Annotated in this window: 106 protein-coding genes and 1 pseudogene (1 of these 107 running past the window's edge); 38 read left to right on the top strand and 69 right to left on the bottom strand. The window is 39.0% G+C overall.

The genetic code is table 11. The features are described from left to right. Together XEN7305_RS25165 and XEN7305_RS25160 are read right to left on the bottom strand one after the other, a co-directional pair. On the bottom strand, window positions 1-1,512 hold the 5' portion of the coding sequence (locus XEN7305_RS25165) for an ABC transporter ATP-binding protein (RefSeq protein ID WP_006512372.1). Its footprint begins 303 nt before the window's first position; only the first 1,512 of its 1,815 coding nucleotides appear in the window; the start codon lies at window positions 1,510-1,512; its stop codon lies beyond the left edge, outside the window. Window positions 1,513-1,541: 29 nt separating this feature from the next. Beyond that, window positions 1,542-2,927 (bottom strand): hypothetical protein, encoded by a 1,386-nt coding sequence (locus XEN7305_RS25160; protein ID WP_006512371.1) that lies wholly within the window; start codon window positions 2,925-2,927, stop codon window positions 1,542-1,544. A 332-nt stretch (window positions 2,928-3,259) separates the two neighbouring features. On the opposite strand from XEN7305_RS25160, the gene XEN7305_RS25155 reads away from it, so the two are divergent. The 9 genes from XEN7305_RS25155 (at window position 3,260) to XEN7305_RS25115 (ending at window position 17,469) form a co-directional block, all read left to right on the top strand. Then, on the top strand, window positions 3,260-3,754 hold the full coding sequence (locus tag XEN7305_RS25155; RefSeq protein WP_006512370.1) for a hypothetical protein: 495 nt from the start codon (window positions 3,260-3,262) through the stop codon (window positions 3,752-3,754). A gap of 16 nt (window positions 3,755-3,770) precedes the next feature. Further along, entirely contained in the window at window positions 3,771-5,294 is a 1,524-nt protein-coding gene (locus XEN7305_RS25150; RefSeq protein ID WP_006512369.1) for a hypothetical protein, read from the top strand. 95 nt (window positions 5,295-5,389) lie between these two features. Next, complete coding sequence (locus XEN7305_RS25145) at window positions 5,390-8,701, top strand: hypothetical protein (RefSeq protein ID WP_006512368.1); 3,312 nt, start codon at window positions 5,390-5,392, stop codon at window positions 8,699-8,701. Window positions 8,702-8,813: 112 nt separating this feature from the next. Then, on the top strand, window positions 8,814-10,421 hold the full coding sequence (locus tag XEN7305_RS25140; RefSeq protein ID WP_006512367.1) for a hypothetical protein: 1,608 nt from the start codon (window positions 8,814-8,816) through the stop codon (window positions 10,419-10,421). Between the two features lie 288 nt (window positions 10,422-10,709). Next, window positions 10,710-12,338, top strand: coding sequence for a hypothetical protein (locus XEN7305_RS25135; RefSeq protein WP_006512366.1), 1,629 nt, complete (start codon window positions 10,710-10,712; stop codon window positions 12,336-12,338). A 130-nt stretch (window positions 12,339-12,468) separates the two neighbouring features. Beyond that, window positions 12,469-15,201 (top strand): CHAT domain-containing protein, encoded by a 2,733-nt coding sequence (locus tag XEN7305_RS25130; RefSeq protein ID WP_006512365.1) that lies wholly within the window; start codon window positions 12,469-12,471, stop codon window positions 15,199-15,201. Window positions 15,202-15,277: 76 nt separating this feature from the next. Beyond that, window positions 15,278-15,517: a DUF3285 domain-containing protein gene (locus XEN7305_RS25125; protein ID WP_006512364.1), complete on the top strand. Its 240-nt coding sequence runs from the start codon at window positions 15,278-15,280 to the stop codon at window positions 15,515-15,517. A 202-nt stretch (window positions 15,518-15,719) separates the two neighbouring features. Then, window positions 15,720-16,136, top strand: coding sequence for a hypothetical protein (locus XEN7305_RS25120; protein WP_006512363.1), 417 nt, complete (start codon window positions 15,720-15,722; stop codon window positions 16,134-16,136). Window positions 16,137-16,194: 58 nt separating this feature from the next. Continuing rightward, window positions 16,195-17,469, top strand: coding sequence for an ABC transporter ATP-binding protein (locus XEN7305_RS25115; protein ID WP_006512362.1), 1,275 nt, complete (start codon window positions 16,195-16,197; stop codon window positions 17,467-17,469). 50 nt (window positions 17,470-17,519) lie between these two features. On the opposite strand, the gene ruvA is transcribed toward XEN7305_RS25115, so the two are convergent. The 3 genes from ruvA to pdxA all read right to left on the bottom strand — a co-directional run bounded on the left by ruvA (window position 17,520) and on the right by pdxA (window position 21,223). After that, window positions 17,520-18,179, bottom strand: coding sequence for a Holliday junction branch migration protein RuvA (gene ruvA, locus XEN7305_RS25110; RefSeq protein WP_006512361.1), 660 nt, complete (start codon window positions 18,177-18,179; stop codon window positions 17,520-17,522). 133 nt (window positions 18,180-18,312) lie between these two features. Continuing rightward, window positions 18,313-19,746, bottom strand: coding sequence for a mechanosensitive ion channel family protein (locus tag XEN7305_RS25105; protein WP_158500457.1), 1,434 nt, complete (start codon window positions 19,744-19,746; stop codon window positions 18,313-18,315). Window positions 19,747-20,101: 355 nt separating this feature from the next. Then, window positions 20,102-21,223 (bottom strand): 4-hydroxythreonine-4-phosphate dehydrogenase PdxA, encoded by a 1,122-nt coding sequence (pdxA, locus tag XEN7305_RS25100; RefSeq protein ID WP_006512359.1) that lies wholly within the window; start codon window positions 21,221-21,223, stop codon window positions 20,102-20,104. A 91-nt stretch (window positions 21,224-21,314) separates the two neighbouring features. Between pdxA and XEN7305_RS25095 the strand changes: the two genes are divergently transcribed. From XEN7305_RS25095 to XEN7305_RS25080, 4 genes are all read left to right on the top strand, one after another. After that, window positions 21,315-21,428 carry a PetM family cytochrome b6-f complex subunit 7 gene (locus XEN7305_RS25095; protein ID WP_006512358.1) on the top strand — a complete coding sequence of 38 codons (114 nt, stop codon included), beginning with the start codon at window positions 21,315-21,317 and terminating at the stop codon, window positions 21,426-21,428. Window positions 21,429-21,540: 112 nt separating this feature from the next. Then, on the top strand, window positions 21,541-22,254 hold the full coding sequence (locus tag XEN7305_RS25090) for a nucleoside phosphorylase (protein ID WP_006512357.1): 714 nt from the start codon (window positions 21,541-21,543) through the stop codon (window positions 22,252-22,254). A gap of 309 nt (window positions 22,255-22,563) precedes the next feature. Continuing rightward, complete coding sequence (locus XEN7305_RS25085) at window positions 22,564-23,586, top strand: diguanylate cyclase (protein ID WP_040899595.1); 1,023 nt, start codon at window positions 22,564-22,566, stop codon at window positions 23,584-23,586. 108 nt (window positions 23,587-23,694) lie between these two features. Further along, entirely contained in the window at window positions 23,695-24,567 is an 873-nt protein-coding gene (locus XEN7305_RS25080; RefSeq protein ID WP_006512355.1) for an S-methyl-5'-thioadenosine phosphorylase, read from the top strand. A 143-nt stretch (window positions 24,568-24,710) separates the two neighbouring features. Here XEN7305_RS25080 and XEN7305_RS25075 read toward each other — a convergent pair whose 3' ends face one another. Further along, window positions 24,711-25,427, bottom strand: a complete 717-nt coding sequence (locus XEN7305_RS25075) for a heme oxygenase (biliverdin-producing) (RefSeq protein ID WP_006512354.1) — start codon at window positions 25,425-25,427, stop codon at window positions 24,711-24,713. Window positions 25,428-26,032: 605 nt separating this feature from the next. Between XEN7305_RS25075 and XEN7305_RS25070 the strand changes: the two genes are divergently transcribed. After that, entirely contained in the window at window positions 26,033-26,773 is a 741-nt protein-coding gene (locus XEN7305_RS25070) for a response regulator transcription factor (RefSeq protein WP_006512353.1), read from the top strand. A 103-nt stretch (window positions 26,774-26,876) separates the two neighbouring features. On the opposite strand, the gene XEN7305_RS25065 is transcribed toward XEN7305_RS25070, so the two are convergent. Together XEN7305_RS25065 and XEN7305_RS25060 are read right to left on the bottom strand one after the other, a co-directional pair. Continuing rightward, window positions 26,877-27,743 (bottom strand): hypothetical protein, encoded by an 867-nt coding sequence (locus tag XEN7305_RS25065; RefSeq protein ID WP_006512352.1) that lies wholly within the window; start codon window positions 27,741-27,743, stop codon window positions 26,877-26,879. A 17-nt stretch (window positions 27,744-27,760) separates the two neighbouring features. Then, complete coding sequence (locus XEN7305_RS25060) at window positions 27,761-28,798, bottom strand: methyl-accepting chemotaxis protein (protein ID WP_006512351.1); 1,038 nt, start codon at window positions 28,796-28,798, stop codon at window positions 27,761-27,763. A gap of 432 nt (window positions 28,799-29,230) precedes the next feature. On the opposite strand from XEN7305_RS25060, the gene XEN7305_RS25055 reads away from it, so the two are divergent. Beyond that, window positions 29,231-29,770, top strand: a complete 540-nt coding sequence (locus tag XEN7305_RS25055) for a late competence development ComFB family protein (RefSeq protein ID WP_006512350.1) — start codon at window positions 29,231-29,233, stop codon at window positions 29,768-29,770. 15 nt (window positions 29,771-29,785) lie between these two features. Here the strand turns inward: XEN7305_RS25055 and XEN7305_RS25050 are convergent, their stop codons facing one another. From XEN7305_RS25050 to bchI, 3 genes are all read right to left on the bottom strand, one after another. Continuing rightward, complete coding sequence (locus XEN7305_RS25050) at window positions 29,786-30,967, bottom strand: MlaD family protein (protein WP_006512349.1); 1,182 nt, start codon at window positions 30,965-30,967, stop codon at window positions 29,786-29,788. Between the two features lie 29 nt (window positions 30,968-30,996). Continuing rightward, a complete protein-coding gene (locus XEN7305_RS25045; protein WP_006512348.1) occupies window positions 30,997-31,797 on the bottom strand; it encodes an ABC transporter ATP-binding protein in 801 nt (266 codons plus the stop codon). A 126-nt stretch (window positions 31,798-31,923) separates the two neighbouring features. Beyond that, window positions 31,924-32,997, bottom strand: a complete 1,074-nt coding sequence (bchI, locus tag XEN7305_RS25040) for a magnesium chelatase ATPase subunit I (protein WP_006512347.1) — start codon at window positions 32,995-32,997, stop codon at window positions 31,924-31,926. A 253-nt stretch (window positions 32,998-33,250) separates the two neighbouring features. Between bchI and cimA the strand changes: the two genes are divergently transcribed. Genes cimA through XEN7305_RS25025 form a run of 3 tightly spaced genes read left to right on the top strand, consistent with a single transcriptional unit; the run spans window position 33,251 to window position 37,710 of the window. Further along, window positions 33,251-34,876: a citramalate synthase gene (gene cimA, locus XEN7305_RS25035; RefSeq protein WP_006512346.1), complete on the top strand. Its 1,626-nt coding sequence runs from the start codon at window positions 33,251-33,253 to the stop codon at window positions 34,874-34,876. A 3-nt stretch (window positions 34,877-34,879) separates the two neighbouring features. Continuing rightward, complete coding sequence (locus XEN7305_RS25030) at window positions 34,880-36,499, top strand: hypothetical protein (protein ID WP_006512345.1); 1,620 nt, start codon at window positions 34,880-34,882, stop codon at window positions 36,497-36,499. Window positions 36,500-36,558: 59 nt separating this feature from the next. Next, on the top strand, window positions 36,559-37,710 hold the full coding sequence (locus tag XEN7305_RS25025) for a sulfite exporter TauE/SafE family protein (protein WP_006512344.1): 1,152 nt from the start codon (window positions 36,559-36,561) through the stop codon (window positions 37,708-37,710). A 103-nt stretch (window positions 37,711-37,813) separates the two neighbouring features. Here XEN7305_RS25025 and psaK read toward each other — a convergent pair whose 3' ends face one another. Beyond that, window positions 37,814-38,080, bottom strand: a complete 267-nt coding sequence (psaK, locus tag XEN7305_RS25020) for a photosystem I reaction center subunit PsaK (protein ID WP_006512343.1) — start codon at window positions 38,078-38,080, stop codon at window positions 37,814-37,816. 585 nt (window positions 38,081-38,665) lie between these two features. After that, window positions 38,666-41,464, bottom strand: a complete 2,799-nt coding sequence (locus XEN7305_RS25015; RefSeq protein WP_006512342.1) for an S-layer family protein — start codon at window positions 41,462-41,464, stop codon at window positions 38,666-38,668. Between the two features lie 104 nt (window positions 41,465-41,568). Here XEN7305_RS25015 and XEN7305_RS25010 point away from each other — a divergent pair, with 104 nt between their 5' ends. Next, window positions 41,569-42,120 carry a DUF4351 domain-containing protein gene (locus XEN7305_RS25010; RefSeq protein WP_006512341.1) on the top strand — a complete coding sequence of 184 codons (552 nt, stop codon included), beginning with the start codon at window positions 41,569-41,571 and terminating at the stop codon, window positions 42,118-42,120. 10 nt (window positions 42,121-42,130) lie between these two features. Here the strand turns inward: XEN7305_RS25010 and XEN7305_RS25005 are convergent, their stop codons facing one another. Next, entirely contained in the window at window positions 42,131-43,621 is a 1,491-nt protein-coding gene (locus XEN7305_RS25005; RefSeq protein WP_006512340.1) for an NF038122 family metalloprotease, read from the bottom strand. A gap of 467 nt (window positions 43,622-44,088) precedes the next feature. Between XEN7305_RS25005 and XEN7305_RS25000 the strand changes: the two genes are divergently transcribed. Both XEN7305_RS25000 and XEN7305_RS24995 read left to right on the top strand, forming a co-directional pair. Then, the gene (locus XEN7305_RS25000) at window positions 44,089-45,120 is read left to right on the top strand and encodes a hypothetical protein (RefSeq protein WP_144053365.1); all 1,032 of its coding nucleotides are present in this window, start codon (window positions 44,089-44,091) and stop codon (window positions 45,118-45,120) included. Window positions 45,121-45,504: 384 nt separating this feature from the next. Continuing rightward, window positions 45,505-46,419: a collagen-binding domain-containing protein gene (locus XEN7305_RS24995; RefSeq protein WP_006512338.1), complete on the top strand. Its 915-nt coding sequence runs from the start codon at window positions 45,505-45,507 to the stop codon at window positions 46,417-46,419. Between the two features lie 102 nt (window positions 46,420-46,521). Here XEN7305_RS24995 and XEN7305_RS24990 read toward each other — a convergent pair whose 3' ends face one another. The 3 genes from XEN7305_RS24990 to XEN7305_RS24980 all read right to left on the bottom strand — a co-directional run bounded on the left by XEN7305_RS24990 (window position 46,522) and on the right by XEN7305_RS24980 (window position 51,841). Then, window positions 46,522-47,301 carry a DUF928 domain-containing protein gene (locus XEN7305_RS24990; RefSeq protein ID WP_006512337.1) on the bottom strand — a complete coding sequence of 260 codons (780 nt, stop codon included), beginning with the start codon at window positions 47,299-47,301 and terminating at the stop codon, window positions 46,522-46,524. Window positions 47,302-47,537: 236 nt separating this feature from the next. Further along, the gene (locus tag XEN7305_RS24985) at window positions 47,538-49,949 is read right to left on the bottom strand and encodes a CHASE2 domain-containing protein (RefSeq protein WP_006512336.1); all 2,412 of its coding nucleotides are present in this window, start codon (window positions 49,947-49,949) and stop codon (window positions 47,538-47,540) included. 20 nt (window positions 49,950-49,969) lie between these two features. After that, the gene (locus XEN7305_RS24980; RefSeq protein ID WP_006512335.1) at window positions 49,970-51,841 is read right to left on the bottom strand and encodes a DUF1822 family protein; all 1,872 of its coding nucleotides are present in this window, start codon (window positions 51,839-51,841) and stop codon (window positions 49,970-49,972) included. Window positions 51,842-52,355: 514 nt separating this feature from the next. Between XEN7305_RS24980 and XEN7305_RS24975 the strand changes: the two genes are divergently transcribed. From XEN7305_RS24975 to XEN7305_RS24955, 5 genes are all read left to right on the top strand, one after another. Next, complete coding sequence (locus XEN7305_RS24975; protein WP_006512334.1) at window positions 52,356-54,785, top strand: SdrD B-like domain-containing protein; 2,430 nt, start codon at window positions 52,356-52,358, stop codon at window positions 54,783-54,785. A gap of 38 nt (window positions 54,786-54,823) precedes the next feature. Further along, window positions 54,824-55,570: a hypothetical protein gene (locus tag XEN7305_RS24970; protein ID WP_006512333.1), complete on the top strand. Its 747-nt coding sequence runs from the start codon at window positions 54,824-54,826 to the stop codon at window positions 55,568-55,570. 94 nt (window positions 55,571-55,664) lie between these two features. Continuing rightward, the gene (locus tag XEN7305_RS27130; protein WP_006512332.1) at window positions 55,665-57,569 is read left to right on the top strand and encodes a phytanoyl-CoA dioxygenase family protein; all 1,905 of its coding nucleotides are present in this window, start codon (window positions 55,665-55,667) and stop codon (window positions 57,567-57,569) included. 202 nt (window positions 57,570-57,771) lie between these two features. Next, entirely contained in the window at window positions 57,772-60,504 is a 2,733-nt protein-coding gene (locus XEN7305_RS24960) for a CHAT domain-containing protein (RefSeq protein ID WP_006512331.1), read from the top strand. 302 nt (window positions 60,505-60,806) lie between these two features. Beyond that, the gene (locus XEN7305_RS24955) at window positions 60,807-62,069 is read left to right on the top strand and encodes a calcium-binding protein (protein WP_006512330.1); all 1,263 of its coding nucleotides are present in this window, start codon (window positions 60,807-60,809) and stop codon (window positions 62,067-62,069) included. Between the two features lie 102 nt (window positions 62,070-62,171). On the opposite strand, the gene secA is transcribed toward XEN7305_RS24955, so the two are convergent. Further along, the gene (gene secA / locus XEN7305_RS24950) at window positions 62,172-64,997 is read right to left on the bottom strand and encodes a preprotein translocase subunit SecA (protein ID WP_006512329.1); all 2,826 of its coding nucleotides are present in this window, start codon (window positions 64,995-64,997) and stop codon (window positions 62,172-62,174) included. A gap of 405 nt (window positions 64,998-65,402) precedes the next feature. Here secA and XEN7305_RS24945 point away from each other — a divergent pair, with 405 nt between their 5' ends. Then, on the top strand, window positions 65,403-65,828 hold the full coding sequence (locus XEN7305_RS24945; RefSeq protein WP_006512328.1) for a hypothetical protein: 426 nt from the start codon (window positions 65,403-65,405) through the stop codon (window positions 65,826-65,828). Between the two features lie 4 nt (window positions 65,829-65,832). Here XEN7305_RS24945 and XEN7305_RS27125 read toward each other — a convergent pair whose 3' ends face one another. The 39 genes and pseudogenes from XEN7305_RS27125 to rplC form a co-directional block, all read right to left on the bottom strand. Then, the gene (locus XEN7305_RS27125) at window positions 65,833-66,738 is read right to left on the bottom strand and encodes a calcium-binding protein (protein WP_006512327.1); all 906 of its coding nucleotides are present in this window, start codon (window positions 66,736-66,738) and stop codon (window positions 65,833-65,835) included. 644 nt (window positions 66,739-67,382) lie between these two features. Then, window positions 67,383-68,105: pseudogene (locus XEN7305_RS30450) on the bottom strand (phosphoadenylyl-sulfate reductase); the annotation flags it as partial. Window positions 68,106-68,339: 234 nt separating this feature from the next. Further along, window positions 68,340-69,917 carry a GAF domain-containing sensor histidine kinase gene (locus tag XEN7305_RS24930; RefSeq protein WP_006512325.1) on the bottom strand — a complete coding sequence of 526 codons (1,578 nt, stop codon included), beginning with the start codon at window positions 69,915-69,917 and terminating at the stop codon, window positions 68,340-68,342. Between the two features lie 322 nt (window positions 69,918-70,239). Continuing rightward, window positions 70,240-70,449: a hypothetical protein gene (locus XEN7305_RS24925; RefSeq protein ID WP_006512324.1), complete on the bottom strand. Its 210-nt coding sequence runs from the start codon at window positions 70,447-70,449 to the stop codon at window positions 70,240-70,242. 90 nt (window positions 70,450-70,539) lie between these two features. Then, on the bottom strand, window positions 70,540-71,010 hold the full coding sequence (locus tag XEN7305_RS27120) for a chemotaxis protein CheW (RefSeq protein ID WP_006512323.1): 471 nt from the start codon (window positions 71,008-71,010) through the stop codon (window positions 70,540-70,542). Window positions 71,011-71,037: 27 nt separating this feature from the next. Further along, entirely contained in the window at window positions 71,038-72,573 is a 1,536-nt protein-coding gene (locus XEN7305_RS24915) for a serine/threonine-protein kinase (protein ID WP_144053363.1), read from the bottom strand. A gap of 21 nt (window positions 72,574-72,594) precedes the next feature. After that, the gene (locus tag XEN7305_RS24910; protein WP_006512321.1) at window positions 72,595-73,032 is read right to left on the bottom strand and encodes a hypothetical protein; all 438 of its coding nucleotides are present in this window, start codon (window positions 73,030-73,032) and stop codon (window positions 72,595-72,597) included. Between the two features lie 41 nt (window positions 73,033-73,073). Further along, on the bottom strand, window positions 73,074-74,246 hold the full coding sequence (locus XEN7305_RS24905) for an anhydro-N-acetylmuramic acid kinase (protein WP_006512320.1): 1,173 nt from the start codon (window positions 74,244-74,246) through the stop codon (window positions 73,074-73,076). A gap of 40 nt (window positions 74,247-74,286) precedes the next feature. Continuing rightward, window positions 74,287-75,399 carry a peptide chain release factor 1 gene (prfA, locus tag XEN7305_RS24900; protein WP_006512319.1) on the bottom strand — a complete coding sequence of 371 codons (1,113 nt, stop codon included), beginning with the start codon at window positions 75,397-75,399 and terminating at the stop codon, window positions 74,287-74,289. Between the two features lie 78 nt (window positions 75,400-75,477). After that, window positions 75,478-75,717, bottom strand: coding sequence for a 50S ribosomal protein L31 (rpmE, locus tag XEN7305_RS24895; protein WP_006512318.1), 240 nt, complete (start codon window positions 75,715-75,717; stop codon window positions 75,478-75,480). 40 nt (window positions 75,718-75,757) lie between these two features. Beyond that, entirely contained in the window at window positions 75,758-76,171 is a 414-nt protein-coding gene (gene rpsI / locus XEN7305_RS24890) for a 30S ribosomal protein S9 (RefSeq protein ID WP_006512317.1), read from the bottom strand. Further along, on the bottom strand, window positions 76,171-76,626 hold the full coding sequence (rplM, locus tag XEN7305_RS24885; RefSeq protein ID WP_006512316.1) for a 50S ribosomal protein L13: 456 nt from the start codon (window positions 76,624-76,626) through the stop codon (window positions 76,171-76,173). The genes rpsI and rplM overlap by 1 nt, the downstream gene beginning before the upstream one ends. 42 nt (window positions 76,627-76,668) lie before the next feature. Beyond that, a complete protein-coding gene (gene truA, locus XEN7305_RS24880; RefSeq protein WP_006512315.1) occupies window positions 76,669-77,502 on the bottom strand; it encodes a tRNA pseudouridine(38-40) synthase TruA in 834 nt (277 codons plus the stop codon). A gap of 19 nt (window positions 77,503-77,521) precedes the next feature. Further along, a complete protein-coding gene (rplQ, locus tag XEN7305_RS24875) occupies window positions 77,522-77,872 on the bottom strand; it encodes a 50S ribosomal protein L17 (protein WP_006512314.1) in 351 nt (116 codons plus the stop codon). Between the two features lie 19 nt (window positions 77,873-77,891). Then, entirely contained in the window at window positions 77,892-78,881 is a 990-nt protein-coding gene (locus XEN7305_RS24870; protein WP_006512313.1) for a DNA-directed RNA polymerase subunit alpha, read from the bottom strand. Between the two features lie 107 nt (window positions 78,882-78,988). Next, window positions 78,989-79,381: a 30S ribosomal protein S11 gene (gene rpsK, locus XEN7305_RS24865; protein WP_006512312.1), complete on the bottom strand. Its 393-nt coding sequence runs from the start codon at window positions 79,379-79,381 to the stop codon at window positions 78,989-78,991. A 40-nt stretch (window positions 79,382-79,421) separates the two neighbouring features. Further along, window positions 79,422-79,805 carry a 30S ribosomal protein S13 gene (rpsM, locus tag XEN7305_RS24860; RefSeq protein WP_006512311.1) on the bottom strand — a complete coding sequence of 128 codons (384 nt, stop codon included), beginning with the start codon at window positions 79,803-79,805 and terminating at the stop codon, window positions 79,422-79,424. A 64-nt stretch (window positions 79,806-79,869) separates the two neighbouring features. Beyond that, window positions 79,870-79,983 carry a 50S ribosomal protein L36 gene (rpmJ, locus tag XEN7305_RS27965; protein ID WP_071590601.1) on the bottom strand — a complete coding sequence of 38 codons (114 nt, stop codon included), beginning with the start codon at window positions 79,981-79,983 and terminating at the stop codon, window positions 79,870-79,872. A gap of 119 nt (window positions 79,984-80,102) precedes the next feature. Beyond that, window positions 80,103-80,327 (bottom strand): translation initiation factor IF-1, encoded by a 225-nt coding sequence (infA, locus tag XEN7305_RS24855; protein ID WP_006512310.1) that lies wholly within the window; start codon window positions 80,325-80,327, stop codon window positions 80,103-80,105. Between the two features lie 31 nt (window positions 80,328-80,358). After that, window positions 80,359-80,916, bottom strand: coding sequence for an adenylate kinase (locus tag XEN7305_RS24850; protein ID WP_006512309.1), 558 nt, complete (start codon window positions 80,914-80,916; stop codon window positions 80,359-80,361). Window positions 80,917-80,981: 65 nt separating this feature from the next. After that, the gene (secY, locus tag XEN7305_RS24845) at window positions 80,982-82,304 is read right to left on the bottom strand and encodes a preprotein translocase subunit SecY (protein WP_006512308.1); all 1,323 of its coding nucleotides are present in this window, start codon (window positions 82,302-82,304) and stop codon (window positions 80,982-80,984) included. Between the two features lie 122 nt (window positions 82,305-82,426). Continuing rightward, the gene (gene rplO, locus XEN7305_RS24840) at window positions 82,427-82,876 is read right to left on the bottom strand and encodes a 50S ribosomal protein L15 (RefSeq protein ID WP_006512307.1); all 450 of its coding nucleotides are present in this window, start codon (window positions 82,874-82,876) and stop codon (window positions 82,427-82,429) included. Between the two features lie 26 nt (window positions 82,877-82,902). Next, window positions 82,903-83,430 (bottom strand): 30S ribosomal protein S5, encoded by a 528-nt coding sequence (rpsE, locus tag XEN7305_RS24835; RefSeq protein ID WP_006512306.1) that lies wholly within the window; start codon window positions 83,428-83,430, stop codon window positions 82,903-82,905. 28 nt (window positions 83,431-83,458) lie between these two features. Continuing rightward, window positions 83,459-83,821, bottom strand: coding sequence for a 50S ribosomal protein L18 (rplR, locus tag XEN7305_RS24830; protein ID WP_006512305.1), 363 nt, complete (start codon window positions 83,819-83,821; stop codon window positions 83,459-83,461). A 5-nt stretch (window positions 83,822-83,826) separates the two neighbouring features. After that, window positions 83,827-84,363 carry a 50S ribosomal protein L6 gene (gene rplF / locus XEN7305_RS24825; RefSeq protein ID WP_006512304.1) on the bottom strand — a complete coding sequence of 179 codons (537 nt, stop codon included), beginning with the start codon at window positions 84,361-84,363 and terminating at the stop codon, window positions 83,827-83,829. Window positions 84,364-84,381: 18 nt separating this feature from the next. Next, window positions 84,382-84,783 (bottom strand): 30S ribosomal protein S8, encoded by a 402-nt coding sequence (rpsH, locus tag XEN7305_RS24820; protein ID WP_006512303.1) that lies wholly within the window; start codon window positions 84,781-84,783, stop codon window positions 84,382-84,384. Between the two features lie 33 nt (window positions 84,784-84,816). Further along, the gene (rplE, locus tag XEN7305_RS24815; RefSeq protein ID WP_006512302.1) at window positions 84,817-85,362 is read right to left on the bottom strand and encodes a 50S ribosomal protein L5; all 546 of its coding nucleotides are present in this window, start codon (window positions 85,360-85,362) and stop codon (window positions 84,817-84,819) included. Window positions 85,363-85,421: 59 nt separating this feature from the next. Then, window positions 85,422-85,766, bottom strand: coding sequence for a 50S ribosomal protein L24 (gene rplX / locus XEN7305_RS24810; RefSeq protein WP_006512301.1), 345 nt, complete (start codon window positions 85,764-85,766; stop codon window positions 85,422-85,424). Then, window positions 85,766-86,134: a 50S ribosomal protein L14 gene (gene rplN / locus XEN7305_RS24805; protein ID WP_006512300.1), complete on the bottom strand. Its 369-nt coding sequence runs from the start codon at window positions 86,132-86,134 to the stop codon at window positions 85,766-85,768. Before rplN ends, rplX begins: the two co-directional genes overlap by 1 nt. A 26-nt stretch (window positions 86,135-86,160) precedes the next feature. After that, complete coding sequence (rpsQ, locus tag XEN7305_RS24800) at window positions 86,161-86,409, bottom strand: 30S ribosomal protein S17 (protein WP_006512299.1); 249 nt, start codon at window positions 86,407-86,409, stop codon at window positions 86,161-86,163. Window positions 86,410-86,424: 15 nt separating this feature from the next. Beyond that, complete coding sequence (rpmC, locus tag XEN7305_RS24795) at window positions 86,425-86,676, bottom strand: 50S ribosomal protein L29 (protein WP_006512298.1); 252 nt, start codon at window positions 86,674-86,676, stop codon at window positions 86,425-86,427. A gap of 4 nt (window positions 86,677-86,680) precedes the next feature. Next, a complete protein-coding gene (gene rplP, locus XEN7305_RS24790; protein ID WP_006512297.1) occupies window positions 86,681-87,100 on the bottom strand; it encodes a 50S ribosomal protein L16 in 420 nt (139 codons plus the stop codon). Window positions 87,101-87,127: 27 nt separating this feature from the next. After that, window positions 87,128-87,847: a 30S ribosomal protein S3 gene (rpsC, locus tag XEN7305_RS24785; RefSeq protein ID WP_006512296.1), complete on the bottom strand. Its 720-nt coding sequence runs from the start codon at window positions 87,845-87,847 to the stop codon at window positions 87,128-87,130. Between the two features lie 24 nt (window positions 87,848-87,871). Next, a complete protein-coding gene (gene rplV, locus XEN7305_RS24780; protein WP_006512295.1) occupies window positions 87,872-88,231 on the bottom strand; it encodes a 50S ribosomal protein L22 in 360 nt (119 codons plus the stop codon). A gap of 36 nt (window positions 88,232-88,267) precedes the next feature. Then, complete coding sequence (gene rpsS, locus XEN7305_RS24775; protein WP_006512294.1) at window positions 88,268-88,546, bottom strand: 30S ribosomal protein S19; 279 nt, start codon at window positions 88,544-88,546, stop codon at window positions 88,268-88,270. A gap of 72 nt (window positions 88,547-88,618) precedes the next feature. Further along, on the bottom strand, window positions 88,619-89,443 hold the full coding sequence (gene rplB, locus XEN7305_RS24770; protein WP_006512293.1) for a 50S ribosomal protein L2: 825 nt from the start codon (window positions 89,441-89,443) through the stop codon (window positions 88,619-88,621). Window positions 89,444-89,503: 60 nt separating this feature from the next. Then, entirely contained in the window at window positions 89,504-89,806 is a 303-nt protein-coding gene (locus XEN7305_RS24765; RefSeq protein ID WP_040899529.1) for a 50S ribosomal protein L23, read from the bottom strand. Beyond that, window positions 89,799-90,431: a 50S ribosomal protein L4 gene (rplD, locus tag XEN7305_RS24760; RefSeq protein ID WP_006512291.1), complete on the bottom strand. Its 633-nt coding sequence runs from the start codon at window positions 90,429-90,431 to the stop codon at window positions 89,799-89,801. Before rplD ends, XEN7305_RS24765 begins: the two co-directional genes overlap by 8 nt. 27 nt (window positions 90,432-90,458) lie before the next feature. Further along, window positions 90,459-91,103 carry a 50S ribosomal protein L3 gene (gene rplC / locus XEN7305_RS24755; RefSeq protein WP_006512290.1) on the bottom strand — a complete coding sequence of 215 codons (645 nt, stop codon included), beginning with the start codon at window positions 91,101-91,103 and terminating at the stop codon, window positions 90,459-90,461. A gap of 485 nt (window positions 91,104-91,588) precedes the next feature. Between rplC and XEN7305_RS24750 the strand changes: the two genes are divergently transcribed. Both XEN7305_RS24750 and XEN7305_RS24745 read left to right on the top strand, forming a co-directional pair. After that, the gene (locus XEN7305_RS24750; RefSeq protein ID WP_040899567.1) at window positions 91,589-92,860 is read left to right on the top strand and encodes a pentapeptide repeat-containing protein; all 1,272 of its coding nucleotides are present in this window, start codon (window positions 91,589-91,591) and stop codon (window positions 92,858-92,860) included. Between the two features lie 298 nt (window positions 92,861-93,158). Continuing rightward, a complete protein-coding gene (locus XEN7305_RS24745) occupies window positions 93,159-93,395 on the top strand; it encodes a hypothetical protein (protein ID WP_006512288.1) in 237 nt (78 codons plus the stop codon). 149 nt (window positions 93,396-93,544) lie between these two features. Here XEN7305_RS24745 and XEN7305_RS24740 read toward each other — a convergent pair whose 3' ends face one another. The 3 genes from XEN7305_RS24740 to XEN7305_RS24730 all read right to left on the bottom strand — a co-directional run bounded on the left by XEN7305_RS24740 (window position 93,545) and on the right by XEN7305_RS24730 (window position 95,775). Continuing rightward, on the bottom strand, window positions 93,545-94,927 hold the full coding sequence (locus XEN7305_RS24740) for a 1-acyl-sn-glycerol-3-phosphate acyltransferase (protein ID WP_006512287.1): 1,383 nt from the start codon (window positions 94,925-94,927) through the stop codon (window positions 93,545-93,547). A 205-nt stretch (window positions 94,928-95,132) separates the two neighbouring features. Next, window positions 95,133-95,471 (bottom strand): DUF86 domain-containing protein, encoded by a 339-nt coding sequence (locus XEN7305_RS24735; RefSeq protein WP_006512286.1) that lies wholly within the window; start codon window positions 95,469-95,471, stop codon window positions 95,133-95,135. After that, window positions 95,443-95,775 carry a nucleotidyltransferase family protein gene (locus XEN7305_RS24730; RefSeq protein ID WP_006512285.1) on the bottom strand — a complete coding sequence of 111 codons (333 nt, stop codon included), beginning with the start codon at window positions 95,773-95,775 and terminating at the stop codon, window positions 95,443-95,445. The genes XEN7305_RS24735 and XEN7305_RS24730 overlap by 29 nt, the downstream gene beginning before the upstream one ends. A gap of 176 nt (window positions 95,776-95,951) precedes the next feature. Between XEN7305_RS24730 and XEN7305_RS24725 the strand changes: the two genes are divergently transcribed. Then, window positions 95,952-96,191, top strand: coding sequence for a type II toxin-antitoxin system Phd/YefM family antitoxin (locus XEN7305_RS24725; RefSeq protein WP_006512284.1), 240 nt, complete (start codon window positions 95,952-95,954; stop codon window positions 96,189-96,191). Further along, window positions 96,184-96,609, top strand: coding sequence for a type II toxin-antitoxin system VapC family toxin (locus XEN7305_RS24720; protein WP_006512283.1), 426 nt, complete (start codon window positions 96,184-96,186; stop codon window positions 96,607-96,609). The genes XEN7305_RS24725 and XEN7305_RS24720 overlap by 8 nt, the downstream gene beginning before the upstream one ends. Before the next feature lie 94 nt (window positions 96,610-96,703). On the opposite strand, the gene XEN7305_RS24715 is transcribed toward XEN7305_RS24720, so the two are convergent. From XEN7305_RS24715 to queC, 3 genes are all read right to left on the bottom strand, one after another. Next, entirely contained in the window at window positions 96,704-97,051 is a 348-nt protein-coding gene (locus XEN7305_RS24715; protein WP_238569044.1) for a nucleotidyltransferase family protein, read from the bottom strand. 123 nt (window positions 97,052-97,174) lie between these two features. Continuing rightward, the gene (locus tag XEN7305_RS24710; protein WP_006512281.1) at window positions 97,175-97,372 is read right to left on the bottom strand and encodes a caspase family protein; all 198 of its coding nucleotides are present in this window, start codon (window positions 97,370-97,372) and stop codon (window positions 97,175-97,177) included. A 231-nt stretch (window positions 97,373-97,603) separates the two neighbouring features. Beyond that, the gene (gene queC / locus XEN7305_RS24705) at window positions 97,604-98,281 is read right to left on the bottom strand and encodes a 7-cyano-7-deazaguanine synthase QueC (RefSeq protein ID WP_006512280.1); all 678 of its coding nucleotides are present in this window, start codon (window positions 98,279-98,281) and stop codon (window positions 97,604-97,606) included. Between the two features lie 100 nt (window positions 98,282-98,381). On the opposite strand from queC, the gene XEN7305_RS24700 reads away from it, so the two are divergent. Continuing rightward, the gene (locus XEN7305_RS24700; protein ID WP_006512279.1) at window positions 98,382-99,230 is read left to right on the top strand and encodes a DUF547 domain-containing protein; all 849 of its coding nucleotides are present in this window, start codon (window positions 98,382-98,384) and stop codon (window positions 99,228-99,230) included. Between the two features lie 112 nt (window positions 99,231-99,342). Here the strand turns inward: XEN7305_RS24700 and XEN7305_RS27115 are convergent, their stop codons facing one another. Together XEN7305_RS27115 and XEN7305_RS24685 are read right to left on the bottom strand one after the other, a co-directional pair. Then, entirely contained in the window at window positions 99,343-101,418 is a 2,076-nt protein-coding gene (locus XEN7305_RS27115; RefSeq protein ID WP_006512278.1) for a SpoIIE family protein phosphatase, read from the bottom strand. 258 nt (window positions 101,419-101,676) lie between these two features. Then, the gene (locus tag XEN7305_RS24685) at window positions 101,677-102,612 is read right to left on the bottom strand and encodes a DUF1796 family putative cysteine peptidase (protein WP_006512277.1); all 936 of its coding nucleotides are present in this window, start codon (window positions 102,610-102,612) and stop codon (window positions 101,677-101,679) included. Between the two features lie 129 nt (window positions 102,613-102,741). Here XEN7305_RS24685 and XEN7305_RS24680 point away from each other — a divergent pair, with 129 nt between their 5' ends. The 4 genes from XEN7305_RS24680 (at window position 102,742) to XEN7305_RS24665 (ending at window position 108,693) form a co-directional block, all read left to right on the top strand. Next, complete coding sequence (locus tag XEN7305_RS24680) at window positions 102,742-104,901, top strand: Tex family protein (protein WP_006512276.1); 2,160 nt, start codon at window positions 102,742-102,744, stop codon at window positions 104,899-104,901. A 177-nt stretch (window positions 104,902-105,078) separates the two neighbouring features. Further along, a complete protein-coding gene (locus tag XEN7305_RS24675; RefSeq protein WP_006512275.1) occupies window positions 105,079-107,301 on the top strand; it encodes a ComEC/Rec2 family competence protein in 2,223 nt (740 codons plus the stop codon). Window positions 107,302-107,500: 199 nt separating this feature from the next. Further along, window positions 107,501-108,109: a toll/interleukin-1 receptor domain-containing protein gene (locus XEN7305_RS24670; protein WP_158500455.1), complete on the top strand. Its 609-nt coding sequence runs from the start codon at window positions 107,501-107,503 to the stop codon at window positions 108,107-108,109. Continuing rightward, window positions 108,106-108,693 (top strand): hypothetical protein, encoded by a 588-nt coding sequence (locus tag XEN7305_RS24665; protein ID WP_006512273.1) that lies wholly within the window; start codon window positions 108,106-108,108, stop codon window positions 108,691-108,693. The genes XEN7305_RS24670 and XEN7305_RS24665 overlap by 4 nt, the downstream gene beginning before the upstream one ends. Window positions 108,694-108,712: 19 nt before the next feature. Here the strand turns inward: XEN7305_RS24665 and murJ are convergent, their stop codons facing one another. Continuing rightward, entirely contained in the window at window positions 108,713-110,314 is a 1,602-nt protein-coding gene (murJ, locus tag XEN7305_RS24660) for a murein biosynthesis integral membrane protein MurJ (protein WP_006512272.1), read from the bottom strand. Window positions 110,315-110,408: 94 nt separating this feature from the next. Then, window positions 110,409-111,458, bottom strand: coding sequence for an AI-2E family transporter (locus XEN7305_RS24655; protein WP_006512271.1), 1,050 nt, complete (start codon window positions 111,456-111,458; stop codon window positions 110,409-110,411). 212 nt (window positions 111,459-111,670) lie between these two features. Between XEN7305_RS24655 and XEN7305_RS24650 the strand changes: the two genes are divergently transcribed. Beyond that, a complete protein-coding gene (locus XEN7305_RS24650) occupies window positions 111,671-112,651 on the top strand; it encodes an aldo/keto reductase (protein ID WP_006512270.1) in 981 nt (326 codons plus the stop codon). A gap of 396 nt (window positions 112,652-113,047) precedes the next feature. Here XEN7305_RS24650 and XEN7305_RS24640 read toward each other — a convergent pair whose 3' ends face one another. Continuing rightward, window positions 113,048-113,455, bottom strand: a complete 408-nt coding sequence (locus XEN7305_RS24640) for a hypothetical protein (RefSeq protein WP_238569043.1) — start codon at window positions 113,453-113,455, stop codon at window positions 113,048-113,050. A 143-nt stretch (window positions 113,456-113,598) separates the two neighbouring features. Here XEN7305_RS24640 and XEN7305_RS24635 point away from each other — a divergent pair, with 143 nt between their 5' ends. Continuing rightward, window positions 113,599-114,684, top strand: coding sequence for a peptidoglycan recognition family protein (locus XEN7305_RS24635; RefSeq protein ID WP_006512267.1), 1,086 nt, complete (start codon window positions 113,599-113,601; stop codon window positions 114,682-114,684). A gap of 171 nt (window positions 114,685-114,855) precedes the next feature. Here XEN7305_RS24635 and XEN7305_RS24630 read toward each other — a convergent pair whose 3' ends face one another. Next, window positions 114,856-115,188 (bottom strand): hypothetical protein, encoded by a 333-nt coding sequence (locus tag XEN7305_RS24630; protein ID WP_006512266.1) that lies wholly within the window; start codon window positions 115,186-115,188, stop codon window positions 114,856-114,858. Between the last annotated feature and the right edge of the window lie 155 nt (window positions 115,189-115,343).

Below are 115,343 nucleotides of genomic sequence, written 5' to 3'. Positions count from 1 at the left end.
TTGCCCCCCAGAAAGTCTGACCCCGCGCTCTCCGACAATCGTATAATAACCTTCTGGCAATTCACTAATGAATTCATCTACTTGAGCAACCTGACAAGCTTCTTGGACTTTCTGTAAACTAACTTGGCGATCGCCGTAAGTCAAATTATTGAGAACTGTACCATTGAAAATATCCACATCTTGATGCACGATCGCGAGTCTACGACGATACCGCGCAATATCCAAGCTCTTTATATCTTCTCCATCGAGAATAATTTTCCCGGCATCTGGTTCGAAATAACGAAATAATAATTTGACTAGAGTTGATTTGCCTGAACCTGAACGTCCCACTAAAGCAATAGTTTGATAAGGCTCGATCAACAAATTAATATCTTGAAGAATTGCTCGCTGAGGATCGTAACCAAAAACCAAATTCTGAATTTCTAATTTCCCAGTAAATTTATAGGGATTAGCACTAACATCTTCCTTTTCCAAACTCGCCGCATCTTGACCAAGAGGAAGCTTGATAAATTCTTGCAATTTTGCCATTGAAGGATAACGGCGGGCAAAGATTTCGATGAAATGGCCAATCGGTTCGATTTCACCGTAGGCCATACTAGAAACTGTTAAAGTAGTAATAAAATGCCCTAAAGACATATTTCCCTGAACCGTAGGGATTAGCGTGAATAACAAAATCAAAAAGACACAGGTTTGAACCATAGTACGTAACCAAGTATCTAAAATCACATAACTTCTATGGACCCGATAGGTGACAACTTTATACTCTCTGAATAACCTTTGTCTTTGTCTTTCTAACTCCTCTGCTTCTGTGGCAAAAGCCTTAACCGTTTTGATATTGGTAATAATTTCCGAAGTATGACTTTCCGTATTTTCTTGGTATTTACTAAGTTGTTCCTCCTGCTGAATAATATCTCGAACTCTTTTTAAGCTATAAATCAGGATAAAGACAAAAGAAACAAGAAATGCGATCGCGATTGGTGGTTCAATCAATAGAATAACCACAAATATCCCCAAAACTTTTGCCACTTTAGGAATCATCCGTCCTGCTATTTCAGGATATGTCCAAAGATAATTTTCGACTCCTTTGGTGATTTTGCTAGCTATTCGTCCTGGGTTATTCGTATCATAAAACCCAATAGGCAAAGTTAATATCTTACCAATTACTTGCTTCAGGCGATCGCGTCTCGCTTGTAAAGAAATATTCCAATGAAACCAAGCGCCAATCCAAGGTTGAATCGGTGCTTTAACCACACTAGTTACGACAATCAACCCCAGTAAAAATCCTAAAGATGCCCATTGGTCGTTTAAATTAGGAAAAATCACCGTAGCTTGATTGATGAATGGCTGAATAAATTTATCTACTGGTTGTCCTGATAGCACATTTAGAATTTGTCCTATGCTATAGGGAACAACCAGATCGATGATTTCAAAAACAGAAGATGCCGTAATACTCGATAATGCGATCGCTTTATAATCTTGATAGTAACTTAAGATGTCTTTGAAAGAAACCATTTGAAGTGAGGGTAAAACAGGAGAATTACTTAATTTTTTTGAATGGCATAACAAAAATAACCAATAGAAGGTTCTTCCATTAAATCTATAGTTGTTCGTTTGAGATTTTCCATGAAATTCAATAAATTATGGGTTTTCGAGCCATCTCGGTCGCTAGTTCTCGAACTAAAATCCCATTGAGACCACCATTCTTCATCTTGGAAGTTTTTAACCATAGCATTAATCTTAAAAATATAAATTCCTGGATTAGTAATTGAATCTAGGTTAATTGTACTTGTGAAGTTAAGATTATCGTCTGTAATTTTCCAATCAGTAAGGTTGATTGCTTTGTTTAGAGAGTCACTATTATTAGCAGTGAAAGATTCACTGTCAAAGTTGTAAGTAAAAACTTCTGTTTGAGTAATAATAGAATTGTTATTAATTGGAAGAGAGTACTTTAAAGGCGTAAAAGGCAAAGTATATTTAAGATTTGGCCGGGAATTATCAATTCTTTTTGGTGCTTCTATGATTTCGTAGGGCGGACTTGTGACTTCTACAGCAACTTTGCCATTTTGAAGAGACGACGGTCTGATCAAATCTGGGGGAAAAGAAGCAGAATTTTGAAGAGTGGTAATTTTGCTAACAATATGTTCAGGGTAAAAAAGACTGAATTCACTAGTATTAAATAAGTCAGGTTTCTTTTGTTGAATCTTTTCTACATAATGAACAATATCCTGATAGTGACCCAGAAAAACAACATAAAAAGGCCGATAAGATTCGAGTTCTTCCCCTTGGGTTGTATACTCAAAATCTGGAAAAAGACTTTTATTTACTGAATAAACAGTGTGATTATATTCGCTCCTAATGCCCAGAATACCTACGGCATAACCTGGCAATTGCTTATTAAAATAAGTTCGTTGAATTTTTTTATTTAGTTTATTAAGATCTGAACCTTGCTGATCTAAATCTGTTACAAGAATCAATAGTTGGTCTTCTTCTTCAGGATTTTCAATAGCCACATCTAAATGACTAGAAACTTCGGGGAATTCAGGACTTTCACCGGTATAAAATTCAGCTAGTCTAGCTTTTTGATACTGATTTTCTTTAATTAATTGAGTTGTTTTTTCGCCAATTCGATAATGCTCAATCTCAACTTGCGATCGCGAACCACTTCCCAAATTGACCACACTATCTAATAAAGTAATAGTCTGAGCATAACGACTACTAGAGTTGTTTTTTACATAGCCATACATAGAACCACTACCATCAACATTGATAGATATCTTGAGCGGTGCAGATATATCGGGAGCTTTATCTACAGAAGGCGGATCGCAAGGTAACTGATCATTTGTAAAAAGTACAGGTCTACAAGCAACTACCATAAAAAAAGTAGAACATATGGTCAGCCAAGACTTTAGTTGTACTCGAAATTTCATAACTATGTTAAAAAAATATTACTTTCAGTAATTCCTCGGAGGAGGATTGGTATGCTTATGTTGTTGCCTAACTGAATAAAGCTATTCAGAATATAGATTATATATTAGTATCGGACTGAGTGTCATTGAAAGTAAATTCTTTGACACATTGTGTATATTTGAGGTCAGAATTAACGTCAATTTAACAAACTTTGAACTTCACTCCAGTGCGTGTGGAAATTAAAAAGCTCATAGATAATAACAAAGTGGGTTTCAAAGCTGTCGAGGCATTTCTAGATCGTTTTTGCCTGATTTAATTAAAATAAAGCTATTAAAATTTTCTGAGGGGGCTTATGAAAGCAGGGGAAATTATCCGTATTATTATTTTTACTGTGCTGGGTTTGATTCTAATGTTCTGGTTACAACCTTTAATTTACACTGAAAGATATATTAGAATTAGCGACTATAGCATTAATGGTTCCCCCGTCGGGGTAGAAACTTGGGTTGCTAACAATTATATGGTTGGGGCGGGAATCGTCTTTGGATTTTCCCTATTCGCGACTTTATGTTGGTATTTTTCTACCGGTAGAGCCAAAGTCAAAGACGCTTCAGATGTAGCTCGTTGGAATATAGTCTGGTGGTTGTTAGGGCTATTGCCCATCATAGGGATTGTGATCGCATTAATATTTTTCACTAACAGTGATGACGCATTACTTTCTTTGACAGGATTATTTATTTTTAATGGTTTATTTTTGCTTTATTGGTTGCCTACAGCGACTAGTTCTCCTGGCTCTTTTAAATATACTCCCCCAGGAGCTATGTTGGTACGTCGTTTAATTGGTTCTTAAATTATTTCTTTAAATTATGGTACAAAACACACTGTATGCTATTGGCATTGGCGGTACAGGAGCTAAATGCTTAGAAGCGATCGCTCAAGCAGCTTCCGTCGGATTATTCACCGACAATGAAATTAAGTTTCTCTTTGTGGATGCCGATGAAACTAATGGCAACTTGGAACGAGCTAGAACTAGCCTAAAAGTTTATAATCGCACTCACAAATTGATTACCACCGACGGGGAAAAGGTTTCTTGGGTCAAAACCCCGATCAAATCCTATACCCCAGATGTTTGGTCACCTTTTGGCAATACTAGTACCAACAAAAATCTAGGTTCTTTCTTCCGTTACAATAACTTGCAACAAGGTGGTAAGGGTTTAGGGAATTTATTTGATGTTCTCTATACAAAGGAAGAGCGAGAAGCTAATCTTGATGTCGGCTTTCGAGGTCGTCCGGCGATCGGCTCTGCGGTGATGAGTGGTTTAGATTTGGATAATCTTGAAGAAGATCCCTGGGCAGGATTAATAAGAGACATATTGTCTGATGTGGGCAGTAGTAAGGCCCCCAGAATTTTCCTTTGCGGTTCTATTTTTGGGGGGACAGGAGCCTCTGGGTTGCCTACTCTCGGTCGTTTAATTTATAACAAGTTAAAGAGTGAGGAAATTCAAGGGGCAAAAATTGCTTGTTTATTTGTTTTACCTTATTTTCGGTTTTCCCCACCTACAGGAAAAAACACTGCGAATGGAGGAGTATACGCTAGAGCGGAACAATTTTTACTGAATACGGAAGCTGCTCTACGCTATTACAATAATCAGAACGAATATTTTGACACAGTCTATCTTCTGGGAAATCAAAATCTTTCTGAGTACAATTTCAGTATCGGCAAGAATACCCAAAGGAATGAGCCTCATTTTATTGAACTATATTCTGCCCTCGCAGCTAGACATTTCCTAATCGATACGCCTCCTGGGAAAAATACTGTAGTACTCAATAGTCGTAGTTCTACTGCCGGAATTACTTGGGATGATCTTCCTAATACCACTGAAACTAAAGCAAAATTGGTTAACACTACCCGCTTTGCCTATGCTTGGGCATCCAATATTGCTCCAGAATTAGAGGATGCAAAAAAAGAGGGAGTAGCGAGATTCTCAAAACACGCTACTTGGTTTTTAAACTTTTATCGTCCTCAACAAGGAGGATTAGGAAAGCTCTTTAACAAGAAAGGGGAAGATTATCCTGATTTTAACGATGCCACAGAACAACAAAAAATCACTGATATTACGGAATGGTGTCAAGATTACTTGCGCTGGTTATCAGATCTTCAGAAATGCGATGGTGATGAGATTCAACTCTTTCAAGATGCAGCTTTGTCTAACTTAAAAGATAAAGGAGCAAAATTAGGAGAGTTGGTAATCGGCGATAACCGTGACAGAAATACTAGACAAGAAGATACAGTACAAAGATTACATCTACAACTAGAGGAATTTGCCTCTTCTGAAAAAGGTACTGTCGGTTTGGCCAAAGCTTTATACAAGGTTTGTCATTTATTGTAAGTCAGCGAACATTTATCCTCTTTCGAGAATCCAGTAAGTTTTGATCTGCTATTTCATCCTCATCCTTCATCCCTCATCCCTCATCCTTTAATAATATGTCTGAGCCAATTTTACTATTACCTCAATTAAAGCCTGATGCCGATGTCAAATCAGGAGACCGGCCTGGAGAATGGAATGTCCAGGCGAGTAAAGCTTTTGTTAATGTTGCGACCAGTCTTAGTTATGAATCTCCAGGGGCAGTCAAAAATATTAGTTCGGTTCCCACTATGTGGGCGCGTCCTCTGACAATGGAAATGGTACTCTATGACGATCAAAACTCCCTCAGAGAGCAAATTATTCCCCAATGGCAAGGAATGCTGGCTGCGATAGCACTTGCCGAGATCCGAGGCTTTCCCATCACTGCTCAATTACTGGAGCTAGGAGAGCTGCGAGATGAAGAAAACTTTGCTAAATGTCTTCATCAACTATTACCAGACTATAAAGGAAGAAATCTTTACACTTTAGAAAATAAGCATCCTTGGGAAGATATTTATCTATTTTTGTGGGATAAACAACCTATTGGCATGACATCCCCCACTACCATTGTGGTTCCCGCAGAAAAAGGCCATTGGCAAGATTTACCTTGGTGGGACAATAATGAAAAAATATTAAAATCTCCCAAAAACTTTCTAAATGCCAAAGAACAGGCTTTGCTCTGGCGTTGGTTAGATAATCTCAACAATACGCTAACTAAATATAAGAAGGAAGCGAATAAAGAGAAAGGGGATGAAACAGCGATCGACACGATGAGGGGTTTGCTCACAGACTACCAGAGGAGTTTAACTCAAATTGAGGAGCAAAAACTCATCTTGAGTGATGATCTAGTATTCTTTGAAGTGAATATTAATCGAGGGGTATTAGAAGCCCTTAATCGTCCACTTAAAGCACCAGAAAGACCTTCTTGCGTTGAACTAGTTGCTAGTAAACCAGGAACGGATAAGCTGCCATTGCTTATTTATGATCCCGAAATGGCAAGGGTGTGGAATGAAAAACCACAAAATATTTGGATTCATGGGGGAAAAACCCTAGCATCTCTCAAACCAGAAGAATTCTCCCAACTCAAAGGGCAATGGACAAACGACGTTCAATTGGTCACCCCAGACGAGCTATTCTTCCCTGAGTTAAAATTTATTGAGCTAGAAAATGCTTTACCGGGAGCATTATCACCAGAAGTGGATCAACCTCTGGTCTTTCAGAATCAGCGTATCACACCTTTAATCCCTCTCAATCCCTTACTTCTCGACTATTTCACTCCAGAAGGCTTATTGAGCAAGATTAAATTTCAAAAACTTAAAACTGGAGTTCGTCTGATTTTAGATTTGCCTCTAAGTGGAGTAAAAGAGGATAAAAAATCGGAAAACTATCGCTTATCGAAAGATTACGATCTCAAAGTAGAAAATAGCTTAGGAGACCAGCTGCCAGTATTACAAGTCTGGCCCAATTTCCAGAAAGAGGATTGGCGAGAATATTATACCTTCTACTATGACGGTGAATTACAAGACCAGACTTTTAAGATTACCTATCCTCAAGCAAGGAAACATCATGGTTTTAAGGAAGGTTTTGGTAGTTTCTTGATGTATCGTTCAGAGAAATTCCCTGAATATCTTCCCTGTACTGATTTTGATAATAATCAAATAGGTCTAATTTTATTCCCCTCTCCTACAGAAATTAGAGACAACAAAAGTTGGCATATTGGAGTAGATTTTGGGACATCTTTTACGAATATTTATGTTAACGCCAACAGACAAGAAGTCCCACAACCTTTAAAATTGAATAACTTACAATTTCAGGTAACCAAGACATCTCTAGAAAATCGTCTCAATACTTTATTTGAATATTTTGTCCCAGAAAATTTTAGGCTCGTTACTGATAGTCAGGCTTTGCCATTATCCAGTGTGCTTACTATCAGAGGGAAAGATCCCAGTAATACTCAGCAGTTGTCACCAATCTTAGATGGGCGAATTTATGTTCCTGATAATGATAGGTTTGAACCACAACAAGACTGGATTAAAACTAATCTCAAATGGGACGAACATATCCGTCCTTATAGCGAAGTATTTCTCAAAAATTTAGCTCTTTATATTTCAGCTTTAGCAGCCCAAGCAGGGGTAACTGAAATCCAATGGTCTTTGTCCTATCCTTCAGCTTTTTCTCGGGGGGATATTCTCAATTATTCTGATGTCTGGTCCAATGTAGCTAGAGAGCTAGAAGCATCGACAGGAATTAAGCAAAATTACCCGGAAGCTGATCTAAAAACTGGCAAGGGAGATTTCCGGACAGAAAGTCTAGCTATTGCCCAATATTTTGCCGATTTTGAAGACAAAGATTTAGTTTATACAACTTGCATTGATATTGGAGGTGGTACTTCCGATATTTCTATCTGGGAAAAGAATAACTTAGTTCATCAATGTTCAGTTCAGCTGGCAGGACGAGATATTTTCTCTCAATTTATTAAACTTAATTTGAAATTTGCCGAAGAAAAATTTGGACTTGATCCTAAGGACTGGCAAGGTTTAGGTAGTGGGGCATTTAGTGCCAAACTGGATGTTTGGTTACGTTACACAAGCGAACAATGGTTGACTAAGAATAGAGCCTTGCAAAGAAGAGATCCCAATTTTCAAGGATTAACTCGTTTAATGACTATTGGCATTGCCGGATTATATTATTACGTCGGTATTTTGCTCAAAGTTCTCCATGAAGAATTAGTAGAAGATCAAGAGGGAAATATAGTTCCTGTTTATAAAGAGGGCAAAATTACTCCTGTTTATATTGGAGGAAATGCTTCGCGCTTTTTAAAATGGCTAGATGAAAGAGGAAAGTTTGATAGAAATTCCGAAATTAATGAATTGTTCAGTCGGATGTTAAGTAAAGGTTCGGCTTTTAAGGATACGGAAGAAGTAACTAACGTAAGTAAAAACCCTAAAGATGAAGCAGCTTGTGGTTTAGTTCTAAGTAGTACGAAGCTGAAAGGTTTAGGAAGAAAAGTAAAAGATCCGATAATTGCCGGAGAAAAATATCTTGTTAATGGTGAAGAATTTACAGGTAATCAAAGGTTAACTCTAGGAGATAGTGATGAGGATATCAAAGAATTTACCATTCCTGAGTTAATTGAAGTTCCCAAATTTCTCTATGAATTCCATCAAGCTCTTAGGGATCTTGAACTAGAGTCTATTACTGCTTTGCCAGGCTATAAGATGAGTCCAGAAACGGATGATAATTCCAGATTATGGCAAGAAACCCAAAGGGAGTTAAATAAAACCTTGCTTAATCTTAAAGGGGAGTCTAAAGATATTCGACCGGAAAGTACCTTTATCTTAGGGTTGAAAGCATTATTAACAATTCTTGGCAAAAAGTGGGCTGACGAATAAGTTCAATTACACTTTTGTTTGCAAATAGTGATGAGTGAGAATAAATAAAGATTTGTTCCTACTATCATTTACTCGTAATAGTATTCTGTCGATATGGTAGAGGCAAGAAAACATGACTAAGCTAAAGATTATTAAAGAAATTTTCTTGGAATTATTATTATCAATTATAGGTTTAGTATTATTTTTAAGTCATCCTGTGAAGTCTCAAGGTTTTCAAAATGTCAATGAGGATATAGATCTAAATATACAAGAATTAAATCAGTTGAGGGATAAATTTGGCGATCTTCACGGACAACTACTTTTATTTGAAAAATATAATTCTAATCCATCTATAAGTTCATACTATGGTGCTGCAGTAGAAATAATAGCAGGAAAGCCATCAAATCCTTCAAGTGGAATAATATCAGATCCTTTATTCATTAAATTAGATAATTTAAATAAAAAACTATGCCAAAATCAAGAAGATTGTAATCAGCAGCCTTTAAAGTCAGAAATTGATTCAATACTCAACCAAAAAGAAGAATTATCAGCAATACTCAAAGCGGTTCAAAAAATAGATAATTATATAGATATAACTGACCTGAAGACTTATATCACATCTGAGTTAAATTCAAACTGTCTAACGAATCAATTAACAAACAACGAACCATTAGTTCAAAAAGCACAAAGTGAAGCAGAGAAAAAAGAGGAGATAAAAAAACTACAAAAAGTTTTTTTGAAAAAATGCCTTTTAGAGAATAAAGATAGATTCAAATTAACTCAAAATTTTGACAACATAACAGCATATCTAATAAATGATGAATTACCAGCTAAGCCGGATGATAATTCTCAATTTGCTTATCTTCTCTTAACTCTATTTTCTCTTATTTTATTAGGTGGATTCTTAAATTGGCGATTTACCAAAGAATTAAAGTTAGTTAAAGAATCAGATCAAGGAACCAAAGAAGATTTTAAAAATTTACTTGCGAATCATTTACAAATAATAACCAATAATGCTTCCAGTACAAGACAACAAATAAAAGATATTAAAGATCATACACAAAATATCCCAGATATATCAAATTCTATCGCCAAAAGATTCAGTGAAACTAATAATATTTTGGAGAAAATGAACCAAAAACTCGATTCTACTGAACAGCAACAAAATCCAGCAAAAAAAATACCTAATAAAGAGGTAAAAGGTACTAAGTCCTCATTAAAAGACTCTAGAGATCACGCAGAATCACTTGAAGCAAAAGAAAGGGCTTTGTATAGTGAAACAAATGTTTCCAAAACTGATGTTTCACCAGAAGCGCATTCAAATATTACGACTCAAGCAAATAATAGAGATACAAAAGAGGAAACCCATTTAGTTACTCTTTATAATAAGAATGCAAAAGTTCACATCATAGATGTTATTAAAGTTGGTGCTACCCAAGCAAGTATTGAAGGAAAAAGATCAGGAATAGCACCTCCAATAATTTTTATCGAGCTAGAAACTGGTATTTATTGGATGGTAAAAAAACCATCATTGGATGACAATTGTTATTTTTTGGTACCCAAGGCAAACTTAATAATTAGCGAATCTCAATATCGTACAGTCAAAAGTATTTTCAAATGTGTTAACTACAAAAACAAATCTTCCAATAAATTTATACTAATAAATCCTGCGATAGTCAAAGCTATTTCTCCTAATAAATGGAAATTAATAGAAACTGGAAAATTAAAATTTGAAACATAAAATATTTTAATAAAAATGAAGATTAGCTATTGTACTATAGAGCCAAAAGAGTAGCATTTGTCGCTTAAGATACTCACTCTCTGCGCCTCTGCGGGAGATAAATTTAGGCCTGAATTCCGAAACATCTTAAACTGTAGATCAACAGAAATAAACTAATGTAAATAATAGTAAACTTATATAAAAAATAAAAATATTAAACCTGACATTTAAAAAATATGCTCATACCATGGCTTGCTTGAAGTGGGGCAAACTTTCCGGGCTTGCAAGCAAAATAATATGGTAAACATCATGAGCCACAGCAACTTAATTAGAGGGTTTCTGCTTTCTACTTTAGTTTGGACTTTACCTCTCAATTTTGAACTAGAAACATTGGCTCAAGTTGAAATTGTTCAGTCACCTGATATTACAAAACAACAAGAGAACAGACAAGATTATCAAAAAATACTACAAAAAATAGATCAACTGCAACAAGAAGCTGCAAATTTTCGTCAGGCAGTAGATCAATTTAATGTTGAACTACAAGAAAAATTTGATTCAACAGAAAAAATTGACAAGATAAATTTAAGAACTTTATTAAACGAGCAAAAGGAATTCCAAAAAATTTGGCAGGAATTAGATGAAGAATTAGCAAAAAGATCAGAATTTGTAGCTTATTCAAAAAAAAGTAAAATAGAACAAGCTATTGGTAGCTTGGAAGAACTTATATTTACTTTAGATTCTTCATTGAAGAATTTATCTAAATCCTCAAAAATTGCTAATCTTCAAGACAAACTCTTCAGCAAAGAAGAAATAAATCGTGCTTTTGGAGATAATAAAACCTTTGATGAGAAGACACTAAATAAATTTGCTTTGGTATCTACTAATAAAGTGAGAGACCTACAATTACAAGTTGCTCAAATAGAAAAACATATTTATATTCAATTACTATTTTTACAACAACAAAATATCATCCAGGACACGAATGTTGTAAACACTAATTCTGGAAGCAATAGTACTTTCAGTCCCAAGAAGCTGCTTGTCTTAACATTCTTATTTGCTTGCACACTATTAATAATTCTTAGAGTATACAATAAACATTATTCTCCGCAACGAATAAAAACCAAAATAAAAGATCATCAAAATAACAAAAAACTTTATCCAGACTCGATTAAAGAAAGTAAAAATAGTCTTCAAGACAATAACAGATTTTTTGCAGTCCAAGAATCAAGGTCTAAAAAACAACCTAATCGTCAGGTTTCCGTTCTTAACCAAGGCAATGTTGCAGACTATTCTCACTCTAACTCACAAGAAAAGTTTTCCCGCAGAGCGAATAATAGTCCGGCGTCAAAAAGTCAAACCCTCTCAAATAATCTTAGAAACAAAAATAGTAGAAGTAACTCAAGCTATGTAAACTATTCACCTCTAGAATCAACAGAAAAATATTTGGGTTCCCAAGATAATTATCCAACTAGTTCGATTTCTGAAAAAACAAATAAACAAGGTTCATCGAAATCTATATCACCAGTTACATACATTCCGGAAGCTTTAGACAAATCAAATAAATTAGATCAAAAAATAGTAGTAACTTATCATCAAAACCCTAGAGAGTTATCTAAAAAAAGTATTAAAGTTGCAGCCACCAGGGAGAGCATTGAACAAAAAAGAGCAGGAATAAAAACGCCAATATTATTTATGGAGACAAGCAATGATAGTTACTGGATTAGCCGGGAATCAACAGAAGAAAACCACTTTTTTTTAGTCCCCAAACCAAATTTGGTAATTAATTCTCCTATTTATCAAACAATAAAAGATATTTTTATTTGTCAAGGATATCAAAATAGAACTTCTAATAAGTTTAAATTAATTGCTCCTGCTGTAGTGAAAAAGCTTTCTCATGATAAATGGCAACTTATAGAGTCTGGAAAACTGGTATTCTAGTCACTGATTACCTTGTTAGCTTAAAGTGGATTGTCTAATCAGGCGACTGCTGATACTGTTTGAAATTTAATTTACAGCTAAAACTATTCGCTTTATGATTTCGATATTAATCATTATTGAATCATAATTGATGACTGATTTAAATCGTTGGATTAAATTGGCGATAATTGCTTTACTCGGCTTTAGTTTTGCCTTACTCCTCAAGATCCCAGTACAGAGCCAAACTGCGACTAATAGTTTAATCCAAGAGGCACGAACATATTATCAGGCTGGACAATTTACATCGTCCCTACAATTATTAGAACAAGTATCAGCCAAATTTGCCACTGAAGAGCAAACTCTACAACAAGCCCAATTACAATCACTCATTTCTCTGGCTCATCAACAATTAGAAAATTGGGCTGAAGCTCAAAAAGCCCTCAACAAAGGCTTGCATCTCCTAGAAACTCAGCCAAATAATGACCAAAAACAACAAGTATTAGCACAATTACACAATGCTCAAGGACATTTCTATTTCCATCGAGAGGACAATAAGTCAGCATTAGGAGCTTGGCAAAAAGCTCAAGAATTATATGCCAGCATAGGCGATCGCCTGGGAGAAAAAGCGACTCTGGTTTCAATCTCGCAGGCTCTGCTTCACCTTGGTTTTTATAAACGCTCCTGCGATACGATTCTCGATGCTTGGGGTTATCCTAGCTATTTTTGCGAAGAGTTGGATGCAGAAAACATCCCAGATTTTTTGGCGGTTTCAGAGATTGCCAATCCTCGCCTTTGGCAGATCAAGGCATTACATAGTATGGCGAACAGTTATTTGTTATCAGGCAAATTGACTCAGTCCCACGAGGTAATGGTGCAAACTCAAAAACTAAAGTCGCGCCTCAATCGCGATTTGCCTTTGCTAGAAAATCAAATGATTTTAACCTGGGGAGATCTTTACAAAGCGATCGCCCTGCAAGCGCAAGAGTTTGAGGAGGAAGCAACTTTCGCCACCGCAAGTGACAAGGCATTATCTTTCTATGACAAGATTATTGCTTTACCTAATAATCGATCGCTATCACAAATTCTGGATGCCCAACTAAGTCAATTAGACATCTTTATTTTTACTAAAAACTATGCCGCAGCTCAAACAATTATTCCTCAGATTGAGGCTAATCTGACTAAATTACCTAAGAGCAAAAACTTGGCTTATGACCAATTGACGTTGAATCGTAGTTTAACAATTCTGCTAGAGAACAACGTTCAGATACCTTATTCATGGGAAGATCTAGCCCAAAAATATTTAGGCATTGCTCAGCAAGCTCAAGATGTTTCCTCATTGCGCCTCCAGTCCCATGCCTTGGGTTATTTAGGAGAACTGGCCTATGAACAAAATTTATTACTAGAGCTTACTCCACAACAATATTTGGAACAAGCTTTACATCTAGCTCAAAGCAACGAAGCTACTGAAATTGCCTATCGTTGGCAATGGCAATTAGGCAGAATATATCGCGATCGCGGAGAGATTGACCGAGCAATTAATGCTTATAGTGCAGCTTTTCTCTCTCTACAAGATATTCGCAGTAACTTAGTCGCCCTAGAACAGGAAGTGCAATTTTCCTTCCGTGAGCAAGTAGAGCCCGTATATCGAGAATTAGTCGAATTGCTTTTAGTTGAACAGAGTCCTGAACAAATAGCTGCTCCCGAAAATCTGAGTTTCGCCAGAGATGTCATTGAAGGTCTACAACTAGCAGAACTAGATAATTTCTTCAAAGATGCTTGTCTCGTTTTTAAAAAACAGGAAATTGCTACGATAGACTCGGCTGCTGCGGTTGTTTATGTCATAGTTTTACCGGATGAGCAACAAGAACAAGATCGCCTAGAAACCATTCTAGACTTGCCTGACCAGGATTTATTGCATTACGAAACCATAGTTCCCCATCAAGTATTTGAGGACACAACTCATAAGCTGAGTCAATATTTACTAGAACCCGATCGCCTACGTGATATTCAAGAACTCTCCTCTCAGGTTAATAGCTGGCTCATCGAACCATTGCAGGAGGATCTCCCCTCTGAGGTGAAAACTCTAGTATTTGTGCTGGATGGCATTTTACGCAATATTCCCATGGCAGTTCTTTACAATGGGACGGATTACTTACTCGATCATTACGCGATCGCTATTGCTCCAGGTTTGCAACTACTTAACCCCAAACCATCCTTCACCGAACCAATTGCCTTGGTTGGAGGGGTCAGTGAAGAACTCTCTTTCGCTGAACCGACGAGTTTTGTGGCAGAAGTGAGTCAACCAGAACAATTAATCTTTTCCTCACTAAAATATGTTCCAGAAGAATTAGAAACCGTAGCCAATACTTTCATCAGTAAAAAACTGCTAAATGATTCTTTTCAGAGCGATATCCTCACTGAAGACATTGATTCTCAACCTTATTCGATAATTCATATCGCAACTCATGGTGAATTTAGTTCTAACCCTGACAAAACTTATCTCATTCTTTGGGATAAGCTTTTGGGCATCAAAAAATTCAGTTTACTAATTCAAAATAGAGAAGTGAATCAAAAAAAACTTATCGATCTCTTAGTGTTAAGTGCTTGTGAAACTTCCAGAGGAGATGATTTTGCCACTTTAGGTCTAGCTGGCATGGCAGTTAGAACAGGAGTTAGCAGTACTTTGGCTAGTTTGTGGCAAATCAGCGATCGCTCCACGCCGTTTTTGATGGAAAAATTTTATCAATATTGGCGAAATAGACCTGATACTAATAAAGCAGAAGCTCTAAGACTTGCTCAAATCGATTTACGAAGTCAAACTCAGAATGATTGGGATGTTCCCTTTTATTGGGCGGCTTATACATTAGTAGGAAAATGGAACTAGTAATTGAAAATTAAAAATTAAAAATTAAAAATTGTCCTATAAGTTAGATTAAGTAATGTAATAATTATTAAAATTTATGACTATTTCCCCAGAATCCCCTGAACAAGCAGCAACCGAAGTTGTATCTTCGGAAACTCCAGAAACTCTCGAAACGCCAGAAGCGACAGAAGCCACTCCTCCTCCCACTTACAATTACGTAAAATTAGCGATGCGTAATATGGTGAGGAAGAAAGGTCAATCGATTAAACATTTTACTCTAACCGTAATCGGTTTGTTGACAGTGTTAATTGGATTGTCTTATTTGACCAAGCCTTAATCAGTTATCAGTTATCAGTTATTCCCATTCGTCCTCGCTATGATTAATTTCTGGGCTTCTTTTTTGGAGATTTAACCCTTATGCCTTCTGCCCTCTGCCCTCTGCCTTCCCCGTCAGGGGCTCATAAATTATCAATTTTCTTAATTGTTGCCACAATACAGTCTGTAATATACTCAAATAAACCTTATTAGAGTAAATACCAATGCGTTTATTACCTGTATTCTTAGCTTCTCTTGCTTTTGGTTCTCTCGGACTAATCAATCCGAATCAGAGTTTAAGTGCTAGTCTAGTCGCTCAGTTAGGAGGGCTGGGTGGCCTGGAAAATATTGAAGATGCTACGACTGATATTCTCAAGGGTTTGGGTTATGATTGCCAAACCGCTGGAGCTGTTGGTATTGCTTGCACCAAATGTACGGACGAAGGTGCGGCAACACAAGAATGTAAAGCTTACATTTGTGATATTGCAACCCAAGAATGTCGTCAAAAAGAGGCCACCTTACCTAAGGCACCAGGTTCGGTTGACGATCTAACTGATGATGTCGAAGTCCCAGGTTCTGTTGATGACTTAAATACTGACGATATTAATATTGACACTGACGATATCAAGCTTGACTACTGATGACATTCTTAGTCTTTAACTACAATGGATCAAAACAAAATTCATTGTAGGTTTTTTAGTGGCAAAAGTTGTCTTTGAGAACGTATATAAAAGCTTTCCTCGTCGTTTGCTTGATTCTAAAGAGCAAGGGGCAAATTCTGACCAATCTAGTGAGGTTAATATTCTACGCAATATTGATCTAAAAGTTGACGATGGGGAATTTATGGTTTTGGTTGGGCCTTCGGGATGTGGAAAAAGTACCTTGCTGAGGCTTCTCGCTGGGTTGGAAAAACTCACGGCAGGGAATATTAGCATCGGCGATCGCGTAGTTAATCAGACTGTCCCAAAATCGAGAGATATCGCCATGGTATTTCAAAATTATGCTCTTTATCCTCATCTCAATGTTTATGACAATATTGCCTTTGGATTGAGAAGAAATCAGTTAACAGTTAACAGTGATCCCCATTCGAGGACAAGTCAGTTATCAGTGAAGATGCTGATGACAAATGCTTTGGCGGGCTTGACAAGAGCTTTGCCGAGAAGACTCTGTTATAAGTCGGAGAAAGAACGAGAAATTGAGAAGCAGGTGAAATCTGTGGCGGAATTATTGCAGATCGAAGCTTTGCTAGACAGACTTCCCAAAGAATTATCGGGAGGGCAAAAACAACGTGTGGCCCTGGGTAGGGCGATCGCACGGAATCCCCAGGTTTTCTTGATGGACGAGCCGTTATCGAATCTCGATGCTAAATTGCGCACTGAAACTAGAGGTCAGATTGTACAATTACAAAAACAATTGGGTGTTACTACGATTTATGTGACCCATGACCAAACCGAGGCCATGACAATGGGCGATCGCATTGCGGTAATGAACCAAGGAAAAATCCAACAAATTGCCCAACCTTTAGAAATTTATAATCAACCGGCTAATCTTTTTGTGGCTGAGTTTATTGGCTCTCCACCGATGAACTTTTTATCTGTAGATCTAGTTGCCCCCTTAACCTTAAAACATGATCAGTTCACTCTAAATTTGCCTGATACTTGGCAAGCATATTTAGCAGATTATCAGCACAAATCATTAATTCTAGGTGTCAGACCCCAATATTTTGCACTTAGTATTCCAAGTAAAGAAAATCTTGCAATTACCGTGGATTTAGTTGAGGCTTTGGGAAATGAGACCTATATTTCAGCTCATTTAACTCAGCAACCCAAAGTTAAGATTATAGCCAGTATTCCTCCAGATAAGATTATTTTCACCGGAGAAAGCCTCTTTCTGGCGATCGCGTCGGAGAAAATTCATCTTTTCGATCCAGAAACGGGGGAATCAATTGGGAAAATTAATGGGCTTCGCCCTTGAAGGAAGATGGCAGATGGCAGATGGCAGATGGTTTAATTTAACAAGGACTGCTATTCTCCGCTAAGCCAAGAAATTGCACTTCTGAGCCACTCTTCTACATTGGGATTTTTGATGAGTAAATTGTCTCGACTAATAGCTGCGATCGCTTGGGCAATTTCTTCGTTACTATAACCTAGAGCTGCCAGTGTCATTTCGATATCCTCTAAAATTTCTGGCTTGGGCATTGCTCCTGTATTAGTAGTAGCTTCGACTTCTGTGGCAACTTCAGACGAGGGAAGCTCTTTCCATTCGCTGAGCTTGCTTTTGAGTTCTAGGGCAATTCTTTCTGCGGTTTTTTTACCAACTCCGGGGGTTTTTGTTAGTACAGGAACATTACTTGTGACGATCGCGGTAACTAGTTCTGTAATGCCTAATGTATCTAATAGTGCGATCGCAAGTTGCATCCCAATCCCACTCACACTAACCAATTGACGAAATAAATCACGTTCTGTCACCGTCGCAAATCCATAAAGTATTTGACGATCTTCTTGAATCTGCAAATGGGTAAATACTTGAAAATTTTCGGGGTTTTCGCTGGATAATTGTCGGGAAAAACGCGGGGTAATTTGGACTTCGTAGCCAATATTATTGACTTCGAGGACGAGAATCATGCGATTGCTAAAGTTTTTGGCGACTTCAATGACATTTCCTTTTAAATACGCGATCGTCATAGGGGAAAGAGATTCAGAAATTGGGAAAAGGCAATCTTACCGTAGCAGGTTTTGCAAATCAAAATAATCTTAATTTATTGAAAGATCTAGAGTAAGGAAAATTAATTCTTGAGGATTGACAGAAGAATAATAATTAACTGGCAATATAGCATTGAAGATGATTCAGAATTTCGAAATAAATTTCACTATTTACTCTCATTCCTCGATTGCCACCCTCTAAACGGATATCATCAACGTAGTAGTTAAGACTAAATTTCAGAAAAATCGCACTACTACCTGCAATATTATGTTCGATGCAAACATCTGGATTATGGCATCTATTCCGTGCTTGTTTAAATCTAGTTTGCAGCCAATAAACTAATTCATTCACTTGCTTTCCCAATCTGGTTTCAATCCGTTCAGGTTTTAATACATAAACCAACAAACGTCTCAACCGTTTTTTCAATAAATCAATTTGATACTCCCATATTTTGGGTAAGAGATAGAGATCCTCATCTACTATATTGGGATCTTGTAGGCTGCGCCGATACCATTCCCGAATAAGGCTAATTAAAGAGCTGTTTGAGTTTGTTTCTTCAAGTTTAATTGATTGATAGCGTTTTCTTTGAGACAACTTCTGTTTTTGACCCAATTGCGGCATCTCACAAAATTCTAGTCCAACTAAATCAAGTATATTTTGATACTCTTTCTGGATAGTATCAATTTCATCCTGGTTTAATCCTCCTTTTTCAAGAAACTCTAAAGTAAGAACTAATGCTTCCAAATTATCTTCAACTTCTTTTAGCTTGAGGTTAACTTTTTGTTCCGCTAAGAGTCTGGCGCGTCCATTTTTCTTATCGATCTGAAAAGATGTTCCCGATTCTTCCCAATTAAAATATTTATCTATTAAGCTTAACTTGGAGTCAATATCGCCAATTGTGTCGGGATGTGCCAAGATAACTTCTTGCATTACCTGACGACAGATTTTGAGGTCGCAATTAGCTAACAATAAAATCGGTACAGTGTAATAAATGGGAGTAATTGGACGACTAAGATTAACAATTTGTTGTGCTTGCAAAAGACTGTTAGGAATGTATGCTTGCGTATGACTTTCCAATTGATAAATTTGGGTAACTCGTAATCCAATTTTTTGCACAATCCCCAAATTTCCATCCTCTAAACTCAGTACGTCACCAAACTGAAAGGGAGTATCAATTAGAAGTACAATCCCACTAAAAAAGTTGGCTAAAATATCTTTTGTTGTGAAACCAATAATAAAGCTTGCTCCACCTAAAGCGACCCAAATGCCATTCAAATTGACACCAAAAGAGAGCTGGGCAATTAAAGCCAAACTAGTGAGTATAATTAACAAAGGAGTGAGAGCTTCTATCATAGGCAGCAAAACACCATCCCACATAATTTCACTATTTTCTGCCCATTGCTTGAGATAATAGAAGACAACTTGACTACATAATCTCCACAACCAGAAACCGACGGTAACTATTACTGCGGTCGGGAAAAATGTAGTAATCCATGCTAAGTCAAAGCTAAAACTGAAATTATTGACAGCAATTTTTAAAATGCCCAAAAAAACAATAATTAATATTGGACAGGTCGATATATTGAGTGTTACTAAAGCAATATCATTGTGAAACCGTCTAAAAATTTTGCGCAATATAAACAGTAACAATCCATAGAGTAAGAATATGGCTATAGTTGTTAAAGTTAGTTTCATCAGCATACTATATGTAGCGCTCCCAAATCATCTGCAAAAAAAACGAGAGCCAAAACTGATTTAAATATGATAATCATGATTGCTCCTTCTGATAATGATCACATTTTATGGAATCATTAACGGAATTTATTCGTAGCAACCTAAGACACTAGAGCACTCAAACAAACACTAACAATGAAAATGGTCAAACAAAACTAAAATTTGACTTCTAATATACCGCTCCATTCGAAAAACTCTTACATTCTCCGATTCTACAATGAATGATCTCTACAGCTAGCGCGATCGCAGCTTGCATACTCTTCGCATCGGCAATTCCTTTTCCCGCAATATCAAAAGCTGTTCCATGATCGGGAGAAGTGCGGATAAAGGGCAATCCAATAGTTGTATTAACCGCACGATCAAAAGCCATTAACTTAACCGGAATTAAACCCTGATCATGATACAAAGCCAAATAAGCATCTGCAACCCCCGAAAAATCTAACTCTTGACTCTTGACTTCTTCATGACTTCTGTCCTCTGCCCTCTGCCCTCTGCCCTCGACACTTCCATACCAAGCCTGTCCCGGTTTCACCCACATCGTATCCGGAGGAATTAAGCCGATTAACTTTGCCTTATAATGCTCCTGTTGTTCTTTCTCTAGCCAAGCTGACATCCAATATAATTCCTCCGTTCCCAATTGCCCCGCTTCTCCGCTATGGGGATTAAGACCCGCGATCGCAATTGTCGGATTACTAATGCCAAAATCAGTTTGTAGCGATTCAACTAACAAGTCCAGTTTCAGAGACAGCAACTCAGGAGTCAAAGTCTGGGGAACTTGTGCCAGGGGAATATGAGTTGTTGCCAGAAGAGTGATTAGCTGCCAATCAGTATAGGGCGATCGCCCCGCAAATAACATACCAAATCTAGTGACCCCCGCGCCTTCGGCTAAGACTTCCGTTTGCCCAGGATAATCATGGCCAGCTTGCTGCCAAAGATTTTTGGCGATCGGGGCCGTGACAATACCTTGAAATTGACCTTCATTGGTCAGCGAGATCGCAGTTTCTAAATAATCAAAACTCGCTGCCCCAGTACTAGCATTGCCTTGTCCCCATTGGAACGACTTGTTAAAGGGGCGATCAATAATCTTTAAAGTTTGCGGATCAGCCAAATCCTCAGGGGACAAATTACCATTGCGCAATAAATGCTCATAGGTTGCTTGCAAAACTGAACGACTACCAATGACAGTTATTTCACAATCCAATGTTAAATCAGCTAAAGCTTTGAGAATTACTTCTGTGCCGATTCCCGCAGGATCGCCGATGGTCAGAGCTAGATGAGGAATTGGGGGCATTTATCACTTACAATATCTTAATGATCACTGGGATATCATTGTAATCTCAGAATACTAATAAATCTTAAATAAATTCTTGGGAGAAACCACGATGAGCGCGGAAAGTATGTTAGTTAATGGAATGTTTTTATGCATGATTTTGGTGCTAATAGGATTGGCTTGGGGTTTTATGATCCTCAAAATCCAAGGTGGAGAACCAGAATAAGATTAATCTTTTTTTAGAAAGTACCATCCATTTTTAACAAAAGGCGATCGCGTTAATCTCAAAATGCGATCGCTTATTTTATAAAGTCATTATGTAAAAACCAGGAATAATTATGAATGAAACTAAACAACCAACAATTCATCACAATATAGATACTATTTTGGTTGTTCAAGGTGCAGAATATCAAGCCGTCAAAACAGGCATTAGAAAGACTAAAGTTTCAGCTAGCTCAGGAAATCTGCCAAAGATTATCCCCATTCCCATTGGAGAAAAAGATGCCAATAAAATATGGCAAAACCCGCAATTTCTTGATAAATCAAAACCACAAAAAGTTTTAATAATGGGACTTTGCGGCAGTTTAGCCCCTGAACATTCCGTCGGCGATATTGTCTTATACAAATCTTGTATGAAGGAAGGTTTATCTCTAACAACAGATGAAAAATTAACTGCAAATCTCAAAAGCAAGTTTACCTCCAAAATCGAATCAGTCAGAGCCTTAACCAGCGATCGCGTTATTCATTTGGCTACAGAAAAAAAATCCCTCGCTCAAACCTATGGGGCTACTGTAGTTGATATGGAAGGATTTAATTATCTACAAACTCTAACATCGCAAGGCATATCAGTGGCGATACTCAGAATAGTCAGTGACGATATTCACTACGATCTTCCCGACTTAAACCAAGCAATCAATCAAGATGGTCAGTTACAGATGATTCCTATGGCGATCTCAATTCTACGACAACCCAAAGCGGCAATGAGATTAATTAGGGGAAGTCTCAAAGGTTTACAAGCATTACAACAAATCACTACAGAAATACTTGAGTAATAAAGAGAAAATACCTGTTCATATTAACCATAAACCAGAGAATAAAAAGGGTTATTTGTTATCAAAGCATGATAGGGAGCATGACAAAAAGATTACACTTTTGAGCTCTGTTACAAAAGAAATGTTCTCCAATTTTTTACGATGCTTCTGTATGTTATAAGTTTGATCCCTTACTTTTAGTGAATTAGCTAGCAATTTTTCATAGAACTATTGAACGTTAGAGCGTTAGAATTTCAATAGAGGTAAAAGTAGGACAAGCAACTACTCTGTATTCTGAGAAGTATCTACTTAAGTGATTTAATGTCTAATATGACGCGAAAGCAAATTAAAACTCTTTTAGTTGAGAATAATAAAAGGGATGCTTTTTTGCTGAGAAAAAAATTAGTTAAAACCGAGGAAGTTCAGTTTAATTTAACTCATGCAGAAAGACTAGAAACAGCAGTGAGTTTTTTACACCAGGAATCCTTTGACATTGTTTTACTAGATCTTAGTTTGCCTGACAGCAAAGGACTAGAGACTTTGCTCACCCTAGAGAAAATAGCACCTAATCTCCCAATAGTTTTATTAACTGGTTTTAAAGACGAGATAATTGCCCTAAAAGCAGTCAGACAAGGTGCACAGGATTATTTGGTCAAAGAACAAACAACCACAGACGTTTTAGTTCGTTCAATTAATTATGCTATTGAACGGATGCATTACCTCGAAAAGATATCTCAAAGTGAAGAACGTTTACAAAAAGTAAATCAGCAACTAGAAAGACAAGTCAAAAATTTTACTTTTCAATTAGAGCACCAAAACAAGGAGCTCAAAAAGCTTTTTTTGTTGGCTACTACAGATCGCGTGACAGGAATTGCTAATCGCTATCGGCTAGAAGATTTTCTGGAGCGAGAATGGGGGAATGCGATCAGAAATCAGATAGATATCTCGATAATCATGGTTGATATAGATTATTTCAAATCATATAACGATACTTACGGCCATCTAGAAGGAGATCGCTGTTTAAAAAAAGTTGCTCAAACCATTGATATGACCATTAAACGCTCCAAGGATTTAGTTGCTCGCTATGGTGGAGAAGAATTCATTGTGATCCTTCCCAATGTTGAGCTTGCTGGAGCGACCAGAGTAGCCAAAAATATTCAGGCTGAGATTAACGTCTTAAATATTCCCCATATTAATTCACTAATCAGCGATCGCTTAACTGTTAGTTTAGGTGTTGCCAGTACCATCCCAACAATCAATTCGGCAGCCTCAGCTTTAATTACAGCTGCGGATCAAGCACTCTATAGGGCGAAAAAACAAGGCCGCGATCGCATAAAAATATCTCAAAAATAGCTCAGCAACATTACATACTACAATTATTTTGGTTTTTCTTTTAATCTGCACAACACTAGCGATACTAGAATCAAAAAAGTGCAGCAATATTTGGAGCAAAACTAGTTTATGGTAGAGGCAAAAATCGGAATCATTGGCGGTAGCGGTTTATATAACATGGATGCTTTGAAGGATGTCAAGGAAGTAGAGTTAGAGACTCCTTTTGGCTCACCTTCTGATGCGTTTATCGTCGGTACCCTAGAAGGTACTACCGTCGCGTTTCTGGCCCGTCATGGAAGAAATCATCATCTACTTCCTTCCGAATTACCCTTCTGTGCCAATATTCATGGGATGAAACAGTTAGGAGTGGAATATATTATTTCAGCTTCCGCTGTCGGCTCCCTTAAAGAAGAGGTGAGACCCCTAGATATTGTAATTCCCGATCAGTTTATAGATCGCACAAAAAATCGGGCTGCTACCTTTTTCGGTGATGGCATAGTCGCCCATATTGCCTTTGGAGATCCTGTCTGTCCGAAACTAGCCGAAATTGTAGCTGATGCGATCGCCTCTTTAGAAATTCCTGATATCAAATTACATCGTGGTGGCACCTATGTTTGTATGGAAGGCCCTATCTTTTCCACTAAAGCAGAATCAAATCTCTATCGTAGTTGGGATGCCACAATTATTGGTATGACCAATTTAACCGAAGCCAAATTAGCCCGAGAAGCCGAAATTGCCTATGCGACCCTGGCGCTAGTAACAGATTATGACTGCTGGCATGAAGATCATGATAGTGTCACCGTCGAGATGATTATTGACAATTTAAAACATAATGCCATCAATGCGCAAAAAGCTATCCAGGAAACTGTTAAAAGAATCAATGCTAATCCTCCCGAATCGATAGCCCATTCTGCCTTACAGTATGCAATCTTTACACCACTAGACAAAGCCCCTGAGACAACCAAAGATAAACTGTCAGTGTTTTTAAAAAAATATCTCTAAAACAATCAACAACCCTAAAAACTAAATAACAATCTTATCCTCTCGACTGAAACCTAGTTCCTAGGGTTGTTTTAATATTTGAATTTGAAATTTGATTTAGTGTTTTAGGTAATTGTCGATTACCAATCAGCAACTACCAACTATTAAGTTGCCAATTCAGCTTCAGTACTGCCACGAGTGCGACGGCGAGTTAGGGTATTAAATAACATAGTGCCGATCGCTTTAATCAAATTACCTTCAAGTTCTTGGAACAATTTCATGTTCATGCCAAAGGCATCATTAGCTTCATCAACAATTTGCTCGGCAGTTGTCATGTCTACAGGAAGTTCATCCATAGCCTGACGATATTGATTCTTAAATTCTTTTTCATCGGGAATTTCCGGAAACTCATAAAAAGCAGTGCCTTCACCATCAGAAAGATTCATGGCTCTTTGAGAGATTTTTTTGAGAATCTGCCCACCAGAAAGATCCCCTAGATAACGCGTGTAGCTATGCGCGACCAAAAGTTCTGGCTGAGTCTTAGCAATTTCTCTAATACGTCCGACATATTCTTCGCCAGCTTTAGAAAGAACAGCTTCCTTTCTCCAATTAGCCCCAAAATAGTATTGCAAATCTTGCTCTAGGCTTTGTCGGCGATTCAACACAGGATAATAGATATGAGAAAGCACAGGATGGTCTTTAAGTTTTTCCATCTCCTCTTCCATCGCAGAGTAGACGAAATAAAGATTCGCCACTAGTTTGCGGTAGGAAGTGGGCTCTACTACACCTTTGAGAAAACATTTCACAAAACCAACATTTTCCGCCATTGTATGGGATTTTTTGGTCCCTTCACGCAACATAGTCGCTAAATTAACACTCATGCTAAACTTCCTGCTTCTAAAAATTAACTATCGATCAATCAGATTTATGAATGACTTTAGGAATAAACCCCATCAAGATTGCTTGGCTAAGATCGAAATTTAAACCTATTTGGCTAGAGTAAACTTATTCAATACAACTTTTCATTAAGAATTTTTACATGGTTCGCTGTAGATAGTAACAACTTTTTACATAAGCCTCAGCTCTTTTGTAGCTCTACAGTAACATAATGCGATTATTTTTAAGCTAATGCATAAAAAAGAGAAAGTAATTTATCGTCATCTGACTAGGAAAAAGGCGTAATCGCCCATCATAATTGCTAAATAATTAATAATGATTCTAGGAATATCTTATCTATAAAAAGAGCTTAAAAATAAGACTTCAGGGGGAGGTAAACAGCTAGAAAAATCAAATTATTTGTCTGTTCATATATAAATTTTATTAATGATATTGATTCCGAAAATGGATGAGTGACCACTAGTTTCGCCATTGACTACCACCATCATGAGCAATCATGCTTATAATCATTAACAGGATTAAGTGACATTATCTAAATTTTTTGAGCTTATCTTTTATCTAAAATCAACATAATAATAAAAATATACAGATGCCTCGAATACTCGTAATCGATGATGACCCTGCAATTTCTGAGTTGGTCTCTATAAACCTAGAGATGGCGGGTTATGATGTCAACCAAGCTGAAGATGGTATCAAAGGTCAAGCTTTAGCGGTTCAGTTACAGCCAGATCTTGTCATGTTGGACTTGATGCTTCCCAAAGTTGATGGTTTTACTGTTTGTCAAAGATTACGCCGTGATGAGCGTACCTCTGATATCCCAGTCTTAATGTTGACAGCTTTAGGTCAAACCCAAGATAAAGTAGAAGGTTTCAATGCCGGTGCAGATGACTATTTGACGAAACCTTTTGAGGTTGAGGAGATGCTCGCTAGGGTCAGGGCTTTATTGCGACGCACTGATCGCATCCCTCAAGCGGCAAAACATTCAGAAATCCTCAACTATGGCCCGTTAACTTTAATTCCTGAGCGGTTTGAAGCTATCTGGTTCCAGAAGACGGTAAAACTAACCCATTTGGAATTTGAATTACTACACTGTCTGTTACAGCGTCATGGGCAAACCGTTGCTCCTAGTGAAATTCTCAAAGAGGTATGGGGCTACGATCCAGATGATGATATCGAAACCATTCGGGTTCATATTCGCCATCTTCGTACCAAGCTAGAGCCAGACCCTCGCCACCCCCGATATATTAAAACAGTATATGGCGCGGGATATTGCCTTGAATTACCTAGTATTGAACAGTTAACTATGGATGCAACTCAAGCAACAGCATAATAATGCCCACTAAAATATAGCACCTAGATTCATCAGGATTGTTGATCGGCAAGTCACCAATCCTTCACGTTTTATTATGACTCTGCTTGGCCTTAACTCCAAACTATCTAATGGTTTCTGCTTTTCCTAAAGGAGAAAATCGAATTTCAATTCTACGCCTACTAGCATTTGGTTGACGGTTTGCTGGGGAAAATTCTCCAGAGGGAAGCTGTAATTGAGCGGCAGAATAGGCTCTAAATTTTACACCTGGCAAACGACCTTGTCTTTGGGATGCTTGGAGTTGTTTTACAACCTCTAAAGACCTCATTAAGCCCAAATCTGCATTGGAGCCTGGAGTCAAACTACCAATTGGTTTTTGGCCATTGGCAACAGCTTCTAATTGTTGATCTAGATTGCTGGCACTATTAAAATTAACCTGGCCATCGGTGTGCCCAATAATTTCTACAACATAGAGATTGTTTTCTTGACTAATCTGCTCAATAAGGTTTACTAAGTCTGTGGTGATATAACTTTGTAATTCGGAAGGAAGACTGGCACTTCCCGAGTCAAATTGGTATTCTCCCGAGTCCTGAATAACTACCACTGGAGGTGCAGATTTGAGACGTCGATTTTCAGATTCTACAATTTCTAGTCTCTCATCGCTGCTTTGTAATAAAGACTGGAGGTTAGAAGAGGTTCTGCTTAATCGATCAATAGTATTGTCTCTACTGCGTATAATATTATTCCTGTTGCCAAGCTCATTTTCTAACGCTACTACCTGACGCTTTAGTAGAGTGACTTGTTGTTGGCTGGCATCTAAATTTGTTTCAGTTTCTTCTGCAGTGTACTTAAGGAACAATGACCTAAATAAAACTAGTAATAAAAACAGGCTGATAATCATAAATGAATTAGCCATTAAGTCGGTAAAAGATGGCCAAATATTTAAAGTATCACTATCAGCTTCGGTCGCTAACAAACGTCTTTTAACCATAATTTGGGGTTGTTTGATTAATTAATTTCATTAGTGTTTTTACTTAGTTCAAGTAGATTGTCGTATTTGTGGTTAATTTTTTCAACATTATCTTCCATTTTTGATATTTTATTAATTACCTTTTGAATCCCGTCTAAACTATTTTCAAAAGATTGAGTGGAACGTTGCAAGACTAAAGATGATTGGGAAAATTGATTCTGCGCGATCGCAAGGTCTGTGGTCGCAGAAGATAATTTTTCGGGCAACCGACTCTGCTCTAAAGTATTCGCCGCAGATTGAAAAGTATCCGCAGTATCTTCTATTTTGCTAAAGGCGTTAGTAATGGAATTTTCGATAGTGCTACTCAAATTGTCCAGCATATAACTAAAGTCATTGCTAAAACGCTCTAGAGCAATGTCAATAGGAGCAGTTTGCTGTCTTTGTGGTAAATATACATTGTCTAGATAGTCTTCAATAAAACTTAGTAAGGTAGCTTTGACTAAATTGGTATTCCAAATCAAATTAATCACTGTTAGTAAAGCACTACATGCGATCGCAACCAGACTACTAACAAAAGCAACTCCCATGCCCTGTAATGGTTTATCTAGTTCTTCAACCAAGCTATTTAGATCTGTAATGTCAACTTGAGTAATGGTTTGACTTAAGGTTGCCAGATTGATTGTAATGCCCAAAAAAGTTCCTAACAAGCCAAATGACAATAGTAAATTGGGCAACAAACGGGTTAAATAATCCACTGCTTCACAACTAAAACTCATCCCTAAAATGCGACATTTTTCTTGGCTATAGCTGCCATCAATGATGGCTGTTGTATTAATTGATTCATGCTGATGCTGCGAAAGTTCTAGTCTTTTTTCTATGTGATGCAAAATATTTGGTTTTCGTTCTATTCCTGTTTCGTCCAGTAATCTTTTGAGATTCTTAACTGTATTTGACAGATTTTGATGGAGAGAGAAGCGCGATATGATAGACAATATACTGGGGATAATAACTAGGAATATTGACAAAAACACTAGATAACCAGGCAATATTCTGAGAATGTTAAATATTTGTTCCATTATCGAACCTACATTTATATGTTAAAGGGGTAATTTTCCAAAACTAATCATAAGCTATGAGAAAAAAATCAGGAAAGGCTATATCTCTTGTAAATCACATCAAAGAATATAGACAGATAATTTAAGGTTTTTACTATATTCTAAGATTTTGAGATCTCTAAGGCTCACAATGAGCCTTTACTATATTGCCTTTTCCTATTCATAGCTTGGGTTATGTCAACAGATTTTAGGGTTAGATTTTATTGCCAGGGATTTATAAGATTTCGATGAAGCAAAACCGGCTTTTAAGTGATACTCCATAAATTTTAGATAAATTATCCTGTTAGTTGCTCCATTTTTGTAGTTATTAACCGTAGTAGTATGCGATAAATAGAAAAGCAGACAAGTTAACAATTCAACTTTTTAAAACATACATCAGAGAAGGAGCAAAAAATGGTTACAGGACAAAAAGAAAACATTAAAAATCAAGCAGCAGAAGAAAAGCATATTGCCAAAAATGTAATGGAAGAGTTAGTAACAGAGGAAATTAACAAACAGTTAAAACGTTATCCAAGAAAGGTTGCTAAATTCATTAACCAAGTAGAAGTTTTTACTTATGCGCTCAATCGCTTACCTCCCCTATATGCTTCTTCTCATAAAGGTCTTAATAGACAAAAAATTAGAGGAAAAGCCGAATTACAAATCAAAATCACTAGAACAGTGAGAGAAGGAATTAAACAGGTTCAAAATGATTTGATCCGAATTTCTAACCCATTGACTACAGAGTTAAATTCCGTAGAAAGAGAATTAGCCGAAGCCCAAGAAGCATTGCAAGAACTATCAATATTTTTCCCAACTAAAAATGTTTCTTGGAAAAATATCAATAAAATAGTAAAACCTATTTTGGTTAGACTAAATGAAAAACACAAAAGATCTTTAAATTCCAGACAGGATGAACTTGCTGGGTGGGATGCTAATGTTCCCAATAGGTAGAATATCTTATTTGACTTATTTGGACTTATGCAGACTTGTTTGCATCTGTTGTTCCAATTGTTCCGTAGAGGAAAGCAAGTTACTTAGACCATCAACTAAGTTCCTAATATCGTTACGAAAATTGGGATCTCCAGTGATATCTTCTAAGTCAGCTGTTATTTTTTGGGCATTGGAAAATGTGACTCTGGCCGAATCTAAAGTTTGCTGTAAATTGACTAAAGTATTGGGGTCACCAAAAGTGTTGGAAATCTCTTTGAGATTAGCTGAAGTATCAGCCGCATTAGCAGTCAAGGTTTCTAGATTTTGGATCAATTGTTTGGTGTCTGTTTGGGCAACAGTTTGATCTAGTTGATTTACGAGACTATGTAGACTTTCACTCGTAGTACTAATATTGTTTAGCGTAGTCGCGAGTTCCGTACGGTTTTCGGTGATAAGTTCATCAGCATTACTAGCGAGTTGAGTAAGCTGCCTAGCTGTATCTTGATATTGCCGCGCTGTACTATCAATAGTTTCAGAAGTGTTTTGGGCTACCTCAGTGATTGCTTTAGCTGCATCAGAAAAAGTTCCCAATTCTTGATTGACATCTGCTACTAATGAGGAAACATCTTGAGTGAGCTCAGCGATTTCTGCGGCGGCAACAGAAGCATTTTGCGCAGCCGAACCCATATTTTCAAAAAGTTCGGGGTTTTGTGATAGGGAAAGATTTAGTTGGTACATTAAAGGCAATAGATCATCTATTGTAAGTCCGGTTTCTCCTTTCAAGCGATCGCCATCACACAAAATAAGATTCGCATCGGCACATTGTTTACTAAGAGGGCTAATCTTGCTAGATTCAGAGATTAATTGGGTGGCTGGGGGTTGAATATCAATGAAAGTTTCACCAATCAGACCGGCACTAACAGCTTGAACAGTAGAACCTTGAGGGATTAGAAGTTTAGAAGAGGAAATCTCCATAGTGACCTCGACACCATCTATTTGGGGGGCAATCTTTTTAATATTGCCTATTTTTAGACCTCGATAGCGAATTGGATCTCCTGTGGCAATACCGTTGACATCGGAAAACTGAGCGATAATTTGATATTTATTTTGCCCAAATTGAATACCTCGTAACCAAAGACTAATGCCACCAAAGATGGCTATTCCTGCAACTATTAATAACCCTAAAGAACCTTCTTTTAAAGAACGAGATCGCAACATAATTTATATAGCCTCTAAAAATAAAAATACTATTGTACCTGTTCAATCACTTGTATTGGCCCTTCTGTACTAGCACTAAAAAACTGCCTTACTAAAGGATTATTGGTATTATCAATCTCGTCAATCTTTCCTGTCCACTGAATTTTACCTCCATAGAGAAAAATCACGCGATCAGCAGTGCGTCGGATGGTGCTTTCTTGGTGAGAAACCATAATATAGGTTCCACAAGTTCCTTGTAGTTGGCGTACCAAATCCTCGATGATAGTTGAAGCGATCGGATCTAATCCGGCAGTAGGTTCATCATAGAGAATGACTTCTGGTTTGCTCTTAATATCCTTGGGATTAGAGATTACAGCGCGGGCAAAACTAACTCTTTTACGCATGCCTCCTGAAAGTTCTGCAGGATAGCGGTCTCCTGTCCCTTTTAACCCTACAACTTCCAATTTGTCTGCCACTATTTGTCTAATTTCTGCATGGGAAAGCTGAGAATTTTCGTAGAGAGAAAAGCCAACATTTTCCGCGACAGAGAGAGAATCGAACAAGGCTGCTTGCTGGAACACCATACTCATACCGATCGCATCTCCGCGATCTTCGATTAGTCCGGTGCGTTTTTCTCCTTTGATATAAATTTCTCCCTCATCCAATGGTAGTAAGCCAGCAATAAGTCTCAGGATGGTGGATTTTCCCGTCCCCGAAGGCCCAATAATAACTAAAGCTTCTCCTTGATAAATTGTGAGATCAATTTTATCTAAGATAGTATTGCTCCCAAAGGATTTGGAAACGCCCTTGAGTTCGATTAATGGTTCGTCTTGGTTACAATCAGATTGCATTTGGTAAAGGATGAGGGATTAGGGATAAAGGATGAGGAAAGTCAGATTTAAAGGATATCTTAGGTAACAAAGAGGAAAAATGTAAAACAAATTCCTCATCGTTCATCCCTCATAATTCATCGTTATTTACTCGTCTATATCAAGACCAAAAACCCGAGCTACAGATTTTTCTACTTTATAACCTGAATCAATAGATTCTAGGGGATCTTTTCTCAGACGATGACGCAACGAGAGAACGATGACGCGGCGAATATCATCTACTGTAACTTCGGTTCTTCCTTCAAAAGCTGCGATCGCTTTGGCTGCACGGTTGGTTACAATGTCACCCCGCAAGCCATCGACATCTAATTCGGAACAGATCTCGGAAATTTTTACGCGCAAATCATAATCTAGGACGACTTGGGGTAATAATTTTTGGGCTTGCACAATTTTTTGTTGAAGTTTTTCTTGCTCTTGGCGATATTGATCGTAAAATTCTGTGGGGTTGCCATCAAAAGAACCTCTTTGTTCAACGATTTGTACTCTGAGGTTGGGTTCCTTGACCGTACGAATTTCGGCATGCATGCCAAATCTGTCTAGTAACTGAGGGCGCAATTCTCCCTCCTCAGGATTACCCGAACCGACCATCACAAATTGAGCTGGATGCCGAATCGAAATGCCTTCTCTTTCTACTGTGTTCCAGCCTCCTGCTGCCGAGTCGAGGAGCACATCTACTAGATGGTCATCAAGAAGATTCACCTCATCTACATAAAGAATCCCTCGATTTGCTTTAGCGAGAAGTCCTGGTTCAAAGGCTTTGACCCCTTCAGACAGAGCTTTTTCGATATCAATAGTGCCACAAACGCGATCTTCTGTCGCCCCAAGGGGAAGATCTACCATTTCCACTTTCTTTTTGACAATATCAAGAGGGATTTGCTGTTGTAGTTTCTCTTTTACTTCCTCGCTCATGAGATCAGGATCTTGAGGATCGCTATTGAAGGGATCTCCTGCCACGACGTCAATTTCGGGTAACAAATCAGCCAAAGCCCGAATCGTTGTAGATTTTCCGGTTCCGCGATCGCCCATAATCATTACACCACCGATTTTGGGATCAATAACATTGAGAATGAGGGCGAGTTTCATCTCTTCTTGGCCGACAATTGCCGTAAAAGGAAATACTATTCGACCTGTTTTGGGTGGTGCTTGGACTGTAGCCGTCATATCAAATTTTTTTATCTAACGATACTAAGGGATAACAATAAAATATTCCGCAGCGAGTAATGCTGTTAATTATTTTTTTAGAAACGTATTTCATTGTGCCATGTTTTCGCTTTCTTCGGATGAGATAGGTCTTGATTCAAAATTAGGAATAATTTTTAAAGAGAAAACTCATATTAATTTAAGTTAATCGAGGCTGATTCTTCCAGCGATCGGATTAATAATTGATATATTGACAATTCATAATTGACACTAAATGAAAATCTGGCTCTACGACACTACCCTCAGAGATGGCGCTCAGGCAGAGGGTATCTCTTTATCTTTGGCGGATAAGCTCAAAATTGCTCGTCAATTGGATGCGATGGGTATTCCTTTTATTGAAGGAGGATGGCCAGGAGCCAATCCGAAAGATGTCCAATTTTTCTGGAGATTACAAGAAGAGCCCCTGCAACACTCAGAAGTTGTAGCTTTTTGCTCAACCCGTCGCCCCCAGATGATTGCCGCTGAAGATCCTATGTTACAGGCTATTTTATCGGCGGGAACTCGTTGGGTCACAATTTTTGGTAAATCTTGGGATTTACATGTCACAGAAAGTCTCAAAACCAGTTTAGAAGAGAATTTGGCGATGATTCAAGATTCGATCGCCTATTTAGTGTCTCAAGGCAGAAATATTATTTATGATGCCGAACATTGGTTTGATGGCTATAAAAATAACCCAGAATATGCCCTGGAAACTTTAAAAGCTGCGATCGCAGCTGGCGCATCATGGCTAGTACTCTGTGATACCAATGGGGGAACTTTACCCCATGAAATTAGTCAAATTATCCAGGATATTTACCAGGCCATTCCTGAGCTGAAGCAACCTGAGGCCCCGCAATTGGGAATTCATCCCCATAATGATGGGGGGACGGCGGTAGCCAATGCGATCGCAGCCGTACAAGCTGGCTCGACAATGGTTCAGGGAACAATTAATGGTTATGGGGAAAGATGTGGCAATGTTAATCTTTGTACCCTAATTCCCAACCTACAACTAAAACTGGGCCATGATTGTCTGGAAGATTCGCAATTAGCCCAACTAACCCAAACTAGTCGTCTGGTCAGCGAAACGGTAAATTTTACCCCAGAAGAGAGAGCTCCTTTTGTCGGACGTTCTGCTTTTGCCCATAAAGGGGGGATTCATGTTTCGGCGGTGGCCAAAAATCCTTTGACCTATGAACATATTGTTCCTGAAGCGATTGGTAATCAAAGACGCATCATGATCTCCGATCAATCAGGATTAAGTAATGTTTTATACTATGCTCAAAAATTTGGCATTGAGCTGGAAAAAAGAGATCCTCGTTGCCGCAAAATCTTGGAACGACTGAAAAACCTGGAACACCAAGGCTATCACTTTGAGGCAGCCGAAGCGAGCTTTGAATTGATGATGCGCTCTCAGTTAGAAGATTATGCACCTTTATTTCAGCTTCAGACCTGTATGATTCACTGTAATCTTTATCAAGAATCAGATAGCACTGCTAGCAACACAGTCGCTACAATCAAGGTAGCGTTGAACGGCAAGCAGTTACTAGAGGTTGCCGAAGGCAATGGCCCAGTTGCCGCCCTAGACTGTGCTTTACGTAAAGCCTTAACCGAATTCTACCCCGCGATTTCTGAGTTTCGGCTCACAGACTATAAGGTGAGAATTCTTGATGGAACTTTGGGTACAGCAGCCAGAATAAGGGTTTTAGTCTCTTCTAGTAATGGCCAGCAAACTTGGACAACCCTAGGAGTTTCTAGTAATATTATCGATGCCTCCTATCAAGCAGTAGTAGAAGGTATAGAATATGGTTTACTACTAAATTCCTTCTGTAAAATCCCAGAAACAAAAATTGAGATTGGTTAGTTTATGAATGCTCTCCCCCAAAATACCCAGCGTCGATTGCAAAAAATCCCCCAAAATTCCAGTGTCTGGGAAGGTGATCGTCGTCCGTTGGGGTCAATTTCCGAGCATTTTGAGTCGGATGCCGGGATGGATGGAGAATGTGTAATCTGGGTGGATGGGACAGAAGGTACAGTCAGAGGCATGGAAATTGTCCCGGCTCATATGGGCTTGGAAGCAGTAGTCCGAACTTTGTTACGGGCGATCGAATCGCCCCATCATCCAGCGACTCCGGTACGCCCTCAGAAAATAGTAGTCCGCGATCGCCAACTCCAATTCTTTCTCCGGGGAGCGCTACAGGGATTAGATATTAATATCGAGTATTTTGCGGAATTGCCGCTCATTGATCAATTATTTGCCAGCTTTGAAGAATTTGGCAGTAGTAAACCCCCTGCTCTCCCAGCTCCCTACGAACCAGTCCTAGAAAAAATCGCTTATCAAATTTGGGAGACCGAACCTTGGGCCTATCTCCTTGATCGAGACATTATCGCCCTTAAGATAGAAGACTGCGAAATAGAAACTATTTATGTCTGCGTTATGGGTAATCTGGGTACTGAATTTGGTGTCTTACTCTATCGTTCAGAAGAATCCCTCAAGCAATTCCGCCAGGCTGCGATCGAAGAAGAATCTCCAGAAAGCTTGGAAAAAGCATTTTTAGCGCAAAATTGTTGGTTTTTGAACTACGAAGAAGAAGACGAAGCAGAGGAGGATTGGTCATCAGAAGAATTCACCGAAGTTAAACCTTTTTTTGGTAGTCTACATCCTTTTGAAGGAATGCGAGCTTTTCTGGATGCGGAAGAGGCAGAGATAGTCTATTTAGCGTTAACCGCATTGCTAAAATTCTGCGGGGACTATAGTGACAAGCTCATGCTAGATCCGATTCCCGAGATTACTAAAACCTACCGAATTCGACCTTCACAAAAGACAAAGTCGCAAAAAGCAACTAAAGTTGAAGTCTGCTCTTTACCTGGGCTTACTGCCGAACTTTTGGGCATGGAGGACGAAGGGGCTAATTTATTACCTAATATTAAAGAGATTGAGATCCCAATCCAAGATGATTTTATTCCTGATGGCTCCTTGATCACCATGGGAAAAATTCCTTGGGATTTACTGGGATTTATTACGATACAAAAAAAGACCTACTATCAAACATTGAATCAAGACCCTATCGGAGAAGGTTTACCCTCAATTATTATTCAAACTTCTCGTCCCAAAGCCAAAAGTTTAATTGAAATCATCAAAGATGCAGGAGGACTTAAAGCAATTTGTTTTAATCCAGGGAATGATCCTTTCAGTGGCGAAATTTATGATCTAGGGATGTTACAAACCCAAAATGGCAATCTCTATATTTTCTCTGAATATTCCCGCGATTCGACCCCCCATGCCAAAGCTTTACAACGTTGGCAGCAGAGTTGTGCTGAAACCAAAGGCTATTGCAGTTTAATTATTTCTATGGGGGTTACTGGGGCTAGTCGGGGCAATCCTCAGCCCAAAGATATGCTAGCAGTCTTTGAAACTCAAGCTATTACAGGGGCGGAATTGGGCATGGGAACTTTACAATTAATGCCTCAATTTGAATTTGAGTAATTCTATGATTGGGTCTTTTCTTTAAACTGAAACTTGATAGGCTCAAGAAGGGCTAGAGCATGAATCTCGATTTTTTTCTGATTGCTAGTTTAGGCTTCGTAGGTAGCTTTGGTCATTGTGCAGGGATGTGTGGCCCATTGGCGTTATCCTTTTCCCTATCAAATACAGATTCCAAAAAATGGTTGAATAGTTTTTCGTTTCATTTCCTACTGAATCTTGGGCGAATTACTAGTTATGGCTTAGTGGGTATTGCTCTGGGCAGTTTTGGTTCCCTACTATTTACAGCCCAATTGAAGCAAATTATGGGGATTACAACGAGTTTATTGCTCATCTGGCTAGGACTAACCAGAATTAATCCGAACTTACTACCTAATGTTCCCGTAATTCATCCTTTGCAAGGAAAATTGCACCAAAATTTGGGTGCTGCCATGAGCCAAATTGCTATCGAAAGTAAATGGTGGACTCCTGCTGTTCTTGGCTTATTTTGGGGCTTAATTCCCTGCGGTTTTCTTTATGTTGCCCAAATCACCGCTGCGGAGACAGGGAATATCTGGTCTGGTGCTATGACCATGGTGGCTTTTGGCTTAGGAACTGTGCCCACAATGCTGACATTAGGGATCTCAGCATCTCGTCTTAGCATCGACAGACGCAGCCAGTTATTTGGTTTAGGGGGCTGGATTACTCTTGTTATTGGGATTTTAACTTTGTTCCGCACTGATGCAATGGTAGATTTAACGGGTCATGGAGCGTTTATTTTGCTTTCCTTGGCTTTAATCGCTCGACCGATAAGCCATTGGTGGTCAACTCCTCTCAAATATCGTCGCGGGATTGGGGTAGGTGCTTATATTCTTGCGATCGCCCATATGCTACATATGATGGATCACTCCCTAAATTGGGATTGGCGAACCCCAATGTTTATGCTTCCCCAACATCGTCTAGGGTTGATCTTGGGAATAACTGCTTTGTTAATACTAACTCCTGTTGCCTTGACCAGTACTAATCACTGGCAAAAATCCCTAGGCAAATCTTGGCGGAGCATTCATTTATTAGCAGTTCCCGCATTAGTTTTGGCGACGGTTCATGGCATCTGCATTGGCTCCCATTACCTAGGAGAATTAAATGGTAATTGGGAAAATCAAGTCAAAGCGATCGCTCTAGCCACCATTACAATCGCAGTATTGAGTTTAAGATTATTAAGACCAGTTAGATAAATAAGACTCAATTCACTTCGGCAATAAAAATGGGATAAGAAAAAATGCTTATCCCAAACAGAAGGAAAGATGTTTCGTTATATATTCAATAGATAGATATATACTAGAGCGCACCAACACTAGCTAAGCCTAAAATCATCCCGGCACCAATTAGATGACCCAAACTAGTAGTACCTAATAACGCTGGTAATCCCATACCACCAAAATATTCAGCAGAGGGTAGAGCAGGTTCAGAGCTGGGATTCTGAATGGTGTATTTGCCAATAGCGATCGCAATAATGTTGCAGATAATCATAACAATTGCAACTTTAGGACTCCATTCTACGGTAGCTGGAACCGAAGCTGCGGCAAGCAATGTAATATAAGACAAAATTAAGTTCTCCTGTTTTGCATGTTTTGCATTTTGAAACAATGATAGACTCTTTGTTGCAATAATTATTAGTTAAGTAAAGTTTTCTATACAAAAATTTTGCTAACCACCACAGAACCAATTTTAATTACTTTTATGGTTTAAAATTTGTAGAATGTTCAATTTGGGGCTGTAGCTCAGTAGGATAGAGCAAGTGCCTCCTGAAAGTGATCGGGCATGACAAAGGAAACCTTGTCAATGAATGTGGTCAAATTCAAGGAAGCCTAAGTCTAAAAATCTAGATAAGGTAATCTTGAGCCAAGCTCTATAAACTCTGGTAGAGAAGGTGCAGAGACTAGTTATGGGGAGCAACAGAGATAATTTGTTTTAAGGCAAGACCTAAATGATAGTCCCATAACATAACGGCCACCACCTAAAGGCTAATCAACCCAGCTCATGGTGAAGAGATAGTCCAGAGAGTAGGGAAACCTGCACAAATCTGAAGCACTAGGTCGCTGGTTCGATTCCAGCCAGTCCTGTTTAACGAAAAAGGCTTTTAAAAAGCTACATTGTCATTGGAAGCTTATGCTTCCAATAATTTTCTCACTAAAAGCACCAAGATTGGAGTGAATTTGACTTCTTTTGAGCTACCAACATTACGTTCCCTTGCTCATTAATGATCCAGGTTTCTGCTTCGACAATGGACTCAGTAGATTGAGCTTGGGCATTATTCCATTGCTGGGGAATTTGCACATCACCGAGAATTTCCTTACTATCTAAAATGCGATCGCCTTGGGGTCTGAGACCACCTCTGCCAATATTAACAAAACGGCTATTATTTGCTTTTCCTGGGGTACAACCTTGGGCTAATGGAGGAGAAGTAAAGTTAAAAGGTAGTTCAATAACCCCTGTTTCTGTTTGTAAGTCTTGAGTGTTGAGAGTAATATTTCCTGCCAGACCAAATTCGGAACTTGCAGTGATGTCGCTCAAAGGTGTCGGAGCAGAACGGGGTTCAATACCTAAAATATCTAAAGCGGTAATATCTACTCGACCACCATCACCAAAGATCGCATTAGCTGTAATATCGTTATTTTCAAAATCTGTCGCAACTATAAAGCCATTTCTCGCATCAATAGTAATATTGCCTCCGGTAGCTGTACCTTGAGCGTTGGTGCTAATTTGGCTCGCTTCTCTCATTGACAGTAACTTGGTTGCTAAACTGATATTCCCGCGATCGCCTGAAAAGGTATCGGCTGAAATAATAGATTGCCTGGTAAGGTTAATTTCCTCAGCTACGATATTTAAATTTCCTGCTGCTCCTGTTCCTGGTTCAAAGGTCGAGTTCTCGCTACTAGGAAAGTTACTGACACTAATAGTTGCCCCCTCTTCTAGTTGCAGTAAATTGGTGACCAAATTAATGTTGCCCCCAGAGCCATTTTCTGAGATAGCATTGGCAAATAAACCACTACTTCCATTATCAGAGCTACCGTTAATAATTACTGATTCCCTGGCATTGACGGTTAAATTGCCCCCATTTCCGCCGTCTAGGGTACTGACGGCAATTTGCGCTCCTTCCCTAACTTGTAACTGATTGGTCGTAATCTGAAGTTCTCCGCCATTGCCAATACCTCCTGGCTGAACAGTGGCAAATAGACCACTAGGGGTTCCTCCTGGGGAAGTTGCGATCGCATCAATAGTATTAGCAGTAATATTTAAACTACCGGCATCTCCTTCACTAGCAGTAAACGCAGCAATTTGTGCGCCGTCGGCGACTAATAAACTATTGGTTTCTACAATAATATTTCCGCCATTGCCGATCCCTTCTGTGCTCGCAAATAATCCACTAGAGCCAGTACCACGAGAACCAGAAAACAGTTCGATCTCTTCGGCTTTAACGGTTAAAGTTCCGCCATTTCCTGAGTAAAAACTGGTGGTCGAAACTTCTGCACCATCAGCTACGAGTAAATAATCAGTTTCTATATTGAGATTCCCGCCATTACCTGAGTCTTCAGAACTAGTAAACAAACCACTGGAAAATTCTCCTGAAGCTCCCAGTAATTCGATTTCCGTAGCTTGAATTGTTAAATTCCCCGCATTTGCTGAATTGAAAGTAGTGGTCGAAATTTGGGCCCCATCGGCAACTAATAGATAATCTGTGAAAATATTGAGTTCGCCACCATTGCCTGTTTCACCAAAATCGGCCTGAGCAAATAAACCACTCGCAAATTCACCATCGGCTGATTCGCCAATAACTTCGATCTCAACTGCATTAACGGTTAATTTTCCTGCATCGCCTAAATCGAAAGTGCCACTATTAATTTGTGCTCCATCGGCAACTAATAAATAATTACTATTAATAATTAAATCTCCGCCATCTCCTGTTGCACCCAGGTCAACATCGGTAGAAAGACGAGTCGGAAAATAATTATCTATTGCTGCTCCTGTAATTTCTAAGCTTTCGGTAGCTGTAATAAGCAATTGCTCCCCTGATACATCTCCCAAAGTATCTGCCAAAATTGCCGAACCATCAGCTATATTGATTGCTCGCCCTAAAAGCTGAACATTGCCGCCACCATTGCCACTAACTTCAATCGAAGCAGCTTCAGTAAGACTAATATCCTGAAAATTATTGACTGCCTCATAGTTGAAATTCCAACCCAAATCATCTTGATTAAGACTAACTAGACCTGCTTCAGCAACAGTTCCTAGCTCGATCCTGCCATCTGGTGCTGTTAAGTTGCCTCCGATCAAGGAAATATTCCCGCCGACCAAAGCCAATGTGTTGCCTGATGCGACTTGTAATCCTGTCGGGCGATCGCTTCGATTGACAGTAAAAGTATCAAAGTCAATGCTGAGATTATTCCCTGTACCTAAAACCGTAATATCTTGAGGGTTAGTTCCATATTGCAAACCCAGAGGAATACTAATCGTTAATAAAGGTTCAACTTCAGGGTTTACCGCACTAAATTGACTGCCATCGGCAAATTGAATACTATCGGCTGTGCTACCAATAAAGGAACCCCCAATATCTAAGGCTGCGTTTTCGCCAAAAATAATGCCATTGGGATTAATTAGAAATAAATTGGCTGTGCCGTTGGCTTTGATGAGACCTTCAATATTAGAAATAGAGCTGCCTGTAACTCGACTGAGAATATTTTCTACGGTTAATCCATTATTAAAAAATACTGTTTGATCGGCTAGTGCAGAAAATTCGCTGAAACTATGAAATAAGTTATTGCCTCTGCTAGTGCCACCTGTAATTTCTAAAACGTCGCCTTGGGGAGTAACGATGGAGTTATTGGGAAGAGTTTGATCTTCAATAACTTGAGCTGATGCGATCGCGCAGTGCCTCGCTAAGTTTATCGATATTAGTAAACAACCAGCAACCAGTGAGACATATTTCATAGAGATTGGGTAATCAAAGCTGAATTCTCCCCAATGCTAGTCTGATTCCCTATTATTGTCATGGGCGATTATCTTTAGAGGGGCGATCGCATTTTAGCTACTTTATGAATCAACTAGAATTTCCTGACATCAAAGTACTTGAATTTAACTATCGAGTCTTACAACTCAATCAACTTAATTGGCGAGATTTTCTCAACCAGCGTAATCCCGTAGCATCAGCACTTATGGCTAAGATGCAGATTGCCACAGAAGATCAACCCAAGGTTAGTCTGCGCTTACTGGTGACCTTAAAATTAGACCCAGCTAAAATGCAATTAATCTCAGGATTTATCGATACATATCTCAACTTAGATGAATCAGAAGAACAAATATTTCAAACCGAACTCAGTACAATTGAGTCAGAAGATAGGGAACAAGTTATGGAAATAGTTACCAGTTGGATGAGAACAGGAATCAAACAAGGAAGACAAGAAGGAATACAACGAGAAACTGAGCTAATTCTTCGTCTGCTCAAACGGAAAATTGGGCAATTGACCCCAGAAATAGAAGCTCAAGTCAAAGGCTTAAGGATTGAAGACCTGGAAAATTTAGGTGAAGAATTATTGGATTTTGAGCGACTAGAGGATTTGACTGCTTGGTTTGCAGAAGAGGAATAGAGAAAGCCTATCAAAGTAAAGGTTGCTCAAGATTGGGTAGTTTTAAATGAGAAGGAACAAAATCTCTTGAAGGCCATAAATCTTCCTGTTGGCGATCGCGAGTAGCCATTCTTCTACCTTTTTTAAACAAAGATCTTCTAGCTAGTTGATCAGGTTGAAAATCTAGATTCTGCAACTTATCACCCCATTCCTCGCCCCTAGCAAAACGCGATCGCGAATGCGCCAGCGAAGCTGATTGCACTTCTGGAGAACCATTATCTATTTCCGCGATCGGAATTTCACGGTTTGAGTCACCAGAACTATCAAACTCTGAATCGAATTCCGATGACTTACTCACAAAATCAACATCTGAGAGATCCAACTTTTGAAATTTGATCTTGGCCCATAAACCCACTTGCCAAGAATTACCTACGCTGCCACTACTGCGGCTTCTTCGCCCTTCATATTCTTCACTTTCTTTAAGCATTTTTTCAATATCTTTGGTATGGTCGCCTATCGCCACGGAATCTGCTTTTTCTAGTGCAGTTTGGTGTATTTCATCCCAATCTAGATTTACTTGCTCTTGAACATTCCAACCAATAACATCCATTGCTGTGACATCTAGATCAGAAATCTTATTAACTTGACCTGGCTTCAAAGCTGGATTCATAATCCCCAAGGGATTGTCTTGATGTTTCCAATGACTTGCTTGATAGCCATCTCCCCCCAAATCTATGGCTTCACCTGTGGAAAACCCTGCCAAGTTGGTCGTCCCACCATCAATAGAGAAATAAGGATTGCCTCCCACAGAAAAATCCAAACTACCAAAGCCAATTCCATCGCCAGAATAACGATATAGATCTAGAGGAGTGGCAAATTTCATCGCATCATCTTTGATCGATTTATCTTTAGTTTGCGCTTCGGTAACGACTTTAAGCCATTTGTCATTATCAACTCCACTAGCAAAACCTAAAATATGACCAATTTCATGTAAGGCAACAGAAAGAAAGTCTAATTGATCACTGGCAATATTATTACTGGTACTGTTCAAATAATCATAATTCCAACTAACAGTATCTTGACCTGTTAGATCATTCATCACAATATAGCCATCGAGTTTTTTGCTATCGTGATTTAAAACTCCCAGGGCTTTGGCATTAGCATTGGTTAACTTGAGTTTCTTGGTTTTATTTATTTCTTCTCCATCAACTAAGGCACTAAATTCTTTTTCGTCAGAGATTAAGTTTCCAAAAGCAAGTAAGTCATTGTCGGAGGAGATATCCCGAACAAACTCTTTCTTAAATTTGTCATAATCTAATTCTTTTTTCTTTCCTGGTAATGCTCCGCCAATAACATCTTCTGGTAATAAATCTGTAGTTTCTACATGAATTCTAACCGCTACATCATCTTTGAGATAGGTCGACCAGATTTCCCCTGCCATTTGAAATCCGACTATTTGTTCCCAAGATGTCCCTTCGGCAAAGCTAAAATCAAATTGAGTTCCAATATCAGTTCCGTCCATAATTTTATCGATTGATTGTAAAAAGCCTTTCTATAGCTATTTGAATAATAAAAAACATAATAAACTTAAGCTTAAAGTTATCAACCCTAAACTAATCTAGTCAATATCTCGTAGAATTCTTCTTTCTTTCTTCATCGAATTATTAAAAGTTCATCAAGTAGATAAAATTATGATAAAGAATCTTTAATTATGCTCAAGTAAATATGAAGGATAACGCACAAAAATCATATAACTATGCATATTGTTCGACTTAAAGTATTTTAGGTAAAAATACTGAAACTCTCAAACTCTTTATCAATAAGCCTTAAGGGTTTCACTTGATAATAAAATAAAAAAATCCTTGTTTATCGAGATATTTTTTCACCATAAATTCACTGACTTTAGGGCAATAACACCGATGTATTTTCTCTGAATTATTAGTTATTCTCTACATGGAACATAATTTTTTTATTACGGGAACAAACATTATGTCAGGTAAATATGCCAAATTATTCAAATTTGCAGCGACCAGCTTTTTCGCAACATTAATTGCTGGAGTTAGTACAATTCAACCTTTGATTAATCAAGATTACCAAGCACAAGCACAATCCAATACACCAAGATTGTGGGGGATTGACGAAGATGATGGACAACTATTTTCCTTTGAAGACTATCTTACTTTTACTGGATTCACAAACTATGGTGAACTCAAATGGGATAATAATGGCAGTATCGAAGCCATTGGCGAAGATATAGAAGCCATGACTCTTGATGAAGATGGCACTATGTATATGGCGCTAGATCGTATCCTAGGTGTTCCTGATAATGGTGAATATTGTGCCACTCTGATGTCATTCAAGATTCAAAATGCTTTAGAAGCTCGGACTGGAAACAATACAGTCAGCATATTGGGTGCAATTCAAATTCCTTGCGATAGCTATAAAGATAATGTGTCAGGAATATCAATAGATCCTCTGACAGGGGATTTAATAGCCTTACTCAAAGACTATAACAATGGCAATCAGTCAGTACATGACAAACTGTATCGAATTAGTAAATTTGACGGTAGTGTTGTTGACCTTGATAATAACGGAGATCCCCAAGCCATCGGCACAATTCAAGGACTAGGAGAACAGTCTCGAAGAGCAGAAGATCTTGAACATGCTCCTGATGGGAGACTTTTCGTAACAGATAATGATGATGATAAAACCTATGAAGTTGATCGCAATACAGGAGAAATTATTGCAGTCATCGATCAATCTCAAGAAGATGGTTTAGGTTTAAGTAGTGGCGATACTGTAAAGTTTGAAGCCTTAGGTTGGGATTTTGGCAATAATATTTTAGTTGGCAATGATGATGATAATGAGGTGATTGCGCAACTAACCTTACAAGATGGTCAAAATCAAAGTTATGGGGACACAGATGACATGGGTCTAACAGATGTTGAGGGTATTGACTTTGTTCCTACTCCAGATGGCGAACCTATTGACTCGACAGTAGCAACACCTTTTTCCGACTAAAATCCATCAATGCACATAAGAATAGATATGCATTAAATCTGATACTGCTAAGGTACATCTATAAATTGTTGGCGACTAATGACTGAGGAGATGGAAAGAAGAAAACAAGTATATTTTCTTATGCTTCATCCTTCACTAGAACTAATAAATGATGTACATATTTTTGTATCAACAAGGTTGTAACCTAATTTTTCCTGAATTATTAACCGTAAAACATCCGCCATAAAAAAATTATGCATGCAAAATTATATTTCATCTTTTCTTATTTTTTTTTCTAGTAAGATTTACTTTCCCTTTATTTAATTACTAATCGTATATGACATATTGTAATTAATGAAATATTTGTAGTCTATATATTATTCAATACTCACATTCAGGTTTATTATGAAACGTAATTCAATATTTCGTGTTAAAAAAAACCAAGCCAATAGTCTTAAAGATAAATCTTATGTTGTCATTTCTTTAGTTTTAGCCACTGCTATCTCCGCGCTAACTCCCAAAATAGCTTTGACGCAGACAGATTCCATTACTCTTGGGGAAGCTAGTAACTATGCCATTTTTGGCTTAAAAGACGGTACTGTAATAATTAATTCGGCAACTCAAGTTAATGGAAACATTGGATATGGTGAAAATGTTGAAAGTTTGACTAATCAGAAGATTGGAGAAAATAATGATTGGTCGGGAACTGCCTATATTCACAGTAGTAGTAATTTCAATTACACTGACAAAAATTTTATTCCCAGCAATGGAATTATTGACGATGGTTCCTTTGATAATGAGCTACAACAAGCTAATTCAGACGCTATCGCCTCCTCAGCTCAAATTGCTGGATTAGCTCCTAATCATGTTCTAGGGGCATTAGGAGATGACGATAATTTAATTTTGAATAGTAAAGGAAATTTAAATGTTATTTCTCTTACTTCTCTTTCTTACAACTATGACACGTTAGAATTAGTTGGAGATAGTGATGACTACTTTATTTTCAACATTACTGGAGATTTTGACTGTAGTGGTTGTGAGATTGAGTTAACAGGAGTTTCACCTGAGCATGTATTGTTTAACTTTCCCAACCAATCAACAATTAACATTAATAAATCAGACACAATTTTCAGAGGCACAATTTTAGCGCCATCAAGTGATGTTTTATATCATAATCCTGCCGTATTTGAAGGTGCTATTGTAGCTAAAAATATTAATGTTCATTCGGATTTTAATCTAACATATATGGGCTTTGAACCTTTAAGCTCACAAACACCACCTTCGATAAAAACATCGCCTTCGATAATTTATGCTGATTAGTATATTTCTTCACTATGAAAATACAATACTAAAGTCAAAATATTATAATTATTTTCAGGCGAAATTCTGAACATTGGCGATAACTACCAATGTTCTTTATTATTAAGACTTAGTAGTTGACTGTTCAAGTTCTAGTTTCCATAAAGGCATATTTATTAACTCCTCCCGTTGAATAACTTGTAAAAGTTTTAACCATTGTTGCTTAAGAATTTCATCTTCTGGTGTAATGAGTAATTCTCCTGCTACTTTTGCGATCGCATCATGCCAAATCCTCGGCTCACCCTGTTCAACTTGTAATTTTCTTGCGGTCGTCGCTTCAACTCTTTTGACCCAACCATTAACTTCTAGAGCAGCGGTTGTATTTGTACAATAAAGTTGAAAATACCAATGATATAGTGCCGATTCTTCTAGTAAAGGCGAGGAATCTTGCGGTAGTTCAACAATCATAATTCCTGGAGATTTCGGCAAAGTTAAACGATTTAGATAAACACGGGTTTTTTCATCGGCTGTGAGGATTGAAAGTTCAGCAAAATCAATATCGGTGGGGATATCGGGAATGTAAAATAAAAAAGTCGGATTAGAGCTAATAGTTAATACAGGACTAGCAATGGGAATTAGAGCAATTAAAGATTCTGTATCATTATTACAAGAGCGTCGAAAAGCACTTAATCCCCCACCAGGTTTGACTTTATTGGGAGGAATTCTCTCTGGTGGAGAAGGACGTGGGGGAACAGGATTTTGGTTTTGAATTGTCGAGTTTTCTGGTTTTGCAGTTTCAGATTGCGCTATCTCGAAGAGCTCCGCCTCACTACGTGCATAACCGTTATCTAAGAAGAAAATATTGATACTTAAGATAAGAAATAATAATTGCCGATAAAACATAAAATCTAGATTTTTATTGCAATGACGTGAGTTCGATAAGTACAAAATTTACTAGTTCTGAATAAGGATTTAGGGATTTGGGGATTTGGGGATTTAGGGAAAAGCCTATTACTTCATTGTTCAACTTGGAAAATTTAATCAAAAAGAAAATTCGTCGAATTCCTAGGAAACAAATTGTTTCTCTCGGACATAACGAATTCCTTTCGTTGGATGCTGACGTTGTAATGGCTAAAATATCAAGCTTTTCTCAGGAAAAATTTTACATCACGACAAATAACAATTATGCTTCCTGTCACCAGAAACGACAATAATGTCGGAACATAGGGCATCCAACCACCATTAATCAAGAGTAAGAGACAAGCTTGATGCAAAACTAAAATTATCACTCCAGTAGTTAAAATCAGATAACGAAATCTGGGACTAATAGTGGAACTAATAATAGTTATGGCGATTCCGCCAACTATAGACCAACTCCAAACCCAAAGCCAATCGCCCCATTGTATGTTGCCCCATTGCGGTAATACCCAGATTAGAGGACGTTGATCGATAACTGCACTAATCATTTGACTTGTCATATGGCCATGAATCCAAATTCCTGGCATAGTTCCATAGGGAGTTTCAAAGTAATCTTTGGCCACTGGTGCAGTATAACCGAATAAAATAATGCGATCGCGAATCAACTGGGGTTCGATTTTTCCTGATAATAATTCGGCTAAAGTAATTCTCTGTCCTGGTTGCTCAGAGCGATAGTTAATTGGTATTTGACTACTAGATCTTTCTACATTTTGATAGCCACCAAAACGAGGCGACATCTCAGCAAAAACTACATCTGCAAACTGCCATTGTTCTTGTTGATTAACTGTTAATGGTTTTATTTGTTTTGCCTGTAAATATTGAAAAGCTAATTGGAAACTAAAACTATAGGGCGTAATACAACTAGAGGGACTAGTCGCTAAACTCGGGTCATAGGAAAGCAGTTGACGGCGCACCATCAGATTTTTATGGGGTAAATTTGCTTTGATTTGCAAGTCAATGCGATCGCTCTCTCGATTGCTAGTTTTACCATCAATTAATAAATCACTAAATCCCATTTGATAAGTTAATTTCTCCTGAGAAAGTTCCTGTGGTGGTGCGTAGCTATGATCCGTTGCGCCATAGGAACAAACTAAAAAAAGATTAGGATATTGGCGAAAACGATTAATTAGCTCTTGATAGCCAGAACTTCGGGCATAGGCGCGATGTAAATCTAATCCGATCGCGGCTGGTTGATGTTCTTGTAAACGATCAATTGCTTTAACTAAGGTACTATCTTGGAGGGGATAGCGATCGCGATTGGTATCTGATTCCGTAATTTCTACCACTAAAATACGAGGATCGATATTTTCTGGGGGACGCTGTTGGATTAGAAGATCATAAGCCATAAGTTCCAGCGGTTCTAATAGGGATAGCGATCGCAATATCATCACAAAAATACTGGTAACCAAGCTGGTAAACACAACAAGCTTAACTCCCCAAACGGGAGATTTTTTTCGCACCAAAGGAGGACTCTCAGAGCGCTGAATCGGTTGTTGTTGATGTAAGTCTGACCAGCTTAGAGCCTGGGCTGTAGGATTTTTCCAGGTTAAGGGAAGCCAACTGGCGCAGGGAAAATCTGACTCCCAAGCTTGCAATCTTTGTCTAGCTTCTCGGATTGCTAATAAAAAACTGCGATCGCGACTTAAGGCTTCTAGGAAATAGCGCAAAAAAGCCTGCGCTACCAAATCAGGTATTGGTTCACGCATCACGACGGTTGCGGGAAAATTTAAATCGGCTAACTTAATGGCCAAGCCTACGCCATCACAAGAATTAAAAATGGCAATCTGCAACCCATTAGCGATCGCAGTCTCTAAGGAATTTTTTAACTGGGCAATGGTCAAACTTTGCTTGTCATTCAGATAAATGCGACCATCCTGGGACTCACTAGCACTATGTCCCGAAAAAAGGATAATATCCCATCCTGGTTTAACCCATAGTTTCTCATTGAGTTCTTTGATTGTCGGCTCTTCAAGAATTTCTAATTCCGTATTCGCCAACAATTTTAAAGCTTCGCGATCGCTGGTCACATCAATGCCCACACTATTGCCCAAAATAGCGAGGACTCTCACTTTGCCAAGATTTGGGGCCTTAACTGCTATCTGACGCCATTTCAAAGGACTTAAGGCTATTTCTGCCTGGGGATAATCAGCAAAAAAATGCCATAAATGCCAAGGCAGTTGCTGTAATTGAGAATCTTCAGTTTCGATAATTACTTCTATAACTTCATTGCGAGCTAATTCTGTCCGCAATTGGCGCTCAATTGGTCGAAAGGAGAGCGAATCTAGCCATTGATTAATTTGTCGAGGCAACTTCTGAGCTATTTCGGCAAACTCTGATTCTGAATAACGAAAACCCTCCGCAGGTAAAACACTAATACGAGTTGCCTGATTTTGATTATAAGCTTGATAACAATCGTGCCATTTTTGATAGGAAGCAGCCAACTCAGGGGCAGCAGGCAGAGAACCAATACATTGCCAAGGAACATTATTCTCTACCGTTCGGATCTGAACTGTTACTGTTTGACAGCCATCTTGTAAATTACCCTGCCCAAAATTGATAACAACCCTTTTCATTATTAACTTCTGACTTCATTTCAGATCACAAATTCTTCTATGTGACTTTGACCCTCAAGAGATAGCTCAATCTTAAAACTCTCTGTCAGCTCCCCACTAAAATAAGGCAATTGAATAAAATTGTCCTTACTCTGAGCAATTACCTCAGCCAGAGTCTCATCTTGGGTGTTTAGCAAGCTCATTTTGATCTGAGGAGGTAAAGTTTTTTGCTGTTTAATCGGCTGAGTTTGCACACAAATTTTGAAAGTTTGCTCTGTCTCTTTTTCGATCGCAACTAACAAGATTACAGTCGGGCTATCACTTTGCTCTCCCAGCCTGACTTGTTTAAATCTTTTGACTGTAGCTTCTCCTCGAAGATTGAAAGCACTTCGCAATCGCACAGAAAGTTCTGGGGAATTAATTAATAAAGCTTCTAGAGGTTGCCAAGACGTCTCAATTTGATTTTCTAACCATTGACTTAAACGAGTGGGTTTATGACCCAAAGAAAGAATACTCGTTGCTCCTTTCTTTGCCAAAAATCTCTTTTTTTGTCTAGCTTGAGCTGAAAATTCACCACTAATCTGAGCAATAAATTTATTAGTCACATATTCTTGAATGATCGGAGGCAGCAGAAACAAAGACTGCTCATTAATCGAACTTGTCTCAATTAGCGATCGCTGTTGCAAAGACTCTAAAGCTTCTATCAATTGCCCTGGATAAATAGATAAAGGAATTTCTTCCTGAATTTGCGATAAAGAAATCGCGGTACCTTCGCTAGCCAACCAATAAAGAATTTCCTGCTCCAAATCCGATAAGCGAGCAAAGGAATTAGCCAGCAATTGAGCTATCTCCCCAAAAACCAAAGACTTTTGAGCTAAAAATTCGGCAACATTGCCATTAAAGAGTTTTGCGATCGTTTTCGCCACAATTCTTAAATAAAGAGGATTACCCTGATAAAGATGAATCAAATTTTGCCATTCTGTAGTTCCCGATAAATTTTCTGAGCTCAAAATAGGACTAATATCCTCAGACGATAATCCCAATAATTGCCAAGAGCGGACTACTGAATTATGCTCTTTAACTTGTAAAATTCCTCGAGGCTTTTCTAAGCCTGTAATTAAAACTGTACTTTGATGAGAACTTTCCACCAAATATTGAAAAAGTTTTTCATAATCTTGATATCCATCACGGTATTTTCCCGCTAAATTTCCAGACTCCAGTATTGACTCCACACCATCAATAACCAACAAGAAAGAAGAGGATTTCAGCAAAGAAGTCATTGCAACTACCAAATCCTGCTCACAAGTCTTATCCGGAAATAACCGATACAGACTATCGACCAACTCCTTTAGAGAAGGGGCTTTGGCAAAAGAGCGCCAAATAACATATTCAAACTTGTCTTGAATTGATGGCAATAACTTTTGAACTAAGGTAGTTTTGCCAACCCCACTAGCACCCCATAATCCAACCAGGCGACATTTATCCTCAATAATCCAATGTTGTAGAGCTGCCAGCTCAGTGGATCGATTATAAAAAACTGAAGGCAGAGTGGGAGCTTCCCTCAAATTTTGCCTAGTATTTTGAGTTAAAGCTTGTTGTTCAGATGCCCTCACAGAATTTTGAGTAATACCTTCTAAACTTATAGTTGCTTCTTCACTTAAACTTTCTAAAGCAATTCTGATATTAGTTTTACCCACTTTTTTTCCTAAACTTTTAGAAAGTAATTTCCAAAACTTAGGCGCAATATCACGCATCAAATAATTGACGCTATACCCAGATTCCTCTGCCATTTGCTCATAAGTCAAACCTTTCCAAGTACCTTTGAGCAAAATAATTTCAGAAGAACTCAAGTTTCTATCCGCTTGCGTCTTAATTAAATTATTGATGTATTTTATAGCAGTTTCTAATTTCACTTACTTAAGATTCTGAACAATTTATAGATATATCTAAAGATACTCGTTTTCAATATTTGTTTTATTAGTTTAAACACTTACTTATTCATACCATACAAAAATCTTTTTGTTCAATTGTCTAGATATGAACTTCAAGATTTCTTCGTCTATTAAGCAATTTTCCTCATGAAAGCTTCATAGTACGACCGTGTTTTAAATTACAGCAACCACAATCATAACTTGATAATGCAAATACTTCCTGATTTCTTGACTAAAAAAGTTATGTATTTTGCCTCTTTTCTGACTACCTAAAAACTTGTTTGACTATCAGTAAATAACTCAATCTCTCAATCATTTCTATTTTGTAACAAAGCTCCGAGTTCTTTACATTAAATATATATTATTTGAAGGGTTTACTTATGCATAAAAATTATGTAGTATGTCAGCATAAGAAAAATTACGTACGAGAAATTCATCTTAGTTATTGTTGCTGAGATGAATTACAACTTAAATTATTCAACAGGAAAAGAACACTATGTCTGAAAGCTATCCTAAACCACCACAAAGAAAAGGTCGCATTGGAGATTTTGTCTGGGAAGATCTAGATCGCGACGGCATTCAAGATCCGAACGAGCCTGGAGTAAAAAACGTCGTTGTGAAATTACAAGATCGTTATGGTACTACTTTAGATAGTACGGTAACTGATTTTAATGGCGAATATTCCTTCGATAATCTCGATGCGGGCAAATATAAAATTTCCGTAGAAAAACCATTGGGTTTTGACTTTACTCAACAGTTTGCTCGTCCAGGAGGAATTCTCAATCCAGCACAATTGGACAGTAATATTAATCCCAATAATGGAATGAGCAATATCTTTTTCCTCAGGGAAGGAGAATTTAATAGAACCATTGATGCTGGTCTAATCAAAAGAAAACCACCTCAACCCAAGAAAGGAGCAATTGGAGATTTTGTCTGGGAAGATATCGATTGTGATGGCATACAAGACAAAAACGAAGGCGGTCTAGCTAACATTAAAGTTAACTTGTTAGACCTATATGGCAATGTTGTAGCAACAGATATAACTGACGCTAATGGTAAGTATTTATTCAATAATTTAGATACTGGTAAATATCGAGTTGAAGTACTCAAACCAGGCAACTTTAATTTTACTGAGCAGTTTGCCACCGTTAATGGACAAAGAGTTCCTAGGTTCGATAGCAATATTAATCCTGGTACTGGCCTTAGTAATGTGATCAGTCTTCGTCCAGGAGAAAGAAACCTAACTGTTGATGCTGGATTAAAAAGAGATAAGCCTCCTGAACCTCCGAAAAAGGGAGTAATTGGAAATTTTGTTTGGGACGATGCTGATTGCGACGGTATTCAAGACGATAATGAACAAGGTCTTGTTGGTATTAGAGTTAATCTATTGCAAAATGGCAATATCATAGCAACTGATACAACAGATGTTACCGGTCAATATTTTTTCAATAATGTAGTGTCTGGTAGTTATCAGATTGAAGTTATTAAACCTGATAACTTTACCTTTACAGAGCAGTTTGCCAGAATTAACGGTCAGAGAGTTCCTACCGTCGATAGTAATATTAATACGGCAACAGGTAGAAGTAATGTTTTTAATCTACGTCCAGGAGAGAGAAATCTTACTATTGATGCTGGGCTTAAACAAGATCAGCCTCCTGAACCTCAACTTGCTAGTCTAGGAGACTTTGTCTTTGATGACTTAGATAGAGATGGGATTCAAGATAATAATGAACCAGGGATCGCTGGAGCTACAGTTAAGCTACAAAGCCCTAATGGTACTATTTTAGAGACTACTACTACCAATAGCAATGGACTATACTCCTTTGATGATCTAACTCCTGGACAATATAAGGTGATGTTCGACATTCCTGACGGATTCGACTCGGTAAGTCCTTTCCGAGTAGGAAATAATCCGAGTATCGACTCTGATGCCAATCCCAATAATGGCTTAATGTCTGAAGTTGTCACTTTAGCTGCTGGGGAAAGAAATGACACTATTGATGCTGGTTTCTTTAGTAATCCTGCTAACCCAGGAATTGACATTGAAAAATTTGTCAGAGTAGAACTTCCAGGTTCCGGTGGAGTTTTTCCTCCTATTGGCGGCAAGGGCGGCAAGGGAGGTAAAGGCGGCAAAGGTGGCAAAGGCGGCAGTGGAGGCTTTTTCCCCAACACTCCAAGTGACCCCATCTTTTCTGATGATTTAGATGCCGATAATCCTCCAGGCCCTGATGCTAAAGTAGGGGGCGATGTTATCTTCACCTACGAAGTGAATAATACTGGCGATGTACCTTTAGCTAATGTCGAAGTAACAGATGATCGTCTTAGCAACGTTCAATTTGTTGGTGGCGATAGTAACAATAATAATTTGTTGGATCTCAATGAAACCTGGACTTATACTGCATCAGAAATTGCGGAAGAAGGTCTACAGACGAACAAAGGAACTGTTACCGCCAATCCTGTAGACAGTCCCGATGAAGTTATGGATATGGACCCCGCTAATTATACTGGAGTTACTCCACCTTCAATTCCTGGCGATGTCTGTGATGTTCTAGGTAAGCCAGTAGCTCTTGTCTTCCGTTACGATCCCAGTATTGGAGTTAACAATAATCAAAACAAAAAATTTGAGATTAGTGGAACGACAGATAATGACGATACTGCTTTTATCTCTGCTGGTGACGGCAAAGGTGGTGGTAGTCTTTTCCAAGGGACTGTGAATACTGGAGATATTATCACTTTAAGTGGTGACTTTGGCTCGAACACGAATATTTTAGTCTTTGACGATGCCAATAGTGTTGGTAGTGGGCCTTTAACAGATATCGACTATCACACTTCTTGTTCTGATGCCATTACCATCGGTGATCAAATTGGTGGTCTGGAATTAATCGGCTATGTAGGAGAAGATGGCTCAACCGGAACTATTTTCTAGTCAAAAATTAACGAGATAAGATTCCCGAAAATGAGGGTATGATCTATCCTCATTTTTCTTTCCCAGTAGAAATATTACATTTATTATTCATAATGAATTTGCAGTTACAGGAAATTAGTATTACTTTTATTGTTGAAAATTTCAATCCTAACATCTTAAATTTTGATATTTTATTTTTAACTGAAGTTATTCCCCATGATTGGCAATTAGCAACTACACCTATTCATGATGATCAAGAGATAATCATCTGCTTTGATAATCAAGTTAGTATGATAGTGCAAGAAAATCAAATCAGCCTAGCAGAATTTTTATTACCAAGCAAGTCTTGCCGGCAATTAAACTTGGGAAAAATAGCAAAAAATCTAATCACAAAATTCCCCGAAATCATGATTTCAGGAATATCGATTACCCCAAATTTTTATCATTCCACTAATCAAAATACTACATATCACAAATCATATTGGGAAAACAAATTATTCTCTCAATCTTGGCACAAATTTAATGGACATAAAATGCTGTCTGCTGGATTTAAAATAGCATATCCCTATAAAACAGGACAATTAATTTTGCAAGTAAGTCAAGGATTTATTCAAGTAGAGGAACAAATTCTGTCAGCGTTCTTTTTCACTGGTAACTTTGATTATCGAATTTTCTCCACTAATCTTGATTCTAGAGCATATCATATTCAACAAATCCTGGAAAATTTGCAGCCAGATATTGACAAATTCCAAGAATTTATTAGAAAGAAATTTTCAAAATCTCTAACAAATAATTTGGCGGCTTGATAAAACATCGGGAAATACTGACGAAGAACTTGATTCTATTCGGTTAACATTATAGCTATATAAAAAATAATTACAGTATAGGATATTTTTAGATATGTCAAAATTTGAAGTAAAAATTATTGAAAATTCTAATTCCAATCAAGTCCCCATAATCAACTTGCAACAGAATTTCCCGCAAAACGAGTTACGTAACCCTGAGCTAATAAAAATAGCGCAAAATCTTTTTCGTAAAGATGGGGTACTGCAAATAAATAATCTCTTCCCCAAAGATTTAGTTTCCCAACTCTATGCTTCTTTTCTCGAATCCTATCAAAAATATTTTGATGATGCCGAATATGCCGATTCCTTAGATGTTGGCAATAAAAGAAGAATGATTACTTTGGACATCAAATCTGCATTTAACGATCCTGCAGTTTATGGCAACCTATTATTGCTCAATATGATGCGAAGATTGCTGGATAAAAAATTCATCCTGGGTACAATGGGCGTCGTGATTTCGCTCCCTGGCTCAAAGCATCAACATGTGCATCGAGATCATACGCCTCTATTCGACCTTGAAGAACTTGACAGCAAACTTCCTAGCTATGCCATCACAGCAGTTATTCCTTTGGTTGATCTGACCGAGGATACGGGCTCGACTAGAGTGTGGAAAGGGAGTCACTTGACGCCTCGTTCTCAGGACAAAGAACGTAAATTGGAAGAATCTACAGTCCCTTTGATGAAGGCAGGTTCTTGCTATCTAATGGATTATGAACTTTTACATGGGGGAACGCCTAATGTTTCTAATATCGTGCGTCCGATTCTCTATGTAATTTATTATCGTTCTTGGTTTAGAGAATCGATTAACTTTGAGAAGCAAGAAAGACTTTTGATCTCACCATTCGAATATCAAAGAATTCCCGACCATTATAAATTTTTATTTGCTGGATTAGAAAAATTTTCCCAAAAGCAGGAAAAACTAGACTTATCTAAGGGCAAATTTGAGGAATTAGATGCTTATAATCAGGAACTAAGATTATTTAATTTAGCGAAAAAAGCTTTAGTTGCTTATGGCCTCAAGGATGCCGAGATTAAATTGATTGCCCATCGCGAATGTACAACATTTAAAATCGAGATTCCCAATGCATCTCAAAAAACAGAATCCAACAGTCCCCACCTCACCAATTGTTTTCTCTTAAGAATTTATCGAGGGAATTATCTCTCTCCTGAATCTGTAGAATCGGAGTTGCTCTGGTTGCGATCGCTGTATCAGGAAGCTAATTTAGCTGTCCCCGAAGCAGTGCCAACTCTAGATGGCAAACTCTTGAACGTAGTTGAAGCGCCAGGAGTCCCAGAACCGAGAATTTGCTCCCTAACTCGCTGGGTTTACGGCTATAAAGATAAACCGATGAATATCAAGGCAGTAGGAATTCTCATTGGCAAATTACATAATCAAGCGGCAAATTGGGCAATACCAGATAACTTTAAACGTCCATTCTGGGACTGGGATGGCTTGTTCGGCTCTGGAGCTGGTTATAGTAACGACGGACAAAAAATTTGGGAACTCACTCCAGAACCCTATCGAAGTCTTTTTGCCGAAGTCGGAGCAAAATTTAAAGAGGTCAGCGACATATTAGGTCAAGACAAAGAGCAATTCGGGATGATTCATGCAGATTTATGTCCTGGCAATCTTCTAATTTACAAGGATGAAATCCGACCGATAGACTTTGCCGACTGTGGATTTGGTTATTGGGGCTATGATATTGCGATGTTTCTCAGTTACTATTCCCAAAGTCCTGAAGTACCAACCTATTTGCAATGGCTCTTAGAGGGCTATGGCGAAGTAAGAAAATTCCCAGAAGAGCAACTACAATATATGGATATTTTTATTGCAGCCCAGCATGTAACACTGGCATTGTGGCGAGTTAATCGCGCTCAAGATCATCCATATTTTCGTTCTATATTGGACAAAGCTTTGGCCGAAGCTGGGGAACAGGCAAAGTTGCTGCTCAATCGTTGATCAATGGCTGTTGAAGAAGAGCTAAATTATTCAGATTTCCCCATGTCCCCAATTCCCTATTTCCCCAATTCCCTATTTCCCTAAGTCTCTATTCCTCATGATTTATCTATATTGAAACACCACTAAATTAAGGTTGGAGATGTTATAACCGAGGTGATTTTGCGATCTCGATTAGGCAGATTTAGATATTTATCGAATATTTATGATTAATTGCACCAATCCCTTTAGTGATCAATCACAGCGATGGCAAAAAGTTTTTTATGTTTCGATGCTCACTACTTTTGCCAGTTTAAGTTCAGGTCCAGTATTGGCTCAGGATTTTAATTCTGTGACGACTCTTAGTGGGTTATCATCTTCGCAAAAGATAGCTCTAATTAAGTCTACAACTGCACTAGAATTATTACAAACAGGAATTGAAGCTTACGAAACAAGTAATTTTGCCGCAGCAGAAAAAGCTTGGTCAGAATCTGTAACTCTCTTTACTCGACAGTCAGATATTTTGGGTCAAGCATTAGCGTTAAATAATCTTGCGTTGGTTTATCTGCAACAAGGGCGATCGCAGGAAGCTAAAGTTACGGTGGAGCAAGCTCTGGAACTGTTAGAAGATCAGACAGGCTCTCAGCAGGGCTCAGCCTATCAAGAAATTCTAGGCAAAACCCTCAATACTTTGGGCAATTGGCAATGGGGCAACGGTCAAACAGAATCAGCCTTAAGCAATTGGCAATCAGCAACAAAGCATTATGAGGAAGCCAATTATCAACCAGGAATGGTGATTTCGCAAATCAATCAAGCTAAAGCCTTACAATCTCTGGGTTTAAATATTCAAGCTGTGAAACTTTTGCAAGAAGTTGTGCAAAATTTGGCATCCCAACCCGATTCGACTCTAAAAGCTACGAGCTTAAGATATTTGGGCAATGGACTCAGGAATATTGGTCAGTTGGAGCAATCGGCACAGGTTTTGCAGCAAAGTCTGGAGAGCTCTCAATCTGGGGATTCTCGGAGTACCATTTGGTTGGAGTTGGGAAATACAGCACGAGAGCAGCGATCGCGTCTTCTGGCGATCGGCAAGCAAACCGCAGCCGAACTATATTGGCGACAAGCAAGGGAATATTATCGCAAAGCGGAGGAATTTGCTGATTCTGAGGCGCAAAAATTGTCGGCACAGTTAAATCAATTTAATTTAGCCATTGAGGTGGGGAATAATATTGAAAGCCTCAAATTACAGTCTCAACTAAATGAGCCAATAGTAAGCCTGGCGCCGAGTCGTCGCAATATCTACGCCCAAATAAATTATGCTCAAAGTCTGAGGGATTTAGAGTCCCAGGTAGATCCTGTCGCCTTGGAGTCTCTGGGGAGAAGAGAATCACCCAATGATGAGCTAACTATTGCAGATTCCCAAATTATTGGCGTTTTAAACACCGCGATCGCGAATTCTCGTCTTCTCGGAGATCAGCTTGCCGAAGCCCAAGCGGTTGGGCAATTAGCCGCCTGGCACGAATCAGCACAGCAAATGAAAACTGCGCAAAAGCTGACGCAACAAGCTTTATGGTTACTCGAAGGTAAACAAGCGACGGATATTGCCTATGGTTTGGAATGGCAACTAGGCCGCATCCTTAAGCAAAGAGGAGAGTCTCCACAAGCGATCGCCGCCTATCAAAGAGCAGTTGATGCTCTAGAAGTTGTGCGTCAAGATATTCTCTCGATTGATTCTAATGTGCAATTTGCCTTTCGCGATCGCGTTGAACCCGTTTATCGCGAATTTGCCGATTTGTTACTGCAAACAGAAGGCGAGCAACGACCAAGCCAAGTTAATCTCCACCAAGCCATTAAAGCGATCGATGCTTTACAACTGGCAGAATTAGAAAATTTTTTAGGTTGTAATTTATCGGAATTAATCGAGCTCAACCAAACCCAGATTGATCCTACCGCCGCGCGCATTTATCCGATTATTCTTCGCGATCGCTTCGTCACCATTATCGAAATCCCTGGACAAGAGCTTCAATATCGCGAAGTTGCGCTTTCCCAATCAGAGCTGGAAAATACATTACAGTCTTTAAGACATAATCTAATCTCACCAGCGAAAACCCCAGAAGTTTTGGCCGAAGCCCAAAAGGTCTATCAATGGTTAATCGCACCCTTAGAATCGCTGCTTGCTGCCAACTCTCAGCTCGAAACATTAGTGTTTGTCCCAGATCGAGAACTGAGAAATATTCCCCTAAGCATTCTTTATGATGGCGAAAAATATTTCCTAGAACAGGATTATGCGATCGCCATTGCTCCTCGACTAAAATTATTTGCCCCCAAATTCCAGACCGCGCCTTTAAAAGTTTTAACTGGGGGGGTCGATATTTCTCAACAGATAGAGGGAATTGGGTTTCCCATTATCGAACAGGTAAAACAGGAACTATCGCAAATTGCTGAAGTTGCGATCGCAAGCGAGCCCCTACTCAACGAGCAATTTACCAAAAGCAATATTGAAAAAGAATTACAAACCGGAAACTTTTCCGCTATCCATTGGAAAACCCATGGAGTTTTTAGTTCCGACCCCAAGGAAACTTTTCTCGTTGCCTACCAAGATAGTATCAAAGCAGGAGAACTACAAACCCTAGTTCAAACAGCAATTCAAAGCAGGATTGAACCCTTGGAATTATTAGTCTTAAGTGCTTGTGAAACAGCGCAAGGAGATAATCGAGCAGTATTGGGCCTAGCAGGATTGACGGTTAAAACTGGAGCCCATAGCACCTTATCAACTCTCTGGAAAGCAGATGATCGCGCCACGACTCTTCTGATGACAAAATTTTATCAACAGTTATCTTTACCAGGAAAGACTAAAGCTCAAGCATTAAGGGAAGCCCAATTATCTTTAATTAGAGAAGAAGGATATTTGGCTCCGCACTACTGGGCTACTTATCTCTTAGTTGGCAATTGGCTATGAATGCTTCTTGCTCTCTATAAACTAAGGTAAGACTACGCTTAGTATAGATTATTTAAGTTAAATTATCGTCTAGTTTTTAAACGGCGTCCATATTGAGGACTGAAGTTTTGAAATAAAGTTATAGAGGCCTCAAACACTGTTCCCCATTCCCCATTCCCTATTCCCTGTTCCCGAAACAATGACAAAGGCTACAGGTTTCAAACTAGACGTGGTTTAGCTTTAAGCTACCGAATGCATTTTTTTGGCTAATTGTTCATATACAGTAATGCACTAAATTTTACTATACGCAAAATAAATTTATTATGTATACGGCAACTGACGAAACCTTGGATCAGTCAATTTTAGGAACTGATAATGATGATACTCTGCTTGGTGGTGTAGGGAACGACACTATTGTTGGGAACCGTGGCAACGATCTAAAAATTGGTGGGGAAGGCAATGATCTTCTAATTTGGAACAATGGTGATGGCAGCGACATCATGGAAGGTGATGCTGGTTATGATACGACTCAAGTTAATGGCGCAGTAGATAATGGTGACAATTTTGAGTTAAGAGCTAATGGCGATCGCGCTGAGTTTGAACGTCTCAATTTAGGTAATTTCGTCTTAGATGTCGATAACGTTGAACAGTTTGAAATTAATGGTGGTGGTGGAGATGATACCCTGACTGTTAAGGATTTAACTGGTACTGATGTTCAAAAAGTATTTTTTAATGGTGGTGAAGGCAATGACTTTCTTGATGCTAGCCTTAGCAATGTAGAAATTATTGCTAATGGTGAAGCGGGAAATGATTTTCTCTCGGGAAGTAGTGTTCCTGCAATTATTGATAATCTTGATGGGGGAATAGGAGACGACACTATTATTGGTAATCGCGGTGACGACATCAAAATTGGTGGCGAAGGAAATGATCGTCTAATTTGGAATAATGGTGACGGTAGCGATATCATGGAAGGTGATGCTGGTTATGATGTCACTGAAGTTAATGGCGCCGTCGATAATGGTGATGATTTTGAGCTCAGAGCTAATGGCGAACGCACTGAGTTTGAACGTCTCAACTTAGGCAATTTTGTCTTAGATGTCGATAATGTTGAACGTTTTGAAATTAATGGTGGTGGTGGTGATGACACCCTTACTATTAAGGATTTGACTGGTACTGATGTTGCAGAGGTTGTATTTACTGGAGATCTTGGGAATGACATTCTTGATGCAAGCCAGACTAATGTTCAGGTGACAGCCTTGGGTGGAGATGGTAATGATAGCTTAACTGGCGGTTCTGGCAATGATTTCCTGGATGGGGGAGATGGCAATGATACTTTGATTGGTGGGACTGGCGCTGATACCTTTGTTGTTGGGGCTAATGGGATCAACACTATTGCTGATTTTAATTTCTCTGAAGGGGACAAAATCCAAATCTCAACTTTTGAATTGGGGATTTCCTCTTTTTCCCTTGAGCAAATTAGTTATGACCTCAATGATCAGACTTTATATTATGGTGACACTGGATTGGCCACTTTTTCTAACTCATTAGAAGGATATAATGCTGCCGATTATATAGAACTAGTTTAATATCTAGTAAGCCTGAAGACTAGTTGTAAGTTCTACAGACTAGCCTTCGGGAATATATTATATTGCTGAAATGCTCCCTCTACCTTCAGTTAGCAAAGCTCATCACACGGCTTGAGGTTGAGGCTGAGGCTTAAATTGGAAGAGAGAATAAACGACATTACGACGGATATCAATCATCATTTCCAAAAACATTTCATAGCCTTCTTGTTTATATTCAATTAGAGGGTCTTTCTGACCATAACCACGCAAACCAATGGATTCTTTTAAAGCATCCATGGCCTGCAAATGCTCTCGCCAGAGAGTGTCAATTTGTTGCAAGATGAAGAACCGTTCTGCTTGGCGCATCAAACCAGGCTGATTACTGTCAACTTGATTTTCTTTGATGTCATAGGCTTTGCGAACTTCTTCTTTGAGGAAAGTTTTCATTTCATTAACCGTCATATCCTCAAGATGCTCCGGTTTAACATCTGCTAGAAGATAGATAAACTCCTGGGATTTCGCGACCATTTTGTCCAACTGCCACTCTTCAGGGGGCAGTTCAGGATTGACATAAGCATCAACGATTTCTTCCATCGTTTTTTCTGCATATTCAATCACCTGTTCCTTGAGATCCAATCCTTCAAGTACGCGACGACGTTCGGCATAAATAGCACGACGTTGATTGTTCATCACCTCGTCATATTCAAATACCTGTTTGCGGCTGTCATAATAAAAAGTTTCTACTTTTTTCTGAGCGCCTTCTAGAGAGTTAGTAAGCATTTTCGATTCGATAGGCATATCGTCTTCGACACGCATCATTTCCATCAACTTGCCAACGCGATCGCCCCCAAAAATCCGCAGCAGATTATCATCTAAACTGAGGAAAAATCTGGTGGAACCAGGGTCACCCTGTCTGCCAGCTCGACCACGCAATTGATTATCCACACGGCGCGATTCATGACGTTCTGTCCCAATCACATGGAGACCGCCCTTCGCGATTACTTCCTCATGTTCTCGGTCAGTAAACTCATCATATTCAGCGCGAATTACCTTATAAACTTCCCGCAATTGTTCAATTACCGGATCTTCAGCGGGAGAATTCTCTGCTGCGATCGCAATTTTTTCTTCCGCATCCAATTCGCTCAAACTTTGCTCACCATATTCTTTGACAGCAAACTTAACCGCGTCGGTTAGCATTTTGATAGTTTTGTCCGAAAGTTCAGTCGGAAAAATATCAGCAGAAGCGCGCCAGGTTTTCTTCTTCGGTGCTCCCTCACCAAAACCCTGAGGTGCTTTTTTCTTTTTAGTCAGTTGGGGAACATTGGCCATGAGCTCATCATCTTCAGGAATGACAATTTTGGGCATAAGATATTCGCGTATTTTTAAGCGCGCCATGTAATCAGAGTTGCCACCCAAGATAATATCGGTTCCACGACCTGCCATATTTGTCGCAATAGTGACCGAGCCTTGGCGTCCAGCTTGCGCTACGATTTCCGATTCTCTTTCCACATTTTCTGGACGAGCATTGAGCAGATTATGGGGAATTTTTTTCTTAGCCAACAAAGAAGCGAGCAATTCAGACTTCTCGACGCTAGTTGTTCCCACCAACACAGGACGACCCATTTCATGATTTTGGGAACAATCGTCAGCCACAGCTTGCCATTTGCCAATTTCTTTCTTGTAGACTACATCAGCCAAATCATCTCTTCTTGAGGGTAGATTAGTGGGGATGATCGTTACTTGCAGATTATATACTTTCTCAAATTCAGTTTCTTCAGTTTTCGCAGTACCAGTCATTCCTGCCAGTTTGGGATACAAGAGGAAGAAGTTTTGGTAAGTGATGCTAGCTAAAGTTTGAGTTTCTTTTTGGATTTGAACGCCTTCTTTGGCTTCGATCGCCTGATGCAGACCATCACTCCAGCGCCGACCAACCATCACCCGTCCGGTAAACTCATCAACAATGACAATTTCACCGTTACGAACTAGGTAATTAACGTCCTTAGTAAAGAGCTCCTTCGCTTTAAGAGCATTAGAAATATAATGGGCCCAAGGATCTTCTGGGTCATAGAGATCTTTAACTTTTAGCAATTGTTCCGCTCTAGCAAAACCTTGGTCAGTCATGAGAACATTGCGAGCTTTCTCATCTACTTCATAATCCCCATCTCCTTCCTCTTCTTCTGTGCCTTCATTTTCCTGCTTCTCTAGCATCGCGGCAATTTCTGCGGCGCGAACATATTTTTCCGAAGGACGCTCTACTTGTCCTGAAATAATTAACGGGGTGCGAGCTTCATCGACCAAAACTGAGTCAACTTCGTCAATCACACAATAGCTGAAGGGCCTTTGTACAACCTCTTCGATCGAAGTCGCCATGTTATCCCTTAGATAATCAAAACCTAATTCACTGTTAGTGGTATAGGTAATATCGCAATCATAATTTTTTCTTCTTTCAACAGGATTCATCCCTGCTTGAATTAGTCCTACCGTCAAACCGAGAAAACGGTGAATTTGCCCCATCCATTCCGCGTCTCTACGGGCCAGATAATCGTTGACTGTTACGACATGAACCCCCTTGCCTGTGAGGCCATTAAGATATGCGGGTAAAGTACAAACCAGGGTTTTACCTTCTCCTGTTTTCATCTCCGCTATTTGCCCTTTGTGGAGTACGATACCCCCAAGAATCTGGACATCATAATGACGCATTCCCAAAACCCTAATCCCAGCTTCTCTCACTACAGCAAAAGCTTCAGGAAGAATGTCTTCTAATATATCGTCCAATTCTTCTTCATTTTTAGCTTTTTTTAGTAGCTCCCTAAACTCAGTAGTTTTTGCCCTAAGCTCATCATCTGATAATTTTTGAATATCTTCCTCTAGAAGATTAACTTCTGTGACTAGAGGTTGAAATTTTTTGAGTTTTCTGGCGTTGGGATCACCCAGCAGTTTTTTAAACATAGTAACTGTATTTGATAGTTGGGGTTTACTTTTTAGTATTTAGGGTTGGGGATTGAGGGTTGAGGCAAATCTTTTGATTTTGAGCCTAACCTCTTGCGACTACATTAAAACTGTCATTAAAATAGACAATTTTTTTTAACTTATTGTTGATTGTTGATCTATAAGAACTGATTTTTTATCGGAGTTGTGCCCAATCTTAGCGCGCCTCGGCAATTTGCTTAAACACACAAGCACACGCACAAAACCAGGAGCTGATTAATAATACTCAACAATTGTTAATAATTTTACCATTTTGCCTATCAAGAAGAAGCCAACTAGGAAGTAGGAAGTCGAAAAACCCAAATTTTCAATTAGGATAGTGAGGCAATTAGACTGGAATTATTCAAGCTCAAAGAAATATCACTGATGGCATTAGCGATTCCATATCCTATAGATTCCTGGTTGACAGAACATATCTCTATCTTATTGCTATTACAACATCCGTTGATTAGTGTCGTAGGATTTGTAATTACTTTAGTTTTGTTTGCCAGGTTATTAGTTGCGATCGCAACTTTGATAGATCGCCTATGGTTATGGATTTTGAGGTTGCCAATCAACTTATTCCAATCTATTTTTGCCCCTAGGGAAAAGACCAAAGAAACTATTGCACCAACCATTAATTATGAGCTATCAACCAATCTTGAAACATCGGAGCAAATCTTACAAAAATTAAACGCGATTGAGCAGCAACAAAAAAGAATTCTACAAGATCTCGCTACTCTCAAAAAGAATTCTCAATCTAGTCAAGCTAAAAAAACCAAGTTAATAAAACAAATTAAAGGTCAAACTTAACAAGCTATTCCTTAAAGTCAAAATAAGCCTCATTCAAATCTAAATTAGTATTATTTTCCACTTTAGCAATCAATTCCAATTTCTCAGTAGAACCGGAATAAATTTCTGAATCGCTGCCATTAATAGCAATTAGATAATCACTTGGGCTGCCATGTAAAATTATTTTATCTTCACTGGTAAAATCCTTGATAATTGCCAAATCCGATTCAGCATTTTGCTGATAAAATACCGTATCCTCGTTGCCCAATTGGAAAGAATCTTTCCCTGCTCCACCAGTCCAGACATCCTGATTATTTGAACTCGGCTCAATAAGATCGTTGTTTCCTACCAAGACATCATCATTGCCTTCTCCATCGAGAGTATCATTGCCATTACCACCCAATAGAGTATCATTTTGTCTGCCTCCGCGGATCGTATCATCATCATGACCGCCAGCCATAATGTCTTTGCCATTGCCACCGACTAAAGAGTCATTCCCCTCCCCGCCAAAAATACGATTACGACCATTAATTCCGGAAATAGTGTCATCTCCCAATCCCCCATAGAGAGAGTCATCTCCCGCCATCCCTACGATCACATCTTGGCCTTGATTGCCATAGATTGTATCGTTGCCTTCAGACCCAAAAATGCGATCGTCCCCTTGATTGCCATAGGCAAGATTAGATTCAGAAGTTGCAGTGGCAAATAACTTTACTTCTGTAGTTTTGACATATATTGTGTCATTACCATTTCCCCCTTGGATAACATCAAATCCTGACTCTCCGACAAGAAGATCATCCCCCTTTTGTCCCAAAATGGTATCATTTCCCGATCCGCCAAAGATGGTGTCATTCCCTTGCAAGCCTTCTAGAAGATTGTCTTCGCTATTCCCCTGCAACAGATCTGCGTTCAATGTGCCGACTATTTTCATAAAGATTAAAAAAATCGATAAACCGACTTGTCATGCCAGACAAACAAGCCATAAAACTTTATTTTTTATTTTCAATTATCTCAAACAAAAATAATTATGCTGATGAAGATTAGAATAAATTTTTATGTCAAAAGAATATACAGATATCGCATTACAATTTAGCTAAGTATTTATGAGCTATCAAATTATAATTCCTTAATAGAATTTAAACTATGTACTACTTGCTCATAGATCGCTTCTAATGGCATGGGCGATGACTCAACTAGAATATCTTGATTTTCAGTTGGTGCTAGATTGAGAATATCATCTACTAGAGAGATGAGATTTTTTGTGCTGTCATTAATAATATCAAAATATTTTTTCTCTTCTTCATTCGCAATATCTGCAACCTCTTCTTTTGGCAATTCCTCAGTACTATTGACAGATTTTATCGAAACTTTTAGTTCCTCGGTAATTTGAGTCAATAACTCAATTTTTATTAGACTATCGGCATCAGTACTAATAGATTCCAATTTTTTCAAACACCATTGAGCTGTCAAAGCAAGAAAATCCAAGTCTTGAGAATAAAACTTTTGAGATTCCCTATTCTCAGCTTTTTCCTCATAAATTCCAGTTGTTTTAGCTATTGGGTTCGACTCTGCCGAAGAATTTTGAGCTAAATGAAGACCACATTCCTGCTTTCTCCCATTAAAACGAGTATCCCTCTCATGATTATCATCGGCAGTTAGAGGACGACTAGAATGCCAATCACCGACTGTAACATAACCAAGATCAAAATAGGGATGATAAGGCAAATTATGAGTTGTTAGATATTGATATATATCCTTTGAATGCCAATTTAAAATAGGATGAATCTTATAGATATCTCCATGCTTCGCAAATTTGCCCAATGTTTGGCGATGTTGTGTTTGATTACTACGTAAACCTGCCAACCAACCCTTAACATCGAGCTCTTTTAGCGCGCGTTGCATTGGTTCAACTTTGCGAATATAGTCATAACGATTGAGAGCTTCTACATCGTCCCGTTCCCAAAGCTTTCCATATAAAGCCTCCATTCGGGACTGAGACATATGTGACTGATAGACCTTGAGGTTTAAATTTAATCTTTGAGTTAATTCCTCGGCAAATTGATAGGTTGCTTTGGGGAAATAACCTGTATCAATCCAGACAACAGGAATATTTGGTATTAATCTGGTCACCAAATGTAACATAACGGCAGATTGAATCCCAAAACTGGTAGTCATAATCAGATGACCACGAAAAACGCTATCGCTCCATTTAACTAACTTTATAGCTTCAGAATCATCTAATTTTTGATTAATTAAGCTTGAATTAAGTTTTGAGTTTTCTCTGGAGGCACTAATCATATTGTTTCAATAAAATCGGATTATGAGTATAGAAACTTTTAATTAATACCGAACTTATCTAAAATCCATTCTATAGTTACAGAATACTAATGGCCTGATTCTAACCAAGGTTTCGGATAGTGTCGATAGCATCAAAATAATAGCTTTAAAATCTATTCAACATCTATTGTGCATTTTAGATTCCATGGAACATAATCTTCGAAAAACCCTGTTTAACGAGCAAGAACGCGGGCTTTAATCATTGTGACCTTCTGAATCAATTTTCGGTAATTGTAAAATATAGCGATAGCCCGATTCAGATGCTCCTTGAACAATTACTTTGCCCTGATGAAGTTCCGTTAGGTGACAGCAAAATAGCAACCCTAGAACGTCGCGGGAAATCTTATCCTGGTTGGTGTGCTGTTTCTTTTCACTATTAATGACTTCCATGAGAGCTGATGCGGTTAAAACCCGATTTCCCAATAAAACATCACTCATCCCAGAACTAAGACTATCTTCCCCTTGAACATCTGCCATTGCTAAGGCTTTAGTAACCGATTGAGAATAAAATTCTACCTGTGGCAATCCATCTCCCAACCAAGGGTGAGAAAGCCAAACAGCAATATTCAGAGCTCGATTGCGTCGAGAAACATGAATTCTGACTTCCCCACCAGATTCCGACATTTCTAAAACACTTATTATCAGATAATATAGAGCTTGTTTGACTTTATCCTTATCTAAAGACCAAATACGGTTTCCTGGTTCTACGGACAAGCGAATATTCTGTTGATGTTGTTTTGCGGTATCCCCCAAGCCATTAATGACTTGCTGACAAAGCATTTCTAGATCAACGGAGGATGCAACTATTTTAGCTTCTTGATTGCCCAAAACTCCTAAATTAACAATCTCATCTACCAGTGAGATCAAATTTTGACCACTATTATGAATAATTTCAAGGTATTCTCTTTGCTTAGTTGTTAAAGGACCATACACTTCCCTTCTTAATACACTAGCCATACCGATCACAGAAGTTAGTGGAGTTCTCAACTCCTGGGTAAGTTGAGCCAGCAATTTAACCTTTATTAGATTAGTAGAATCAACATTATTAGATGAACCATCAGAAAGATTAGAGCCCCCCCCATTGATCTCCACACCAGTTTCCCACTCTGGCTGCTGAATAACATTTAAAGCTACTTTATTCTGGTTTTCTGGATGATTTTGCTTTTGTTGAGATTTAAGAGCATAATCCCGTTCAAATTCTCTTAAGCACCACCGAGCGGTTAAAGCCAAGAAGTCTATATCTTTCGAGCTAAACTGCCGCGATTCTACATCCATGACTTCTAATGTTCCGATACATAGACCTTCAGAACTAATCAAAGGAACTCCAAGATAGGCTCTTACTCCATAATGTTGCGTTAGATTGCTTCTGGCAAAAACTCCATTACTAATAGTGTTTTCAATCACTAAGGGTTGCTCACTATCAATAACATAGGTACTAAAAGACTCTTCCAAGCTAATTTTTCGATAGGAAGCTAATTGATTCATCAAACCAATTGTCGATAAACCAAATGCGGACTTGAACCACAGCTCTTGTTCTACGGCTAACCCAAGAATGCAGATGGGAGCTTCCGTAAAATTCGAAGCTGTTTGCGTTGCTTCCTCAAAAACAGGCACAGCCTCCGATTTTAATAAACCCAAACGGTTCAACGCCATACACCTTCTTTGGGCTCTAGCGGTCGGAGTAATACCATCTAAACGACAAAAGAGTCGGTTTCCTGGTTTGTTCATTTTGGGGACTTTGATCCCTAAATCTACTGCTTGCACTTGTATCACTGATTCATCATCGGGGTTAGGGGATTCTGCTTTGGGAGCGTAGGTTGACGAATGATTCTCTTCTAAGTAGATTAAATTAAAATGTACATTAAAATTAAATTCGTTTATGTAAATTTAAAGAGAACTATAATTAAAGTCTCCCTTAGCTTGTTATAACTAAAGTTCCCGAAAAAACCTTCAAACGAACATTCCCAGTATAGATTACCCAAAATGATATTCGATAAAAGTCTCAGACTATCTTTATATGTAATGATTTTTAATTTTTTATTTAGGTTAGAATCAAAAAATAATATGTAATTCAAAAGCATATTGACTTTGTCTGTTAAAAGCTAAGTTTTAAGGCATTTACCGGAACCTCATCCCAGGATTTGACAGTACGCAGTTTAGCAGTCCAGCCTTCTTTGTTTTGCTCTGATGTCAGGTTGTTTTGCCAGTGGAGATGACATTCTCGTGCTACCTCTTCGTTACAGCAAGCAATACAAGAATAAACAATTCCACAAGAGTCGATTTGTTCATTTACCCAAATAGTCATTTTCAAGGATTCCTTTTGATATTTAATTAACTTACCTTGAGATAATTTTATCTGCAATGGAATCGAGGAAACTATTAACTAATTTTTCTTCTAGATTTGGGTCAGTAATTGAACAATTTGGTCTCCATCCAAAGCCAGAATGGTGTTCCCTTGAGGATTACTTTTTTCCCCCATTAAACATAAAGATAGTTTTGAGGTCGTTTCCTTGATGGCGCTATGATGAATTTGCCCTTTTTTACATAGAACTAACTGTCCAACCTGACGAACTGCTAATCCCAAAATTTTATTTTGTTTTTTAATTAGAAGTACATTGTGGGAATTATAGTAATTCTGTTTATACAATGGTTCTAATTCCAGTAACAAAGCTAAATCGACAACCCAAAGTACATCTCCTCGATGGTTATAAACTCCCATTATAGAGGGTAAAAGATCAAATATAGGGACTATTTGGCTAGGATCGATTTTGATGATTTCTCCCAAATCCTCTGTCGGCAGCATGGCCTGCAACTGAGCAGTCAGAGAAAAACTAAGAAATTGAGATATAGTGGGTTTTGCCTGCATGGGAAATACGGATTAAACTTTTAAAAGCTACCCAGAAAAATCTCCTGAGAAGTTGGTTTCAACAGCTTCGAGTTTTAATAAAATCTTTGGCTTCAGTTGTTCTAATTCTCCTTTAAGGATTTCTTTCGAAGCTTGAGGATATCCTGATGTCTTGCTTGATTTACCGATACCTGCCCATTTTTCAAGCATATTAGCATTTTGAGGATCAATATTCGATGTGCTGACATGTTGACACCGCTCGGGGTGATCAAGAGCGAAAAAAAGAATGCGATAAGAACCCAGGCTAGCTAGAGCACGACTTAACTGTTGGCCCTTATGGGATTTGAGGTCTAGATAGCACGGGAGCCAACGCGGACCATGTTTTTTAGTATAGAGCAGTGTGATCCATAACAACATGGGATGGGGATAATTTAAAAACAGGAATTGATTATAGCGAATGCTAGACATTCGATTAACGATATCTGTTTTATCAAGCATGACCGAGAGTACAGGAATTTCTCCTAAAGGAGACTGCAGTACCTGGGCAAAAACTATCTTCTTAACTGGTTTGTCTTTTGGCCAAGCATGTTGTAGACAAATTTCAGTCAGAGAAGGTGTCCCTTTAACAGTTTGCTCTTGACCTGAGTTTACTTTTTGAGTTGATGGTGGATTTTCAACCTGGGAAGATTGTGTTGTGGCAGGAACCTTAGGTGTTTGGTTTAATTCTTCTAACTCTTGTAAAATGTTTCTAATGCTTTGGGGTCTATCTTCCTTTGCTTTTGCCAGGCAAGCCATCACTAAGTTTTGCAGAGCGTTGGGAAGACCTAAATGAGATTTAAAGGGTTCTGGTTGAAATTCATTGTGAGCTTGATACCAACCACCAAAAGAAGAGTTTTGGGGCATTACTGGCATATCTGTAGTCAGCATTTCATACATCATAATCCCTAAACTATAGATATCAGAACGATTATCTAATTGTTGGCCTTTCATTTGCTCAGGAGAACAATAGGCTAGGGTTCCCATAAAAGATTGAGTTTGAGAGGCATTAGCTAAAATTAACTTGGCAATGCCAAAATCAAGAATCTTAGCTAATTCTCCTACCGTAGGATCTTGAATTACAATAATATTACTTGGTTTAATATCTCGATGGATGATCCGACAAAGTTCACCACTAAAGGGAATTCCTTGATGCGCTGATTCTAGGCCCAAACATATGTGACGAGTTAAGATTAAAAATCTGGATAAAGAAAGAGGCTGATAACGAATAATATCACTGAGACTTTCCCCAGAAAGATATTCCATAACGTAGAAAGGAATATTGTTCTCATCTACTCCATAATCTTTCACCCTGACAACATGATTGCTTTTTTCTCCTAGTAATGCGGAAATTGTGGCTTCTTTTTCAAAGCGATCTCGCATATTTTGGTTAAGTAGAGCCTGGGATAAAAACTTAATTGCGACGACTACACCTCCCAGTACAGTGTCCTTGGCACGATAAACACGCCCCATTGCGCCTTCACCGACTAATTCGGCAAGCTGATAGCGATTGGCGAGTAAACGACCATAACTAGGATCTCTATTCATACTCATATCTGGGACGTTAAATTAGATGCTTAAAGTAGCTTCCATAATACTATTGAGGTTGTGACGGTCCAAAACCACGCTAGTCAGAGCATAAGTATTATCACTAATACGAGAGAAAGTGTCAAAACCAGTGTGATGCTGATTTTCAGCAACAATCCAGTAATATTGAACGATAGATTGGGAACCAATCCAACCTTCCCCTTCTATATTGCCCAAAAGACTATGTTGTAGAACATAAGTATAAGATTTTCTCTCCATATCCAAATGACCTCTAGATTTGAATATTATTTTAGGTTTACCTTGGTCCTCAAATGATAGTTCGCTCACAATTTTGAACCAGTTGTCTTCTTTCCAAGTAATATTCATAAAGCCTTGAACGGCTAAAGGCAACTGGTTTTGTGCGGAGAAATTACCCTGAAAATTCCAGGTTCCGGGTCTTAGTAAAAAGCTATGAGTCACAAAATTAGTGCCGCTGCGCGGAGGTAATTAGTAATAGTCAATTAAAGGGGCAGGTGAATTTCTCCCAATAACATTGGCTTTTTAGCTCCTGTAACTTGGGTTAAATTTCCCGGGATTGAACAATGAAAACGCCAATAAGCTAGAATCGCAAAGGCGATCGCTTCTTTGTAATCTCCATCAAGTCCCACCTCATCTGTTGTGAATATCCTTGTCGATGTTAACTCAGCTTGTAAGCGTTGTCTCAGATACAAATTCCTGCTGCCCCCACCACAAAGTAAAATTTCTTCGGGCATTTGTGGACAAAAGTTTTGATAACTATGAATAATTGAGGCCACTGTCAGTTCACTTAAAGTAGCTAACCAGTCGGCCTGACTAAGTTCTTCTTGTTGGGCATCCTGCCAACATTCTGCTAGATATGCTGGTCCAAACAATTCTCGGCCAGTGGATTTGGGAGGAGCTTGTTGAAAAAAATTATTTTCTAGCCACTGATCAACTAATTTAAAATTAGGAGTACCTTGGGCTGCCCATTGACCATTATGATCATAGGCTTTACTACCATTAGTCAGCTGTTGAACTGCTAAATCTAACAATACATTACCCGGCCCGGTGTCCCAACCCGAAACTTCTTGCTCCCATTCTAACTTGTTATTTGGTGGTATTAAGGTGACGTTGCCAATCCCTCCCAGATTTTGGACTGCTCTATACTTATGGGGATGGGAAAGTAAATAGGCATCTACTTTGGGGACTAAGGGTGCACCTTGTCCTCCTGCGGCAATATCAGCTGCGCGAAAATTGCTTACAGTGGGGAGCCCGGTCGCATTGGCAATCACGGCCCCTCTTCCTAGTTGCACACTGTAGCCTATATGTATCTTATGCTGATTTTCCTGCTTCGCTATCGCACTAATTGGTGGTTGATGATAAACCGTCTGACCGTGAGAACCAATCAATTCAGCTTTGCTTGAGTTGTTTTGAATATCTTGGGCTGCTAAAGCAAACTGATTTGCGATCGCATCATCTAATTGAGTTAGTTTCTCAACAGATAAAGCTTTTCCGCCACAAACTTCCAGTATTTCGGTTCTTAAACCTAAAGGGTAGTCAATAGTTGTTCCTGCCAGCAAATTTACTTGTAGATCGAGTTTTGTTCCAGTGATTTCGACTAAGGCTACATCTATCCCGTCTACAGAAGTACCACTCATTAAGCCAATGACTTTCATATCTACTTAGTTTGTCAATAAATCCATCTTTGACCAAATACTAGTTCAGAATATCGGCAGTGTCAGGTGAATTTGCCAGTTCGGCCAATCTTTCTTGTTGATCTTGAGAGATACAAGACTCAATAATATTGTCAATATCCCCTTCTAAAGAATTTGCAAGAGCAAAATTTTTCCCCAATCGATGATCAGTAATGCGATTATCCTTATAGTTGTAGGTTCGGATTTTTTCGGAGCGTGCTCCCGTTCCCACTTGAGATCTTCTCATCGAAGTTACTGCTTCTTGTTGCTCTGCTAGCTTAATTTCATATAATTTAGCCCGTAAAATCTGCATTGCTCGTTCGCGGTTTTGCAATTGCGATCTCTCTTCGGTACAAAAAATACGAATTCCCGTTGGTTTATGGATCAAATCGACAGCGGTTTCTACCTTATTGACATTTTGTCCTCCCGCACCGCCAGAACGAGCAGTTTTCATTTCAATATCTTTAGGATCTATTTTAACTGCTACATCATCAACTTCTGGCATAATTGCCACGGTGGCCGTCGAAGTGTGAACTCTTCCCCCTGCCTCAGTTAAAGGAACCCTTTGTACCCGATGTACCCCCGCCTCAAATTTTAATTTGCTGTAAACAGATTGCCCCTGAATTTCTAAGATCGCTTCTTTGAATCCTCCCATATCCGCCAGAGATTCACTTAGGAGTTTAACTGTCCAGTTTTGTGTTTCAGCATATCTTGAGTACATTCGCACTAGGTCACCCGCCCAAATACTAGCCTCATCTCCCCCAGTTCCAGCTCTAATTTCTAACATAATATTTTTGTCATCATTAGGATCTTTCGGCAACAGTAAAACCTTGAGCTGTGTTTCTAATTGGGGTATTTTTTCCTCCAGTTCAGCAATCTCCAGAGCTGCCATTTCCTTCATTTCAGGATCGCTGGCAGCTTCTTTAAAAATCTCTTTAACTTCTGCCAACTCTTCTGTAGATTGCTTCCATTGCTCATAGGTATTAACAGTTTCTTCTAGGGAAGAACGAGCTTTAGCAACTTTTTGCAATTCTTCGGGATTGGTCGCAATATCAGGATCTCCTAGGCGACGAGTTAATTCCTCAAAAGTTTGCTCGACAGATTTAAGTTTTTCTAATAAATAAGTTTCAGCCATTGTTCGATTACCCGTAAATATACAAAGAACCCAGCAACCATAAAACTGGCTACTGGGTCGATAAATTTAATTAAAAAGCTATTTTTCTTTATTGGAATCTTCGTCACTGGTCTCAAGCATGCCATATTTCCGCAAGAAACGATCAACTCGCCCTTCGGTATCGACAATTTTTTGAGTGCCAGTATAAAAAGGGTGGTTTCCCGACCAAACATCAACGTTAATTTCAGGTTGAGTAGAACCAACAGTCATTACAACCTGACCATTACAGATGACCTTAGCTTCAGGATACCAAGTAGGATGGATATCTGGTTTGGGCATGATTTTTCCTTGATCGCCTAATATATATTGTATAAAAAAATTAACGTTTTGAGAATTGAGGTGCTTTCCGCGCTTTGTGTAAACCGTATTTTTTCCGTTCCTTACAACGAGGGTCCCGAGTCAAATAACCTTCGGTTTTTAATGGTTGGCGATTACCGGGGTCCTGCTGACATAAAGCTCTAGCAACTCCCAATTTAACCGCGTCCGCTTGACCATTTAGTCCTCCACCATGGGCATTGACTAAAATGTCATATTCACTCTCAAAACCTAAAGTTTCTAGAGGGGCCTTGAGTCTTTGAATATACCCAGGAATACGATTAAAATAATCTTCACCAGGCTTTTTATTCACTATCACTTTGCCTTCTCCAGGGACTAGTCGCACTCTAGCGATCGCAGATTTGCGACGGCCTGTTCCCCAATACATAACGCGGTCTTGATTTTCAGTTCCTTGCATTAGTTAGCTCCTTTGGGAATAGTATTAATAGTTAGCGTTTCGGGATGTTGTGCTCCGTGGGGATGCTCAGCACCAGCATAAACTTTTAGTTTAGTGAAAAGCTTTCGTCCCAAAGCATTTTTCGGGAGCATTCCTTTCACTGCTTTCTCGATGATTCTTTCTGGGATGCGCTTTTGCAGTTGCTCAAAAGTCTCCTGTTTCATGCCACCCGGTCTTCCAGAATGACGGCGATAAAGTTTTTGTTGCGGTTTTCTACCAGTAACTATTATTTTTTCGGCATTAACGACAACAACAAAATCTCCGGTGTCCATATTAGGAGTAAAACTCGGTTTCTTTTTACCTCGTAAAATCATGGCAATTTCTGTTGCCAAACGACCTAAACGTTGGTCCGCAGCATCGACTACATACCATTTTTGATCTAAGGTTTCGGGGGTTGGTAAAGCGGTTTTAGTCATTTTCTTAGGAATTGGTAAATTTAGATTTTCTGCTATAACAATTTATTGAGCTAGGACATACTTTGGTTGGGTGTCAAACCATAAATTCTCGGTAAAGGGAAATTTTGGATAACCAACCCTTAACAGACAGAGTCCTTTGGCTGGGGCCGAATATTTAACTTCTTCCCGCTGTTGATTTTTCCAGATTTGAATGAAGTTACTTAAAGAAAGCTTGCGCGCTCCCACTTCAACCAACATACCCACTAAAAGTCGCACCATGCCATACAAAAAACCATCGGCCTGGATTTCCAACTGCAGTAGGGCATCTTGGCGATGACATTTGACATCTTGAACATGAACCCAAGAATGCTTCCTTCCAGAACCTGTCCGCCTAAAAGCTGCTAGATTATTTTTACCTAATAGAGTTTCTAGGGCTTGCTGAATCAATAATTCATCTAAAGGGGCATGGTAATAATGCCAGCTCACTTGATTGAGAAACAGATTCGCTACTTTATCTGTATAAATGGTATAACGATAACGTCGCCATAGGGCAGAAAAGCAGGCATGCCAATCACTTGACACCGCCGCGGAAGAGCGAATCAGAATATCATCTGGCAGTTTGGCATTGACAATCTTGGCCCATTTGGAGGCAGGAATCGGACCTGAGTATTCAAAGTGAGCTACTTGTGCCGCGGCATGAACTCCAGCATCAGTTCTCCCGGCACCATAAATAGTGACTTTACTCCCTACCTCAGATGCGATCACATCTTCGATAGTTGCTTGTATGGTCTTGACTTGAGGTTGTCTTTGCCAGCCATGATAATTAGTCCCTAGATATTGAATTACTAGAGCAACTCTTGGTGATGAGAGATTTTCCTGTGTTTTAGACCCTGCCATCATCCATTCATCATCTAGCTTAAACTAGCTCGATAATTGCCATTTCCGCGTTATCTCCACGACGACGCTTGGTTCTGACAATCCGAGTGTAACCGCCTTCGCGATCACTATAGCGCTCCTTAACTTCATTAAAAAGATCGCTGACTAATTTTTTGTCATAAAGATAAGCCAATGCTCTTCTTCTAGCAGCTAAAGAACCGTCTTTAGCTAAAGTTATCATTCTTTCCACCTCTTTTCTCACTGCTTTTGCACGAGTTTTTGTCGTGGTAATTTGACCATGACGAATAATTTGGGTGGCCAAAGAGCGCAGCAAAGCTTTTCTTTGATCCGCTGGGAGTCCTAATTGTGGTACTTTACATCTATGACGCATGATTCTTGATTTGTTTGCCTTAGCTTTTACCTGATTTTTCCTGGGATAAAGTTATACCCAGACGTTGTTGCAAAGCGTCAATCACTTCATAAGCTGATTTTTGACCGAAATTTTTGATTTCCAAGAGATCCTCTTGGGTATAGTCTAATAAATCAGCAACTGAGTTGATTTGTGCTCGTTTTAAACAATTGTATGCCCGCACTGAAAGCTGTAGTTCCTCGATGGGAATTTGGCTAGTGGGATCTTCATCTTCTTGATAATCCTCTTGAATTTCTTCTAGAGTGAGATCCTTGAGGGGGTTAAATAATTCTACTACCGTAGATGCTGCTTGAGATAGGGCCTCTTCAGGCTTAATGCTGCCGTTGGTCCAAATCTCCAAGACTAGCCGTTCTTTAATTGTTGAACCATCTATTCTGGCATCTTCAACGCTGTAGTTAACCTTGGTAACCGGCATGAAGACAGCATCTACCTGTAAAAAATCCAGTGAGCTACCTTCTTCTTTACCTCTCTCAACTGCTCGGTACCCTTTGCCTTTTTCGATCCGAAACTCCATTTCCAAAGAAGCCCCATCTGCTAAGGTGGCAACATATTGATTGGGATCAATAGATTCTACTTCTGAAGGCAAAGAAAAATGATGAGCCGTTACTGTCCCAGGCCCCGTAGCCGTCAGCCGACCGATTTGAGGTTGAGCAGCATAACTTTTGAGGACAATCTCCTTCATATTGAGAATTATCTCTAAAACATCTTCCCTAACCCCCTCAATCGTGGCAAATTCATGAGTAGCAAAACCAAATTTATGTTCTTGCTTGTTACCATCCTTTGCCATGCCGCCACCAATACGAATCGCAGTCACGGCAGTGCCTTCGAGATTAGATAACAGAACTCTCCGTAGAGCATTCCCCAAAGTAGTACCCTGACCTCTATCTAGAGGTTCAAGAACAAATTTGCTATACTGATGCTGATTCTTTTGTGTTTTCGAATCTACACACTCAATTTGAAATTGCGCCACAGACTAACCTCCGTTCTTTAAAAAAGCAATTTTCCAGTAACCTTCAGAGCAAGCGAAAACCACTTTTTTTTGCTTAATCCTAACTATTGCCATTAAAGTTATACCCTTTATACCCTACGTCTCTTGGGTGGACGGCATCCATTGTGGGGAATTGGGGTTACATCGCGGATCAAGGTAATTTCCAATCCCGCTGCTTGTAAAGCTCTAATGGCTGTCTCCCGACCTGCACCAGGGCCGCTCACCATAACTTCTAGCTGACGCATTCCTTGGTCCATAGCTTTTCTCGCCGCACTATCCGCCGCTGTTTGAGCGGCAAAAGGAGTACCTTTTTTGGCGCCCTTAAAGCCGCTTGCCCCTGCAGAAGACCAGGAAACGACATCTCCCCGACTATCGGAAATAGTCACAATTGTGTTATTGAAGGTAGATTGGATATGAGCTACACCGTTAGGAATGTTCTTTTTTTGTTTTCTTGGCCCGGTTCTTCTCTTTGGTTGCGCCATGTTAATTTACTAATATCAATTGAACTAAGTAATTTAAAGTCTATTTTTTACCTGGAGGTTTTTTCTTGCCAGCAACAGTAAGCTTTCTACCGCGACGGGTTCGACTATTAGTGCGAGTTCTTTGCCCTCTTACTGGTAGCCCCATCCGATGACGACGACCACGATAAGTACCAATGTCGGCTAACCTTTTGATGTTCATTGCTTCCCATCTTCTCAAGTCACCTTCAACTTGATAGTTATCTTCGACATAGGCCCTTAATTTGGCAACATCTTCGTCAGAAAGCTCTCTAACCCGAGTGTCCGGATTGACTCCTGTTGCTTTTAAGATATTCTGAGCGCGAGACAGACCAATCCCGAAGACATAAGTAAGCCCGATTTCTACGCGCTTGTCACGGGGAAGGTCGACGCCGGAAATCCGTGCCACGTTTTGACTCTCCTGTTTTTCTTTGGTTTACAAAATACTGAGCAATATTACGGTAATTACTGGGTTAACCCTGACGCTGTTTATGTTTGGGGTTGGTACAAATTACCATAACGCGACCGCGTCTACGGATGACACGGCATTTTTCGCACATTTTTTTTACTGATGGTCTAACTTTCATCCCTTTTTGGGCAACACTGCAAGCTTATGATTATAATGGTTTTCGGATATCATGTCAAAAATAGTCAAAATTATACTTCGATATATCTGACTAATATCTAATGAACTTTTGTTTTTGGTTTATCGATTTTTAAGGCGATAAGTGATTCTACCTTTGCTTAGGTCGTAGGGGGTTAATTCCACCTTAACGCGATCGCCTGGTAGAATTTTGATATAGTTTCGACGTATTTTGCCGGAAATATGGGCTAAAACGTTAAAACCATTCTCCAAATCCACCCGGAACATGGCATTAGGTAGCGATTCTGTCACCGTCCCTTCCATTTCTATGAGATCTTGTTTTGCCAATTGAAATATCCTCCGAGGTTACTTACAAACTTTAGGCTTGATCGATAATAGCTTTTAAAGCAGTAGTAACACCTTCTAGAGAATCATTACCATTGACTGCTTTTAAGATGCCGCAATCGCTATAAAAACTAATCACCGGCACAGTATCTTGATGGTAAACTTCTAGACGGCGACGGATTGTAGTTTCGTTATCATCCTTCCGTTTACGGGATAATAGTCTTTCGACTAATACCTCATCAGGGACTTCTAGATTGAGGACACAATCAGCAGCTAGGTGCAATTCTTGCAATAATTCTGCCAAGAAAGCCGCTTGGCTGACATTACGGGGAAACCCATCAAGAATCCAGCCTCCCCTGGTATCTGATTGACGTAAACGCTCTTTGATCAAATCCAGAATCAAATCATCAGGAACTAATTCCCCTTGATCCATATAACTACGAGCTTTAATGCCCAAGGGAGTCTCCGCCTTAACAGCAGCCCGGAGAATATCCCCAGTAGAAATATGAGGTATTTGATAAAGATCTGACAAAATCAGAGCCTGCGTTCCCTTACCTGCCCCAGGAGGACCCAAAAAAATTAATCTTTTCACTGTTTTATTGTGGTTGTAACCATAGCTTTAGGAAAAAATTGCATTCCGCTAAATTTCGCATTTTGTTATTTTTTCACCATCCCCTCATATCTCTGAGAGATGACATAAGTTTGAATCTGCTTCGCCGTATCAATCGCCACACCGACCAGTATTAGCAATGAGGTTGCGCCGAAACCGTTAAAAGTTTGGACTCTAGTTGCAGCTTCAATCAAACTAGGAATTGCCACCACAACGGCCAAGAAAATCGCGCCCAACAAAGTCAAGCGATTCATGACCTGTTCTAGATAATTACTCGTGGCCTTACCTGGTCTAATACCTGGAATAGATGTTCCCATCTTTTTCAAGTTTTGCGACATGTCTACAGGATTCATGATCAAAGAGGCGTAGAAATAACTGAAAAATAGAATCAACAATGACTGAAATGCGATAGCTATCCAGTTGATTTCACCTCGCAGAGGAGTCACCGCATTGGCAAATTGGACTAAAATCTGGCCAAAACCACTATCCCCTCCAGCAAACTGAGCCAAAGAAGTAGGCAAACTAATCACAGCTGTCGCAAAAATAATCGGCATAACTCCACCTTGATTCAACCTCAAAGGCAAATAGCTGGTTCTTTCGCGATAAAGTCTTTTTCCAACCTGACGACGAGCCGAGATAATAGGTATTCTTCTAGTTCCCTCCTGGACAAAAACAATACCTACAATGGTCACCAGGAAAACTAATAACAAAATTACAACCTGAGCAACAGCCTCTCTGCCACCCTGTTGGGCAAATTCGATAGTATTCCCCAAATTCTTTGGCAAGGTAGCCACAATGTTGATAAAAATCAACAAAGACGCCCCATTGCCAATACCTCGTTCTGTGATCAACTCGGAAACCCACATGACGAACATCGAGCCCGCAGTCAAAGCCAGAACTGTTTCTGGAATAAACCAGAACCCAGGATTCAGTGCATAAGGACGTAACAGCCCGATTGTCAGCCCTAGACTTTGTAAAATTGCCCAAGCCAGAGCCACATAACGGGTATACTGGGATATCTTGCGACGCCCAGCCTCTCCCTCATTTTTTTGCAGATCTTCTAAAGCTGGAATAGCAGCCGTCAGAAGCTGCATGATAATAGAAGCATTTATAAAAGGTAAAATACCTAAGGCAAAAATCCCGAGAGCAGACAGTCCACCGCCAGTAAAAATATCTAAAAAACCTAGAACCGGAAGATTTTGAACTGCTTCAGCGAAGCTTGCCCGATCAATACCTGGCACAGGGATGAATATACCTAAACGAACCAAGATCAAAAGACCAATGGTTATTAGCAACCGACCTCTCAGTCCAGCTGCTTGAGCCATTTGTAAAAAAGTTTCCTGTGCTGTTGGTGTCTTATCTCTAACCATAAAAGACTACCTGTGATTTCTTATACATTTCAATTAATTTATAAGCTGTTTAATAAGTTAGGCAATGGGGATTTATCTTGTCTTACCATGTAACTTATGATAAACCAACCGTGGCGTTTTGCTTATTTGCCAATCACCTCACAATTCCCACCAGCAGCCTCAATTTTTGAGCGGGCAGTTTTAGTAAAGGCCGCAGCTTTAACATTAAGAGCTACATTTAGTTCTCCATCCCCTAATATTTTTAAGGGACCATCTTTGGTTGTGGTGATGCCCTGAGCCAACAAATACTCTAAAGTCACTTCTGTATTAGCTGCTAAAGAACCTAAAGCGCTAACATTAACGATTGTATAAGTTTTTTGATTAACTAGGGGGAAATGTTTTAGTTTGGGAACGCGACGGTATAAGGGCATTTGACCACCTTCAAAACCAGGTTTAGTGCCAGTCCCAGAACGAGATTTTTGCCCCCGCATCCCAAAACCACAGCTAGCACCTTGTCCGGCAGCAATCCCCCGACCAACACGCCTTCTGCGTCTTTTAGAGCCCTCTTGAGGGGCAATATCATGTAATTTCATTCGTATGTTCCTCTCTATATAGCGAATTAAGCGTATAGGCGCTCGATATCAACCCCTCTTTCTTTAGCCACTTGGGACAGAGTTCGTAAACTGCCTAAGGCGTTGACTGCCGCTCGAGCGTTGTTCAAGGGATTATTCGAACCCAACTGTTTTGCCAGAATATTTTTCACCCCAGCCAGTTCAAGGACCGTGCGTACAGCCCCCCCAGCAATTACCCCTGTACCAGGAGCAGCAGGGCGCATGAATACTTTGGCTCCCCCAGCAATACCGTTAGTAACATGGTTGATAGAGTTAGACTTAGTCAAGGAAACCTCTACTAATTGTTTTTTGGCGTCCGCAACACCTTTACGAACAGCGCCAATAACATCAGCAGCCTTGCCGACTCCTACTCCCACTTGTCCTTTCTCATTACCAACGACGACAATAGCACGAAAGCTGAGCTTTTTTCCGCCTTTAACCACTTTACTTACTCGACGGATCTGGACTACCCTTTCCTGCCAGTTGGATTCTTTTTCCTTACTGCGATTCTTTTTGCGCGATTTTGATTTTGCCATAATGTTACGTACTTGAGTCAGGGATTAATTAAAAGTCTAAACCAGCTTCGCGAGCAGCTTCAGCTAGGGATTGAATCCTACCATGATAAAGATTACCACCGCGGTCAAAAACAACTTTAGTGACTCCTTTCTCTAAAGCTCTTTGGGCGACTAGCTTGCCGACAGCGGAGGAAGCTTCGCAGGTGCTAGTAGATTTGAGATCTGACTTGACCTCGGAATCTAATGTCGATGCGGCAGCTACTGTATTTTGAGCTACATCATCAATAACTTGAGCATAAATATGCTTATGGGAACGAAAAACGCACAAACGAGGGCGATCGGGGGTTCCACTGACCTTCTTGCGGACTCGCCGATGACGACGGATCACTGATTGTTTGCGAGATAACTTCATAGTTATTATTTACCTGTTTTACCTGCTTTACGTCTGACTGCTTCATTAAGGTAGCGGATTCCTTTACCTTTATAGGGTTCAGGAGGTCTGACGGCTCTGATCTTGGCAGAGACATTACCTACTACCTCTTTATCGATGCCCGTTACTATGACATCAGTATTCTTTTCTACAGCAACTTGAATTCCTGCAGGCATTTCCATTTCCACAGGCTTACTGTAGCCGACATTAAGGGTCAACTTACTTCCCTGGGCTTGAGCTCGATAACCAACTCCAATAATCTGCAAGCGCTTTTCAAAACCCTTAAAAACACCTTCAATCATATTAGCGACCAAAGTGCGGGACAAGCCATGTAACTGACGAGCAGTACGGGAGTTATTTTTAGGTGATACTGTTAGTTGATCATCTACCCGCTCTATCGAAATTAAATCGGCTAAGTCTCTTTCTAAGCTTCCTTTCGGTCCTTTTACGGAGACATGAGAACCTTCGATGTTTACGGTTATACCAGAAGGGATTGGTATCGGACGCTTACCAATGCGTGACATGAATATTTACTCCTTAAATTACCAGACATAACAAAGAATTTCTCCGCCAACTCCTTGACGACGAGCTTCTCGATCTGTCATTACTCCATGAGAGGTCGAAACAATCGCAATCCCAATACCCCCTAAGACCCGGGGAATATCTTTGCGCTTGGAATAGACGCGCAGTCCCGGTCTACTAACTCGTTTGAGAGTTCCAATTACCGGCTGACGTCCTTTTCCTTGATATTTGAGGGCTATACTGAGGTACTTGTGAACACCTTCTCCTGTTTCCTCGTAATTACCAATAAAACCTTCTTCTTGAAGCACTTTAGCAATGCTTCGGGTCATTTTCGTCGAAGGTACTTGAGTTTGTTGATGCTTGACCATACAGGCATTACGAATGCGGGTCAGCATATCTGAGATAGTATCGTTTGCTGCCATTATTACCTTTTGTTATCTCCCGATCCTATAGTTTTAGTTTGTACGGAAGGGCATTCCCATTTCCTTGAGTAAGGCTCGTCCCTCCTCATCGGTATTGGCGGTGGTGACGATGGAAATATCGAAACCCCGAATTTGATCGATGGTATCGTAATCAATTTCAGGAAAGATGAGCTGTTCTTTGACCCCTAGGCTATAATTGCCCCGTCCGTCAAAGCTTTTGGCACTAATTCCGCGAAAATCACGAATCCTTGGTAGAGCTAGGTTAATCAAACGCTCCAAGAAGGCGTACATCCGATCTCCTCGCAATGTAACCATCACGCCAACTGGCATTCCTTTACGGAGCTTGAAAGCTGCGATCGCCTTTTTCGCTCTAGTAACCACGGGTTTTTGACCTGTGATAGTTGAGATTTCGCGAATCGATGATTCCAATGCCTTAGCATTTTGAGAAGCTTCTCCTAAACCACGATTAACAATTACCTTAACGACTTTTGGTACTTGATGAATATTGCTATAACCAAACTCTTCTTTGAGCTTGCCAGCAATTTCTGTTGTATAAGTTTCCTTGAGGTTTTTTGCCATGAGCTTTTTCTTATATTTCCTGGGCTTGGTCAGGAAATCACTAAATTTATTTTTGGTAATTAATCAATAATCTCTCCAGTTTTTTTGAGCATGCGTACTTTTTTGCCATCATCCGTAAAGGTATAGCAGACGCGGCTCGCAACTTTCTCCTTTTCGGAGTAGAGCATTACATTAGAACTATGGACAGGAGCTTCGAAGGTACTTATCTGACCTGACTCCCCCTCTTGCTGAGGCTTCACATGCTTAGTGCGGATGTTAACCCCTTTAACGACTACTTTGCTGGATTTAGGCAAAACCTGGAGAATCTCTCCCACTTTGCCTTTATCTCGGCCAGAAATAACCTGTACGTTATCTCCTTTCTTGACATGCATGTTATGTCGTTTGCTAGTAGTTTTCTGAGCCATTAGATTACCTCCGGAGCTAGAGAAACAATTTTAGTAAAGTTTTTATCTCGTAACTCTCGTGCCACCGGGCCAAAAACCCTAGTACCCCGAGGATTGTTGTCAGGATTTATAATCACAGCTGCATTATCGTCAAAACGAATGCTCATGCCACTTTCGCGGTTCACTGCTTGTTTCGTCCGAACAATCACAGCTCTAACAACGTCAGATTTTTTAACTGCCATGTTAGGGAGGGCATCTTTGACTACAGCGACAATTACATCACCAATGTGACCATAGGGACAGTTACCTTTACCCAGCACTCGTAAGCACATTAGTTTACGAGCTCCGCTATTATCGGCAACATTAAGATAAGTCTGTTGTTGTATCACGGTGGTTAGATTGATCTAAATAAAAGTTAAGAATTTTTCTTGTCAATGATTTGGGCCACAGTCCAACATTTAGTCCGACTGAGAGGTCTGGTTTCGCGAATTTTTACGCGATCGCCAATATGGCACTGATTTTCCTCATCATGGACTTTATACTTTTTGGTGCGGACAACGGTTTTCTTGTATTTAGGATGGCGAGTCCGATTTTCTACAGCGACCACAACGGTTTTATTCATTTTGTCACTGACGACTTCGCCAACAATTTCTTTAACTGCCATATGTTGAATTAATCTTTACGCTTCTGCTGGAGATGGAGTTTCTGAGCTAACAGTTGTTGTCTCAGTACTAAGCAACTGACGTTCCCTTTCTACAGTTAACAGTTGAGAGAGACGATGTTTAGTATGCTTAAACATATGAGGTTTTTCTAAGCGACGAGTAGCTTCTTCTAGTCTTAGTTGAAATAGTTCCCGCTTAACTGCCAGCACTTCTGCTGCTAATTCTTCATCGCTAAGATTTCTTACCTCATCAATTTTAGGTAAAGCCATAATCTTACGTATACTCCTCATCACGAGTAATAAATTTAGTTTTTATAGGCAGCTTTTGAGCAGCTAAGCGCATGGCTTCTCTTGCTATGGTTTCTGAGACCCCTGCCATTTCAAACATAATTCTTCCAGGCTTAACTACAGCCACCCAATATTCAGGAGAACCTTTACCAGAACCCATGCGAGTTTCGGCTGCTCTCATGGTCACCGGCTTGTCTGGGAAGACCCGAATCCAGATTTTCCCACCCCGTTTAACGTAGCGAGTCATAGCTCGTCTAGCTGCTTCAATCTGACGGGAGGTAATCCAAGAAGGTTCAGTTGCTTGAAGAGCATAGTCACCAAAGTTAAGAGTGCTACCTCTATGGGCTAACCCTCTCATTCGTCCCCGTTGTTGTTTGCGAAATTTTGTTCTTCTAGGACTTAGCATAGTTACTCCTTTGCTAACTACTGGTTATCATTCCGAACGGTCATCAAATTTCTGACGACGACGATTACGGCGGGGTGTTTTCGCAGGAGTTGCAACAGCGGTTTCTTCTTGTCCAGGAATAACTTCTCCTTTAAAGATCCAAACCTTGACGCCCAAAATTCCGTAAATGGTCAGCGCCGTCCGATAAGAGTAATCGATGTTTGCTCTTAAAGTATGTAATGGCACCCTACCTTCACGAACCCATTCCGTGCGGGCAATCTCCGCTCCATTAAGTCGACCGCTTACCTGAATTTTAATGCCTTGAACCTCGGCTCTTTGAGCTCTTTGGATTGCTTGGCGGACTACTCTACGGAAAGAAACACGACGTTCTAGCTGTTGAGTGATATATTCAGCAATCAAAGTAGCATCGGCATCAACTCGAGCAACCTCAATGACATTAATCCTTATTTGGCGATTATTGCCCACTGTGTCTTGCAACTCAGTACGCAGCTTTTCGATCCCCGCACCACCACGCCCGACAACGACCCCAGGACGAGCGGTATGGATTGCCAAGTCAATTTGATCAGCTTTACGCTCAATCTTAACTTGGGAGATTCCTGCGTTACTTAAACCCTTGGCTACATAGTCTCTTATTAATCGATCCTCTTGTAGCAGTTGGGGGTAATTTTTGGTATCGGCGTACCAACAAGACTGGTGTTCTTGAGTGATACCTAAACGAAAACCAGTTGGATGTATTTTTTGACCCACTATATTTCCTCTGAATACAACAGCTTATTCGGTCACTTCCGGAGCAACCGCGACAGTAATATGACAGGTCGGCTTACGAATTTGATAAGCTCGACCCTGCGCTCTGGGGCGATAACGTTTTAAAACAGGACCTCCATCAGCAAAAGCTTGACTAATAACCAAGCTCGCAGGGTCCAATCCCGCATTATGTTCTGCGTTAGCCACAGCAGAGCGCAATACTTTCAGTACTGGTTCACAGGCTTTGTAAGGCATAAATTCGAGAATAATTAGAGCTTCTCGATATTGACGACCTCGAATTTGATCCAACACTCTTCTCACTTTAAAAGGAGACATGCGGATATATTTTGAGATCGCTTTTGTTTCATTGGTCTTATCTACTGTCATGATGCTTTTTGGGATCTTGGGATCTTTAAAATATTGCTATCGCCGAGCTTTTTTATCACTTTTGGAATGACTCCTAAAGGTTCTAGTCGGGGCAAACTCCCCTAACTTATGACCAACCATTTGATCGGAAATAAACACGGGAATATGTTGACGGCCATTATGAACAGCTACTGTATGGCCAACCATTTGAGGCAGAATAGTAGAAGCACGGGACCAGGTTTTTATGACTTCCTTTTTGTTTTCTGAATTCAACTTCTCAATTTTTTTGAGCAGTTTATCAGCAACAAAAGGACCTTTTTTTAAGGAACGGCTCATAATCAGTTATCAGTTATCAGTTATCAGTTAAGGCGCAACAAAATTTACGCTAAAAAAAGCTTTAAGTATAAATTAACGACGACGAACAATAAGTTTATCGCTAGCTTTCTTCTTCTTACGGGTTTTTAGACCCAAAGCCGGCTTACCCCAAGGAGTAACAGGGCCACTTCTGCCAATGGGAGCCCTTCCTTCGCCACCACCGTGGGGGTGATCACAAGGGTTCATGGCACTCCCTCTAACTTGAGGTCTTCTCCCCAAATGACGACTTTTCCCTGCTTTGCCGAGCTTCAAGTTTCTCACTTCGGCGTTGCCTACTTGCCCAATAGTGGCGTAGCATTCTTTCCGAACCATGCGGACTTCTTTTGACGGCAAACCAATAGTCACATAGTTGCCCTCTTTTGCCATAAGCTTGGCGGCAGTTCCTGCAGCTCTTACTATCTGACCACCTCTACCAACTCTAAGCTCTATATTATGAATCGTTTCCCCTAACGGAATATTGCTCAAAGGTAAAGCATTACCGATCTCAATAGGAGACTCTGGCCCAGAAATAATTTCTGTGCCGACGGTTAATCCAGCAGCAGCTAGGATATAACGTTTTTCTCCGTCTTGATATTCCACCAGGGCAATTCTGGCATTGCGGTTGGGATCATATTCGATCGCGATTACAGTGGCGGGAATATTGAGCTTATCTCTTCTAAAATCAATAGTCCGATAGCGACGCTTATGACCACCACCACGACGGCGGCTAGTAATAACCCCTCTATTATTCCGTCCCTTCGCTCGATGCTTGAACTTGGTTAAGGACTTTTCGGGTTTACTTTTGGTGATTTCTGAAAAGTCGGCAATTGTCGCTTGCCGAGTTCCAGGAGTTAATGGTCTAAAAGAACGAGTACCCATAATTTAAATTGTAATTGCTAATTCTAGCTCGTTAGTTTTCGGGTTAAATAAGTTTGTTTTCTACACGTCAGGGAATAGTTCGATACTATTTCCTTCCTGTAAGGTTACGATCGCCCTTTTGTACTGAGCTTTGTAACCGACAAATCTCCCTACACGACGTTGCTTGCGAGGTAACTTAAGAGTATTCACACTAGTGACTTTAACGTCAAATAGACTCTCAATAGCTGCTTTAATTTCCGGCTTGGTCGCTTTGGGCAAAACATCGAAAACATATTTGTTTTCTTCCATTTGCAAGGTTGCCTTCTCGGTAACGATTGGCTTAAGGATCAGATCCGCGAGATCTCTTGGATTATAATCAGTCACCATAAACCTCCTGTATTTTGGTCAAAGCATCTGTGGTTACTACAACTTGCTGCGCATTGAGCAAATCGTAGACATTCAAGTTGCTTGCCTTGAGTAGCTTTACGTTGGGAATATTGCGGGTGGATAGATTCAGATTTTCGGTAATTTCTGTGACTATCAGTAACACTTTTTGATTGGGATCTACTTTCCATCTTTCCAAAGCAGAAATTATCTCCTTGGTTTTGGGACGAGCAATCTCTTCAGCAAAATTCTCTACTACTACCGCATTTTCTAAGCAACTACTGAAGGCAGTTCTCAATGCCAGACGCCGCTCTTTTTTATTCATTTTGAGGTCGTAGTCTCTGGGTTTAGGACCAAAGATCACACCACCACCACGCCAGAGAGGAGAACGAATCGAACCGGCACGAGCCCGTCCAGTTCCTTTTTGTCTCCAAGGCTTGCGTCCACCACCTCGAACTTCAGCTCTAGTTTTAGAGGAAGCTGTGCCTTGACGAGCTTTAGCCATTTGTCTAACTAATGCCCGGTGGACAATATGATTAGCATTTTCTTCTTTTGCTACTTTTAGCTCCAGGGAGGCCTCTGAGACTTGTTCCCCTTGCCAATTTTTAACTACACAATTCACCATGGTCACTTGTTACTGGTTGATAACAGCTTATTTTTTAGCTCCGACAATATTGGCGGGAGTAATACTCAATAAAGCCCCTGGCTTTCCAGGGACTGCCCCTTTGATTAGGAGCAAGTTGCGCTCAGCATCTATTTGAACAACTTCTAGCTTGCGAATCGTAACTTGTTTACCGCCGTAGCGCCCGGCCATCTTTTTCCCAGGATAAACACGTCCCGGAGTAGTACCAGCACCAGTAGAGCCTGGGGCACGATGATTTTTGGAACCATGAGCCATTTGACCTCTTTTGAAGTTATGGCGTTTTTGGTATCCAGCAAAACCACGGCCAATAGTCTTCCCACTGATATCAACAATGGCTCCGGCATCAAATAAGCTGGCACCTAGTGCTTGACCTAATTCAAAGTTCGCAACATCGTTAGTGCGGTATTCCTTGAGATGACGCAGCGGAGAAGCCGAAGCTTTCTTCAAATGGCCCAATTCTGGCTTAGAGAGAGCTTTTTCTTTGACTTCTTGGTAGCCAATCTGAACGGAGCAGTAGCCGTCAGTTTCTTGGGTTTTGATTTGGGTAATAGTACAAGGACCAGCTTGAACCACAGTTACGGGAATAGCAGTTCCCGTTTCTTGGTTAAAGATTTGGGTCATGCCTAGTTTGGTTCCCAGTATGCCGACAGACACAGATGTTAACCCCTTTTTCGCTAAAGAACATTAAATAAGATCGCAGCCGCATGTTAAACTGTTACTTTTTTATTAATTAGCAACAGTTTAGATGGTCATGCTGCCTATTGAAGACACAAGAAATGTCTACCAAAACAACATGGGTAGCTACTTAATATATGGTTTTGTTTTCTAAAAGTTATGACCTAACAACCCGACGGAACAGATGTTGCTTGAGCTGAGGTCTTTATATTTGCCTGGGCTCTTCTAGACTTAAAGGTAAATTCCCTTCAGTATCCAAGGAAGCAGGCAGAAAACATTAATGGTTGCTCAGTAACTCGAATAAAGTTAGGAAACTTTACTATTGTCCGAGCAGACAATAAATTTATTTAGCCACAATCATAAATTGTACATGATGATTGCGATTTTCTCCAATTTTTTTTATCGACTAAATTATAATGACTGTTGATCGTCAGTTTTATGTCAGAGTCAATGTTCTAAAATCAATGACAGAGCAACCAACCAAGTCTAATTCTAATCCAGAAAATCTCATCCCAGACGGCAATCAAGATGGCCAGAATGCTCAGGTTGAAATTGAGAACTCATCGCTCAGCTATAAGCCCAATACTATTTATACTCTGATTAACCCTCTGGTAACAAAAATTTCTACCTTCAAGATGCCCTTGACTAAATCCCAAATGCTCCTGATTTCTTTAGTTGTTATGGGAATCGGATTATGGTCGAGGATTGCTTTTCTAGCTATTTTAGGAGCTATGGGAGCTTTATTGCTTTCTCTGGGGGTTGTAATTAATTCTATTAGAGGCTTAATTGCCAGATTCCTCACACCTTCAGAAAAAAGAAATCTTTTAGCCTTTATTAGTTTTGCTCTGGCGATCGCAGTATTGCTCAAATATTTGGGGTTTTATGTCAGTATTGGCAATTGGTTAAACAATTTTAAATATGATGAATTTGGTTCTTGGGCAGAATGGGTCGGAGCCTTAGGCCAAATCTCGATCGCAATTCTCGCAGTTTATGTCGCTTGGGCCCAGTATATTATCTCCAGAGATTTGACTATTCAACAAAATCTGATTACCCAGCAACAAACTATTGATGCTTACTTTCAGGGAATTTCTGACCTGACGATTAATGAGGAAGGTTTACTCGAAGATTGGCCCCAAGAAAGAGCGATCGCAGAAGGCCGAACTGCCGCCATCCTGTCAAGTGTTGATTCTGCTGGCAAAGCCAAGATTCTGCGTTTTTTATCCCAGTCTCGATTATTAACTCCGCTTCAGCGAGATAGTCGTCTTGGGAGACCAATGCTTGATGGCACTGGAGGTTATGCCGAAGATCGGCTTCATGGTATTAGAGTGATTGATCTAGGAGTAATCCTGGCGGGAACAGATTTATCCGGTCAGGATTTGCGTTGGACTGATTTGAGCAATGCCAATATGGTGAGAACCAATCTTTCTCAAACTGATTTGGTCAAGGCCAATCTCTCTCGTACAGTCTTATACGAAGCGAATCTCGAAGATGCAGATCTCAAGGGCACCATTTTGTTTTACGGTGAAGCAGACACGGCAACTCCTCGCACTCGCACCGCGATTCCTAACTATAAAACAGGTGAACATACAGGAATGGTGGTAGAAAGGGCAAATTTATCGCAAGTGAAACGCCTTAATGAAGAACAGCGCTACTATCTTTGTGCTTGGTGTGGCGAAAAAAGCCGGGAGACAATTCCTGGGGGGTGCCAAGGAATTCCCAATAAATTGGGAAGGTAAATTACAAGATTAGGGGACGATTTTAGGGTATTTGATAATTAATTATTGACAATTGTTAAAGAAATTAGATATCCTGTAATGAATCGCATCATTCTTTAAATCATATTGTTTAGTAGCTCGTATTATTTCGGAGTACTTAAGAGAAAATTCGGACAGGGGAAACTACGTGTTTTCCGTTAAAGCACTGAGTATTTTGAGGAAAATGCATAAAATACGTATTTTTACGGTTGTAGAATTAAGTAAGTACAGCCCTTAATATACATATGACTCTATAACGTTTACCTCCACACAAAATAAAATGACTTACTATTCCCAAGAGCTAGCTAACAATCGCTGGGGTATTTACGAGGAAAACAAACTATTAGCAACTATTGGTTGTTACAAAACCTGTCAGCGCATTGTCGCGTTATTGAGAGCTAGCAATCCTAAAAAAATCCCTATTACTCAAGATTTACGTCCACTAAACCAAACCAAGAAATTTAAAACCAAAACATCTAGAAAAAAATCAATCTCCCGCAGCAGGGTGCTTGTATAGCAACTATATAACGGCTGATCCTGTTAATAGGTAGCAGTCCTACTTTGCTTAGTATGAATTGTATAATTACTTAGGCAAAATCCCGAAACTTTTGCTCTGAATGTTTCCTTAATCTTAATTTGGGATTGCTACCGTTAAATTTTCAAAATTCAGCCAGGGTTTTTTGATCTAATTGCATCTTCCAATGAAGTTTGTAAATCCTGGGTTAAATTAGCAATAGCTTGGCGGCGGTTAGACTTATAATCATCCCCATAATTAGCAATAATTAGTGGTTGTTTTACTGTGAACTGTGCCCATTTGTTTCCTAAAAAAGGCAGCTTCAGATTAGATTGTCCTTTTAGGCGAGCTACTATTTTCCACAGTAATAAAATAGTATCAGCAAAGCGTTCTGCGGTAGGCTTTTCCGCCACATATCTCCCCGTAACACTAACCAAGTTTTCTACTAGTCGCATATGCCAAAGACGTAGTTCAGCTTCCGAGGCAACCAGATTTGCTAAGCCTTTAACGGCGGGAGCAAGACTATCCAATTCGGCTAAGTCCTGACGATAAATCCGCTCCCAACCTGCCTGTTCAACTCGCCGGCAGCGATCGCTCAAATTTCCATTGGGTTTGACGGCAAAAGCTTGTTCGGTAACACTTAAAGCAGCGTTCAATAAGGCTTGAAGGCGGGATGGCAAGTCTTCATTTTCAGGGGTAGGAGTTTGCCGATAAAACTGACTGTAAAACTTTTCTAGCAATGATAGTAAATGTTCTGCTAGTTGAGAAAGTCGCCCGTAAAATAGTTTCTCTTGCTCTAATGTTAAGGGATGCCCGTTTCTTAACCCCATACTAGAGCTTGCTTGCTCTGTTAGTCCGCTGTCAACTTCGAGTTGAGACAACAGTTTTTCTAAAGATCGCCAAGGGTCTTCAAAAAAATGATATCTAATTCCTAATGGTGCGATCGCAACGTCCGCATCAATCTGAGCTTTTTGCAAATCCTCCTGGCACCAGAAACCGAATTGGGCAATCCCAGGTTCGAGGGGACTAATGATTTCATTATGGCCATTGGTCGCACCTTCTGGGGCGGCGGCGAGGGGAAACTGACCATTGACAAATAAGTCGCGAATTGATCGCAATCCTTGGCGATCTAAAGTGCCTCGACGAATGGGGGTCCCTCCTAGCTGGGAGATCAGCCATCCCACCTTCGGGCCTGCCCAGAGAGGAATCCCGCGATCGTAGATAAAATGGGTATGAACCTGAAAGTTTAGCGGGTTCCCGGATTGTTTGGCAATTTGGGGCAATAGGTTCCACAATAGCTGACTGATACAGGGAGGATCGATAGTAGAAGGATGACGAAAAGCAATTAAAAATCGGGTTTTTCCCTGATCAAACTGACGATAGAGTTCAATCAATTCTTCGGCATTATCTACTCTGACATCAGTAATGCCCTGGGTATAACGCAACCAAAAGGGGACTAGCGATCGCGATCCTCGCCAAACAAGGTCATTATAGGCTGGAGGAATGAATTCCAATGAAGGTTGTACATTAATCATGCGATCGCCCAGATAGATAAAAGGAACAATGGAGTTAAATTTAGCTTACGCAAGATGGGTTGCCAAGTCAGATCTCTCTATAGAATGATTGACCAAATCTGGTTGAAATAAGTGTCGCGCGATCGCACTATAGAGTAATCTGCTTAAACAAATAAACATCGTTAATAGTACTCATTGTTCGTTCTATTCCATAGTCTAAAGTTGTTTACTTATCAGAAGGAACTATTAACTTTAGCTGCTGAATCAAAATTGGTATTTCATTTTGAACAACATCCCAAACGATATTGAGGTTAATATCATCGTATTCATGAACTAAGCGATTTCTCATTCCGTTAATCTCTTGCCATGAAATATTGGATAACGTGGTTCGAGTTGTTGCGGAAACCCTTCTTGCGGCTTCAGCAATGACTAACAATCTTCTAATTACTGAATCTTGAAGTTGAATATTTTCAATAAATTCATCTTTTGAACATTGATTGGTGTATTGTATGATAAGTTCCGCCGATTGCAACATATCAAGCAGAAATTGAAGATCTCTTTGCATAAATCACCTGAACCGAGGATAGGATTTCTTGACGGCGCAAATAGTTACGACTGGATTCAATACCTTGACGAGTAATTAGATCGACTTCTCTTTGAAAAATAGTTTTTAACTCTGCTTCCATCTGCTCAAGATTTAAGAAGGTAGGATGAGCACTAGCATCAAATTGAACCATGACATCAATATCGCTATCGGGACGAAAATCATCCCGTAAAACCGAACCAAAGAAAGCAAATTCAATAATTTGCCAATTTGCGCAAAATGTTTTGATCTTCTCTAGGGGGATTTCTATATTTTCTACTTTCATCTTGGAAGTTAAGGAAGCTAAGAGAATTTTAACTCTAATTCGTGATCTCAAAGAGATCCGCTTCGCGGGTCGCGGAATATTATCTATGGTGCGATCGCTGGATAAGCTATGAAATGCAATGTAAATTCTTTATTGATAAAATAATTATGACCATAGATATATAACCATGACTAAAAATGGCACAAAATCGAGAACAAGTAGGTGCAGGAGAATTTAAAACCCATTGTTTGAAACTAATTGATCGCGTTAACCAAACAAAACAACCAATAACCATTACTAAACATGGTAAGCCAATGGCTCAACTTACTCCTATTGAAGACGAAAACTATTCTTTATTCGGTTGTTTAGCTAATACTGTTGAATTTCATGGAGATATTGTTGAAAGCATTGGGGAAGTTTGGGAGGTAGATGTCTAATTTAGATCGAGGCATCCTACTCGATACTCATACTTGGATTTGGCTATGCACTGGGTCAACAGAATTATCGACAGATACAATTACTTATATCAATTTAGCTGGAAGTAAGGGAAAGGTATTTGTCCCCGCTATCTCAGTTTGGGAGTTATCGATGCTAGTCTCGAAAAATCGAATCACTTTGACCAAGCCAATCAATCAGTGGGTAAAAGAAAGTTTAGCTCAACCTGGTGTTAACCTATCTTTGCTTACTCCAGAAGTAGCAATTGAAAGTAGCTTTTTGCCAGGAGGTTTTCACGGAGATCCCGCAGATAGAATGATTGTGGCTACGGCAAGACTCAATGATTTAACTTTGCTTACACGCGATCTTAAAATTCTTAGTTATGGAGAGAATGGTTATGTTTATTGTCAAAAATGTTGATATCTTATCGTAATCGCGATCGCGTAATATCATGTCTAGTGCGATCGCAAATTATAGACTTTAAGGCGATCGCTTGTGTTTAATAAAAACTCGCTCATCCTTTTGCGACATAGCAAACTTCCATTTCATCTAAGATTTGATCTCGTATCTGATAGTTGAGAAATTTGGGAGTAACTAAATCAATTTTTCTCCCATCAAATAATTGGGAAATTTCTTCTTGAATTTGATGGAGTTTAAAAAATCCAGGTGTATACCCAACTTGAAATTCTACCAATACATCTATATCACTATTGGGCATAAAATCATCTCTCAGCACCGAACCAAATAAGGCAAATTTATTAATATGGTAGAGCTGGCATAGTTCTTTGATTTGTGCGATCGGAATTTTTACGTTTTTAACTTTCATCGTGGGTTCAATTCTATCGCTGGTTATCCATATCATATACATCTCAACCATAGCGCTATTAATAAGACAAGTATTGTGCGATCGCGTTTAGTGGATTTGATTTCGTCAGGCAGAACTTCTTTTAAAAGAGTTTTTAGTTGATCTTTAGTGGCATGATGCTTAAAGATTACTACTGAGAAATACTACTGAGAAAAATTTAGGGTTAATCAATTCATATTGATATTTTCTTAAGAGAATCTCCGCGATCGCGATCGCATCAGGAACAGCAGTTTGTAACCGAGCAATCCCATTCTGATATTTATTGATGCCAATGACAACAGCTAAGCTACGTTCAAACTCACTCATCATCTTGTACATAACGTGAGTTCTATGAGTACAAAATTTACTAGTTCTGAATAAGGACTTGGGGATTTAGGGATTTGGGGAGCTAGGGAAAAGCCTATTACTTCGTTGTTCAACTTGGGAAATTTAATCAAAAAGAAAATTCGTCAAACTGACGTTGTACATAAGAACTACGATAATGATAAGGCGTTTTTATAGATCGTCATATTAACTTATATTTAAGTCCAAAAAGAATAGCCTTTTTGCTTATGCTGGATGGGTTGCCAAGTCAGATCTTCCGGCTTCGATTAAGGCACGATCTCTAATCCGGCAAGAATCACATACTCCACAGGGAACTTCTTGCCCCTGATAACAAGACCAAGTATGTTCGATAGGCACTCCTAGAGCGAGGGCGCGTTTTACGATATCTACTTTAGAGTCCTTGACTAAGGGCGCTTGCAATTGGATGTTATGCCCTTCAATAGCAGCTTTTGAAGAGAGATTGGCTAATTTTTGATAGGCAGCTAGATATTCAGGACGGCAATCAGGATATCCAGAATAGTCCACTGCGTTAATTCCTAGAAAAATTGTCCTGGCATTTTTAGCTTCTGCTAGGGCCAAAGCGATCGCGATAAAAACTGTATTGCGTCCTGGAACATAGGTGGAGGGAATGATATCTGAGACAATGCCATCTTGGGGAATTTCCATAGTTGCATCGGTTAAGGACGAGCCACCCCATTGAGACAAATTAACATCAAGAATCACATGCTCTTTAATCTCCAGCAGATGAGCAATTTTTTGGGCTGCGGCCAATTCTTTTTGGTGACGTTGACCATAGCGAAAGGATAGGGCAATCACTTCATAACCTTCAGCAATTGCGATCGCGGCGACTGTCGCTGAATCTAAACCTCCAGAGAGTAATACTACTGCTTTTTTTTGGTTCATAGAAAATTTTAATTGGGCTCTAATTGTTGGCTCATAGTTAGTTCAACTGATATTCATTTTAGAGTTTTTAGATGTCATTATTCTCTATTGATCATTCTCAATGAAAAAAATATTATTGCTCTTATTATTCTTGCCCATAGTGACGCCCACAACTGTATTTGCCAATGTGACCAATTATGAGTCAAGCACGATAGTTGAAAATCCTCGTATTTTTCTAACTCAAACATCTTTTAATTATCAAATTTATAATGAAATATTGAAAACCTATGTTAGCGATCGCGGATTGGTTGATTATCAAAAATTACAAGCCAGTCCCCAAGACTTAGAGCAATTTAATCAGGCTTTAGCCGGAGTGAGCAGTGCAACCTATAATAGTTGGAGCCAGCCAGAAAGATTGGCTTTTTTGCTGAATGCTTATAATTCTTTGACTCTTCAATCGATAATTGGGCAAAATCCTCTTAAAAAAAGTATTAGAGATATTCCTGGGGTTTGGAACAGACGCAAATTCGCGATCGCAGGGCAAGAGAAAACTTTAGATAATATCGAACATGACATTATTAGAAAAGATTTCAATGAACCAAGAATTCACATGGCATTGGTTTGTGCAGCGATGAGTTGCCCAATTTTGCGAAATGCAGCTTATACTGCCGCAAATTTGGATTCACAATTAGATGAGCAAACTAGAAAATTTCTTACTAGTCCTCAAGGATTTAAAATAGATCGCAACCAAAATATTGTCTATCTTTCTTCTATTTTCAAATGGTACGGCCAGGATTGGATAGCAAGTTATGGAATTAATGATAAGTTTACTGGAAATAGAAAAGAAAAAGCTGTACTCAATTTTATTAGTCAATATTTAGACTCTCAAGATAGTCAATATCTAGAACAGGGAAAATACAAAATATCTTATTTAAAGTATGACTGGTCTTTGAATCAACAAGGAAGTTAGTGAAGCTGCGCAGGAGGGATAAGTAATAAGTAATAAGTAATGAGTAATGAGTAATGAGTAATGAGTAATGAGTATTAATCTATTGGCTCTTTTAATTTTGATATCTCAATCTTTAGAAATGTATCTCAATTAAAGAAAAATCATCACCAAAATTTTCTTGGGGATTAATTTGCTGAATTTTTTGTAAAAGGCTGCTCAAATTAGAATGGGGCTGACTACTATTTTGATAATATTCCTCAAGAGTTATAGATAAAGCATCAATTCCCCAAGTTTTATTCTCCGATGTGGCAATTTCATAAACTCCATCACTAAAAAGATAAAGACTACTATTTGGTCTTACATCACAAACAGACTGCTCAAATTCAAACTCACTAAGCATCCCCACGGGAATATTTTCATTAGATAATTGTTGCGTATTGAGCTGATTATTTTTCTGTGGATAAATTAATAAAGCAGGAGGATGAGCAGCAGAACAATAAACTAATTTTCGTTCTAAGATGTCATAAACCCCATACCAAATAGTAAAATAATTCTCGCCCCTTTCATCCATCTGAAACATGCGATTGAGCTCACTAACAACTGTATTTGGTTCAGAAAAATCAATATTGGAAAGAGATTGCGATCGCAATAAGTTCTGAACTGAAACCGATAAAAGAGCTGGTCTTACACCATGCCCTGAAACATCTAATAGATAAATTACAAGTTTTTGTTCATCAAGCCAATAATAATCAAAAATATCTCCACCCAAATCAATTGAAGGAATAAATAAATGTTGAATTTGCACTTTATCTTGTAAAGGACTTGGCAATAAAGAGATTACATATTTTCCCGCTTGCTTTAATTCTGATTGTAAAAGTTTATTTTGTTGTTGGAGTTTAATTTCAGCTTGTTTGCGTTTAATAAATTGACCAATTTGACTACCAAGAGTTGTCATTAGTCTAAGTAATTCTGGATCTTCTTGCTTTTTTTTGTTGCAAAATAAAGTAATTATTCCCAATTTCTCTAAACCATGAAATACTAAAAAACCAAAACTGGTCACTAAATCAGCCTGCTGTGACAAGTCAGTTCGCAGAAAAATAGGATGTTCTATCAACTCATCTATCCATAAAGAATTTTCTGTCTCCCAAACAGTGCCAACTAAACTCTGACCAGACAAGAAAGATATTTCCGAACTATCTCGAATAAAGTGAGTTAATTTATCCCCAGGAAAAGACCAAGAAGTTATTGGAGAAAGGCAATTATCCTGTACCTTAAATTTCCAAAACTCTCCTAATTGCCAACCTAAATTATTACAAATAATTTGAATGATATTGGTGATAGCATCTTTAATACTTAAAGATTCGGCCAGTACCTTGGTGGTTTGATAATCAACTTTTTGATAGATTTCTCTAAGTTTTTGCTTGGTGATATTGTTAATTGTCCCTGAGATACCAATTATATTGCGGTCGCTGTCTTGAATCGGACAAGCATAAATTTTTATCCAGCCTACATCGCCATTTTGACTATGGTACTGGAGCTCAAAACTGCATTCTGGTTGATTCTGGGTAAGTAATAACTTGAGATAGTTTTGATAAACTAAGATGTACTCGTCATGAATAAATGTTGAGAGCTTTTGTCCTAGACTTTCTTCAACAGAAAACCCAGTAATTTCTTGCCAAGCAGGATTGAGAAATGTGAGATTATCTTCGAGATCTAGTTGAAAAATACCTTCGCGAAGATTGTTAACCACCAAGCGATATTTTTGTTCTTTTTCTCTCAGTGCCTCTTGCGCCCATTTTGCCTCCAAGAGATAGCGCAAACGCTGACGCAAAACATCCCGATGAAGAGGTTTTGTAATATAGTCTATGGCCCCTGCCTCAAAGGCCAGATCTACAGATTTTCGATCATCTAATCCTGTAATCATTAATATGGGGATTTGCTGAAAGCTATCAGAAGCAAAAGCTCTCCGGGATTGAATTTGGTTTAGTTTCCGACAACAAGTAAAACCATCCATAATAGGCATTATGGCATCAAGAAGCACTATTTCTGGTTGATATAGATTAAAGGCATTTAAACAATCCTGACCATTTTCTGTCTCGATAACTTGATAGCCTTCTTTGTTTAAAATCAAGCGTAATAATCTTCTGGTCGATATTTCATCATCTGCTATTAAAATTATCGGCGCTTTTTTGGTTATGGACAAATTCATTTATATGAGCAGCACAATTAAAATGTATTATATAGTATCACTTAAGATTATAGTAGAATCCAATGTTCCTTACAGTTCAACTGCTACCTTAATTTGACAGAGTTTTGACCAAGCCTAGTAGATGTAGTCATAAATAAAGCCACTATATCAAACATATCAAAAGATTGAGATTAAAAACTTTTGACTCTTGACTCTTGACTCTTGACTCTTGACTCTTGACTCTTGACTCTTGACTTCTGCGCAGAGAGACTAGTCAAGTTAATTTTTAGGAAAATAGTCAATAAGTACCTGCTTAATGGCCTCAATAATACTCAGTTCAAAATTCTTTCCTGGCTCTGTCGCATAATGTTGTGGTTGTGACCAATTATAATCTTCGGAGGGCAACCGAATGTGCTTGGCTATTAAGTTTTCTGGAAATTGAGAATCATCGGGACCGAAATTTTTTTCTCCGGTGTTTATATACAATAACTTATGATTAACCTCTTTAAACTTATTTTGAATAATTTTAGCAAGCTCCAGAGGAAAAATATTTTCTTTAGGCTTGTTGAAGTATAAAAAAATTATCGAATACTTGTTAACATCATGATAAAAATTCTTAATTCTTGCCTCATAGATTTTGATCAGTTGTCTAAAATTATTTTGAGAGAAATAACTATCTCTTTCATGATTAAAAACTATTTGATATTTCTTGTGTTTCGGAACCCCATTATGATTTTTTTTAAGCAATATAGGATCTAAGTAATCTTGAAACTCATTTTCTATTACTTGACAAACTGAGTTATAGGGATGAATTGATAAATCAAAAGGATGAGTCAGTTCTCCCATGCTTTTGGATAACTTAAGACCCCATCTTGTAGGTATTGTCCTAGACATACAATTAGAACCAAGAGAAACAATTTTACAATTATGTTTAGATAACTCTCGGTGATTATTAATTCTAGTTTCGACATTATAAATCGCATAATTAGCCAACCAGTCTAATTCATTATTTGGTGCAAAATTATCTAAACTTTTTAATTGCCACAACTCATGATCTGAAATATCAAATTTTTTTCTTGAAACAAGTTTCACTAGTTGCCAATAAAGAGATTTTTTTTTGGGCTTTTCTTTAATTTGTTCAAGTAAATAATCAATAGATAGTTGTTCATTATCTAATTTCTGGGGATTTTGCAGCTTATTTTTTACTAAACTCATAATGTTAAATTTGCCTTAACTGATAGGTAATATAGCTTTTCAATAACTAAACTATGAAGTAGCCAACTAAAACGAGTTGATCCTAAACGATACTTGCCCTTATAGAACTATTAAATTAAAATTTTCTTTATGAATTCAGTGATAATTTCTCAAATCATTGCCCAAGAATTTTCTATCGCACAGCAAAATATTAACAACGCCTTAGAATTATGGACAGAAGGGGCAACGATTCCTTTTATTGCTCGTTATCGCAAAGAAAGAACTGGTTCTCTTGATGAGCTGGAATTACGAAATATTTTTGAGCGCTATACCTATCTCACGGAACTCGAAAAACGCAAAGAAACTATACTCGAAAAAATTTCCAGTCAAAATAAGCTGACAGCAGAATTAAAAAACCAAATCATATCTTGTCTCAACAAAACTGACCTTGAAGATATTTATCTGCCGTACAAACCAAAGCGTCGCACTCGGGCTAGTATTGCCAGAGAACAGGGATTAGAACCTTTGGCCAAATTTATCCAATCTCTCAATCATCCTCAAGCAAAAACAGTATCCCTCGAAGAAGTAGCACAAGAATATATAAATGAATCCCAAGGCATTGAGAATGCCAATGATGCTTTATCAGGCGCTGCTGATATTTTGGCTGAAGCTGTAGCTGATAAGGCGGAGATTCGAGCTTATTTACGAGCTTATTTGTTCAAAAAAGGAGTTTTTGTTTCCCAAATTAAGAAAGATTTTCCTGAAGGCAGTACAAAATATGAGATGTATCGGAAATATCAATATGCTGTTTCGAAAATTCCTCCCCACAACATTTTGGCCTTATATCGTGGAGAGGCTGAGAAAATTTTAACAGTGGATATTAAGATTGCAGAAGAGGAGGTTATGGCTTATCTCGAAGGACAAGAAATTCTAACGAAAAGCACTATCATCAAAAATTTCTATCGAGCTATGCTCAAAGATGCTTTTAATCGTTTACTTAAGCCTTCTTTGGTTAGGGAGGTTCGTAGCGATCGCAAACAATATGCAGACTTAGAATCTATTAAAACTTTTGAGACTAATTTACGGAATCTCTTACTCTCTTCTCCTGCGGGAATGAAACCAACTTTGGCTATTGATCCTGGTTTTCGGACTGGTTGCAAGGTTGCCGCGCTTTCAGAAACAGGTAGATTTATTAAATACCAAGCAATCTTTCCCCATTCAGGAACCCAAAAACGAGAGCAAGCAAAACGAATAGTTCAAGATTTTATTAGTAAATATAATATCGAGTTAATCGCGATCGGTAATGGCACAGCTTCTCGGGAAACAGATCAGTTTATCGGAGAATCGATTAAAGAATTGGATCTTAAGCCGATTAAAGTAATTGTGAATGAATCTGGGGCTTCGATTTATTCTGCGAGTGATGTAGCTCGTCAAGAATTTCCCGATCTAGATATTACGGTTAGGGGTGCGATTAGTATTGGCAGAAGATTACAAGATCCTTTAGCCGAGTTGGTCAAAATTGATCCAAAATCCATCGGAGTCGGTCAATATCAACATGATGTAGAACAAAAACTACTGAAAAAGAAATTAGCTGAAACGGTAGAAAGTTGTGTTAACTATGTAGGGGTTGATTTAAATACAGCTTCGACTGAATTACTGACTTTTGTCTCGGGAATTAGTGGTGCGATCGCAAATAATATTGTGGCCTATCGCAATGAGAAAGGTGCTTTTAAAAATCGTAAGGAATTATTGAAAGTAGCTAAGCTCGGAGCCAAAACTTTTGAGCAAGCAGCAGGTTTTTTACGGATTCGCAATGGGGATAATCCTCTGGATAATACAGGGGTTCATCCTGAAAGTTACCAACTAATTAAGCAGATGGCTACAGTTTTAAATATTCCGGTAAAGGAGATTAGTAAAGCAGAGGCTAAGCTAAAGACTCTTGATCTCAAACAATTTGTCAGTGAGAAAGTTGGCTTACCAACAATTAAAGATGCGATCGCAGAATTAGAAAAGCCAGGAAGAGATCCTAGAGAACAATTCAAATATGCAACTTTTCAAGAAGGTATTAATGAAATTAAAGACCTCAAAGAAGGCATGATTTTGGAGGGAATTGTCACTAATGTGGTGAATTTTGGGGCTTTTGTCGATGTTGGAGTGCATCAAGATGGATTAGTGCATATTTCCCAACTAGCTAATAGATTCGTTGAAGATCCAAAACAAATAGTCAAGGTGGGAGAAGTAGTTAAAGTTAAAGTTTTAGAAATAAATGAAAAATTGCAGAGAATCGGCTTATCAATGAACTTTAAATAAAACTTAGGTAATTGGCGGTTATCGGGCTTCGCCCTTGAAGGAAGATGAAAGAAGTAGATTCAACACTTCTGCCTTTATGCGAAGCGGTATCCTTTAGGGTTGCCCTCTGCCCTCTGCCTTCAATTATCAATTAGCAAGTTATATTGGTTTGAGATTGAGCTTAATAAATCAATATAGATGAATAAAGCTGATTGGATTGTTATTACTTTAGCTTATATAGTAGGTTTACTTGCCACAGGGCTATTCTATTTTGATACTTTAGAACCTTCCTGGTTAGATTTAGTTATTGTTGCAATTAGCTTGGGAGTGTTATCTCTTTTTAGTAGTTTTACCCTGCCCAAATACCTAAAAGTTAAACTAAAAATTTGGTTGATTGCCTATGCGATCGCCTTGATTGCCGTAATCTATTTTCAACTTAGAATTCCTTCCCCTCAAGTCGATGATATTAGTTATCAAATAACATCAGAGCAATCGCAAGTAGTATTGGTTACAGGTCAAGTTATCAAGGAGCCAAGATTATCTGGTAATCAAAAACTTAAGTTTTGGTTGCAAGCTGAAACTGTAAGTTTATTAGAGAAAGAAGAACTAAACATAGAAGATACAGTATCAGGAAAATTATATGTCACAGTTCCTTTATTACCAGAAAATCAAATCTATCCAGGAGCAATTGTCAAGATAAAGGGGGTTTTATATCAACCCAGATCTCCGAAGAATCCTGGTACTTTTGACTTTAAAACTTATCTTCATCATCAAGGTATCTTCGCTGGCTTAAAAGGATTATCAATCGATTTTAATACTAGTAATTCCCAGCCTAATTTTGGTTGGTGGCAACTACGCAGGAGAATTATTCGCGCTCAGGTAAAAGCTTTAGGTAGTCCTCTAGGGCAATTGTTAGGCTCCATAGTTTTAGGCCGAAGAGCGGTAGATCTTCCAGAAGATATTCGTAATTTATTTATCACCGCAGGCTTGGCTCATATTTTAGCGGCTTCGGGTTTTCATGTTTCTCTATTATTAGGGGTAATACTCAAGCTTACGAATTCTTTGTCTGCAAAATTAAAACTAATTCTTGGGACAATGATATTACTTATTTATTTGTCTCTTACAGGATTTTCTCCTTCAATTATCCGAGCTGGATTAATGGGCTTGGCGGTATTAATTGCCACAGCAATGGGCGGAAAAGTCAAACCCCAAGGTGCATTATTAGTATCGGCCGTAATTATTTTGTTAGTTAATCCTTTGTGGATTTGGAGTTTAAGTTTTCAACTAAGTTTTCTGGCTACTTTGGGGTTATTGGTTACAGCACCTGTTATTGAGAAGAGACTTGACTGGATGCCACCGACATTTGCGATCGTGATCGCCTTTCCTTTAGCAGCTATTATTTGGACTTTACCTCTAGTAACTTACTATTTCAATAGTATTGCCACCTATAGTATTTTGGTTAATATTATCACCACTCCTTTGGTAACTGTTATTAGCTTAGGTGGGATGATCAGTGGATTTGCTGCTTTGATTTTTCCCTTATTGGGAAGTATAGTATCTTGGATTTTATACTATCCAATCTTAACTTTAGTCGCAATACTTAGGTTTTTTACTAGTTTGCCAGGAAGTGTTTTTGCCATTGGCAAGATATCTCTGGGGCTATTAATTTTAATTTATGGGGTAATTTGTCTAGTCTGGATCAACAAAAGGCTACAAAAATACTGGCACTATATCTTATTGTCAGTTATGACTTTAATCATCCTTCCTATTATTTATAGTCACTTCAATCTAGTTCAGGTTACTATTCTTGCAACCAAACCAAATCCCATCATTGTCATTCAAGACTGCGGCGAGATAATAGTGATTAATGATAGCCAGATTCCGGATACAACTATCAAATATAATCTGCTTCCCTTTTTGTCTCATCAAGGAATTAATAATATTGGTTACAATGTCACTTTTGACACCAAATTATTTACAAGTGAATTCACAAGAAGTATTAAACCAAGTTCATTAATTGATACAGAGCCAAATTGGCAACAATTAGAAACTAACAATAGCATTACCGCTAATTCTACAAAACTATTTCTAGTTTCCCAAAATATATTTGCATTAGAAATTAATAATCAAGATTGGTTATTAGTGATAAACTCGACAGCAGAAACTTTATCCTTTATCCAAGAATATATCCAACAACATGATATTTCCACATTGCTATGGTGGGGCAATAACTTAGAATCTTCCTGGTTGAATAGCTTAGGTGTTCAGACAGCGATTGTGTCTGATGGAGAGTTTAATTCTACTAATTCTTTGGTAACTATTTATAGAATCGATAGAGATGGGGCAATTATTTGGCAACCAGACTCTGGTTTTGATACTCAACTATTCCGCAATCTCGAAGATATCCGCTTCGCGGGGTGAGAGCTGCAAGAATCAACCTTATTGTAACAGTTTTTTAAGAATTTAATAAGAGGCTCCGATAAAAAATCTGACTTAGACAATATTTACCTTTTAGATGTTGATAAAATCAGAGAATACAATTTACTTAATTTGGCCAACTGACTGGACAAACTTTAAAAGAGTCAAAAATTTGAGAAACGCGAAAACAGAGGATAGCACTGTGAACGTATTTATTAGCTACAGTCGAAAAGATTATATATGGGTCAAAAAAATACGCACCTGCCTTGAACCTCTTGTGAACTCAGGGGAGATAATTGTCTTATCAGATATGGATATTTTGCCAGGTCAAAATTGGGATGAACAAATCAAGCAATTTATAGAATTAGCCGATATTACTATTGTTTTGATTAGTCCATCATACGTGGCATCAAATTTTCTTAGTAAATCTGAACTTACTTCTATTCTTAAAGTAGCTCAAGAAAATTGCACTCAAGTCATTCCAATATTTGTTGAATCAACTCACCTCGAAGCTCTTGCTCTAAGTACGCAGCTCAACAAACAAAATCTACTAAACCATGATTTTTTGAATTTATCCCAGCCATTGGGTTCATTATCTCAAAATCAGCAAGATACTTATTTAAAAAAGCTTTTGCAATTAATTGAAGAAATCGTTCACAATCCAGATAAGAAAATCAATATAAAAAAAAGATTTTCAAAACGGCCCATTTGGTTGACAGAAAAAAATAGTGAAAACTATAATATTTTCTATGGTGGGGAAGAAAATATTTTTATCCAGGCTGAGAGAGAATTAGAAAGTAATAAAGAATGATTGAATCTAATGATGATAAAGAATCTCAGCTTAACAAGTCTGGAATAAATCCAAGGACAAATTCATGGGCAGCAGTAGGAAATGAAGATGCCATTGTTTTTTCAATTTTGCTATCTGGTAAAGACAAATCAGATTTTTCTCGTTTGTCAGCAATGGTGGCATATGCGCAGTATTCGCTTCATAAGCATCAGTTTATTGAAAAATATACAAGGGATGAAGGGGTTGCTCCCTCTGATGAGCAGATTAAAACTATAATTAGATCCTTCCAAGATGAAAATAGTGACATGGTAGAAAATCTTGGCAAGCAATCTGAAAAATCATTAAATGAAATTCTTGAAGAATATGTAAGTCAAATTTCTCAAGAAAACTTCGTAAAACCTATTGAGAAAATCGTTAAAGATAATACTAAGTTTTGCGTATCTGTATGTGCAGGTATTGTCGCAACTTTTATCTACTCAGTATTGGTTGCCATAGTTATCTTCACTGTTACGCCAGCTTTCCCAAATACTAAACTTTCAAGAATTATTCAAATCCTCCTTGAGAAACCTGAAGACTCAACTGAAATTAATGAATTATCTCGATAGACGAACTATCATTTATCATTTACTTCCTACCCAATTTCTGGCGAATCCGATCGCCGAGCATTTGTAACTCTGGTAACTTCAAAGGAATCGCCGCCACGAAAAAGATCGTCACAGAAACTAAACTAGCAATTCCTAACTCCAATAACAAAAACAAAATATTATCATTGCCCAAATAAGTTTCCCAAACCCAACTAGTGCCATAACCACCAATACTTGCCAAAATTGTGGCCACAATTAATCCTGAAAAAGATAAAAACCATTGCCTTAAAGGTAAACCATTCAAGCGACGATGCAAAAGCCATAAAAAGATGGCCATAGAAATAATATTTACCCCAATGGTTGCCATAACTAAACCTGGGGCTTGAAAAGCATTAACCAAAAAATAATCTAAAACTACATTAAAGAAAATATTGAGAATACTAATTTTAAACGGAGTTTTGCCATCACCTAAAGCATAGAAAACCCGAACCAAAACATCACGAGAAAGATAAAAGAATAAACCCAGGCCATAGGTTAATAATAAAGGCGCAACAATACTAGAAGCTTCGGCATCGAACTGCGATCGCTGATAAACTAATTTCACAATGGGCAAAGACAAAGCAATAAAAATTGCCGTCAAAGGCAACATTGTCAAGGCTGACAAAAACAAACCCTGACGAATCCTCATCTTGAGCTCTGTCCAATTTTCGGGGGCAGTTAAACGAGAAAATACCGGCAAAAAAGGAACAAGTATGGTGTTAGAAATAATACCCAAAGGTGTTAGCGCAATAAAATTTCCATAGCGCATTGCAGCGGCTGCCCCAGGAATAAAAGAGGCAAAAAATAAATCGGTATAAACATTAATTTGGAGCATCCCCGAAGAAAGAGTCGCAGGAGTCATGACCTTTAAGACATCCATCACTCCAGGAATGCGATAATCAAAACGCAACCGTAATCTGCCCATGCCCGATCGCCATTGAGCAATCAGTTGCACCAGCCATTGCAAAATCGCTCCCACAAGTGTTGCTCCAGCAAAAGCGATCGCGCCAAGCTGAATATATTCAGGAGTATTTAATTGCTCTCCCACACGCCACAACACTACTCCAACACAGACAAAGATTGTCACACTAGAAAACAAGGGACTAATGCTTGGCAACCAATAACTATCAGAAGCATTCAGCGTCCCAAAGCCAATACCAATCAATCCTGCCAATAAGGCCAAAGGCGCCATAATCTGAAGCTGGAGAATGGCAATGTTTCTGACTTCTTCTTCTAATCCTGGAGCTTGAAACGCAATAATGCGATCGGCAAAAATAATTATCCCTATAGTAACTAGCAGCAGCAGCGTACTAACTAAGGTTGATACAGTTTCAACAATTGGCGCGGCTTCAGATTTATCTCGTTTAGCTAAAACACTAACTAATGCACTATGAAATGGGCCATTGATGCCACCAAGGAGAATAAAAAGAAAACCTGGGATCACATAGGCATAGGTATAGGCATTAGCTACCGTTCCCACACCAAATGCAGCAGCAATAACTTGTTCTCTGACTAAGCCAAAAATTTTACTAATTAAGGTTGCGATCGCAACAATACCAGCGATTCCAGCTAACGAACGGGACGATTTTTTATTGGCAGACACAGAGTTTTGGTATATTTGATTGAGCTTTCCACAGGAATTCTAGATCAATTTTTCTAAAACGGAAAATCAAGCTTAATGGGTTTGTCACGAAGAACTAAGCAACAGAAGAATCACTGTTAATCCATGAATTGATCAATTCATAGCCCACACTCAGGGTAACAGGGCCGATGAAAAGACCAACAATGCCGTGGGCAAATGTACCGCCAAGCACCCCAATCAAAATGACCAACATTGGCACAGAGAGCCCCGATGCCATCAAAATAGGTTTAAGTACATTGTCCACCAACATAGCAGGTATCATCCACAGGGTGAAAAGAATTGCACTCAGAGTACTCATATTTGACCAGGCAAAAAACAAGGTTGCAATTACAATCAGACCCGGCCCAATCTGAATCACTGTCAAAAACAAGCATAAAAGTGACAATAATCCTGCCGCGGGAATCCCGCCAACGGTCAGACCAATACCAATTAAAAGATTTTGTAAAATCGCGATTCCTAGAACGCCGCGAGTGACATTGCGAACTGTGGCCGCTGCAAGTTGTAAAAAAGCTTGTCCCTGGTTAGGGGAGAGTCTGGTCATAAATCGAGTCAGCCCACGGGTAATGCCTTCGGCATTGAGCATTAAGAGGGCAGAAATTATGAGAGAAGCAATAAATTTTAAAATAGTTAGACCGGTATTGGCACTCAACAACAACAAACTTTTAGTGATACCTTTAATTTGCGGCCCAAACTTATCTAAAACAGCTCCTAGGTTGACGGCAGCCTCTTGCCAAATATTGTTTACCGATTCGCCAATAAACGGCCATGTGGCAACTCCTTCTGGAGGCGGCGGTACCACCAAGGTTCCTGCTGAAACATTTTCGGCAAGAGTTTGAATATTACTGACTAAAACTGTAGCGATAAAGCTCACAGGACCGATGATAATCGCGATCCCAATTAAGGTTATTAAAGTTGCCGACAATTTCGCTCGTCCCCCTAACAAGCTCTTTAGCCAAAGAAAGAGAGGAAACAATGCGATCGCCAAAATTGATGCCCAAAGGACTAGCGCGATGAAGGGACGAACTAAGATAAAACACCAGGCAGCCACTAACCCAAGAACAAAAATCCGAATAACTAAATCAATTGATTTTAAATTGTTTTCCATGAAATATTTCTTATGGCTTTAATAACTAGTTTTGTGATTGTTAAAGACAGCTAGGGTTATTGTATGACAAAAATATTAGTATAAATTTTTTAGAAAGTGTTTTTTGATGTGCCGAAGAAATGAGATCGCTTATTAATATCGCCTTATAGAAAAAGAATGTCTTCAATATTAAACTTATTATTAAATTTGTTAAATCATAGCAAAACTATATTATGAACACCAAAAAACAATTATTTATCCCAAAAATGGGTTGTGGAACTTGGGCTTGGGGAAATCGTTTGCTTTGGGGCTATGACGAATCAATGGATCACGAGCTACAAGAGGTTTTTGAGCTCTGCGTTAGTAATGGGGTAACTCTGTTTGATACGGGCGATTCCTATGGAACCGGAAAGCTAAACGGACGTAGCGAGATGCTCCTAGGCAAGTTCACGAGTAAATATGTAGGGGCTAATCAAGAAAATATTTGCCTTGCAACCAAACTCGCTCCCTATCCCTGGCGACTAACTCGCAAAGCGATGGTCAAAGCCGGTCTCGCCTCAGCTCAGAGATTTGGGAAAAATATTGATCTGGTACAAATGCATTGGTCAACGGGCAACTATTTTCCGCTGCAAGAATGGCAACTCCTCGATGGGTTGGGAGATCTTTACGAACAGGGATTGGTCAAAGCTGTTGGCTTGTCTAATTATGGGCCGAAACGACTCAGAAAGGTTCACCAAAGATTTCGCGATCGCGGTATCACTATTGCCACATTACAAGTTCAATATTCTCTCCTCTCAACTTATCCTGTCACAGAGTTGGGCTTAAAAGAAGTTTGCGACGAGCTAGGCATCCAACTCATTGCCTATAGTCCTTTGGCATTAGGACTTTTGACAGGTAAATATTCGGTTAAAGACAATTTACCTCCAGGGCTGCGGGGTTGGGTCTGTAAACAAATCTTGCCAGGAGCGCGATCGCTTTTGGACTGTTTAGCAGCAGTGGCCAAATCTCGGGAGAAAACAATGGCTCAAGTAGCAATCAATTGGTGCATTAGTAAGGGCACAATTCCGATTCCTGGAGCAAAAAACCCCGAACAGGCGAAACAAAATATTGGTGCGATCGCTTGGCAATTGGATTCGGGAGAGATTGCCGAATTAGACAAGGCTGCGGTCAAGGTCAAAAAACCAATGGTGCAAAATATTTTTCAGACTACTTAATTAGGTTTTAGGCTGGCTGCCTGACACATTTTAGGAAAGCTAAATTTAAATAGAACATTTCAACGCTCTAATTCGAGAGAATAAAATGGCATCATCGTATTGCTTTTTAGCTTTCTTAGAGGCAAAACAAGGTTGAGGATCTTGAGTCAGTAAAGCAACAGGAGAGAACAAAGTACAACCCTTATTAATCACTCCGTTAATCCATCTTAAGCCTATTTTAAGATAGCTTAGACCACGCTTACAATGTGGATTTACTTGTGTTCTCAGACCTTGAATCTGAATAACCACACTATAGTATAGCTTTTTCGGCCTACAGTTTCGCTGGTTTTCCCTCTATTTTGGCTTGATTTTCAAAGCGGGTGAGTCCTAATTTCCGTTTCACAATTAGGTCAATATTTAAAAACATTGCTCAGTAGTCCAGTCTTGAGAGCCACGTCCTGGCCAACACATTTGTTGCCAACCAGCCCATACTAAATGCCATTGATTGTCCTTGGGAATAAACTCGATTCGATATCGGATGTTACGTACAGAGTCGTCAGGGAATCCCATTTGTGCCAATGTGACAATTAACTGATTGGGATTATTCGTGTTAACTGTTAATTCTTCCTGAAAATTACCTTCTACATTATCTTTGAAACCAAATATAGCTAAGGCAATTTTGCTAGGATTTTTGCCAGTTAATGGGATATCTTCTGAAATATTCTCGATTTCAACTGGAATGTATTCGTTACGTTCTAGCGTTAAATAAGATTGTATATTAGATTCTTTTTTGCTCTTATTACTACAACCAATAAGAATTAGCAATAAAATAATCTTAAAAAGAATAATTAATATTGTTGAGTTTCGTTTCAATTAGTTGACTCCAGTTACCTTTATGTTTTCCAATATCTCTTATCTACATAATTTAAATTTTTGATCCTCAAAATCTGTAAGAAAAAATAATAATTATGATTGCCATTACTGATATTCCTGATCAGGTTGAAACGAATCAATCTTTTTCTATTAAAGGAACTACATCTAATGACTTAATAGGTGAGCAAATTAATCTAACTATTGATAACCAATTTAGATCGGTGGGTGGACAAGTTGCAGATGATGGTTCTTGGCAGGTTGATTTTGTCTTTTTATCTCCTGGTGATCGTCGAATGACTATTACCATTGGAGGCGAGACCCAAACCAGGAATATTGAAGTTGGTGTAGCAACTCCCAGTCTTCGCATTACCAATCTTCCTGCCCAAATTAAAACATTAGAATCCTTTGTTATTGAAGGGGAGGCTGATGACCTTGAGGATGGAGAAGAATTATTAATTCGTATTGATCGACGATTTGATGTTGCTACTCCTGTTGTTCAAGGAGGAAAGTGGCAAGCAACACTTGTCTTATCCCAAGGAGGACAGCGACTGCTTGAAGTAATTGTTTCTGATCAAGAGCGGATTCAAACTAATATTAACGTTACGACAGATACCGACATTATTACTCGACAAGTATGGGGCGCACCATCTACGCCATCTGGTCTTCCGACCCTCAACGCCAAGCGTATAACTCTTCATCACACTGTTAATGTGACACTATCTCCCAATGCCAGTCAAGCAACTGAATTTCAGAGAATGCGAAAAATCCGCAATGGACATGTGAATGGTAATAATTGGTCTGATATTGGTTATCACTATGTCATTATGCCAAGTGGTCGTATTTATGAAGGTCGCTATAATCGCAAACGTGGCGCACATGATGGAATCAATGATGGTTTTGGAATTGCCTTTGATGGTAGTTACCATTTACCCGGAAGCCGAATTACAGATGCACAATTCAATTCAGCTGTTGCCTTGTGTATTAGACTGTGCCAGCGTATAGGAATTACAGATCCAACTGTTTCGGTTTCAACACCAACAGCATTTCCTGGAAGACCCAATAGAAATCTTCCTCGAATTATCGGACACCGTGATCGATTCAACACAGCATGCCCCGGAATGGGAGAAGGCACGAGTATTCGAATGGCAGAGATCCGTCAAGCTGTTAAGGCTGCATTGTAATTAAGGTATTTACTGAGTTGAATTAAATTTAAGAAAACTAGCAGTGTGGAAAATTAACTTTCCATGAATACTCTCCCTTTTTCTCTTTACACTGCTATATCTTGCTTTCCACTACTTCTGTCCGTCAGTCAGGGTTTTAGGTTTTAGCTTTTGGGTTTAACCTTTCATATTTCACCCTTTACCTTTCACCTTTTGTTCTAAATAATATTTTTCCTTGTCTGATAAACCCCAAATAATATTACGACTTTGCCAGATCAATGTTGATAAAGTAAACCCAACACAAATTGCCAGACACATAGTAGACAACATATTAAACCGGAGTCCGTAGCGTACCGCTGCCCAAGTAAAATATTCTAACCAAAGTTTAATTTCATGGCGCAAACTCCAAATCCCATAACTTCCTAAAGTTAGCCAAAGAAAAACCACAAATCTCCATCGATTCCAAACCATTAAACGATAGTAATCTTCGACTTTATTTTGGAAATCCTGGTCTTGCTCTACCATAAAAACTGAGGTTTATTTTATCTTATTGAGCCTTTAGCACTCTAGTGCCGCTGCGCGGAAGTAATAAGTAATAAGTAATGAGTAATAAGTCTTGATATATCAGCTTTTTGCTCTTCGTTGATGGTTGTCTTATTTACGCCCGCGTCCACTAGTTT

It is taken from the genome of Xenococcus sp. PCC 7305, from assembly GCF_000332055.1.
Taxonomy (GTDB): Bacteria; Cyanobacteriota; Cyanobacteriia; order Cyanobacteriales; family Xenococcaceae; genus Xenococcus.
The sequence above is the reverse complement of the archived record's forward strand: the minus strand, read 5'-3'. Positions and strand labels throughout refer to the sequence as shown.

Bases quoted from the DNA above. Each gene is read 5' to 3' on its own strand.
- XEN7305_RS25160 (WP_006512371.1), bottom strand. From the start codon at position 2,927: ATGAAATTTCGAGTACAACTAAAGTCTTGGCTGACCATATGTTCTACT.
- XEN7305_RS25155 (WP_006512370.1), top strand. From the start codon at position 3,260: ATGAAAGCAGGGGAAATTATCCGTATTATTATTTTTACTGTGCTGGGT.
- XEN7305_RS25150 (WP_006512369.1), top strand. From the start codon at position 3,771: ATGGTACAAAACACACTGTATGCTATTGGCATTGGCGGTACAGGAGCT.
- XEN7305_RS25145 (WP_006512368.1), top strand. From the start codon at position 5,390: ATGTCTGAGCCAATTTTACTATTACCTCAATTAAAGCCTGATGCCGAT.
- XEN7305_RS25140 (WP_006512367.1), top strand. From the start codon at position 8,814: ATGACTAAGCTAAAGATTATTAAAGAAATTTTCTTGGAATTATTATTA.
- XEN7305_RS25135 (WP_006512366.1), top strand. From the start codon at position 10,710: ATGAGCCACAGCAACTTAATTAGAGGGTTTCTGCTTTCTACTTTAGTT.
- XEN7305_RS25130 (WP_006512365.1), top strand. From the start codon at position 12,469: ATGACTGATTTAAATCGTTGGATTAAATTGGCGATAATTGCTTTACTC.
- XEN7305_RS25125 (WP_006512364.1), top strand. From the start codon at position 15,278: ATGACTATTTCCCCAGAATCCCCTGAACAAGCAGCAACCGAAGTTGTA.
- XEN7305_RS25120 (WP_006512363.1), top strand. From the start codon at position 15,720: ATGCGTTTATTACCTGTATTCTTAGCTTCTCTTGCTTTTGGTTCTCTC.
- ruvA (WP_006512361.1), bottom strand. From the start codon at position 18,179: ATGACGATCGCGTATTTAAAAGGAAATGTCATTGAAGTCGCCAAAAAC.
- pdxA (WP_006512359.1), bottom strand. From the start codon at position 21,223: ATGCCCCCAATTCCTCATCTAGCTCTGACCATCGGCGATCCTGCGGGA.
- XEN7305_RS25095 (WP_006512358.1), top strand. From the start codon at position 21,315: ATGAGCGCGGAAAGTATGTTAGTTAATGGAATGTTTTTATGCATGATT.
- XEN7305_RS25090 (WP_006512357.1), top strand. From the start codon at position 21,541: ATGAATGAAACTAAACAACCAACAATTCATCACAATATAGATACTATT.
- XEN7305_RS25085 (WP_040899595.1), top strand. From the start codon at position 22,564: ATGACGCGAAAGCAAATTAAAACTCTTTTAGTTGAGAATAATAAAAGG.
- XEN7305_RS25080 (WP_006512355.1), top strand. From the start codon at position 23,695: ATGGTAGAGGCAAAAATCGGAATCATTGGCGGTAGCGGTTTATATAAC.
- XEN7305_RS25075 (WP_006512354.1), bottom strand. From the start codon at position 25,427: ATGAGTGTTAATTTAGCGACTATGTTGCGTGAAGGGACCAAAAAATCC.
- XEN7305_RS25070 (WP_006512353.1), top strand. From the start codon at position 26,033: ATGCCTCGAATACTCGTAATCGATGATGACCCTGCAATTTCTGAGTTG.
- XEN7305_RS25065 (WP_006512352.1), bottom strand. From the start codon at position 27,743: ATGGTTAAAAGACGTTTGTTAGCGACCGAAGCTGATAGTGATACTTTA.
- XEN7305_RS25060 (WP_006512351.1), bottom strand. From the start codon at position 28,798: ATGGAACAAATATTTAACATTCTCAGAATATTGCCTGGTTATCTAGTG.
- XEN7305_RS25055 (WP_006512350.1), top strand. From the start codon at position 29,231: ATGGTTACAGGACAAAAAGAAAACATTAAAAATCAAGCAGCAGAAGAA.
- XEN7305_RS25050 (WP_006512349.1), bottom strand. From the start codon at position 30,967: ATGTTGCGATCTCGTTCTTTAAAAGAAGGTTCTTTAGGGTTATTAATA.
- XEN7305_RS25045 (WP_006512348.1), bottom strand. From the start codon at position 31,797: ATGCAATCTGATTGTAACCAAGACGAACCATTAATCGAACTCAAGGGC.
- bchI (WP_006512347.1), bottom strand. From the start codon at position 32,997: ATGACGGCTACAGTCCAAGCACCACCCAAAACAGGTCGAATAGTATTT.
- cimA (WP_006512346.1), top strand. From the start codon at position 33,251: ATGAAAATCTGGCTCTACGACACTACCCTCAGAGATGGCGCTCAGGCA.
- XEN7305_RS25030 (WP_006512345.1), top strand. From the start codon at position 34,880: ATGAATGCTCTCCCCCAAAATACCCAGCGTCGATTGCAAAAAATCCCC.
- XEN7305_RS25025 (WP_006512344.1), top strand. From the start codon at position 36,559: ATGAATCTCGATTTTTTTCTGATTGCTAGTTTAGGCTTCGTAGGTAGC.
- XEN7305_RS25015 (WP_006512342.1), bottom strand. From the start codon at position 41,464: ATGAAATATGTCTCACTGGTTGCTGGTTGTTTACTAATATCGATAAAC.
- XEN7305_RS25010 (WP_006512341.1), top strand. From the start codon at position 41,569: ATGAATCAACTAGAATTTCCTGACATCAAAGTACTTGAATTTAACTAT.
- XEN7305_RS25005 (WP_006512340.1), bottom strand. From the start codon at position 43,621: ATGGACGGAACTGATATTGGAACTCAATTTGATTTTAGCTTTGCCGAA.
- XEN7305_RS25000 (WP_144053365.1), top strand. From the start codon at position 44,089: ATGTCAGGTAAATATGCCAAATTATTCAAATTTGCAGCGACCAGCTTT.
- XEN7305_RS24995 (WP_006512338.1), top strand. From the start codon at position 45,505: ATGAAACGTAATTCAATATTTCGTGTTAAAAAAAACCAAGCCAATAGT.
- XEN7305_RS24990 (WP_006512337.1), bottom strand. From the start codon at position 47,301: ATGTTTTATCGGCAATTATTATTTCTTATCTTAAGTATCAATATTTTC.
- XEN7305_RS24985 (WP_006512336.1), bottom strand. From the start codon at position 49,949: ATGAAAAGGGTTGTTATCAATTTTGGGCAGGGTAATTTACAAGATGGC.
- XEN7305_RS24975 (WP_006512334.1), top strand. From the start codon at position 52,356: ATGTCTGAAAGCTATCCTAAACCACCACAAAGAAAAGGTCGCATTGGA.
- XEN7305_RS24970 (WP_006512333.1), top strand. From the start codon at position 54,824: ATGATCTATCCTCATTTTTCTTTCCCAGTAGAAATATTACATTTATTA.
- XEN7305_RS27130 (WP_006512332.1), top strand. From the start codon at position 55,665: ATGTCAAAATTTGAAGTAAAAATTATTGAAAATTCTAATTCCAATCAA.
- XEN7305_RS24960 (WP_006512331.1), top strand. From the start codon at position 57,772: ATGATTAATTGCACCAATCCCTTTAGTGATCAATCACAGCGATGGCAA.
- XEN7305_RS24955 (WP_006512330.1), top strand. From the start codon at position 60,807: ATGTATACGGCAACTGACGAAACCTTGGATCAGTCAATTTTAGGAACT.
- secA (WP_006512329.1), bottom strand. From the start codon at position 64,997: ATGTTTAAAAAACTGCTGGGTGATCCCAACGCCAGAAAACTCAAAAAA.
- XEN7305_RS24945 (WP_006512328.1), top strand. From the start codon at position 65,403: ATGGCATTAGCGATTCCATATCCTATAGATTCCTGGTTGACAGAACAT.
- XEN7305_RS27125 (WP_006512327.1), bottom strand. From the start codon at position 66,738: ATGAAAATAGTCGGCACATTGAACGCAGATCTGTTGCAGGGGAATAGC.
- XEN7305_RS24925 (WP_006512324.1), bottom strand. From the start codon at position 70,449: ATGACTATTTGGGTAAATGAACAAATCGACTCTTGTGGAATTGTTTAT.
- XEN7305_RS27120 (WP_006512323.1), bottom strand. From the start codon at position 71,010: ATGCAGGCAAAACCCACTATATCTCAATTTCTTAGTTTTTCTCTGACT.
- XEN7305_RS24915 (WP_144053363.1), bottom strand. From the start codon at position 72,573: ATGAATAGAGATCCTAGTTATGGTCGTTTACTCGCCAATCGCTATCAG.
- XEN7305_RS24905 (WP_006512320.1), bottom strand. From the start codon at position 74,246: ATGAAAGTCATTGGCTTAATGAGTGGTACTTCTGTAGACGGGATAGAT.
- prfA (WP_006512319.1), bottom strand. From the start codon at position 75,399: ATGGCTGAAACTTATTTATTAGAAAAACTTAAATCTGTCGAGCAAACT.
- rpmE (WP_006512318.1), bottom strand. From the start codon at position 75,717: ATGCCCAAACCAGATATCCATCCTACTTGGTATCCTGAAGCTAAGGTC.
- rpsI (WP_006512317.1), bottom strand. From the start codon at position 76,171: ATGCAAGGAACTGAAAATCAAGACCGCGTTATGTATTGGGGAACAGGC.
- rplM (WP_006512316.1), bottom strand. From the start codon at position 76,626: ATGACTAAAACCGCTTTACCAACCCCCGAAACCTTAGATCAAAAATGG.
- truA (WP_006512315.1), bottom strand. From the start codon at position 77,502: ATGGCAGGGTCTAAAACACAGGAAAATCTCTCATCACCAAGAGTTGCT.
- rplQ (WP_006512314.1), bottom strand. From the start codon at position 77,872: ATGCGTCATAGATGTAAAGTACCACAATTAGGACTCCCAGCGGATCAA.
- rpsK (WP_006512312.1), bottom strand. From the start codon at position 79,381: ATGGCGCAACCAAAGAGAAGAACCGGGCCAAGAAAACAAAAAAAGAAC.
- rpmJ (WP_071590601.1), bottom strand. From the start codon at position 79,983: ATGAAAGTTAGACCATCAGTAAAAAAAATGTGCGAAAAATGCCGTGTC.
- secY (WP_006512308.1), bottom strand. From the start codon at position 82,304: ATGGTTAGAGATAAGACACCAACAGCACAGGAAACTTTTTTACAAATG.
- rplO (WP_006512307.1), bottom strand. From the start codon at position 82,876: ATGAAATTACATGATATTGCCCCTCAAGAGGGCTCTAAAAGACGCAGA.
- rpsE (WP_006512306.1), bottom strand. From the start codon at position 83,430: ATGGCAAAATCAAAATCGCGCAAAAAGAATCGCAGTAAGGAAAAAGAA.
- rplR (WP_006512305.1), bottom strand. From the start codon at position 83,821: ATGAAGTTATCTCGCAAACAATCAGTGATCCGTCGTCATCGGCGAGTC.
- rplF (WP_006512304.1), bottom strand. From the start codon at position 84,363: ATGTCACGCATTGGTAAGCGTCCGATACCAATCCCTTCTGGTATAACC.
- rpsH (WP_006512303.1), bottom strand. From the start codon at position 84,783: ATGGCAGCAAACGATACTATCTCAGATATGCTGACCCGCATTCGTAAT.
- rplE (WP_006512302.1), bottom strand. From the start codon at position 85,362: ATGGCAAAAAACCTCAAGGAAACTTATACAACAGAAATTGCTGGCAAG.
- rplX (WP_006512301.1), bottom strand. From the start codon at position 85,766: ATGGCTCAGAAAACTACTAGCAAACGACATAACATGCATGTCAAGAAA.
- rpsQ (WP_006512299.1), bottom strand. From the start codon at position 86,409: ATGGCAGTTAAAGAAATTGTTGGCGAAGTCGTCAGTGACAAAATGAAT.
- rpmC (WP_006512298.1), bottom strand. From the start codon at position 86,676: ATGGCTTTACCTAAAATTGATGAGGTAAGAAATCTTAGCGATGAAGAA.
- rplP (WP_006512297.1), bottom strand. From the start codon at position 87,100: ATGCTAAGTCCTAGAAGAACAAAATTTCGCAAACAACAACGGGGACGA.
- rplV (WP_006512295.1), bottom strand. From the start codon at position 88,231: ATGACAGTAGATAAGACCAATGAAACAAAAGCGATCTCAAAATATATC.
- rpsS (WP_006512294.1), bottom strand. From the start codon at position 88,546: ATGAGCCGTTCCTTAAAAAAAGGTCCTTTTGTTGCTGATAAACTGCTC.
- rplB (WP_006512293.1), bottom strand. From the start codon at position 89,443: ATGGGTACTCGTTCTTTTAGACCATTAACTCCTGGAACTCGGCAAGCG.
- rplD (WP_006512291.1), bottom strand. From the start codon at position 90,431: ATGGTGAATTGTGTAGTTAAAAATTGGCAAGGGGAACAAGTCTCAGAG.
- XEN7305_RS24750 (WP_040899567.1), top strand. From the start codon at position 91,589: ATGACAGAGCAACCAACCAAGTCTAATTCTAATCCAGAAAATCTCATC.
- XEN7305_RS24745 (WP_006512288.1), top strand. From the start codon at position 93,159: ATGACTTACTATTCCCAAGAGCTAGCTAACAATCGCTGGGGTATTTAC.
- XEN7305_RS24740 (WP_006512287.1), bottom strand. From the start codon at position 94,927: ATGATTAATGTACAACCTTCATTGGAATTCATTCCTCCAGCCTATAAT.
- XEN7305_RS24735 (WP_006512286.1), bottom strand. From the start codon at position 95,471: ATGCAAAGAGATCTTCAATTTCTGCTTGATATGTTGCAATCGGCGGAA.
- XEN7305_RS24730 (WP_006512285.1), bottom strand. From the start codon at position 95,775: ATGAAAGTAGAAAATATAGAAATCCCCCTAGAGAAGATCAAAACATTT.
- XEN7305_RS24725 (WP_006512284.1), top strand. From the start codon at position 95,952: ATGGCACAAAATCGAGAACAAGTAGGTGCAGGAGAATTTAAAACCCAT.
- XEN7305_RS24720 (WP_006512283.1), top strand. From the start codon at position 96,184: ATGTCTAATTTAGATCGAGGCATCCTACTCGATACTCATACTTGGATT.
- XEN7305_RS24715 (WP_238569044.1), bottom strand. From the start codon at position 97,051: ATGATATGGATAACCAGCGATAGAATTGAACCCACGATGAAAGTTAAA.
- XEN7305_RS24710 (WP_006512281.1), bottom strand. From the start codon at position 97,372: ATGTACAAGATGATGAGTGAGTTTGAACGTAGCTTAGCTGTTGTCATT.
- queC (WP_006512280.1), bottom strand. From the start codon at position 98,281: ATGAACCAAAAAAAAGCAGTAGTATTACTCTCTGGAGGTTTAGATTCA.
- XEN7305_RS24700 (WP_006512279.1), top strand. From the start codon at position 98,382: ATGAAAAAAATATTATTGCTCTTATTATTCTTGCCCATAGTGACGCCC.
- XEN7305_RS27115 (WP_006512278.1), bottom strand. From the start codon at position 101,418: ATGAATTTGTCCATAACCAAAAAAGCGCCGATAATTTTAATAGCAGAT.
- XEN7305_RS24685 (WP_006512277.1), bottom strand. From the start codon at position 102,612: ATGAGTTTAGTAAAAAATAAGCTGCAAAATCCCCAGAAATTAGATAAT.
- XEN7305_RS24680 (WP_006512276.1), top strand. From the start codon at position 102,742: ATGAATTCAGTGATAATTTCTCAAATCATTGCCCAAGAATTTTCTATC.
- XEN7305_RS24675 (WP_006512275.1), top strand. From the start codon at position 105,079: ATGAATAAAGCTGATTGGATTGTTATTACTTTAGCTTATATAGTAGGT.
- XEN7305_RS24665 (WP_006512273.1), top strand. From the start codon at position 108,106: ATGATTGAATCTAATGATGATAAAGAATCTCAGCTTAACAAGTCTGGA.
- XEN7305_RS24655 (WP_006512271.1), bottom strand. From the start codon at position 111,458: ATGGAAAACAATTTAAAATCAATTGATTTAGTTATTCGGATTTTTGTT.
- XEN7305_RS24650 (WP_006512270.1), top strand. From the start codon at position 111,671: ATGAACACCAAAAAACAATTATTTATCCCAAAAATGGGTTGTGGAACT.
- XEN7305_RS24635 (WP_006512267.1), top strand. From the start codon at position 113,599: ATGATTGCCATTACTGATATTCCTGATCAGGTTGAAACGAATCAATCT.
- XEN7305_RS24630 (WP_006512266.1), bottom strand. From the start codon at position 115,188: ATGGTAGAGCAAGACCAGGATTTCCAAAATAAAGTCGAAGATTACTAT.